Source organism: Streptomyces sp. NPDC030991, assembly GCF_055571235.1.
Genome location: NZ_JBVIFR010000009.1, coordinates 269,881 through 361,752, shown reverse-complemented (window position 1 = coordinate 361,752; position 91,872 = coordinate 269,881). Strand labels below are relative to the sequence as shown.

The 91,872-nt window shown below is 69.8% G+C and carries 71 protein-coding genes and 2 pseudogenes (1 of these 73 only partly in view); 37 read left to right on the top strand and 36 right to left on the bottom strand.

All coding sequences use genetic code 11. The features are described from left to right. Nucleotides 1-132 precede the first annotated feature (132 nt). From ACZ45E_RS20090 to ACZ45E_RS20055, 8 genes are all read left to right on the top strand, one after another. A complete protein-coding gene (locus ACZ45E_RS20090; RefSeq protein ID WP_468222318.1) occupies nucleotides 133-789 on the top strand; it encodes an HAD family hydrolase in 657 nt (218 codons plus the stop codon). A gap of 56 nt (nucleotides 790-845) precedes the next feature. Continuing rightward, nucleotides 846-2,093, top strand: a complete 1,248-nt coding sequence (locus ACZ45E_RS20085) for an MFS transporter (protein ID WP_468222317.1) — start codon at nucleotides 846-848, stop codon at nucleotides 2,091-2,093. Continuing rightward, complete coding sequence (locus ACZ45E_RS20080) at nucleotides 2,044-3,219, top strand: acetoin utilization protein AcuC (RefSeq protein WP_468222316.1); 1,176 nt, start codon at nucleotides 2,044-2,046, stop codon at nucleotides 3,217-3,219. The genes ACZ45E_RS20085 and ACZ45E_RS20080 overlap by 50 nt, the downstream gene beginning before the upstream one ends. Nucleotides 3,220-3,342: 123 nt before the next feature. Next, on the top strand, nucleotides 3,343-4,158 hold the full coding sequence (locus tag ACZ45E_RS20075) for a phosphatase (RefSeq protein WP_468222314.1): 816 nt from the start codon (nucleotides 3,343-3,345) through the stop codon (nucleotides 4,156-4,158). Between the two features lie 129 nt (nucleotides 4,159-4,287). Then, nucleotides 4,288-4,500: a helix-turn-helix domain-containing protein gene (locus ACZ45E_RS20070; protein WP_164560538.1), complete on the top strand. Its 213-nt coding sequence runs from the start codon at nucleotides 4,288-4,290 to the stop codon at nucleotides 4,498-4,500. Nucleotides 4,501-4,671: 171 nt separating this feature from the next. Further along, complete coding sequence (locus ACZ45E_RS20065; protein WP_003948845.1) at nucleotides 4,672-4,770, top strand: 30S ribosomal protein bS22; 99 nt, start codon at nucleotides 4,672-4,674, stop codon at nucleotides 4,768-4,770. 251 nt (nucleotides 4,771-5,021) lie between these two features. Beyond that, the gene (locus tag ACZ45E_RS20060; protein WP_468222313.1) at nucleotides 5,022-6,095 is read left to right on the top strand and encodes an NAD-dependent epimerase/dehydratase family protein; all 1,074 of its coding nucleotides are present in this window, start codon (nucleotides 5,022-5,024) and stop codon (nucleotides 6,093-6,095) included. A gap of 14 nt (nucleotides 6,096-6,109) precedes the next feature. Then, on the top strand, nucleotides 6,110-7,156 hold the full coding sequence (locus ACZ45E_RS20055) for a lysophospholipid acyltransferase family protein (RefSeq protein WP_468222312.1): 1,047 nt from the start codon (nucleotides 6,110-6,112) through the stop codon (nucleotides 7,154-7,156). Nucleotides 7,157-7,217: 61 nt separating this feature from the next. Here ACZ45E_RS20055 and ACZ45E_RS20050 read toward each other — a convergent pair whose 3' ends face one another. The 3 genes from ACZ45E_RS20050 to ACZ45E_RS20040 all read right to left on the bottom strand — a co-directional run bounded on the left by ACZ45E_RS20050 (nucleotide 7,218) and on the right by ACZ45E_RS20040 (nucleotide 10,711). Continuing rightward, nucleotides 7,218-8,438 carry a DUF5667 domain-containing protein gene (locus tag ACZ45E_RS20050; RefSeq protein WP_468222310.1) on the bottom strand — a complete coding sequence of 407 codons (1,221 nt, stop codon included), beginning with the start codon at nucleotides 8,436-8,438 and terminating at the stop codon, nucleotides 7,218-7,220. A 252-nt stretch (nucleotides 8,439-8,690) separates the two neighbouring features. Further along, nucleotides 8,691-9,482 (bottom strand): ECF subfamily RNA polymerase sigma factor, BldN family, encoded by a 792-nt coding sequence (locus tag ACZ45E_RS20045; protein ID WP_468222309.1) that lies wholly within the window; start codon nucleotides 9,480-9,482, stop codon nucleotides 8,691-8,693. Nucleotides 9,483-9,778: 296 nt separating this feature from the next. Further along, nucleotides 9,779-10,711: an HAD family hydrolase gene (locus ACZ45E_RS20040; protein WP_468222348.1), complete on the bottom strand. Its 933-nt coding sequence runs from the start codon at nucleotides 10,709-10,711 to the stop codon at nucleotides 9,779-9,781. A gap of 168 nt (nucleotides 10,712-10,879) precedes the next feature. Between ACZ45E_RS20040 and ACZ45E_RS20035 the strand changes: the two genes are divergently transcribed. From ACZ45E_RS20035 to ACZ45E_RS20005, 7 genes are all read left to right on the top strand, one after another. Next, complete coding sequence (locus tag ACZ45E_RS20035) at nucleotides 10,880-11,158, top strand: glutaredoxin family protein (RefSeq protein ID WP_468222307.1); 279 nt, start codon at nucleotides 10,880-10,882, stop codon at nucleotides 11,156-11,158. Nucleotides 11,159-11,491: 333 nt separating this feature from the next. Further along, nucleotides 11,492-12,286, top strand: coding sequence for a redox-sensing transcriptional repressor Rex (locus ACZ45E_RS20030; RefSeq protein ID WP_468222305.1), 795 nt, complete (start codon nucleotides 11,492-11,494; stop codon nucleotides 12,284-12,286). Continuing rightward, nucleotides 12,283-13,938 (top strand): glutamyl-tRNA reductase, encoded by a 1,656-nt coding sequence (locus tag ACZ45E_RS20025; RefSeq protein ID WP_468222304.1) that lies wholly within the window; start codon nucleotides 12,283-12,285, stop codon nucleotides 13,936-13,938. The genes ACZ45E_RS20030 and ACZ45E_RS20025 overlap by 4 nt, the downstream gene beginning before the upstream one ends. Further along, nucleotides 13,935-14,900, top strand: coding sequence for a hydroxymethylbilane synthase (gene hemC / locus ACZ45E_RS20020; RefSeq protein ID WP_468222302.1), 966 nt, complete (start codon nucleotides 13,935-13,937; stop codon nucleotides 14,898-14,900). The genes ACZ45E_RS20025 and hemC overlap by 4 nt, the downstream gene beginning before the upstream one ends. Beyond that, the gene (locus tag ACZ45E_RS20015) at nucleotides 14,897-16,570 is read left to right on the top strand and encodes a bifunctional uroporphyrinogen-III C-methyltransferase/uroporphyrinogen-III synthase (RefSeq protein ID WP_468222301.1); all 1,674 of its coding nucleotides are present in this window, start codon (nucleotides 14,897-14,899) and stop codon (nucleotides 16,568-16,570) included. Before hemC ends, ACZ45E_RS20015 begins: the two co-directional genes overlap by 4 nt. Nucleotides 16,571-16,671: 101 nt before the next feature. After that, entirely contained in the window at nucleotides 16,672-17,661 is a 990-nt protein-coding gene (gene hemB, locus ACZ45E_RS20010) for a porphobilinogen synthase (RefSeq protein WP_468222299.1), read from the top strand. Between the two features lie 50 nt (nucleotides 17,662-17,711). Further along, nucleotides 17,712-18,878, top strand: a complete 1,167-nt coding sequence (locus tag ACZ45E_RS20005) for a winged helix DNA-binding domain-containing protein (RefSeq protein ID WP_468222297.1) — start codon at nucleotides 17,712-17,714, stop codon at nucleotides 18,876-18,878. A 123-nt stretch (nucleotides 18,879-19,001) separates the two neighbouring features. Here the strand turns inward: ACZ45E_RS20005 and ACZ45E_RS20000 are convergent, their stop codons facing one another. The 4 genes from ACZ45E_RS20000 to afsR form a co-directional block, all read right to left on the bottom strand. Beyond that, the gene (locus tag ACZ45E_RS20000; protein WP_468222296.1) at nucleotides 19,002-19,682 is read right to left on the bottom strand and encodes a DUF4232 domain-containing protein; all 681 of its coding nucleotides are present in this window, start codon (nucleotides 19,680-19,682) and stop codon (nucleotides 19,002-19,004) included. 139 nt (nucleotides 19,683-19,821) lie between these two features. Next, nucleotides 19,822-21,057, bottom strand: coding sequence for a hypothetical protein (locus ACZ45E_RS19995; RefSeq protein ID WP_468222295.1), 1,236 nt, complete (start codon nucleotides 21,055-21,057; stop codon nucleotides 19,822-19,824). 1,176 nt (nucleotides 21,058-22,233) lie between these two features. Next, a complete protein-coding gene (gene afsS, locus ACZ45E_RS19990; protein ID WP_468222293.1) occupies nucleotides 22,234-22,410 on the bottom strand; it encodes a regulatory protein AfsS in 177 nt (58 codons plus the stop codon). A 205-nt stretch (nucleotides 22,411-22,615) separates the two neighbouring features. After that, entirely contained in the window at nucleotides 22,616-25,603 is a 2,988-nt protein-coding gene (afsR, locus tag ACZ45E_RS19985) for an SARP-family global regulator AfsR (protein WP_468222291.1), read from the bottom strand. Nucleotides 25,604-25,824: 221 nt separating this feature from the next. Here afsR and ACZ45E_RS19980 point away from each other — a divergent pair, with 221 nt between their 5' ends. The 8 genes from ACZ45E_RS19980 to ACZ45E_RS19945 all read left to right on the top strand — a co-directional run bounded on the left by ACZ45E_RS19980 (nucleotide 25,825) and on the right by ACZ45E_RS19945 (nucleotide 36,817). Further along, nucleotides 25,825-27,099: an amidohydrolase family protein gene (locus ACZ45E_RS19980; protein ID WP_468222290.1), complete on the top strand. Its 1,275-nt coding sequence runs from the start codon at nucleotides 25,825-25,827 to the stop codon at nucleotides 27,097-27,099. After that, nucleotides 27,096-28,022: an LLM class F420-dependent oxidoreductase gene (locus tag ACZ45E_RS19975; protein WP_468222288.1), complete on the top strand. Its 927-nt coding sequence runs from the start codon at nucleotides 27,096-27,098 to the stop codon at nucleotides 28,020-28,022. The genes ACZ45E_RS19980 and ACZ45E_RS19975 overlap by 4 nt, the downstream gene beginning before the upstream one ends. Nucleotides 28,023-28,034: 12 nt before the next feature. After that, nucleotides 28,035-28,832 (top strand): SDR family NAD(P)-dependent oxidoreductase, encoded by a 798-nt coding sequence (locus tag ACZ45E_RS19970; RefSeq protein WP_468222287.1) that lies wholly within the window; start codon nucleotides 28,035-28,037, stop codon nucleotides 28,830-28,832. Between the two features lie 119 nt (nucleotides 28,833-28,951). Further along, nucleotides 28,952-30,073 (top strand): LLM class flavin-dependent oxidoreductase, encoded by a 1,122-nt coding sequence (locus ACZ45E_RS19965; RefSeq protein ID WP_468222286.1) that lies wholly within the window; start codon nucleotides 28,952-28,954, stop codon nucleotides 30,071-30,073. Between the two features lie 121 nt (nucleotides 30,074-30,194). After that, nucleotides 30,195-31,934: an N-acyl-D-amino-acid deacylase family protein gene (locus ACZ45E_RS19960; protein WP_468222285.1), complete on the top strand. Its 1,740-nt coding sequence runs from the start codon at nucleotides 30,195-30,197 to the stop codon at nucleotides 31,932-31,934. Beyond that, nucleotides 31,931-33,415 carry an aldehyde dehydrogenase family protein gene (locus tag ACZ45E_RS19955; RefSeq protein WP_468222284.1) on the top strand — a complete coding sequence of 495 codons (1,485 nt, stop codon included), beginning with the start codon at nucleotides 31,931-31,933 and terminating at the stop codon, nucleotides 33,413-33,415. Before ACZ45E_RS19960 ends, ACZ45E_RS19955 begins: the two co-directional genes overlap by 4 nt. Before the next feature lie 129 nt (nucleotides 33,416-33,544). Continuing rightward, nucleotides 33,545-35,053, top strand: coding sequence for a serine/threonine-protein kinase (locus ACZ45E_RS19950; RefSeq protein WP_468222283.1), 1,509 nt, complete (start codon nucleotides 33,545-33,547; stop codon nucleotides 35,051-35,053). Between the two features lie 204 nt (nucleotides 35,054-35,257). Beyond that, nucleotides 35,258-36,817 (top strand): APC family permease, encoded by a 1,560-nt coding sequence (locus tag ACZ45E_RS19945; protein WP_468222281.1) that lies wholly within the window; start codon nucleotides 35,258-35,260, stop codon nucleotides 36,815-36,817. A gap of 16 nt (nucleotides 36,818-36,833) precedes the next feature. Here ACZ45E_RS19945 and ACZ45E_RS19940 read toward each other — a convergent pair whose 3' ends face one another. From ACZ45E_RS19940 to ACZ45E_RS19930, 3 genes are read right to left on the bottom strand one after another with little or no spacing between them, the layout of a single operon-like run. Beyond that, on the bottom strand, nucleotides 36,834-37,055 hold the full coding sequence (locus ACZ45E_RS19940) for a DUF397 domain-containing protein (RefSeq protein WP_468222280.1): 222 nt from the start codon (nucleotides 37,053-37,055) through the stop codon (nucleotides 36,834-36,836). Beyond that, on the bottom strand, nucleotides 37,048-37,236 hold the full coding sequence (locus ACZ45E_RS19935; protein ID WP_468222279.1) for a DUF397 domain-containing protein: 189 nt from the start codon (nucleotides 37,234-37,236) through the stop codon (nucleotides 37,048-37,050). Before ACZ45E_RS19935 ends, ACZ45E_RS19940 begins: the two co-directional genes overlap by 8 nt. 10 nt (nucleotides 37,237-37,246) lie before the next feature. Further along, nucleotides 37,247-38,092, bottom strand: coding sequence for a helix-turn-helix domain-containing protein (locus ACZ45E_RS19930; RefSeq protein ID WP_468222278.1), 846 nt, complete (start codon nucleotides 38,090-38,092; stop codon nucleotides 37,247-37,249). Between the two features lie 193 nt (nucleotides 38,093-38,285). Here ACZ45E_RS19930 and ACZ45E_RS19925 point away from each other — a divergent pair, with 193 nt between their 5' ends. Continuing rightward, nucleotides 38,286-38,732, top strand: a complete 447-nt coding sequence (locus ACZ45E_RS19925; protein ID WP_468222277.1) for an ATP-binding protein — start codon at nucleotides 38,286-38,288, stop codon at nucleotides 38,730-38,732. A 101-nt stretch (nucleotides 38,733-38,833) separates the two neighbouring features. On the opposite strand, the gene ACZ45E_RS19920 is transcribed toward ACZ45E_RS19925, so the two are convergent. Both ACZ45E_RS19920 and ACZ45E_RS19915 read right to left on the bottom strand, forming a co-directional pair. After that, complete coding sequence (locus tag ACZ45E_RS19920) at nucleotides 38,834-40,357, bottom strand: CehA/McbA family metallohydrolase (protein ID WP_468222275.1); 1,524 nt, start codon at nucleotides 40,355-40,357, stop codon at nucleotides 38,834-38,836. A 124-nt stretch (nucleotides 40,358-40,481) separates the two neighbouring features. Further along, nucleotides 40,482-40,805, bottom strand: a complete 324-nt coding sequence (locus ACZ45E_RS19915) for a hypothetical protein (protein WP_468222274.1) — start codon at nucleotides 40,803-40,805, stop codon at nucleotides 40,482-40,484. 119 nt (nucleotides 40,806-40,924) lie between these two features. Between ACZ45E_RS19915 and ACZ45E_RS19910 the strand changes: the two genes are divergently transcribed. The 3 genes from ACZ45E_RS19910 (at nucleotide 40,925) to ACZ45E_RS19900 (ending at nucleotide 47,134) form a co-directional block, all read left to right on the top strand. Beyond that, on the top strand, nucleotides 40,925-43,528 hold the full coding sequence (locus tag ACZ45E_RS19910) for a bifunctional FO biosynthesis protein CofGH (RefSeq protein ID WP_468222273.1): 2,604 nt from the start codon (nucleotides 40,925-40,927) through the stop codon (nucleotides 43,526-43,528). 108 nt (nucleotides 43,529-43,636) lie between these two features. Next, a complete protein-coding gene (locus tag ACZ45E_RS19905; protein WP_468222271.1) occupies nucleotides 43,637-45,772 on the top strand; it encodes a LamG-like jellyroll fold domain-containing protein in 2,136 nt (711 codons plus the stop codon). A gap of 240 nt (nucleotides 45,773-46,012) precedes the next feature. Further along, nucleotides 46,013-47,134, top strand: coding sequence for an ADP-ribosylglycohydrolase family protein (locus ACZ45E_RS19900; protein ID WP_468222270.1), 1,122 nt, complete (start codon nucleotides 46,013-46,015; stop codon nucleotides 47,132-47,134). Nucleotides 47,135-47,538: 404 nt separating this feature from the next. On the opposite strand, the gene ACZ45E_RS19895 is transcribed toward ACZ45E_RS19900, so the two are convergent. Both ACZ45E_RS19895 and ACZ45E_RS19890 read right to left on the bottom strand, forming a co-directional pair. Continuing rightward, complete coding sequence (locus ACZ45E_RS19895; RefSeq protein ID WP_468222269.1) at nucleotides 47,539-49,113, bottom strand: sodium:solute symporter family protein; 1,575 nt, start codon at nucleotides 49,111-49,113, stop codon at nucleotides 47,539-47,541. Between the two features lie 328 nt (nucleotides 49,114-49,441). Continuing rightward, nucleotides 49,442-50,236, bottom strand: coding sequence for an SDR family oxidoreductase (locus ACZ45E_RS19890; RefSeq protein ID WP_468222267.1), 795 nt, complete (start codon nucleotides 50,234-50,236; stop codon nucleotides 49,442-49,444). A 93-nt stretch (nucleotides 50,237-50,329) separates the two neighbouring features. Between ACZ45E_RS19890 and ACZ45E_RS19885 the strand changes: the two genes are divergently transcribed. Further along, complete coding sequence (locus tag ACZ45E_RS19885; RefSeq protein WP_468222266.1) at nucleotides 50,330-51,178, top strand: hypothetical protein; 849 nt, start codon at nucleotides 50,330-50,332, stop codon at nucleotides 51,176-51,178. A 146-nt stretch (nucleotides 51,179-51,324) separates the two neighbouring features. Here ACZ45E_RS19885 and ACZ45E_RS19880 read toward each other — a convergent pair whose 3' ends face one another. From ACZ45E_RS19880 to ACZ45E_RS19870, 3 genes are all read right to left on the bottom strand, one after another. Continuing rightward, the gene (locus ACZ45E_RS19880) at nucleotides 51,325-51,525 is read right to left on the bottom strand and encodes a DUF397 domain-containing protein (protein ID WP_468222265.1); all 201 of its coding nucleotides are present in this window, start codon (nucleotides 51,523-51,525) and stop codon (nucleotides 51,325-51,327) included. A gap of 270 nt (nucleotides 51,526-51,795) precedes the next feature. Beyond that, nucleotides 51,796-52,653 (bottom strand): helix-turn-helix domain-containing protein, encoded by an 858-nt coding sequence (locus ACZ45E_RS19875; RefSeq protein ID WP_468222263.1) that lies wholly within the window; start codon nucleotides 52,651-52,653, stop codon nucleotides 51,796-51,798. Between the two features lie 377 nt (nucleotides 52,654-53,030). Continuing rightward, on the bottom strand, nucleotides 53,031-53,768 hold the full coding sequence (locus ACZ45E_RS19870) for a GOLPH3/VPS74 family protein (protein WP_468222262.1): 738 nt from the start codon (nucleotides 53,766-53,768) through the stop codon (nucleotides 53,031-53,033). Nucleotides 53,769-54,431: 663 nt separating this feature from the next. Between ACZ45E_RS19870 and ACZ45E_RS19865 the strand changes: the two genes are divergently transcribed. Both ACZ45E_RS19865 and ACZ45E_RS19860 read left to right on the top strand, forming a co-directional pair. Further along, a complete protein-coding gene (locus ACZ45E_RS19865) occupies nucleotides 54,432-57,011 on the top strand; it encodes a D-alanyl-D-alanine carboxypeptidase (RefSeq protein WP_468222261.1) in 2,580 nt (859 codons plus the stop codon). Between the two features lie 134 nt (nucleotides 57,012-57,145). Next, nucleotides 57,146-59,002, top strand: coding sequence for an MFS transporter (locus ACZ45E_RS19860; RefSeq protein ID WP_468222259.1), 1,857 nt, complete (start codon nucleotides 57,146-57,148; stop codon nucleotides 59,000-59,002). Nucleotides 59,003-59,035: 33 nt separating this feature from the next. On the opposite strand, the gene ACZ45E_RS19855 is transcribed toward ACZ45E_RS19860, so the two are convergent. From ACZ45E_RS19855 to ACZ45E_RS19830, 6 genes are all read right to left on the bottom strand, one after another. Continuing rightward, on the bottom strand, nucleotides 59,036-60,355 hold the full coding sequence (locus tag ACZ45E_RS19855) for an alpha-glucoside ABC transporter substrate-binding protein (protein WP_468222258.1): 1,320 nt from the start codon (nucleotides 60,353-60,355) through the stop codon (nucleotides 59,036-59,038). Beyond that, complete coding sequence (locus ACZ45E_RS19850; protein WP_468222256.1) at nucleotides 60,352-61,551, bottom strand: hypothetical protein; 1,200 nt, start codon at nucleotides 61,549-61,551, stop codon at nucleotides 60,352-60,354. Before ACZ45E_RS19850 ends, ACZ45E_RS19855 begins: the two co-directional genes overlap by 4 nt. Further along, nucleotides 61,548-63,821 (bottom strand): serine/threonine protein kinase, encoded by a 2,274-nt coding sequence (locus tag ACZ45E_RS19845; protein WP_468222255.1) that lies wholly within the window; start codon nucleotides 63,819-63,821, stop codon nucleotides 61,548-61,550. Before ACZ45E_RS19845 ends, ACZ45E_RS19850 begins: the two co-directional genes overlap by 4 nt. Before the next feature lie 111 nt (nucleotides 63,822-63,932). Continuing rightward, entirely contained in the window at nucleotides 63,933-64,574 is a 642-nt protein-coding gene (locus ACZ45E_RS19840) for a bifunctional 4-hydroxy-2-oxoglutarate aldolase/2-dehydro-3-deoxy-phosphogluconate aldolase (protein WP_468222347.1), read from the bottom strand. 140 nt (nucleotides 64,575-64,714) lie between these two features. Next, nucleotides 64,715-65,461, bottom strand: a complete 747-nt coding sequence (locus ACZ45E_RS19835; protein ID WP_468222254.1) for an IclR family transcriptional regulator — start codon at nucleotides 65,459-65,461, stop codon at nucleotides 64,715-64,717. A 4-nt stretch (nucleotides 65,462-65,465) separates the two neighbouring features. Then, entirely contained in the window at nucleotides 65,466-66,488 is a 1,023-nt protein-coding gene (locus tag ACZ45E_RS19830) for a sugar kinase (RefSeq protein WP_468222252.1), read from the bottom strand. Between the two features lie 219 nt (nucleotides 66,489-66,707). Between ACZ45E_RS19830 and ACZ45E_RS19825 the strand changes: the two genes are divergently transcribed. Both ACZ45E_RS19825 and ACZ45E_RS19820 read left to right on the top strand, forming a co-directional pair. Continuing rightward, nucleotides 66,708-67,301, top strand: coding sequence for a GNAT family N-acetyltransferase (locus ACZ45E_RS19825; RefSeq protein ID WP_468222251.1), 594 nt, complete (start codon nucleotides 66,708-66,710; stop codon nucleotides 67,299-67,301). Between the two features lie 237 nt (nucleotides 67,302-67,538). Further along, entirely contained in the window at nucleotides 67,539-67,967 is a 429-nt protein-coding gene (locus tag ACZ45E_RS19820; protein ID WP_468222250.1) for a hypothetical protein, read from the top strand. Between the two features lie 247 nt (nucleotides 67,968-68,214). Here the strand turns inward: ACZ45E_RS19820 and ACZ45E_RS19815 are convergent, their stop codons facing one another. The 4 genes from ACZ45E_RS19815 to ACZ45E_RS19800 all read right to left on the bottom strand — a co-directional run bounded on the left by ACZ45E_RS19815 (nucleotide 68,215) and on the right by ACZ45E_RS19800 (nucleotide 71,067). Further along, the gene (locus ACZ45E_RS19815; RefSeq protein WP_468222248.1) at nucleotides 68,215-68,439 is read right to left on the bottom strand and encodes a cold-shock protein; all 225 of its coding nucleotides are present in this window, start codon (nucleotides 68,437-68,439) and stop codon (nucleotides 68,215-68,217) included. Nucleotides 68,440-68,496: 57 nt separating this feature from the next. Next, nucleotides 68,497-69,063 (bottom strand): Uma2 family endonuclease, encoded by a 567-nt coding sequence (locus tag ACZ45E_RS19810; RefSeq protein WP_468222247.1) that lies wholly within the window; start codon nucleotides 69,061-69,063, stop codon nucleotides 68,497-68,499. Nucleotides 69,064-69,451: 388 nt separating this feature from the next. After that, nucleotides 69,452-70,327 carry a DUF5677 domain-containing protein gene (locus ACZ45E_RS19805; protein WP_468222246.1) on the bottom strand — a complete coding sequence of 292 codons (876 nt, stop codon included), beginning with the start codon at nucleotides 70,325-70,327 and terminating at the stop codon, nucleotides 69,452-69,454. Nucleotides 70,328-70,380: 53 nt separating this feature from the next. Then, a complete protein-coding gene (locus ACZ45E_RS19800) occupies nucleotides 70,381-71,067 on the bottom strand; it encodes an HAD family hydrolase (protein ID WP_468222244.1) in 687 nt (228 codons plus the stop codon). A gap of 81 nt (nucleotides 71,068-71,148) precedes the next feature. Between ACZ45E_RS19800 and ACZ45E_RS19795 the strand changes: the two genes are divergently transcribed. Beyond that, a complete protein-coding gene (locus tag ACZ45E_RS19795) occupies nucleotides 71,149-72,351 on the top strand; it encodes a helix-turn-helix domain-containing protein (RefSeq protein ID WP_468222243.1) in 1,203 nt (400 codons plus the stop codon). 816 nt (nucleotides 72,352-73,167) lie between these two features. On the opposite strand, the gene ACZ45E_RS19790 is transcribed toward ACZ45E_RS19795, so the two are convergent. From ACZ45E_RS19790 to ACZ45E_RS19780, 3 genes are all read right to left on the bottom strand, one after another. Continuing rightward, a complete protein-coding gene (locus ACZ45E_RS19790) occupies nucleotides 73,168-73,407 on the bottom strand; it encodes a helix-turn-helix transcriptional regulator (RefSeq protein WP_468222242.1) in 240 nt (79 codons plus the stop codon). Nucleotides 73,408-74,113: 706 nt separating this feature from the next. After that, entirely contained in the window at nucleotides 74,114-74,893 is a 780-nt protein-coding gene (locus ACZ45E_RS19785; RefSeq protein WP_468222240.1) for a hypothetical protein, read from the bottom strand. Nucleotides 74,894-75,146: 253 nt separating this feature from the next. Continuing rightward, nucleotides 75,147-75,464 carry a hypothetical protein gene (locus ACZ45E_RS19780; RefSeq protein WP_468222239.1) on the bottom strand — a complete coding sequence of 106 codons (318 nt, stop codon included), beginning with the start codon at nucleotides 75,462-75,464 and terminating at the stop codon, nucleotides 75,147-75,149. Between the two features lie 356 nt (nucleotides 75,465-75,820). Between ACZ45E_RS19780 and ACZ45E_RS19775 the strand changes: the two genes are divergently transcribed. After that, nucleotides 75,821-77,569, top strand: coding sequence for an ATP-dependent nuclease (locus tag ACZ45E_RS19775; RefSeq protein ID WP_468222238.1), 1,749 nt, complete (start codon nucleotides 75,821-75,823; stop codon nucleotides 77,567-77,569). A 258-nt stretch (nucleotides 77,570-77,827) separates the two neighbouring features. Here ACZ45E_RS19775 and ACZ45E_RS19770 read toward each other — a convergent pair whose 3' ends face one another. Beyond that, nucleotides 77,828-78,163: a hypothetical protein gene (locus tag ACZ45E_RS19770; protein ID WP_468222236.1), complete on the bottom strand. Its 336-nt coding sequence runs from the start codon at nucleotides 78,161-78,163 to the stop codon at nucleotides 77,828-77,830. A 3-nt stretch (nucleotides 78,164-78,166) separates the two neighbouring features. Here ACZ45E_RS19770 and ACZ45E_RS19765 point away from each other — a divergent pair, with 3 nt between their 5' ends. Both ACZ45E_RS19765 and ACZ45E_RS19760 read left to right on the top strand, forming a co-directional pair. Then, nucleotides 78,167-78,406 (top strand): hypothetical protein, encoded by a 240-nt coding sequence (locus ACZ45E_RS19765; RefSeq protein WP_468222235.1) that lies wholly within the window; start codon nucleotides 78,167-78,169, stop codon nucleotides 78,404-78,406. A 441-nt stretch (nucleotides 78,407-78,847) separates the two neighbouring features. Beyond that, a pseudogene (locus ACZ45E_RS19760) lies at nucleotides 78,848-79,670 on the top strand (tyrosine-type recombinase/integrase); the annotation flags it as partial. 341 nt (nucleotides 79,671-80,011) lie between these two features. Here ACZ45E_RS19760 and ACZ45E_RS19755 read toward each other — a convergent pair. The 4 genes and pseudogenes from ACZ45E_RS19755 to ACZ45E_RS19740 all read right to left on the bottom strand — a co-directional run. After that, nucleotides 80,012-80,219, bottom strand: a pseudogene (locus ACZ45E_RS19755) (phosphotyrosine protein phosphatase); the annotation flags it as partial. Nucleotides 80,220-80,295: 76 nt separating this feature from the next. After that, a complete protein-coding gene (locus tag ACZ45E_RS19750; RefSeq protein WP_468222234.1) occupies nucleotides 80,296-83,751 on the bottom strand; it encodes an NACHT domain-containing protein in 3,456 nt (1,151 codons plus the stop codon). A 598-nt stretch (nucleotides 83,752-84,349) separates the two neighbouring features. Continuing rightward, nucleotides 84,350-85,135, bottom strand: a complete 786-nt coding sequence (locus tag ACZ45E_RS19745; protein ID WP_329410967.1) for an AbiTii domain-containing protein — start codon at nucleotides 85,133-85,135, stop codon at nucleotides 84,350-84,352. Then, on the bottom strand, nucleotides 85,132-85,962 hold the full coding sequence (locus ACZ45E_RS19740; protein ID WP_329410964.1) for an AbiTii domain-containing protein: 831 nt from the start codon (nucleotides 85,960-85,962) through the stop codon (nucleotides 85,132-85,134). Before ACZ45E_RS19740 ends, ACZ45E_RS19745 begins: the two co-directional genes overlap by 4 nt. A 168-nt stretch (nucleotides 85,963-86,130) precedes the next feature. On the opposite strand from ACZ45E_RS19740, the gene ACZ45E_RS19735 reads away from it, so the two are divergent. Then, nucleotides 86,131-87,354 (top strand): hypothetical protein, encoded by a 1,224-nt coding sequence (locus ACZ45E_RS19735; protein WP_468222232.1) that lies wholly within the window; start codon nucleotides 86,131-86,133, stop codon nucleotides 87,352-87,354. 2,407 nt (nucleotides 87,355-89,761) lie between these two features. Here the strand turns inward: ACZ45E_RS19735 and cas3 are convergent. Further along, nucleotides 89,762-91,872, bottom strand: partial view of a CRISPR-associated helicase Cas3' gene (gene cas3, locus ACZ45E_RS19730; protein WP_468222230.1) — the 3' portion only. Its footprint extends 613 nt past the window's final position; the window shows 2,111 of its 2,724 coding nt (coding positions 614-2,724); its start codon lies beyond the right edge, outside the window; the stop codon is at nucleotides 89,762-89,764.

Sequence of the window (91,872 nt, the reverse complement as noted above, 5' to 3'; positions counted from 1 at the left end):
ACTGCAGGGGGGACCCTGTGGGAGAGTAGGACGCCGCCGAACTAATTGTAGAGAAAACCCCCGTCCGGGGATACCGGACGGGGGTTTTCTGCGTTCAGGGCATTGGGTGATCGCAGCGCTTATGGTCGTTGTATGCGCTACGAACTCGTCATCTTCGACAATGACGGCGTCCTCGTCGACAGCGAGCCGATCTCCAACACGCTGCTGGCCGGCTACCTCACCGAACTCGGACACCCGACCTCGTACGAGGACTCCCTGCGCGACTACATGGGCGCCGCCATGCACCGCGTACACGACCTCGTGCTCGAACGGACCGGTCAGCGGCTGCCAGCCGACTTCGACGACGTGTTCCACGGGCGGGTGTTCGCTGCCTTCGAGCGCGAGCTGAAGCTCGTGCCCGGCGTCGTCGACGTACTGGAGAAGCTGACCGCCGACGGGGTTCCCTACTGCGTGGCGTCCTCCGGGAGCCATGAGCGGATCTGGGTCGGGCATCGCACGACCGGGCTCGACAAGTGGTTCGATGCGGGGCGGATCTTCAGCTCGCAGGACGTGGGACGGGGGAAGCCCGCCCCGGACCTCTTCCTGTACGCCGCCGAGCGGATGGGTGTGGTGCCGGAGAAGTGCGTGGTCGTCGAGGACAGTCCGCTCGGGGTGCGGGCCGCCGTGGCCGCCGGGATGGACGTGTACGGGTTCACCGCGATGACACCGGCCGAGCGGCTCACCGGGGCGAATCAACTCTTCGGGGACATGCGCGAGTTGAACGGCCTGCTGACCGGGCCGTCGTCATGAATTGACCCGGTGATCCATCTACCCACCGGTATTCCTGGGGCATACGCTGTGCCGCCATGACCGATGGCACGGGTGGCACGAGCGGTACAACGGGCGCGCAGCGCCGGGGCCGGAGAGCGCTGGGTTTCGGCTTCTTCGCGCAGGGGGTCGCGTTCGCGCTGCTGGTCACGCGGATCCCGGCCCTCCAGGACCAGTACGGGATATCCGACGGGCTGCTGCCCGTGTTCCTGGCCGCCGTGCCGATCCTGGCCGGTGCCGGCAGCGTCTGCACCGAGCAGCTGGTGAAGCGGGTGCGGCCCAGCCGGGTACTGCGGTGGTCGCAGCCCGTCGTGCTCCTGGCGTTGCTCGGGGCGGGCGCTGGGGACAGCCTGTGGCAGGTGGCCGTCGCGCTCGGCGTGTTCGGGCTCGCCGTCGGGGCTCTCGACGCCTCCATGAACATGCTCGGGGTGAGCCTGCAGCGCGCGTACGGGCGCAGCATCATGCTCGGCTTCCACGCCGCGTACAGCCTCGGGGGGATCATCGGCGCCTCGCTCGCGTGGGTCGGGGCGCACTGGGATCTGTCGCTGTTCGTGTCGTATCTGCCTGTGGTCGCGGTGCTGTTGCCGGCCACGTTCGTGGGGAGCCGGTGGTACGTCGACGCGGGGACCGGCGCCGCCGTGAAGGGGGCGCCGGGGCAGGCTGGCGGCGGGATCGTCTTCAAGATGCTGCTGCCGTTGTGCCTGGTGATGACCTTCGCGTACATCGGGGACTCGACCGTCTCCAACTGGAGTGCGAAGTATCTGCAGGACGTGCTGGGGAGCTCGGAGCAGCTGTCGACCGTTCCGTACAACGTCTACATGGTGATGACCCTGGTGGGGCGGGCCGTCGGCGATGTGGGGGTGCGGCGGCTCGGGGCCGTGGTCGTGGTGCGGCTGGGGTCGTTGGTGGCCGCGGTGGGGTTCGGGGTGGTGGCGGTGGCGCCCGGGCCGTGGGTGGGGATGCTCGGGTTCACGCTGCTCGGGCTCGGGCTGTGTGTGATCGTGCCGCAGACCTTCGCCGCCGCGGGCCGGATGTTCCCCGAGGACTCCGATGCGGCTGTCGCGCGGCTCAATATCTTCAACTACGTGGGTTTTCTGGTGGGTTCGCCGCTTGTGGGTGCTCTGGGCGATGCGTGGAGCTATCGGGGGGCGATGCTCGTGCCGATGGTGTTGGTGCTGGTGACGCTCGTGTACGCCCCTTCGTTCGGGTCCGGGACGGACCGATACGGTGGCAGGCATGAGCGGCCGCGCGCAGTTGATGTGGGACCCGGCGGTGACGGGGTATGACTTCGGTCCTGGCCATCCGATGGACCCGGTCAGACTGGACCTGACCCGGCGGCTCGTCGGGGCTTTCGGGCTCGACCGGGACGTCGACGTCGTCGCGGCCAAGCGGGCGGGGGAGTCGACGCTGCGGCTCGTGCACCGCCAGGACTACGTGGAGGCGGTCAAGGCCGCGTCCGCCGACCCGGGCGCCGCCGACCAGGCGTACGGGCTCGGTACCGTCGACGATCCGGCGTTCGCCGGGATGCACGAGGTGTCCGCGCTGATCGCCGGGCAGTCCGTGGGCGCCGCCGAGGCCGTGTGGCGGGGCGAGGCGCTGCACGCCGTGAACTTCGCCGGCGGGCTGCACCACGCCATGCCGGGGGCCGCGTCCGGGTTCTGCGTGTACAACGACGCGGCCCTCGCCATCGCGCGCCTGCTGGAACTGGGCGTCGAGCGGGTCGCGTACGTGGATGTGGACGTGCACCACGGGGATGGGGTGCAGGCCGCGTTCTGGGAGGACCCGCGCGTGCTCACCGTGTCGCTGCACGAGCATCCCCGGACGCTGTTCCCGCAGACCGGGTGGCCGGAGGAGACCGGCGCGGAAGGTCAGGCCGAGGGGACGGCCGTCAATGTGGCGCTGCCGGCGGGGACCGGGGACGCGGGCTGGCTGCGGGCGTTCCACGGGGTCGTACCGGAGCTGCTCGCGGAGTTCCGGCCGCAGGTGCTGGTGACGCAGCACGGGGCCGACACGCACTTCGAGGACCCGCTCGCGCATCTCGCGGTCTCGCTCGACGCGCAGCGGGCGGTGCAGGTCGCCTGTCACGAGCTGGCGCACGAGTACGCCGACGGGCGCTGGGTGGCTCTGGGCGGCGGCGGGTACGCCGTCGTGGATGTCGTGCCGCGGTCGTGGACGCATCTGGTCGCCATCGCTGCCGGGCGGGAGATCGCGCCCGAGACGCTGACCCCGGAGAGCTGGCGGCAGGAAGTGTTCGCCCGTACGCGGCAGTTGGCGCCCGGGCGGATGACGGACGGGCGCTGGCCCGTCGAGCACCGGGGGTGGGAGACGGGGTACGACCCCGCGGACCGTCTCGACCAGGCGGTCCTCGCCACGCGCAAGGCGGCGTTCCCGTTGCGGGGGTTGCTGCCCTAGGGGCCGACCGCCCAGCAGGCCCCAGCGGGACCGGCGCGGGGGGCGACATCGGCATTACTCCAAGTGTGGGGTGTTCTGCCGTTTTGGGGGCATCCGGGCGCTCAATGCGCCAGCATCGCAAGGGTGTTGAGCACCGGCACCCTGCGTGCGCATCTGTTGGCGGCTCGGCTTGCCGGGACCGTGGCGACCTCCCGCGAGGAGAGTCTGCGCAGTTATCGGCTGTTCGAGGCGCGTGATCCGCGTGTGCTGCTCGGACTCGACCCCGAATGGGCCTGGGGGCAGCGGGACCTGCTCGCGCTCATGGCCGACAAGTGCGGGGTCTCGCCCGATCCCGGCCACACCTCGGGGTTCGACGTCATCGACCCGGAGCTGACCCTGGCCGCGCTCGACGCCTTCGGCGACCGGCTCGGCAGAGCCGCCCACACCCGTTCCCCGGTACTCTTCGGAACCGGTCATCCGCACCGTCTGCTCGGCTTCTACGCCGCGCTGGCGGACGCTTTGTCGACGCTTGGATGCCCTGTCCTCACCCCGGCGCAGGGTCAGAGTGTCGACATAACGACCCGGTTCGGTCTACGCACGTACAACCTTGACTACGTACGAGGAGTCGCGCTGGTGCGCGAACCCGGCGCTGTGGAGCCCCATGGGGAGACCGGCGCACACACCCACTCACCACTGCCGGTTCGTACCGCTCTGGCTGCTTGTGCGGAGGCCGGCGGACCGCTTCCGCACCTTGTCGTGGGAGACCACGGGTGGGTCTGCGGTGCAGGTCAGTTGGGGTTCGATGCCATCGGCCTGGCCGATACGGATGATCCCGCACTGTTCGTCGGTGAGGCCGAGGGGCGGGTGTCCGTCGTCGTTCCGCTTGATGACGCTGTGCGGTCTGATTACTACCGACCGCTTACTCGCTATGTACTCAATCGAGCGTGTCTGTCACAGTAGGCGGCCGATCGCTGCTCCTCTTCCCCACTCGCACCACACGCCCCTAGTCTGGGGAGTGAGCACGCAACGACGTTGAGTCACCGGAAGGGGAAGCCGGTGGCCGTCGAGTGCGGAAGGTTCAGGTGTGACATGGCTGCAGGTGAGAGTAGGCCTCTGAACGAGGTGCAGTTCCTGACCGTGGCGGAAGTCGCGTCGGTCATGCGAGTGTCCAAGATGACCGTGTACCGACTGGTGCACAGTGGTCATCTGCCCGCGATCCGGGTGGGGCGGAGCTTCCGCGTCCCCGAGCAAGCGGTTCACGAGTACCTGCGCGAGTCCTACGTGGGGGTGGAAACAGGCTGACCGGCGCCCCCGGGAGCCCTTTGTCAGCTCCTGGGGACCCCTCGATTTCAAGCTCGGCGCTCAGGCGGGGTAGGCTGGCCCTCCGTAGGTCGTGTGGGCCCCAATGCAGCCCCGCACCGAGTGATTGTCCCCGCAAAGCGGGGGTTGTCCGAGAAGTGAGCGAGGGTAGTCGTGGGCTCTGTTATCAAGAAGCGCCGTAAGCGGATGGCGAAGAAGAAGCACCGCAAGCTGCTGAAGCGCACGCGCGTGCAGCGTCGCAACAAGAAGTAAGCGGCCGCTGAGAATTCAGCGCGGTCTGTGGCCCTCTCACCGTTCGGTGGGAGGGCCGCAGTGCGTTTCGGACAAGTTCCCGCAGGCACTCGTGGTTGCAGGGCCACGCGTAGCAGGCTCTGATCTGTGCGCACGCCTGTGGCGGTCGTCACTTGACGCATCGGGTGGTCATCACAGCGCAACAACGAACCGCTAACGTGGGCCGCGGATGCAGAGCGCGGCGGGGCTGGGACGGAAGGCAGGCGCTGATCTTGGGCAAGGTCGTGCTCGTGACCGGGGTGGCCCGGCAGCTGGGGGGCCGTTTCGTACGACGGATCCAGCGGGACCCGGAAGTGGACCGGGTGATCGGCGTGGACGCGGTGCCGCCCGCGCACCATCTGGGCGGGGCGGATTTCCTCCAGGCCGACATCCGGCAGCCGACGATCGCGCGGGTGCTCGCCGAGCACTCCGTGGACACGGTCGTCCACCTGGACGTCACCGGGACCCCGCTGGCCAGCGCCGGCCGCGGCTCGGTCAAGGAGACCAACGTCATCGGCACGATGCAGCTCCTCGGCGCGTGCCAGAAGGCGCCGAGCGTGAAGCGGCTCGTGGTGAAGTCGAGCACGAACGTGTACGGCTCGGCGCCGCGCGACCCGGCCGTGTTCACCGAGACGACCCCGCCGAAGTCGCTGCCGAGCGGTGGCTTCGCCAAGGACGCCGTCGAGGTCGAGGGGTATGTGCGCGGGTTCGCCCGGCGCCGCCCGGATGTCGCCGTGTGCGTGCTGCGGTTCGCCAACATCCTCGGTCCCACGGCTGATTCACCGCTCGCCGAGTACTTCTCGCTGCCGGTCCTGCCGACCGTGTTCGGCTACGACCCGCGGCTGCAGTTCGTGCACGAGGACGATGTGATCGAGGTGCTGCGGATCGCCTCGCACGAACCGGCGCGGGGGACGCTCAACAGTGGGACGTTCAACATCGCGGGCGATGGCGTACTGCTGCTGTCGCAGTGTTCGCGACGGCTCGGCCGGCCGACCGTTCCCGTGCTGCTGCCCGCCGTGACCTGGGTGGGCGGCGCGCTGCGTACGCTGGGGGCGACGGACTTCTCGCCCGAGCAGATCAGACTGCTCACCCACGGGCGGATGGTGTCGACGGCCCAGATGAGAGACACGCTCGGCTTCCGGCCCCGGTACTCGACCGCGGAGACCTTCGCGGACTTCGTCCGTGGCCGGGGCCCCGGACTGCTGCCGCCCCAGGCCCTGGCGGGAGCTGTGGACAGGATCGCGTCATTGTCCTTCCTGGGCGGCGGGCGCACACCTGGCCGCCCCGCGACGCAGAGCGCCAATTGAGGAGCGCGTGAACGATGGCGGATGCCAAGGTCATTCCGTTCGACGACGACAGGTCGCGGGGGGCCACCGGGAAGAGTGCCGGGCGGCGCAGGAGCCCGGGCGGCGGTGCGCGGCGCAAGGGCGATCCCGCGGGTTTCCGGGAGGTGCGTGAGGTGCAGTCGCTGCCGGCGCAGCAGCCGGGGCCGGACCAGGAGCCCGGGGAGCCGGCGCCCGCGGCGGACGGGGGCTGGGAGCGGCGGGTCGCGGGCGGGCTCGCGTTCCTGCGGCGGCGGCTCACCGGGGACTACGACGTCGACGAGTTCGGCTACGACAAGGAACTCACCGACCAGGTCCTGATGTCGCTGCTGCGGCCGATCGCGGAGAAGTACTTCCGGGTCGAGGTGAAGGGCGTGGAGAACATCCCGTCGCAGGGCGGCGCGCTGATCGTCTCCAACCATTCGGGGACGCTGCCGCTGGACGGCCTGATGATGCAGGTCGCCGTGCACGACAACCATCCGGCCGGGCGCCATGTGCGGCTCCTCGCGGCCGACCTGGTCTTCATGCTGCCGGTCGTCAACGAGCTGGCGCGCAAGGCCGGGCACACGCTGGCCTGCGCGGAGGACGCGCAGCGTCTCCTGGAGCGCGGCGAGCTGGTCGGGGTGATGCCGGAGGGGTTCAAGGGCATCGGGAAGCCGTTCAGCGAGCGGTACAAGCTGCAGCGGTTCGGCCGGGGCGGTTTCGTGTCGACGGCGCTGCGGGCCGGGACACCGATCGTGCCGTGCTCGATCGTCGGGGCGGAGGAGATATATCCGATGCTCGGCAATGCGAAGACGCTGGCGCGGGTGCTCGGGTTCCCGTACTTCCCGATCACGCCTACGTTCCCGTGGCTGGGGCCGCTCGGTGCCGTGCCGCTGCCGACGAAGTGGACCATCCAGTTCGGGGAGCCGATCCCGACCGACGGGTATCCGCCGGAGGCCGCCGAGGATCCGATGCTGATGTTCAACCTGACCGACCAGGTCCGCGAACAGATCCAGCACACCCTGTACAAGCTGCTGGTGCAGCGCCGCTCGGTCTTCTTCTGAGCTGTTCCGCGCGGACGGAAGGGCCCGGGGCAAGCCCCGGGCCCTTCCGTCCGCGCAGGTGTTACTGGGCGTCCTCGCCGTCGATGCCCAGGCCGGGCAGCAAGCCCGGCAGGAGCGGCGGCAGGGTCACGTCCGGCTCGACCGGGTCCGTGGTGCTGGACCTGCCCTCCGAGGGGGTGGGGGCCGTCTCGTCCTTCGGTGGGTCAAGGAGGCCGCCGGTGGTCTCGCCGAGGAGGCCGTCCTTGTCCTTGTCGCTGCCGGAGGTGGACGGCTTCGGCCGGGTGGAGCCGGTGCTCCCGTGCTCGGTGCCGGCCGAGCCGGACGGCGTCGAACGGTGGGTGCCGGGCGCCCCCGGCTTCGTACCGCCGCTTCGGCCGGTGCTCGCGGAGCCGCCCGACTTCGGGGGCTGCGGCAGCCGCGAACGCAGCGGATCGACTTCTTCGTCTATGGCGTCGAAGACCGAGCTCACCTGATCCCGTACGTCACCGAGCTGGACCGGCAGCCGGTCGCGCAGGTCGCTCCAGCTCCGCCGGTGCGACTGGGTGAACGCGGACAGGGCCTGGATCGGGCCGAGCGAACCGTCCCGCTTGTACGCCTCGCTGAGCAGCCGGTGTCCCTCGGACGCGTCGAAGCGCATGCCGGAGAGCGCACGTCTGATCTCACCCAACGACTCGTGGTCGAGGGGGCCGCTGCGGTCCCGCTCCATCAGCCGCCGCGCCTCGTTGAGCCGCGTCGACGCCTGGTCGAGGTAGATCTGGCCGCGGTCCGAATCGCTGTCGGCCAGGCCCAGCTTGAGATCCTCCATGCCGCGCTTGAGGCCGTAGAGGTTGTCACCGGGCAGGGCGTCGGAGCTCGCGGCGGCCACTCCGCCGAACGCCCCCGCCGCCACACCGACGGTGAGCCCGCCCGCGGCGAGGCCCTTGGACAGCCGGGAGCGGGGACGCAACGTCCGCAGGGAACTCGCGCGGTGGGCTCCCTTGGCCCGGGACCGCTGCTCCGGTACGGCAGGGCCCACGGAGCCCTCCTGGAGCATGGCCTCCATGGCGGCGACGAGCTGAGCCCGCTGCACCACTTTGACCTCGGGGTCCATTGTCGGTTTGGGCAGCTCGCCGAGGCCGGAGGCCAGGGACAGAAGCCTGTCCCGGTCGGTCCGATCGGACCGGTCGCTCTGCTGAGCGGCCGGTTCATCCGGCTGCTGCGCCGCCGGGTCCCGGTCGGGCTGGTCCTCCAGGTCCTGGGCGAAGGCGTTCGCCCGCCGGTGTGCCGATACGTTCGCGATCACTGGCGGCACCTCCTCTCGTCATGACGGTCGACTCCCATGTGGTCGACTCCCCAAGGGGTCCTGAGGGTTGCACGCCCTGACGGCTCGCACACGATCAGGTGAGCGAAGCCGGTCCAGGAGTGACCACAGGGAGCCTGCATCCCGCACAACGAGCGGCGCGGCACTTGGGTTACGGACGAAAGATGATCCGACCGCGATCACATCTCACCTTCACCGTAGGTGAGTTGAGAGTCGCGGGCGGTGACGGTGGCGTCAGCGGACGTCGTCGGGGAGGAGCCGGGCGAGCGTGCGCACGGCCCGGTACTGCAGCGTTTTGATCGCGCCCTCGTTCTTCCCCATCACGCGTGCGGTCTCGGCGACGGAGAGACCTTGCAGGAAGCGCAGCGTGACGCACTCCTGCTGCTGCGGGTTGAGACGGCGCACGGCGTCGAGCAGCGCCGCGTTGGAGAGGGATTCGAGGACGGAGTCCTCCGGGGAGCGCTCCACCTCGTTCGCGTCGAGCATCTCGCCCGTGGTCACTTCGAGGCGGAAACGGCTCGACTTGAAGTGGTCCGCGACCAGGTTGCGCGCGATCGTGACCAGCCAGGCGCCGAAGTCGCGGCCCTGCCAGGTGAAGGTGCCGATGCGGCGCAGGGCGCGCAGAAAGGTCTCGCTGGTGAGGTCCTCGGCGGTCGCCTTCCCGCCGACGCGGTAGTAGATGTAGCGGTAGACGGTGTCGCTGTACTGGTCGTAGAGGCGGCCGAAGGCGTCGGCCTCGCCGGACTGGGCGCGCTCGACCAGCTCCATCATGCGGGCGCTGTCGCTGTCCGCGGCGGGACGGCGGGCAGGGGTCGACGTACCGGAGGCGCCGGCGGCTCCGGAGCGTGTCCGTCTGCCGACTGTGGCGGCACCGGACTCGGCCATGGCGAAGCACGGGCCGGCGGGTGCGGCGACGGCGAGGGCGGGGACGGCGTACGCGGTGGGGACGAAGCCGCGCAAGCGGTCCGCGACCGTTGCGCGCAGCGTAGCCAGGCCCGAGGCGTCAACCCCGACGTGTTGAAACACGGGACTCCCAGAGGCAGAGCTTCCATCACGTGCAGTGCGGAACCGTTCACCCGTCGTGTTGACGTGTGGGTACCGGAATGCGTCTGAGGAGAATAACGCTTCGTGCAGGGAGCGCTACACCGAGTTGCTCAAATCATCGATTACGTCACTTCTGTAGCTGATCGACGATGGTTCGAGTACCGGAGAGTGACCACTTGCTGATCGGATTAGGTCATGTTCGGGCTACGCCAGTGACGCGTTGTGGCCGAGCGGTATCAACGGGACTGCCGGTGACCGGTCACGGGTAAGACCCTGGGTCAGCGACGGCGCCGGTGCAGGGCGATCGCCGCCGCCGTGCCGCCCGCGACGGCGCCGACGCCGGCCGCGGCCGGGATGCCGACCTTCGCGGCCTTGCGCCCGGTGCGGTAGTCCCGCAGCCGCCACTCCCGCTCGCGCGCGTACTTGCGCAGTTTCGCGTCGGGGTTGATCGCGTACGGGTGCCCGACGAGCGAGAGCATCGGGATGTCGTTGTGCGAGTCGCTGTACGCGGCGCAGCGGCCGAGCTCCAGGCCCTCCCCGGAGGCCAGCGCCCGGACGGCCTCCGCCTTCGCCGGGCCGTGCAGCGGTTCGCCGACGAGCCTGCCCGTGTACACGCCGCCGATGGACTCGGCGACTGTGCCGAGGGCGCCGGTCAGGCCGAGGCGGCGGGCGATGACCGTGGCGATCTCCACCGGCGCGGCCGTGACCAGCCAGACCCGCTGGCCCGCGTCGAGGTGGGCCTGGGCGAGAGCGCGGGTGCCGGGCCAGATCCGCTCCGCCATGTACTCGTCGTAGATCTCCTCGCCGATGGACATCAGCTCGGCGACGCGGTGGCCCTTGACGATGGACAGGGCGCTGTCGCGCGCGTCCTGCATGTGCTCGGGGTCCTCGACCCCGGCCAGCCTGAACCAGGCCTGCTGCCAGGCGAACCTCGTCAGCTCGCGGCGCTCGAAGAACTTTCGCTTGTACAGGCCGCGCCCGAAGTGGAAGATCGCGGCGCCCTGCATCACCGTGTTGTCCAGGTCGAAGAAGGCGGCGGCCTTGTCGTCGCCGACGACCGGGAACTCCGGTTCCGCGACGGCCCCGGGCAGTGCCTGCTCCTCCAGCTCCTGGGAGGTCTTGAGAGCGGCCTCCGCCGAAGCCTCGCCCGCGAGCACGCTCCGCGCTGTGGCAGCGCGCCTACGGGGCGTGAGCCATCCGAATCCAATCAGCGGCACTGCGTGCCTCCTACCGGGGCGGCGGTCGGGCGACGGGCGGGACATGGCGTGAGCATAGCCAGTTCGTCAGGTGGTTCCGGAGTCGAGCGGATTTCGGGAAGCTGTCGGCCGGGGGAATCCCAGCGTCGTACATGGGCCGGAGGCGGGGCCAGAATGGCCGGTATGAGTCCCATTTTTCGTCGCGGTGAGAAGAAGAATCCGCAGGAGCGCGTCGTCACGCTGATCGGGAAGCCCGGGTGCCATCTGTGTGATGACGCACAGGCGGTGATCGAGAAGGTGTGCGCCGAGGTCGGCGCGGTCTGGGAGAAGAAGGACATCAATGAGGACGAGGAGTTGTACCGCAAGTACTGGGAGCAGATCCCCGTCGTCCTCGTCGACGGCGCGCAGCACGACTTCTGGCGGGTGAAGGAGGAGCGGCTGCGGCGTGCGCTCACGCAGTAGCGCGGCGCGCACGCGGGGTGCCCGCGGTCGCGCACGTCACTGACCGAGGAGTCCAACTGGTCCCGAAAGTCGCCTAGGATCGAGGGCGGATTTGGTCCCGGGGGGCGTGGATCGTAAGGAAGGTGTGCGGTTTTGCCCCCCACAGGTGAGCAACGAAGCTGCCTTCACGCCGGTTCCCTCGGTGCCCGCCGGGGGTGCGTGACCCCGGTCACGTTGGCCGGGCAAATCGGACACCATCTTTGTGCACGCGTTCACAAAGACATAGCCTGCATTCGACGGGGCGGTCCAGGAACCACGAGCCGCCCGCAGCCCCGCTCTACCCGCAGGAGCACCGTGGCAACTGGCCGAACTCACCGACCGGCGACCCGCAGCCGAGGGATTCCCGAGGCCACGGTCGCCCGTCTCCCGCTGTACCTCCGAGCCCTCACCGCCCTGTCGGAGCGCTCGGTCCCCACGGTCTCCTCCGAGGAGCTCGCGGCCGCCGCGGGAGTCAACTCCGCGAAGCTGCGCAAGGACTTCTCCTACCTCGGCTCGTACGGGACCCGGGGCGTGGGCTACGACGTCGAGTACCTCGTCTACCAGATCTCGCGCGAGCTGGGCCTCACCCAGGACTGGCCGATCGTCATGGTCGGTATCGGCAACCTCGGTGCGGCGCTCGCCAACTACGGCGGGTTCGCCTCGCGCGGGTTCCGCGTCGCGGCCCTGATCGACGCCGATCCGGCGATGGCGGGCAAGTCCGTCGCCGGTATGCCGGTGCAGCACGCCGACGACCTCGAGAAGATCATCGACGAGAACGGCGTCTCCATCGGCGTCATCGCGACCCCGGCCGGCGCCGCGCAGCAGGTCTGCGACCGGCTCGTCGCCGCGGGCGTCACCTCCATCCTGAACTTCGCGCCGACCGTCCTGTCCGTGCCGGACGGCGTCGACGTGCGCAAGGTCGACCTCTCCATCGAGCTGCAGATCCTCGCCTTCCACGAGCAGCGCAAGGCCGGGGAGAGCGCCATGGAGGCGGCCGAGGGCGCCGTGGGCGTCGAGGGCCCGGCCGCCAAGGTCACCCGGCCCGTCGCCGACAGTGCCGCCGACCGCAAGGGACCCGACGGGGACGTACCCGCCGTGATGCCGGCATGAGTCTCCTCGTCGTAGGGCTGAGCCACCGCAGCGCCCCGGTCAGTGTCCTGGAGCGGGCCGCACTGCACCCCGACGCCCAGGCCAAGCTGTTGCAGGACGCGCTCGCCGCCGAGCCCGCCGCCGAGGCCGCCCTGCTCTCCACCTGCAACCGCATCGAGCTGTACGCGGACGTGGACAAGTTCCACGCCGGTGTCGCCGAGCTGTCGACGCTCCTCGCCCAGCACAGCGGGGTCGGCCTGGACGAGCTCACTCCTTATCTTTATGTGCACTACGAGGACCGGGCGGTGCACCACCTGTTCTCGGTGGCGTGCGGGCTCGACTCGATGGTGGTCGGCGAGGGCCAGATCCTCGGCCAGATCAAGGACATGCTCGCCCGGGCGCAGGAACTGCACTCCGCGGGCAAGCTCCTCAACGACCTCTTCCAGCAGGCCCTGCGCGTCGGCAAGCGCGCGCACTCCGAGACCGGCATCGACCGGGCCGGCCAGTCGCTGGTCACCTTCGGCCTCGAACAGCTCGCCGGCGGGGCGCCGGTGGACGAGTGGGCGCAGGGCAAGCGCGCCCTGGTGATCGGCGCGGGCTCGATGTCGTCGCTGGCCGCGGCGACACTGGCGCGCGCCGGGGTGGCCGAGGTCGTCGTCGCCAACCGCACCCTGGAGCGCGCCGAGCGGCTCGCGGAGATCCTGGGCGAGAGCGGTACGGCCGCCCGTGCCGTCGCCATGGACGCCGTGGCCGACGAACTGACACGTGCCGACGTCGCCATCTCCTGCACCGGCGCGACCGGACTCGTCCTCACCGCCGACGCCGTACGCGCGGCCGTCGCGGGCCGCACACCGACCGCGGGCGGCGACGTGCCGGCCCAGGCGGCGCCCGCAGGCCCGAAGGCCGCGGCCGACGGCTGCCCCGCCGACCCGGGCGCCCCCGTGCGCGGCGGGTTCTCGGTCGAGGGCGAGGCTGCGGTCGCCGGGTTCGACGCCGCCGAGCTGGAGCAGCACGGCGCCTGGGTCGACAACGCCCCGGGCGAGCGCGTGCACCCCTCCGAGGCGGACACCATCGCCGCGCTGGCCGCCGCGGGCCGGGTGCCCGAGATGCGCCGCGAGCGGCAGCCCGAGCCCGTCCGTCGGGTCGCGCTCGCCCTGCTCGACCTGGCGATGCCGCGCGACATCGACGCGGCGTCGCACCGCATCGACGGGGTCCGCCTCGTCGACATCGAGTCGCTCGCCGACGCCTCCGCCGACGCCCCGATGGCCGCCGACGTGGACCTGGTGCGGACCATCGTGGCCGACGAGGTCGCCGCGTTCGGTGCCGCCCAGCGGGCCGCGCACATCACGCCGACCGTCGTCGCGCTGCGCACGATGGCCGCGGAGGTCGTGACCAGCGAGATCGCCCGCCTCGACGGCCGGTTGCCCGGCCTCGACGAGAAGCAGCGCGCGGAGATCACCCAGACCGTGCGGCGCGTGGTGGACAAACTGCTGCACGCGCCGACCGTACGGGTCAAGCAGCTGGCCGCCGAGCCCGGCGGTGCCGGGTACGCGGACGCGCTGCGAACCCTGTTCGACCTGGACCAGGAGACGGTCGCCGCCGTCTCCCGGGCCATCCCCCGAGACCGTGAATCCGCTACCGGCACGGTAGGCAAGAATCGAGGCCCGGCATGACCGCCGCCGACAAAGCACTGAGGCTGGGGACCAGGCGCAGCAAGCTGGCCATGTCCCAGTCCGGGCATGTCGCCGAAGCCGTACGCCAGTTGACCGGCCGTGAGGTCGAGCTGGTGGAGATCACGACGTACGGGGACACCTCCCGTGAGCAGCTGGCGCAGATCGGCGGGACGGGTGTCTTCGTCACCGCCCTGCGGGACGCGTTGCTGCGCGGCGAGATCGACTTCGCCGTGCACTCCCTGAAGGACCTGCCGACGGAGCAGCCCGCGGAGCTCACGCTGGCCGCCGTGCCGTTGCGCGTGGACCCGCGGGACGTGCTGATCGCGCGCGACGGCCTGAAGTTCACCGAACTGCCGGCCGGCGCTCGCGTGGGCACCGGTTCGCCGCGCCGCATGGCCCAGCTCAACGCGTACGCACTGAGCCACGGACTCACCATCGAGACCGTGCCGATCCGCGGGAACATCGACACCCGCATCGGCTACGTCGAGAAGGGGGAGCTCGACGCCGTCGTCCTGGCGGCCGCCGGGCTCCACCGCATCGGCCGCATAGAAGAGGTCGCCGACTTCCTGGCGACCGATATCGTCCTGCCCGCCCCCGGTCAGGGGGCACTGGCAGTCGAGTGCACCGCGAACAACGGTGAACTCGCCGCCGCGCTCGCCGAGTTGGACGACCCGTTCACCCGGGTCGCCGTGACCGCCGAGCGATCCCTGCTCGCCGCCCTGGAAGCCGGTTGCAGCGCACCTGTGGGTGCGCTGGCCGACTTGCTGGCCGACGGGCAGAATTCCAACGAAATGCGCCTGCGCGGCGTCGTCGGTACCACCGACGGCACCGAGCTGGTGCAGCTGTCCACCACCGGTCCCGTGCCCTCGTCCCAGGACGAGGCGCTGGCTCTCGGGCGGGAACTCGCCGCCGAGATGCTGGCCAAGGGTGCGGCCGGTCTGATGGGGGAGCGAGCACTTTGAGCCCCACCACGCCTCAATCGACCGCCTGCGCACCTGGGCACGTCACCTTCCTGGGTGCCGGTCCCGGTGACCCAGGACTGCTGACACTACGGGCCGTGGAGGCCCTGGCCCGGGCGGATGTGCTGATCGCCGAGCCCGAAGTGCTCGACGTCGTGCGGACGCACGCCAAGGCGGGCGTCACTGTGCTCGACGCGGGCACACCGGGGCGGACGGCTGCTGACGGGGCGTCAACTGCCGTCGTGGTCCCGGCTCTGAGGGACTGGGCCAATCTTGTCATGGAGGCCGCGAGGAGCGGCAAGCGGGTCGTGCGTGCGGTCCCCGGTGACCCCGGGCTCGACACGTACGCGGCCGAGGAGATGCTCGCCTGCGCCTCAGGGGGCATCGACTTCGAGGTCGTGCCCGGCGTCGCCGCGGCCGTCGGCGTGGCCGCGTACGCCGGAGTCCCGCTGCGGGACGCGCAGGGCGCAGACGTCCGCTTCGTCGACGCGCGGACGGCATCCGAGCGCTGCTGGACCGAGGTCGGCGCCTCCGACGGCACGGTCGTCGTGTCGACGACGCTCGACTCGGTGGCCGCGGCCGCCGGGGAGCTGGTCGCGGCCGGCCGCAAGCCGGACACCCCGCTCTCCGTCACCGTCGCCGGTACGACGACCCGCCAGAAGACGTGGACGGCGACGCTCGGCACCATCGCGCAGACGCTGAAGCAGGCCAAGGTGCTGCCGTCGCCCGAGGGCAACCGGCCGGTGATAGCCGTGGTCGGTGAGCGTTCCGCGGCCGCCCAGCGCGACCAGTTGTCGTGGTTCGAGTCCAAGCCGCTCTTCGGCTGGAAGGTACTCGTACCGCGGACGAAGGAGCAGGCGGCCTCGCTCTCCGACCAGCTCAGGTCGGCCGGCGCGGTCCCGCACGAGGTCCCGACGATCGCCGTCGAACCGCCGCGCACCCCGCAGCAGATGGAGCGCGCCGTCAAGGGCCTCGTCACGGGCCGCTACGAGTGGATCGCCTTCACCTCGGTGAACGCGGTGAAGGCCGTACGCGAGAAGTTCGAGGAGTACGGGCTCGACGCGCGGGCCTTCGCCGGGATCAAGGTCGCGGCGGTCGGCGAGCAGACGGCCAACGCGCTGATCGCCTTCGGCGTCAAGCCGGACCTGGTGCCCAGCGGCGAGCAGTCGGCCGCAGGACTCCTGGAGGACTGGCCGCCCTACGACCCGGTCTTCGACCCGATCGACCGGGTGTTCCTGCCGCGCGCGGACATCGCCACGGAGACGCTCGTCGCCGGGCTCATCGAGCTGGGCTGGGAGGTCGACGACGTCACGGCGTACCGGACCGTCCGCGCCTCGCCGCCGCCGGCGGAGACGCGTGAGGCGATCAAGGGCGGCGGCTTCGACGCCGTGCTGTTCACGTCGTCGAGCACCGTGCGGAACCTGGTCGGTATCGCAGGCAAGCCGCACAACGTGACGGTCATCGCCTGTATCGGCCCGGCCACCGCCAAGACCGCCGAGGAGCACGGCCTGCGGGTCGATGTCATGGCTCCGGAGCCGTCGGTGCACAAGCTGGCCGCGGCGCTGGCCGAGTTCGGTGCGCGGCGGCGCGATGCCGCCGTGGAGGCCGGTGATCCGGTGACCCGGCCCAGTGAGCGGCGGCCGGGAGCGCGGCGCAGGCGCGCGGCTCCGTAGGAGAGTGTCGGGGCGGGTGCCCGGTTTCGGCCGGGTGCCCGCCCCGTTTCATTGACGCAGGTACACGTAAGTGTGCGTAGGTACGACGAGGTGACAGTCCAGTGACTCGGTACGGCTCTTTCCCCGGTTCCCGGCCCCGGCGGCTGCGGACGACCCCCGCGATGCGGCGCATGGTCGCCGAGACGCGGTTGCATCCGGCGGACCTGATCCTGCCCGCGTTCGTGCGCGAGGGGATCGACAGCCCGGTGGAGATCGGCTCGATGCCCGGCGTCGTCCAGCACACGCGGGACTCCCTGAAGAAGGCCGCGGCCGAGGCCGTCGAGGCGGGCGTCTCCGGGATCATGCTCTTCGGTGTGCCGCTGGACGAGAAGAAGGACGGCGCCGGCACCGTCGGCACCGACCCGGACGGAATCCTCCAGCAGGGGCTGCGGGACGTGCGGGCCGAGGTCGGTGACGACCTGATCGTCATGTCCGACCTGTGCCTGGACGAGTTCACCGACCACGGACACTGCGGTGTCCTCGACGAACAGGGCCGCGTGGACAACGACGCGACGCTGGAGCGGTACGCCGAGATGGCGCAGGTCCAGGCCGACGCGGGTGCGCACGTCGTCGGCCCGTCCGGGATGATGGACGGTCAGATCGGCGTCATCCGCGACGCGTTGGACCAGATCGGCCGCGAGGACGTGGCGATCCTCGCGTATGCGGTGAAGTACTCGTCGGCGTTCTACGGCCCGTTCCGTGAGGCCGTCGGATCGTCGCTGAAGGGCGACCGCAAGACGTACCAGCAGGACCCGGCCAACCTGCGGGAGTCGCTGCGGGAGCTGGCGCTCGACCTGGAGGAGGGCGCCGACATGGTCATGGTCAAGCCGGCCGGCCCCTACCTGGACATCCTGGCGCGGGTCGCCGACGAGGCGGACGTACCGGTGGCCGCGTACCAGATCAGCGGCGAGTACGCGATGATCGAGGCGGCGGCGCAGCGCGGCTGGATCGACCGGGACCGGGCGATCATGGAGTCGCTGACCGGGATCAAGCGGGCCGGCGCCAACATGATCCTGACGTACTGGGCGACCGAGGTGGCGCGGCAGCTGTAGTCCGCTTCGACACGATGCGGTGAGTGTCATGCCGGACGAGAATGCCCGGCATGACACTCACCGCACGCGCCCTCAACAGGTCCACTCTCGCCCGGCAGTTGCTGCTGGAGCGCCGGGCGATCGGTGTGGAGGACGCGGTACGGCGGGTTGTCGCGCTCCAGGCGCAGCAGCCCGCTTCGCCGTACGTGGCGCTGTGGAACCGGGTCGCCGGGTTCCGGGCGGGCGAGCTGGACGCGGCGCTGACCCGCTTCCGGGTGGTGAAGTCGACCCTCATGCGGATCACGCTGCACGCGGTGCACGTCGACGACTACGCCGCCTTCCGGGCGGCGGTCGAGCCGACGGTGCGGGGCGCACGGCTACGGGACCCGCGGTTCCGGGCGTCAGGACTCACGGAGGAGGACGCGGACGGACTGCTGCCGCGGCTGCTCACGCGGGCCGAAGTGCCGGGATCGGCCGCCGGGTTGGGTGCCTGGCTCGGGCAGCAGGCGGGTGCGGTGGGCGAGTTGACGCCGACGGCATGGCGAATGCTGCGGCAGTACGCCCCGTTGTGGCATGCGCCGACCGAGGGGGCGCCGTGGTCGTACGTGTCCGACGGCAGGCAGCGGTTCGTGGCGGCGGACCCGGCGCACCGCCCGGAGCTGCGGGACCCGGAGGCGGTCGCGGAGGGGCTGAGGGTGCTGGCCCGCCGCTACCTGGAGGGGTTCGGCCCGGCGTCCGTGGCGGACCTGGCGCAGTTCGGGCTCGTGCAGAAGGGGCGGGCACGGGCGGCGCTGGGGCAGGACTTCGAGGAGTTCGCGGGACCGGACGGGAAGACGGTGCTGTACGACGTGCCCGGAGGCGTACGACCCTCAGGCGAGGAACCGGCGCCGCCGCGCCTGATGGCGATGTGGGACAGCGTGCTGCTCGCCTACGCCGACCGGGGCCGCGTCCTCGCTCCCGAGTACCGCAAGCACGTGACCCGGGTCAACGGTGACGTGCTGCCGACGGTGCTGGTGGACGGCTACGTGGCCGGGGTGTGGCGGGTGGCCGACGACGGGACGGGGATCGAGGTGGGGGCGTTCCGGTCGTGGGCGGAGGACGTGTGGGAGGCGCTGGCGGAGGAGGCGCGGGGGTTGCACCGGCTGCTGGCGGCGCGGGATGTGGCGGCGTACCGGCGCTATGACCACTGGTGGGTGAAGGGGTTGCCGGTGGTGGAGGCGCGGGTGCTGGGCGGTTAGCGACTGCTCAGGCCGGGGTGGGGGTCTGGGGTGGTGTGGGGAGGTGGTCGTCGGACCGGGCGGGGTCTGGTGCCGGGGAAGGGTGCGTCGGTGCCGTGGCCGCTGGGCGTGCGGCGGATGGGGTTACTGCTTGCCGGTGCCGATGGGGTCGACCGTGACGCCCGCGTCGGAGGGGGTCTCGCTGACGGGGAGGTTGAGGGCGACCGGCAGGGTCTTGGAGTGGGTCTCGTTGGGCGGCGTGACGACGATCTGGGTGATCTTCACGCCGGAGCCACCGGTGTCATTGCGCGGGCTGTGGAGGGTGAAGCGGGTCGTCTCGCCGTTCTTGAGGACGACGGTCGGCGTGGCGAGTCCGGTGCGCGCGGCGCTGATACCGCCCGGGCCGCTGTCGACCTTGAGGTCGACGCCCGGGAAGCCCTTGAGGTAACAGGCGTCGCTGGTGTTCCTGAGGCTGACCAGGAGGTCGCCCTCGCCCATGCCGTGGGCGGTGCTGAAGGCGAGGTTCGCGGTCTTGCAGGGGCCGGTGTTGATCTGACCGCCACCGCTGCCGTCGGCGCTCCCGGCGGTGCTGGTGTCGGTGGCGCCGCTGTTGGTGGCGCTGGCGGTGTCGGCCTTGCTGTCGCCGTTGTCGTTGCTGCTGCCGCTGCTGCCGGTGTCCTTGCTGGAGTTGTCGGCGGCGGAGGACGAGGAGGAGGACCCGGAGTCGTTCGTGCCGGCGGCATCGTTGTCACCGGACTGGCAGGCGGTGAGGGAGAGGCCCGCGGCGAGGGCGACGGCGGCGAGAGTCAGCTTCTGAGCACGCATCGGTTCATCCTTGAGGTCTGGAGGGTCTGGACGGTCTGGAGGGTCGTCCACTCGCTCGGTGTGAGCGGGCGTTGCTGATCAGTAGGACTCGCCTGGACCGGTGAACCGTTCCGCCCGGCCGCCTCCTCATACATGGCCGTTACAGGGGATGGCGTGGTGCGAGTAGCGCCGGGGCCGGGTGTGCGTCGCCGGGCGCGTAGGTGCGATGCGGCCCCGGATGGCTGTTCGACCCCGGGAAATGGGGGATGCGGGGCGCCGGGGGTGGCGGGTCGGGTGGTGGCGTGGCGGGGCCGGGGAGCAGGTTTCGGCGGTGGCGCGTCGGTTTCAGGGGGCCGTCGACCGCTGGGACAGAGCCGTTACGGGCCGGGTATTGATCGCGTACGCCCGTCGCCCGTCGCCCGTCGTTGCGCTGGAGCGCGGCACGGATCTGGGCGATGACGTGGGCGGGGCTGCGGAAGACGTCGATCGCGGAGAAGCGCAGCAGGGAGCGGACCTCGGGGCAGCTCTGGATGCGGTTGAAGCGGTCGATGTCGCGGCGGTGGTGCTCCCGGGTGCCGTGGTACGCGTACCCCTCGACCTCGACGGCGAGCCCCTCGGCGCGGAAGAGGAAGTCGAGGCGCACGTGCCGCCCGTCGGCCGTGCTGACCTCGGCCTGACTCTCGGGCCACAGCCCCGCGTCGGCCATGTGCAGCCGGGCCACGGTCTCGGCGGGGGAGCCCGACTTCGGGTCGGCGAGCGCGAGCCATTCACGGGCCCGGGCGCCGTAGCGATGACCGGGGCGCAGAGCGTCGGTGACGTCCTGGAGGACGACGAGCGGGGCCCGACGACACCGGCCGACGGTCCGGTGACCGAGGGCGGAGTCCACGGCTACGAGGGCGACATCACGGGGCCCGGAGAGGACGAGGTCGACGAGGGTACGGACCGGGGTGGTCACACGGAGGCCCCGCCAGTCCCGTACATCACCGGGGGCGAGGGACGCACGGTGCACGCGGCGCCTCGTGCCTTTGCTCGTCTTGCGGAGCGCCGGGTCGGTGAACTCCGGGACCGGGCTGACGATGCCGAGCGTCTCGATACGCCAGAGGGCGGCCGCCGCGAGGTGGCTGACGACGAGCCGGGGGCACAGCAACTGCTCGGCCAGCAGGCGCGTACGGAGATCCACGTCGACCCCGGGCGAGGCCCAGGCACCCGCCCGGACCCGCCGCCACCCTTCGCGCACCAACTGGCGGTGCAGCGGGCGCGGCTGCCATCCGGCGGCGAGGGCATGGCTGGTGAAGAGAATCCCGCAGCGGGCGAGGCCGGACAGGGCAGGCGGCGCGGGATGACGCGGGGGGCCGGTGGCTCCCTGCGCTGACCCCGGCTGATGTCGCTGCTCCATGGGACAAGGGTGCCGTGGTGGGGGCGGGGGCGGGGGAGGCTGTGGATAACTTGGGGCGGGACGGGGTGGGGCGGGGTGGGGTCCGTCTCTTCGCGACGGTGGGGTGGTGACGGTGGTGCGAAGTCGGCTCCCCGCCGGTGGGCGCCTCTTCAATGGATTGCGTGGCGGGTGCCCGGTGGGTGGTTGAGCTACCTCCGCTTGTCGAGTCCCGTCATCCCGCCCGTCTCGGGCTGGCTTTCGTCGGCTGGGCTTTCTGGGTGGAAGGGGGCCGGGTCACCATTTACGTAGAGGCCCTTCGGTCGTACTCGCCACGTGCCGTGGCTGGTTGAGCGCGGCTATGTGGGGTGGTGGCGGTGGCGAAAAGACGCAGCAGGGGGGTGGGGTGGCGGGGGTGGTCGGTCGTCTGCGGGTGGGTGGGGGTGAGGGTGCGTGGGGGTGCGTGGGTGCGTGGGGGCACGTACGGCGGGAGGGCCGGGCGGGGCTGCGTTGGGGTTGCGGTGGGAGCGGCCGACGCGACCGGAGCGATCGGAGCGGCCGGTGTGATGCCTGAGGCGGTCGCAATAGTGTCTGTGGAGACTTTCGGACACCTAGCGGTCTTCCATCGATGTCCCAAAGTCCCCACCCCCAGCACTCCTGCGACTCGAGCGTCAGATGAGGCGCATGTGATGACCGCGACCCCCCCACAAGCCGCGCCCATCCCACGACCCCCACTCACCCCTCCCCACTGCTGCGTCTTTTCCCCACCGGTACCACCCCACATAGCCGCACCCAACCAGCCACACCCTGTGGCGAGTACGGCCGAAGGGCCTTCAGCTCGATGGTGACTTGGACCCCTTCCACCCCGAAAGATCAGCCCACGAAAGCCAGCCCGAGACGGGCGGGACCGTGACACTCGACAAGCGGAGGTAGCTCAACCATCCACCGGGCACCCGCCACGCAATCCCATAGAAAGGCGCCCACCGGCGGGGAGTCGACTTCGCACCACCGTCACCACCCCACCGTCGCGAAGAGACGGACCCCACCCCGCCACGCGCCCCCCGACGGCGTGTCCGACGGCGCGTCCGTCAGCCCTGCCTCTGTCCGCGTCGTGCCGTGCCGTGTCGTCTCCGGACATGCCTCGGCCGCGGCGGCTCCCCCTCCGCGCCGCCGCGGCCGATCCCCGTCGGGAAAGAAGGCTTAGTTGTCGCTGATGGCCGGCGGGACCGGCGAGTGGCTGTCCAGCGTGGTGATGGCGCCGTCCACCGGCGGGGCGGGCGAGTGGCTGTCCAGCGTGGTGATGGTGCCGTCCGCCGGCGGGACGGGTGAGTGGCTGTCCTGCGTTGTGGCGTCTGCGATCTTCTTGTCGTCGGCCATCGTGGTAACTCCCGAGCGAATCGACGGACTTCTTGATGGAAGCGCCCGTTCGGCAACTCCCCCGTGGGCTGCCGAACGGGCGTTCCTGGGGACGCACACTCTAGTTGCGGCGTCCGCGCTGACCCGTCTGCCCCCCGACGCGACGGATCGATGGGTTGAGAGTGGCAGGGGGCGATAAACGTTCGCTGAACGGCGGCCCGGGCCCTCAAGCCGCCGCGAGCGGAGTGATCAGGGAGCGCACGTCGTTCGCCTCCGGGGCGGAGACGCTCTCGTATATCGCGAGGGCCTCGTGCCAGCAGACGCGCGCGCGGTCGGGCTGTTGCAGGGCCTGAAGGGACCTGCCGAGGAGGGTGAGTGCGTTCCCGCGCATCCAGTCACCGCCGATGCAGCCGGTCACGAGGGCCTGCTCCGCGTACTGGGCGGCTTGCGCCGGGTTGGTGGCCAGGTGGTGCACCTGGGCGATCCGGAAGTACGTGGTGCCCTCCCAGAGCCGCTGGCGGTTGTCCGCGAAGATCTGTACCGCTTGCGTGAGTTCGGCCAGCGCCTCCGCGAGCCGCCCGGACTGGGTGAGGACGATCCCGAGGGCGTACCGGGCGTTGGCCAGCCGGACCTTGAGGCCCAGGGCGTCGTAGATGTCGGCGCCGCGCTGCGCCAGCTCCACCGCCTGTGTCAGCCGTCCCATGGGGGCGAGTACCCGGGACAGGTTGCACAGTGCGCTGGCCTCGCCCGGGCGGTTCTCGTCGGCGCGGAACGCCTCGATGGCTTGCAGGAGGTGTGCTTCGCCGTCGGAGTAGCGGGCGGTGCAATTGGCGATGATTCCGAGCTCGTTGAGGGCGTTGCCGTTGGTCCAGGGGTCGCCCGCGGTCACGCCGAGGGCTGTCGCTCGCAGTGCTTCCGTCTCGGCCGCTTCGAACTGGCCGGAGTTGGAGTGGACCTGGGTGAGCGTGACCCGTGCGCGGCCTTCGGCGTGTGCGTCTCCGGCGGCCTTGGCGGCTTCGCACGCGGCGGTGGTGACCGCTTCGTACTTGCGTGAGCTCGCTCCTGACTCGGCCAGGTCCTTGGTCGCCAGGAGGAGATCGACCGCGCGGCGCAGGGTCGGCGCGCGCAGGGACTGCTGGGCGCAGGCGAGCAGGCAGTCGGCCTCCGAGTGCAGCCAGTCCAGGGCCTCCTTGTCGCCGGAGAAGACCTGTCCGGGGTGCTGGGTCGGCTCCAGGTGTGCGACCGTCCGGTCTCCCGGCCGCTCGATGGCGTAGACCCCCGCGGCCGTGGCCAGGTAGAAGTCCAGCAGCCGTGACATCGCCGCTTCCCGCTCCACGGGTGGCAGGTCGTCCCGCTGGGCGCACGCGCGCGCGTAGAGCCGGACCAGGTCGTGGTAGCGGTAGCGGCCCGGGGCGGCGGATTCCACGAGGGAGGTGTCGACCAGGGACTCCAGCAGGTCCTCGGTGTCCTCCAGCGGCAGGTCCAGGACCGCGGCGGCGGCCGCCAGCGAGATGTCCGGGCCGTCGGCGAGGCCCAGGAGGCGGAAGGCGCGTGCTTGGCGGGGCTCCAGCTGGCCGTAGCCCAGTTCGAAGGTAGCCTTGACCGCGAGGTCGCCGGCCTGGAGTTCGTCGAGGCGGCGGCGCTCGTCCGCCAGCTTCGCCGCAAGGACCGACACCGTCCAGGTGCGGCGGGCGGCGAGGCGGGATGCCGCGATGCGGATGGCCAGGGGGAGGAAGCCGCAGGCCGCGACGACGTCGAGGGCCGCTTCCCGTTCGGAGGCCACCCGTTCCTGGCCGACGATGCGGGTGAAGAGCAGCAGGGCTTCCTCGGGGGACATGACGTCCAGGTCGACCAGGTGGGCGCCGACGAGGTCGACCATCCGGACCCGTCCTGTGATCAGTGCCGCGCAGCCTTCGGTGCCGGGGAGCAGGGGTCTGACCTGGGCCGCGTCCCGTGCGTTGTCGAGGAGGACGAGGATGCGGCGGCCGTCGAGGGTGGAGCGGTACAGGGCGGCGCGTTCCTCCGGGGAGTCCGGGATCGCGGAGTCGGCGGTGCCGAGGGCGCGGAGGAACGAGCCGAGCACCGATTCCGGTTCGGCGGCTCTGGCGCTGGTGCCCTGGAGGTCCACGTAGAGCTGGCCGTCGGGGAAGGCGGCGCGGGACGCGTGTGCGACGTGCACGGCCAGTGTCGTCTTGCCGACGCCGCCGATGCCCGCCACCGCCGAGACGGCCATCACCGAGCCCGTGCCCGACTCGGAGGAGGCTCCGGAGAGTACTTCGCTCAGTTCGTCGACGAAGGCGGCCCGGCCCGTGAAGTCCGGGACGGTGGCGGGGAGCTGGGCGGGCCGCAGGGGTGCCGCGGCGGGTCCTGGTCCTGGCGCAGAGGGTTCGGCGAGGGCCGGGTCGGCCTGGAGGATGCGCTGCTGGAGCTCGGCGAGGCCGGGGCGGGGGTCCACTCCGAGTTCGTCCGCGAGCAGGCGCCGCGTGTCCGCGTAGACGGCGAGGGCTTCGGCCTGGCGGCCGCTGCGGTACAGGGCCAGCATCAGCAGTTCGCGCAGTCGCTCCTGCAAGGGGTGCGCCGCCGTCAGTGCCGTCAGTTCCGAGACGGCCTCCGCGTGGCAGCCCTGTTCCAGGTCCATGTCCAGGCGGGTCTCCAGGAGTTGGAGGCGCCATTCGTCCAGGCGGGCGCGTTGTGTCTCGGCGTAGGGGCCGGGGACGTGGGCCAGGGGTTCGCCGTCCCAGAGGCCGAGTGCCTTGTTCATCAGGTCCCGGGCCTTGCACACGTCGTCGGCCTGGCGGGCCTTCTCCGCGTCCGACGCGAGTGATTCGGCCGCCGCCAGGTCCAGGGCGTCCTGGCTGAGCGAGCGGATCGCGTAGCCGCCGGCTTCGCTGACCAGGACGCCGGTGCCGAGGACCTTGCGGAGCCGGGAGGCGTAGGTGCGGATCGCGGCCAGGGCCTGTTGCGGGGACTCCTCGCCCCATACCGCGTCGATGAGTTCGCTCGCCGTCGCTGTGCGGCCCTCTCGCAGAAGCAGCGCGGCGAGCAGTGCTCTCTGCTGGGGGGAGCCCATCGACAGCGGCTCGCCGCCGCGCCATGCCCGTACCGGGCCGAGCACGCTGAAGCGCAGGTCGGAGCCTGCGGGCGGGGTCACGTCAGGGGTTTCCCCGGGCGTGTCGGGCCGCCGCTGCTCCGGTACCCGCGGTCCACCGTCCATCGCTGCCCCCTGCCGCTTCATCAGCACCAGTCACATCTCGTCCCGAGGTCGTCCAGGCGGCGCGCCGTCGAGTGGACGGACCGTCAAGGACAACCCCGCCAGTTTGCCTTGTTCATGGCGGATACGTCAGCCGTGGGAGACAGCCATCACAGACACCTCACGCGTACGAAGCAGGACGCCTGGTAGCTGACGGGTCGTCAGATCGGCGCTACCGTGACTTCATGGAGACCACGGAGACCGAAAACGCTCACCATGCCCTGAAATCAAGCGACTTCCCCCGGATCATCTCCGTCGATGACCACACCGTCGAGCCGCCGACCGTCTGGTCCGACCGCCTCCCGAAGAAGTACGCCGACGTCGGGCCCCGGGTCGTGCGCGCGCCGCTGAAGGAAATGACGTTCCTGGGCGGCAAGTTCGCGCCGGTCATGGGGGCGCCCGGCGACGACGGACCGATCGGCGACTGGTGGGTCTACGAGGACCTGCACCGGCCGCTCACCCGGCTCGACACCGCCGTCGGCTACGACCGCGACGAGATCAAGCTGGAGATCATCACCTACGAGCAGATGCGGAAGGGGTCCTACGACGTCCCGTCGCGCCTCGCCGACATGGACGTCAACCACGTCCAGTCCGCCCTCTGCTTCCCTACCTTCCCGCGCTTTTGCGGACAGACCTTCACCGAGGCCAAGGACCACGAGCTCGGGCTGCTCGGCGTACGCGCCTACAACGACTGGATGGTGGAGGAGTGGTGCGGGCCCGAGGCGCGGGGGCGGCTCGTACCGCTGACCCTCGTCCCCCTGTGGGACGCCGGGCTTGCGGCCCGGGAGGTGCGGCGCAATGCCGCCCGCGGGGTGCGGGCCGTCGCCTTCTCCGAGATACCGCCGCACCTCGGGCTGCCCAGCATCCACGGTGACGAGTGGGACCCGTTCCTCGCGGCCTGCGACGAGACCGGCACCGTCATCGCCATGCACATCGGGTCCAGCAGCAGGATGCCGTCGACGTCCGCCGACGCGCCGCCCGCCGTCGGGTCGACCATCACCTTCGCCAACTGCTGCTTCTCGATGGTGGACTGGCTGATGAGCGGCAAGTTCGAGCGGTTCCCGAACCTGCGGATCATGTACGCCGAGGGCCAGATCGGGTGGATCCCGTACATCCTGGAGCGGGCGGATGTCGTGTGGGAGGAGAACCGGGGGTGGGGCGGTGTCGCGGACAAGGTGCGCAAGCCGCCGAGCGAGTACTTCGCCGAGCACGTCTTCGGCTGCTTCTTCGATGACGCCTTCGGGCTGAAGAACCTCGACTCCATCGGTCTCGCCAATGTGCTCTACGAGACCGATTACCCGCACTCCGACTCCACCTGGCCGAAGTCCCGGGAGGTCGGGGAGGAGCAGATGGGGCACCTCGACCCGCAGACCGTGGAGCGGATCGTCCGGGGGAACGCGATCGATCTGCTCGGGCTGACGGCCGACGGGCTCTGGCAGCCGTCAGGGGCCCGGGCATGACGCGGCTCGCGTACGGGATGCAGCTCCCGGTCCAGTCCCTGAGCACCATGTACGCCGAACCGTGGGAGGCGGACGCGGGCGCAGATGACCTCGCCGAGATCGCCCGCGCCGCCGACCGGGGCGGCTTCGACTACATCGCCTGCTGCGATCACGTCGCCATCCCGCGCCGGCTCGCCGAGGCCATGTCGACGACCTGGTACGACCCCGTGGCCACCCTCGCCTTCCTGGCCGGTGTCACCGAGCGTGTGCGGCTGCTCAGCCACGTCGCGGTCCTCGGCCTGCGGCATCCGCTCGTCTCCGCCAAGCAGTACGCGACCCTGGACCGGCTGAGCGGCGGGCGGCTGATCCTCGGGGTCGGGGCCGGGCACGTACAGGAGGAGTTCGAGGCGCTCGGGGCCGACTTCGAGCGGCGGGGGGCGGTGCTCGACGAGTCCGTCGACGCGCTGCGGGCCGCGCTCGGACCCGAGGAGTTCCCTGTGCACAAAGGGGAGTTGTTCGCCTTCGAGGGGCTCGGGCAGCGGCCCCGTCCCGTGCAGGCGCGGGTCCCGGTGTGGGTGGGCGGCTCGTCGGCCCCGGCCGTGCGCCGCGCCGCGCTCAGAGGCGACGGCTGGCTGCCGCAGGGTGATCCGCGGGACCGGCTGCCGGAGAAGATCGCGACGCTGACGCGGCTGCGGGCGGAGGCGGGGATCGAGGCGCCCCTCACCGTCGGCGCGATCACCGAGCCGCTGTACGTGGGCGCGCCGTCCTGGGACGTCGGGCGGCGCACCGTCACCGGTGAGCCGGCGGCCGTCGCCGAGTCGCTGCGCGCGTACGCGGCCATGGGCGTCCATCAGATCCAGGTCCGCTTCCGCACGCGCGGGCGGACCGAACTCACCGACCAGATCGCGGCGTTCGCCGCCGACGTGGCACCCCACCTGAACTGAGGAGCGGAACACATGGGCAAGCTCGACGGGCGGGTCGTTCTCATCACGGGTGCGGCGCGCGGGCAGGGCGAGCAGGAGGCGCGGCTGTTCGCGTCGGAGGGGGCGCGGGTCGTCGTCGCCGATGTGCTCGACGACCAGGGCGAGGACGTGGCCAAGGAGATAGGGAGCACCGGCGTCGGCGGCGCCCTGTACGTGCATCTCGATGTGGGCCGGGAGGAGGACTGGGCCGCTGCCGTCGCGGCCGCCAAGGACGCGTTCGGGCGGATCGACGGGCTCGTCAACAACGCGGGGATCCTGCGCTTCAACGAGCTGCTCTCCACCCCGCTCGACGAGTTCCAGCAGGTCGTGCAGGTCAATCAGGTCGGGGCCTTCCTCGGGATCAAGACCGTCGCGCCGGAGATCGCCGCCGCGGGGGGCGGGTCGATCGTCAACACCGCCTCGTTCACGGGCGTGACGGGCATGGCGTACGTGGGCGCGTACGCCGCGACCAAGCACGCCATCGTGGGGCTGACCAAGGTCGCCGCGCTGGAGCTGGCGGCGAAGGGCATCCGGGTCAACGCGGTCTGCCCCGGCGCCATCGACACGGCCATGAGCAATCCGGCCAGGCTCGATCCGGGGTCGGACACGGCGGAGGCGGCCGAGGCCCTCGACGGGCTGTACCGCAAGCTCGTGCCGCTCGGCCGGGTCGGCAGGTCGGAGGAGGTCGCGCGGCTCGCTCTCTTCCTGACCGCAGAGGAGGACTCGGCGTACATCACCGGGCAGCCGTTCGTGATCGACGGGGGCTGGCTGGCCGGGGTCTCGGTGCTCTGACGCCGCCCGCGCACACCATCTGACGCCGCATCAGCTATTGACGCCCCACGGGTGCGGTGAAACAGTCGGTCCAGCCAATCTGACGTACCGTCAGAAACAGACGAGGACGGTGAACCTCCTTGGAATTCGGGCTCTTTGTACAGGGATACGTGGGCAAGCAGGCGCTGACGGACCCGACCGCCGAGCACCGCGCGCTCATGAACGAGACCGAGTACGTCATCCAGGCGGACCAGTCCGGCTTCAAGTACGCCTGGGCGTCCGAGCACCACTTCCTGGAGGAGTACTCGCACCTCTCCGCCAACGACGTCTTCCTCGGGTACCTCGCCCACGCGACGGAGCGGATCCACCTCGGCTCCGGCATCTTCAACCCGCTCGCCCAGGTCAACCATCCCGTGAAGGTGGCCGAGAAGGTCGCCATGCTCGATCACCTCAGCGAGGGCCGGTTCGAGTTCGGCAGCGGGCGTGGCGCCGGCTCCCACGAGATCCTCGGGTTCATACCGGGCGTGACCGATATGAACTACACCAAGGAGATCTGGGAAGAGACCATCGCCGAGTTCCCGAAGATGTGGCTCCAGGACGAGTACGTGGGGTTCCAGGGCAAGCACTGGTCGCTGCCGCCGCGCAAGATCTTCCCCAAGCCGTACGGGAAGTCGCACCCGGCCATGTGGTACGCCGCCGGGTCCCCGCCCTCGTACGCGATGGCCGCCCGGAAGGGGCTCGGGGTCCTCGGCTTCAGCGTGCAGAAGGTCTCCGACATGGAGTGGGTCCTGGAGCAGTACAAGACCGCCATCCAGGACGCGGAACCCATCGGGGACTTCGTCAACGACAACGTCATGGTGACGTCGACCGCGATCTGCGCGGAGACGCACGACAAGGCCGTGGAGATCGCCGTCCACGGCGGGCTCAACTACCTCCAGTCGCTGGTCTTCCGCTACCACGACACCTTCCCGCGGCCCGACGGCATCCCCGAGTGGCCCGAGATCCTGCCCGAGTACAGCACCGAGATCATCGAACTGCTCATCGCGGAGGAGCTGATGATCTGCGGTGACCCGGACGAGGTGCTCCAGCAGTGCAAGCGGTGGGAGCAGGCGGGCGCCGACCAGCTGTCGTTCGGGCTGCCCATCGGCATCTCGCACGAGGACACGCTGAACTCGATCCGGCTGATCGGGGAGCACGTCATTCCCAAGATCGACACGGATCCGGTCCACCGGACCACCCGGTTCCGGGCCGCCGGGGTCTGATCCGTCCCGAGCTGCCCCGGTCTTCCTCCTCCCGGACAGGAAGGCCGGGGCCCCGTTCTTGTCCCCGTCACGGGGCTCCGCCCGGACCCCGCTCCCCCATCGCCGGAGAGGCTGGAAGACCGTGCTCGATCACCTCATCAAGGGCGCCACCGTCGTCGACGGCACCGGCGCCCCCGCATTCGTCGCCGACGTCGGGATCCGGGACGGACGGATCGCCGTCGTCGCCGAGGCAGGGACCGTCACCGAGGAGACCCGGAGCGGCGAGGACGCCTCGGGGCTCGTGCTCGCGCCCGGGTTCGTCGACCCGCACACGCACTACGACGCGCAGCTGTTCTGGGACCCGTACGCGACGCCCTCGCTCAACCACGGGGTGACCACCGTCGCCGGCGGCAACTGCGGCTTCACGCTCGCGCCGCTCAACCCGGCGCGGCCCGAGGACGCCGACTACACGCGGCGCATGATGTCCAAGGTGGAGGGGATGTCGCTGGTCGCCCTCGAGGAGGGCGCGCCGTGGACGTGGCACTCGTTCGGCGAGTACCTGGACGCCCTGGAGGGGCGGATCGCCGTCAACGCCGGTTTCATGGTGGGGCATTGCGCCCTGCGGCGCTACGTCATGGGGCCGGACGCCGTCGGCGGGCAGCCGTCGCCGGAGCAGCTGCGCGCCATGCTCGGCCTCCTCCACGAGGCGATGGACGCGGGGGCCTGGGGCCTGTCCACCACCCAGTCCTCCACGCACTCGGACGGGGACGGCCGGCCCGTCGCGTCACGGCACGCCCTGCCCGCCGAACTCCTCGCCCTGAGCGCGGCCGTCGGGGAGCACGAGGGCACGCAGATCGAGGCCATCGTCGCCGGGTGCCTGGACCAGTTCAGCGACGCCGAGATCGATCTGTTCGTCGAGATGAGCGCGGCAGCCGGGCGCCCGCTCAACTGGAACGTGCTGACCGTCGACGCGGCCGTGCCCGAGCGCGTCCCCCGGCAGCTGGCGGCGAGCGAACGGGCGCGGAAGGCGGGCGGCCGGATCGTCGCCCTGACGATGCCCATTCTCACGCCGATGAACATGTCGCTCGGGACGTTCTGCGCGCTCAACCTCATCCCGGGCTGGGGAGACGTGCTCGCGCTGCCGGTCGACGAGCGGATCGCGAAGCTGCGCGACCCGGGCGTGCGCGCCCAGATGTTACGGCGCGCCGACAGCAAGGAGGCCGGGGTCTTCCGGCGGCTCGCCGACTTCGGGCGGTACGTCATCGGGGACACGTACGCGGAGCCGAACGCCGGGCTCACCGGACGCGTCGTGCGGGACATCGCCGCCGAGCGGGGGCAGGAGCCCTTCGAGTGCATCGTCGAGATCTGCGCCGCCGACCGGCTGCGGACGGTGCTGTGGCCGATGCCGCCCGACAACGACCCCGCCTCGTGGACGCTGCGCGCCGAGACCTGGAGCCACGAGGACGTGCTGCTGGGCGGCTCCGACGCGGGCGCGCACCTGGACCGGATGTGCGGGGCGCCGTACACGACACGGTTCATCGGGGACTGCCTGCGCGGGCGGCGGCTGGTGGGGCTCGAAGAGGCCGTGAAGATGCTGACGGACGACCCCGCCCAGCTGTTCGGCCTGCGTGAGCGGGGGCGGGTGCGCGAGGGCTGGCACGCCGACCTCGTGCTGTTCGACCCGGAGACGATCGACGCGGGCAAGGCCACGCTCGTGCACGACCTGCCGGGCGACAGCCCGCGCCTGGACTCCAAGGCCATCGGCGTCACGGCCGTGTGGGTCAACGGGGTCGAGGCCCTGCGCCACGACGTGGTCAGCGGCTCGGTCCCCGGCAAGGTGCTCAGGTCCGGGCAGGACACGCGGACCGTGAGCACCCGGTGAAGCACTCGGCGCAGCCCTCGGCGAGCGGCGCCCAGAAGCTGCTCATCGGCGGTGAGTGGGTCGACCCCGACCACGGGCATTACGCGGTCGTCGACCCGGCGAGCGAGACGGTCGTCGGGCAGGCGCCCGAGGCGTCCCGGCAGCAGGTGTACGACGCCGCGCGCGCCGCCCGCGACGCCTTCGGCACCTGGTCGCGTACGCCGCCCGGGGAGCGGGCCGCGCTCCTCGACCGGGCCGCCGACCTCATGCAGCGCGACTTCGCGGGCAACGCCGAGCTGGCGCAGGCCGAGACCGGCGCCACCAGCGGCACCGCGCGGGGCATGCAGGTGGCCGTCGGCGTCGCCCGTTTCCGGCGGTACGCGCGGGGGGCTCTGGAACCCGTGGAGGAGGGGCTGCCGCCGCAGATCAACGAGGCCGGGCCGATGGGGAGGGCCGGTGTGGTGGGCGCGCTGGCCGTCCGCCAGCCCGTCGGCGTCGTCACCTGCGTCACCTCGTACAACAACCCGTGGGCCAACCCGGCGGGCAAGGTCGCCCCGGCGCTCGCCATGGGCAACACCGTCGTCGTGAAGCCCGCGCCGCAGGACCCGCTCTCCGTGTACCGGATGGCGGCCGCCCTCCAGGAGGCGGGCGCTCCGCCCGGGGTCGTGAACGTCGTCGGTGGCGCCGCCGTCGAGGTGGGGGAGGCGGCCGTCGACTCGCCGGACGTCGACATGGTCAGCTTCACCGGTTCGACGGCCGTCGGGCAGCGCATCGGGGAGGTGTGCGGGCGGTCCGTGAAGCGGCAGCTGATGGAGTTGGGCGGGAAGGGCGCCGCGATCGTCTTCGGCGACGCCGACCTCGACTCGGCGGTCGCCGGGATCGGCACGACGTACGCCTTCTACAGCGGGCAGATCTGCACAGCGCCCACCCGGGCCCTCGTGCACCGCTCGGTGTACGACGCGTTCGTCGCGAAGCTGACCGCGTACATCGGTTTCATGAAGGTCGGCGATCCGCGGGCGCGGGGGACGGTCGTCGGGCCCGTCATCTCCGCCGCGCACCGTGAACGCGTGGAGGCGTACGTGGAGTCGGGGCGGAAGGAGGGGGCGACGGTGGTCGCGGGCGGGGAGCGGCCGGCGTTCGGCGAGGGCTTCTACGTGGCGCCCACCCTCCTCGCCGACTGCACCCCTGACATGCGGGTCGTCCGGGAGGAGATCTTCGGCCCCGTCGTGACCGTGGTCCCGTACGACGGGGACGAGGACGAGGCCGTGGCTCTCGCCAACGACTCCGAGTACGGGCTCATCGACTACGTGTGGTCCGGTGACATCGCCCGCGCGTTCCGTGTCGCGCGGCGGCTGCGGGCCGGCGGTGTCGGGGTGAACACCGTCGGACGCAACATGGAGGCGCCGTTCGGCGGGTTCAAGAGGAGCGGGGTCGGGCGGGACGTGGGCTCGTACGCGCTGCACGCGTACAGCGAGGTGCAGTCGATCGTGTGGCCGGGCTGAGCCGCGGCGACCGGTCATCCCCGAAGTGGAACCATCGATTTCTCCGGTGCGTGCACAGAACTGGGCATGTCAAGATGCCAGTCGTGGGCCGGCGGGCGGGCCGGCCGGGGCAGGAAGCCGGGGGATGGCATGGAAGCGCTGGACACTCACGACCCGCGGACGGTCGGCACGTACCGGGTGCTCGGGCGGATCGGTGAGGGCGGCATGGGCCGGGTCTATCTGGCCCGCAACGCGGGCGGCCGGTCCGTGGCGCTGAAGTTCATCCACGCCGACATGGCGGCGGTGCCGGGGTTCCGGCAGCGGTTCCGCCGCGAGGTGGAGGTCGTGCGCCGGGTCGCGGGCGCCGGGACGGTGCCGGTCGTCGACGCGGGCGTGGACGAGCAGCACCCCTGGTACGCGTCGGAGTACGTGCCGGGCCCCTCGCTCCAGGCGGCCGTCGACACGTACGGGCCGCTGCCCGCCGACGCGCTGTGGCGGCTCGCCGCCGACCTGGCCGGGACGCTGCGCCACGTGCACGGGCAGAGCCTGGTCCACCGCGACCTCAAGCCGTCGAACGTGCTGCTGTCCACCGGCGGCCCGCGCCTGATCGACTTCGGCATCGTGCACGCCGCGCTCGACACGATGCTCACGCAGAGCGGGGCGCGGATCGGTACCCCGGCCTACATGTCGCCGGAGCAGGCGTACGGCGAGCCCGTCACCGCCGCCAGCGACATCTACAGCTACGGCCTCACCCTCGCCTTCGCCGCGACCGGCGTGCAGCCGCGCCGGGGGACCGTCGCCGCCGAACACCCCGGCCTGGACCCGGAGTTCGCCGCGCTGATCCGGTCCTGCCTGCGGGACGAACCGGGGGAGCGGCCGAGCGCGGCGCGGCTCGCCGAGCGGGCGCGGGCGAAGGACACCACGGCCGACATCTGGCTGCCGTCGGCGATCGCGTCGCTGATCGCCCGCACCTCGGAGCAGCTCCTCAACCTGGAGGCGCGGGCGGCGGGCCCGGCCGGGCCGGGTCACACGGAGCCGGACCCGGGGGCCGCGGGAGGGTTCCACGGGGCACGGACCCAGGGGCCCGCCGCGGCCGGCGGTGCCTCCGCGCCGCCGCCGGGCGCGGCGTTCCACGGGACCGCCACCCGCGGTCCGGCGCCCGGCGCGGGGACGCCCCCGCCCTCGTACGGATATCCGTCGGCGCCGTACGGGTACCCGCAGTACACCGCGGGCCCGCCGGGCCGGGGCGGAGCCACCGGGGACGGTGGCGGACTGCTGGGGCGGCCGCTGTTCGGGATCCTGTGGCTGTTGCCGATGGCGCTCTGCACGTATCTGCTGCTCTTCGCCGATCCCTCGTTCTTCGGGGTCGTGCGGGGGGTGGCTCTCCCCGCACTGCTCGTCCTCGGCATCCGGCTGCTGACCGGCCACCGTGACAGCGGCGCCGCGCTGGGTTTCTGGCTCGGCCTGTCGGCGCTGACGGTGCAGACGTGGTGGGCGGTGAGCCAGTACGACATCGGCGTCATGACGCACGCGACCGGCTTCCAGAAGCTCGTGGGCGGGCTGAACGAGGTGCTCATCATCTTCCCGGCGCTCGGCTCGCTCGTCTGCGTCTACATCGTGCCCGCAGCCATCGGCCGATTCCGTACGGGAAAATTTTGAAACGGGACAGAACGGACCCTGCTTCGATTACCGAATATCGGACGCGACCCAGCCCGCCTTGCATTATGTGGCTGACATCTGCCATCTTCCAGTGAAGGTGACGGTGTAGCACTCAATCAGCCATGGATCGTTAAGTGTTGAAGCGCTGACGTTCCCTGAAGAATCCCGCCAGATGTGGAAACCGCAGGATTTAACGTCCTGTTCATGACTCAGCTGGACGCAGGGCCTTCGACGGGGCGGGCCCCAGACACGACGGCCGGACCGGGCGGCAAGGGCCTGGGCGGGAACTCCGTCGGGCTGCTCGGCAGCGCCGTCATCGGCGTCTCCACGGTCGCGCCCGTCTACTGCCTGACCTCCACGCTCGGCTCCACGGCCGGCGAGGTCGGGCTCCAGATGCCCGCCGTCTTCCTCGCCGGGTTCCTGCCGATGCTGCTCGTCGCCTTCGCGTACCGCGAGCTGAACAAGGTGATGCCGGACTGCGGCACCTCGTTCACCTGGACCGTCAAGGCGTTCGGGCCGCGCGTGGGCTGGATGTGCGGCTGGGGTCTGGTGATCGCCACGATCATCGTCCTGTCGAACCTCGCCGGGGTCGCGACCTCGTACTTCTGGCTGCTCGCCGGGGAGGTCACGAACAGTGCGGCGGTGGCGGACCTGGACGGGAACAAGGCCGTCCACATCCTCACCTGCCTGGTCCTGATCGCCGCGGCCACGGCCATCAGCTACCGCGGGATGACCGCGACGAAGGGCGTGCAGTACACGCTGGTCGGGCTCCAGCTGGCCGTACTCGCCCTCTTCGTCGTGCTGGCGGTGGCCAAGGCGGACCCGGGGTCCTTGGACTTCCCGACGGGCGTGGCGTTCTCCTGGTCGTGGCTGAACCCGTTCGCCGTGCAGTCGTTCGGGGCGTTCACCGCCGGGCTCTCCCTGTCGATCTTCATGTACTGGGGCTGGGACACCTGCCTCACCGCCAACGAGGAGACCATCGGCAGCGACCGCACCCCCGGCCGCGCCGCCCTCATCGCCATGGTCGTCCTCGTCGGCTCCTACCTGGCCACTGGCGTCGCCGCACAGATGATCGTCGGCTCCGGGAGCAAGGGCCTCGGCCTGGCGAACCCCGGGACCTCCGACAACGTCTTCGCCGCCCTCGCCGGCCCGGTCATGGGCCCCACGCTCGGCATCCTGCTCTTCGTCGCGGTCCTCGCCTCGGCCGCCGCCAGCCTCCAGACCACGTTCATCCCCGTCGCCCGCACGGTCCTCGCCATGTCGACGTACGAGGCGCTCCCGGCCTCCTACGCCCGCGTCCACCCGCGCTTTCGGACGCCGGGCCGCGCCACGGTCACGGCGGGCGTCGCCACGGGCGTCTTCTACACGGTGATGACGCTGGTCTCCGCGCACGTCCTGGTCGACACGATCTACGCGCTCGGCCTCATGATCTGCTTCTACTACGCGCTGACGGCGTTCGCCTGCGCCTGGTACTTCCGCGCCGAGCTGTTCACTTCCGTACGGGACTTCGCCTTCAAGGGGCTGTTCCCGCTGCTCGGCGGGGTGCTCCTGGCGGCCGTCTTCGTCAAGACCCTGGTCGACATGTGGAACCCGGCCTACGGCAGCGGATCGTCGGTCCTCGGCGTCGGCTCGGTCTTCGTGATCGGCGTGGGGCTGCTGCTCGTCGGCGTCGTGCTCATGCTGGTGATGGGTCGCCGCAGCCCGGCGTTCTTCCGGGGCGAGGTGCTGAACCGGGAGACGCCGGTGCTGGTCGTCGCCGACTGAGCCCCGGTCGCTGCTCCTACGCGCCCTCGACGAAGTGGTCGAACTCGCCCGCCTGGACGCCGAGTACGAAGGCGTCCCATTTCGCCCGGGTCGTCGTGACGACGGTCTCGGGGTCGGACGTCTCCCGCAGGTACACCAGGTCGCCGCTCCCGTGAGCGATCTCGATCCAGGGCCCGGGCCCCTCGGCGTCCTCGGGGGCGGCGCGGGTCCAGGAGAGGTCCTGGGGGATGTCAGTCACGGGGTGCGTCTCGCTTCAGCGCGCGCAGGAGGGCGGCGAAGGCGGTGGGGGTGGCGGTGAGTATCGCTTCGCGGGGGTCGGCGGATTCGGTCATCCGGATGTGGGTGGCCGCGCCGGAGACGTGGAGGCAGGAGTTGCCCTCGGGGCAGTACGTCGACTTCTGCCAGTTCAGGTCGCGCAAGGTCGGCTCCTTACAGCTCTTGGACGATGCCGTGAATGAGGTCCTGTGACTTCACGGGAGAGAGCGACGCCGTTTCCAAGCGGTCGAGCAGTACGCGGTACCTGTGCAACTGCACCTCGGCGTCCAGGAAGACAGGGCCGTGGGACTGGTCCAGGTTCACAGTGTCGAGTTGCGGCACGGGGCCCTCGAAGTAGAAGAACCCATGGCCTGACCCGGGCAGGGTCGCGGCCGCGAACGGAAGCACGCGTACGGTGATGTGTTCGCGCTCGCTCAGCTCCAGCACGTACCTGAGCTGGGCGCTCGTGATCTGAGGGCCACCGAACCTCATGCGCAGCGCCGCCTCGTGGATGATGACCTGCTGCGGGGTCGGTGGATCTCGGAAGAGGACGGCTTGGCGCTTCACGCGGAACGACACACGGTGTTCGACGTCCGGCGGCGGCAGATCCGGCACGGCCTGACGGAAGACCTCGCGGGCGTACTCGGCGGTCTGGAAGAGCCCGGGAATGTGCACGGTGACGGCCGTGCGCAGACGGGTTGCGTGGTGTTCGGTCTCGGCGAGGTCGAGAAGGGTGACGGGGAGGATCGATCGGTACTCCTGCCACCAGCCGCGGACCCGCTCGGCCGTCATGCAGGCCAGGGCGTCCACCAAGGTCCGATCGGCGCAGTCGTAGTGCTGGGCGAGTACGCGGACACGTTCCGGGCTTACTCCGACGCGACCGGCCTCCATGTTGCTGACCTGGGTCTGCTTGATGCCCATGAGTTGACCGGCCTGGGTCGCGGTCAGCCCGGCCCGCTCGCGGAGTTTGCGCAGCTCGGCGCCGAACCGCAGTTGGCGGCCCGTCGGGTTGCTTCTCACGAGGTGCTTCGGTCTCCTTCACTCACACGAGTGGCAGTCGCCGCAATCACCGGGATTCGGTGAATGCGTTAACTGGATGTCGCTACTTTAGTGCTCGGCGCCTGACTCCCAGAAGCACCCCGCTCGACGGAGCGGCCGGGTCACTGGGAACCACCACCGCGACACCAACTCCTCCCGCTGAACGGAGACTTCCATGTCAACCGTATCGCCGCTGGACTCCCCACCCGACCCGGTTCCAGGCACGTACACCTTCCAGCTGCCCCACGACCCCCGGGCCCCGGGAATCGCCCGGGCCGCGCTCCGGCTGGTCCTCAGGGCGTACGGGCGTACCGAACTCAGCGACGACGCCGAGCTGTTGGCAGCGGAGCTGCTCGCGAACGCCCACCGGCACACAACAGGTCCCTACGCGTTGCGGATCGGGCCGGGCGCCATGGACGCGCAGCGCGTACGGGTGGCCGTATGGGATGGCGACCCCAAAGTCCCGCTGGGATTCGGCAGGGGCGGGGCCGGTGCGGACGTGACCGCGGAGAAGGGGCGCGGCCTCTTCCTCGTACGGGCCTACGCGGACGACTGGGGCGCGTACACCTTCCCGGCCCCGACAGGCGGAAAGCTGCTCTGGGCGGAGTGCGGGGGAAGTTAGTGCCCCCTGGCCGACTTCACCGCACGGCGTACGCGGGTGTGGCCAGGGGGCTGATCAGGCGCGGTGGGGCGGCACCGGAGACAGGCGGTGTGCCATTTTCGTCACGTCCCCAGGAACACCGGGTTCGTGAATGCTGCCAGGGCGCCCGGCAGGCCCGGCACCGCCGGAGTGTGGCGGACCTCCGCCCGGACGTACGCCGCGTACGACGGCGTCGTCCGCCAGCTCACCGTGCCCGTGCCGGATTCGGGCAGGGGCGGGGACGTGAACAGCGTGCCCTGGTCCGTGACCAAGTGGAGGGTGCGGCCCGGGGTGCCCTTGACGTCCAGGGTGATCGTGACCGGGGTGTCCAGGGGGACCGCGAGACGTTCGCCGATGCCCGCGTGGCCGCCCTTGCCGCCGGTCGCCGTGAAGGTGAGTTCGACGTCCTTGGACTCGGCGACGTAGGAGCGGCCCGCCTTGAGGCCCGCCTGGATGGCGTCCCGGGACAGGTCGTCGGCCAGGACCACCGTCTGGGGGCCGCCGATCCGGTCCGGGTCGCGGTGCGCGTCGCTGTTGCCCATCGCCGGGATCCAGCCCGACCTGCGGCCCGAACGGGCGTAGGAGACAAGGGTGTTGTCCCAGTCGCCGAGCGAGATCTCGTCGTCCGGGGTGTACGGGCCGTTCCACACCTCCACCGCGTCCGCCTCGCCGAAGCCGAACTTCCAGCCGCAGCCGATGCACGTCGCGTGCGGATGTGCGGGCACGACCAGGCCGCCCGCCCGGCGGATCTCCTGCGCGTACTTCGCCCAGCGGTTGTCACGCGCCCGGTAACGCCAGTCGATGAACGTCTCCGGTTCGACGCCGAGCGCCAGGACGTGCCCGTTGCGCGTCGTGACCTCCTCGCCGATCAGCACCAGCAGGTCGTCACCCGCCACGTCCGCCCAATGCGCGTGCGCCGAGTGCGTGTTGTGGTCGGACGTGTTGATGAAGTCCAGGCCCGCCGCCCGCGCGAGCGCGCCGATCTCCGCCGGGGTGCGGCGACCGTCCGAGTACCAGGAGTGGATGTGGCAGTCGCCGCGGTACCAGGCGCGGCCCCGGCCACGAGCCCGCTCCGGCGGGTACACGCGGGCGGGCGCCTTGCCGGGCGCGCCGTGTGTCAGCACCACCGTCACCTCGTACGGCAGCCCCTCCGGCGCCACCGTGTACGGGCCCAGCGCGATGTGCCACGTACCGGCGCGCACCGGACCCGGGATGTAACCGGGCGTCGCGTCGTCCGCGCGGACGAAGAACTCCGTGCGCGCACCGCCCGACCAGCCGCGGAACCCCTTGCCGCCGAGAGCCGTGCCGCGCTCGTCGAAGAGGCCGATGTCGAGCGCGTTGTTCTGCGTGCCGGCCGGGACCGCCGCCTTCGTGTACGTGTAGGAGACCCTGATCTCCCGTACCCCGCGCGGCACCTCCACCGGCAGGTAGACGAAGTCGGGGGCGCCCGGCGGCAGCGTGCCCTTGAGCGTCTTCGTGGACCGCGAGCCGTCGGCGGCGCTGGCGAAGCTCATGGTGGCGAGCGTAAGCGCGCCCGCGGCTCCGGTCACGAGCAGAGCGCGTCTGCCAGGACCGTCGTTCTGTACGGGTATGTCGTCGGTGCACATATCGCGGCTCCCCAGGGTGTCGGATGTGATGTGTGCGACCCTGGCATTGAGCCGTGAACTCCCCTCCAAGGGAAGGGGAGCGACGGATTACGGGCGACTCCGGACGACCGCGGGCGCGCGGCCGCTACGACCTGCGGCGCCTGCGGATCAGGACCACGACGATCAGCACGACGAGCACGATCCCCACGACCAGGATCCAGCCGAGCGCCCCACTCTTCTTCTTTTTCTTCTTGCTCCTGCTCTTCTTGCCCTTCTTGCCCGTGCTGGACTTCGTGACGGACTTCGAGACCGACTCCGCGGTCTTCTGCGCCGCCCTCGCCTGATGGGCCGGCGCCGCGGCACTCGTGTGCGAGCCCGCCGGCGCGGACGCCGTCGCCGCCGGGGCGCCGCCGAGGAGCAGCGCCCCGAGCAACAGCGGCACGGTCAGGGACCGGGAACGTACAAGCATGACAAACCCCCCGTTTGCAGGACGCCGTGAGCGTAGACGAGGGCGCGCGGTCCCGGAAGCCCCGCAGACAGGAATGGCGTGCCTTCGATGCGTCCGGGATGCGCTCGTATGCTCGTTTCATGAGTGATCCGGACGCCGTATCCCAGACGCAGGCAGACCGACCCACCGCCAACGCGATGCGCCGCGCGCTCAAACGGGCGAGGGACGGTGTCGCCCTCGACGTCACGGAGGCCGCCGTCCTGCTCCAGGCGCGCGGCGCCGACCTGACGGACCTCACCGCCTCGGCGGCCCGGGTGCGTGACGCGGGGCTCGCCGCCGCCGGCCGCCCCGGCGTCATCACGTACTCCAAGAGCGTCTTCATCCCGCTGACCCGGCTGTGCCGCGACAAGTGCCACTACTGCACGTTCGTGACCGTCCCCGGCAAGCTGCGGCGCGCCGGGCACGGGATGTTCATGTCGCAGGACGAGGTCCTCGACATCGCGCGCAAGGGCGCCGAACTCGGCTGCAAGGAAGCCCTGATCACCCTCGGCGACAAGCCGGAGGACCGCTGGCCCGAGGCCCGCGAATGGCTCGACGCGCACGGCTACGACGACACGATCGCGTACGTCCGCGCCATATCGATCCGGATCCTGGAGGAGACGGGTCTGCTGCCGCACCTCAACCCGGGCGTCCTGACCTGGACGGACTTCCAGCGGCTCAAGCCGGTGGCCCCGTCGATGGGCATGATGCTGGAGACGACGGCCGAGCGGCTGTGGTCCGAGCCCGGCATGCCGCACCACGGTTCGCCCGACAAGGAACCCGCGGTACGGCTGCGGGTCCTGGAGGACGCGGGCCGCTCCTCCGTCCCGTTCACCAGCGGGCTGCTCATCGGGATCGGCGAGACGTACGAGGAGCGCGCCGAGTCACTGTTCGCGCTGCGCCGCGTCGCCCGCTCGTACCACGGCGTCCAGGAACTGATCATCCAGAACTTCCGCGCCAAGCCGGACACGGCCATGCGCGGCATGCCCGACGCCGAGCTCGACGACCTGGTCGCGACGGTCGCCGTGGCCCGGCACATCATGGGCCCGTCGGGGAACCTGCAAGCGCCGCCGAACCTGGTCGACGGCGAGTACGCGCGCCTCATCGGCGCCGGCATCGACGACTGGGGCGGCGTCTCCCCGGTGACCATCGACCACGTCAACCCGGAGAAGCCCTGGCCCCGACTGGCCGAACTGGCGCAGCAGTCGGGTGAAGCGGGCTTCACCCTCCGCGAACGGCTGTGCGTGTACCCGGAGTTCGTGACGCGCGGCGAACCCTGGCTCGACCCGCGGCTGCTGCCGCACGTACGCGCCCTCGCCGACCCGGAGACGGGGCTCGCGATCGCCGACGCGCCCGTCGTGGGCCGCCCGTGGCAGGAGCCCGACGAGGGTTACGTTGCGGCATCCGGCCGCACCGACCTGCACCGCACCATCGACACCGAGGGCCGTACCAGCGACCGGCGCGACGACTTCGACGAGGTGTACGGCGACTGGGAGGCGCTGCGCGAACAGGCCGCGCCCGGCATGGTGCCCTCGCGGATCGACGGTGACGCGCGGGAGGCGCTGGCGGTGGCGGCCGACGACCCGACCCGGCTCACCGACGAGCAGGCCCTCGCCCTGCTGCACGCGGACGGCCCGGCGCTCGACGCCCTGTGCGCGATCGCCGACGACATCCGGAAGTCGGTGGTGGGCGACGACGTCACGTACATCGTCACGCGGAACATCAACTTCACCAACGTCTGCTACACCGGCTGCCGTTTCTGCGCCTTCGCGCAGCGCCGCACCGACGCGGACGCGTACACGCTCTCCCTCGACCAGGTCGCCGACCGCGCCCAGCAGGCATGGGAGGTCGGGGCCGTCGAGGTGTGCATGCAGGGCGGCATCCACCCGGACCTGCCCGGCACCGCGTACTTCGACATCGCGCGGGCCGTGAAGGAACGCGTCCCCGGCATGCACGTGCACGCCTTCTCCCCGATGGAGGTCGTGAACGGCGCGAGCCGCACCGGCCTCTCCATCCGCGAATGGCTGACCGCCGCCAAGGAGGCGGGCCTCGACTCGATCCCCGGCACCGCCGCCGAGATCCTCGACGACGAGGTCCGCTGGATCCTCACCAAGGGCAAACTGCCGACGGCGACCTGGATCGAGGTCATCAAGACCGCCCACGAACTCGGCATCCGCTCCTCGTCCACCATGATGTACGGGCATGTGGACCAGCCGCGCCACTGGCTCGGGCACCTGCGCACCCTGGCCGGCATCCAGCAGGAGACGGGCGGCTTCACCGAGTTCGTGACGCTGCCGTTCATCCACACCAACGCCCCCGTCTACCTGGCGGGCATCGCGCGGCCCGGCCCGACCTCCCGCGACAACCGGGCCGTCACGGCCATGGCCCGCGTCCTCCTCCACCCGTACATCCCCAACATCCAGACCAGCTGGGTCAAGCTGGGGACCGAGGGCGCCGCCGAGATGCTCCGCTCCGGCGCCAACGACCTGGGCGGCACCCTGATGGAGGAGACGATCTCCCGGATGGCTGGCTCGTCGTACGGCTCCTACAAGTCGGTGAAGGACCTGGTGGCCGTGGCGGAGACGGCGGGCCGCCCGGCGAAACCCCGTACGACGCTGTATGGGACCGTCCCGACGGAGCGGGTCCTGGCGGCGGCCGCGTCGGACGGGCATCTGCCGGAGTTGCTGCCGGTGCTGGGGGACTGACCTGGGGGGCGGGGGGCCGCGCCGGGCGCCCCGCCCTTGTGTCAGTGCCCCTTGTTAGCCTCCTGCGGTCCGCGTGAAAAGCGGGACAGCAGGGGAGGGCGCAACTTGATGACCAGCAGTAAGACTTGGAGCAAGCTCAGACGGGCCGCCGTCGTGTGCTCGGCGACTCTGACGGTCGCCGCGGCACCGACCGCGGCCCTGGCGGCGGACAACCTGCCGCCGTCGCAGCCGCACATCCAGGACCTGGGGACGGGGGGCCAGGGGTGCGCGGCGGGGGTGGACCGGCCGTACGTCTCGGAATCACCGAGACTGACCGCTGTGCTGTTCGACCCCGAGGAGGACAACCAGCCCGCTGAGGCGAACCTCGTGCGGGGCGAGTTCGAAGCATGGTGGACCGGCGCCGACGGCTCGGAACAGCGCCGGACGTACACGACGCGTGAGACGTTGTCGGGTACGAAGCAAGGGTGGCAGATGCCCGACGATGTGCCCCCGCAGACCGTCGTGTCCTGGCGGGTGCGGGCCGACGACGGGACTGCGGCCTCAGCCTGGAGTTCGGGGGACGGCGGCTCCGTCTGCGAGTTCGTCTATGACGACGAGAGCCCGGAGAAACCGACTGTCTCCTCACCGGAGTATCCCGAGGACCAGTGGGCCGACGGGGTCGGGAAGTACGGCACCTTCACCATGGACTCGCCGTCCGACGATGTCGTCTCGTACCGCTACCGGTGGCCGGAGGGCGGTTACCTGACCGCGCGGCCGGAGGAGCCCGGCGGGCCCGTGACCGTCCGGTTCCTGCCGACCCGTTCGGGTTCGGGACGCCTGACCGTCGAGGCCGTCGACCGGTCGGGCCGCTCCAGCGGTTCGACGGACTATTCCTTCCTGATCTCCAATGGCCGGGCCCCTACAGCCCACTGGAACCTCGCCGACCCCGCGGGCACGAAGTCGGCCGCGGCCGTGACCGGGCCTGACGCACGGGTCGGCACCGGAGTCACCTTCGGTGCCACGGCACCGGACGGTACCGCGCTGACCACGACCGCGAACCTGGACGGTACGGAGCACGGATACCTGACGCCGGACGCGTCGGTCCTCGACACGCGACGGACGTTCGCGGTGGGTGGCTGGGTGCGCCCGGCGCGCACGGACGCTGTACGGACCGTGGCGAGCCAGGACGCGGACGGGGCGCCCGGATTCGCCCTCGGGCTCCGGCAGGGCGGTTCCGCACCGGTGTGGTCCTTCGAGGTTGGGGGAGCGCAGATTTCCGGTGGCGCTCCCGAGGTCGGCGAATGGGCCCACGTACTGGGCGTCTACGACACCGAGACCGGACTCGCCACGCTGTACGTGAACGGTCACGCGGTCGGTACACCGCAAGAGGCGACGCCGATCGCGGCCTCGGGAGCCTTCCAGATTGGACGGGCCCGCGGTGCGACGGGGTACCGCGACCGCTGGGAGGGTGAAGTGGGTGATGTACGGGTCTACGACCGGGTCGTCGTCCCGGCGGAAGCGTCCGACCTCGCGCTTCGCAAGCCCCGGCTGAACGGGCACTGGTCCCTGGAGAACGTCGAGGGGGGTGCGAGCCCGGAACTGTACGGAGGCGCGCCGCTGACGCTGTCCGACGGGGCGACGATCCACCGCTCCTCGGACGAGTGCGCGTTGGACCCGGACTGCTCCCCCGCGACCGACAGCGCGCTCGTGGGCGACGGGCACCTCTCTCTGGACGGGATCGCCGGTCACGCCGCCACGTCCCGGCCCGTCGTGGACACCGACGACAGCTTCACCATCGGTGTGGTGGTCCGCCTCGCGGACGCCGACCCGGACCGCCCGATGACGGTGCTCTCCCAGGGCGGCGAGAACGCGGACGCGTTCAAGGTGCGCTACGTCCCTACGAGTCACACATGGCAGCTGGTGGTGACCGACGGCGACGAGGCCGGTGCCACCGAGACGGTGGTCGGCCGGGCAGCCTCCGCTGACGGCGGCAAGGGCCCGGGCCGGCGACTGGCCGTCGTGTACGACGACTCGACCGACCAGATCAAGCTCTACCTGGACGGTCACACCGACGCCGCCGCGACGGCGTCCTTCCATGGTGCGTGGCACAGCACCGGGGGGCTGCAAGTGGGGCGCGGCCATGTAGGCGACGGCTGGGGTGAGTACCTGAACGGCGCTGTCGACGAGGTGCACGCCTTCTCCGGTGCGCTGGACGCCGGCAGTGTCCTCGGCCTCGGATTCGGTACCGAGCCCTGCCTCTGCTAGGCGGGAGCTGAGGGGCGGGCGTACCGGCTGCGGTACGCCCGCTCTTGTGTGGTGGTGCGGCACCCAGCGCGTGCTCCAGCGGTCGGCAGAGTTCGTACGCTGTCGCGAAGTGGGCAAATTTAGTCTCAACCGACTTCAAGGGCGACTCCGCGCATACCAGTTGAGGTCGTATGAGTCGCGCAAGCGAACGTTCCCGGTCGGGCTCGGTCGATTACAGTGCTGCCCGGAGGAGGGGATCCCATGGGCGCACCGGTCGCCGCCGCGGCCGTCTGGGGCCGCGTCGAGCAGCAGGACTTCCGCAGCCGGGTACGGGGCACGCTGCTCGGTGCCGCGCTCGGTGACGCGTTCGGGGCCCCGCTGCAAGGGCTCACGCTCGAGGGGATCCGGGAGGCGCACGGCGCCGCCGGGCTCACCCGGCTCGCGCCCGCCTATGGCCGTACCGGTGCGGTGAGCGCGGCGACGCAGCTCGCGCTGTTCACCGTCGACGGGCTGATCCGGGCGCAGGTACGCCGCGACACCGGGGCCTGGCATCCGCCCACCGATGTCCACCGGGCCTATCTGCGGTGGGCCGCCACCCAGCGGGACTGGGGGCCCGACGAACGCCGCAAGGAAGACGGCTGGCTGGCCCGCGAGGAGTGGCTGTACTCGCGGCGCGGTGCTTCGCAGGTCTGTTTGCTCGGACTCGGCAACGACGTCATGGGAACGCTGGACAAACCCAAGAACGTCGACGCGGTCGGGGCGGAGGCGGTGACCCGGTCCGCGCCGTTCGGGCTCCTCGTCGGCTGGGAGCCGCAGCTCGTGCTCCAGTTGGCCGTCGAGTGCGCCGTCCACACGAACGGCGCCCCCGAGGCCTATCTGGCCGCGGGCGCGTACGCCGTCATCGTGCACGCCCTCGCCCGGGGCGACTCCCTGGACGCGGCCGTGCAGCGGACCCTCGTCCTGCTGGCCGCCCGGCCCGGGCACCCGCCCGTCGTGGAGGCGTTGAAGCACGCGGTGGGTGCCGTACGGCAGGGGATGCCGAGCGCCTCGCGGGTGGGGGAGCTCGTCGGGGACGGTGGGGCCGTGGGGGCGGTCGCGGCCGCGGTGTACTGCGCGCTGGTCGGCGAGGACATCCGGCACGGGCTCGGGCTCGCCGTGCACCACGACGGGCCGTCGGCCGATGTCGGGGCGGTGTGCGGGGGGTTGCTCGGGGCGATGCACGGGGAAACCGCGTTGCCGCCGGCGTGGGTGGCGGAGCTGGAGGGGCGGGCGACGATCCTCGAGCTCGCGGATGATTTCGCCATGGAGATGACGCAGGGCGCTGCGCTGCACGGGCCGGGGGTTTCCTCGCCGGGGTGGCTCGCGCGGTATCCGCGGGGCTGAGCGCCGCGCTGGGGGGCGCCTTGTATTCGGGATGGGGTGGCGCCTTGCCTCGGGGTGGGGCGGGGTCGTGCCGGGGTGCCTCCTCGGCCGGATCGGTCTCCTCGCCCTCTGACCGCCAGAGGCGCGGCATCCTGTACTCAGTTCCTGCGGAGTCCTGCGGGGGCACCCCGGCACGCCCCCTCCGGTCGCCATGCGCGTGCACCCCGGTGGGCCTAAGAGCCTCGGAGCCTCGGAGGCTCGGAGGCTCGGAGGCTCCGATGACCTCCGCCCCGCCCCCGCCTTGGGCAATCTGCCGCCTGGGGCGGCAGGGTGGGCAAGCGTGTCAAAAGGGCCCGCGCCAGCGCACAGGTACGCCCCCCAGCGCCCGTGGACCGGGGAGGGGGCGTAGCCGTGCGGTGCGCTGGTTACAGGCGCTGTACGTCGTCGTCCCGCGCCGTCGCCGGTGTCGGGATCGCGGCGGCGCCCGTCGAGGACGGTCCGTCGTCGTCCGTGTTCAGGACCTCGATCAGCGCGTCCCGCTCAGGCGTGTCCTCCGGCTTCACGAAGCCGATGACGATGTAGAGGACCAGCGAGACGGCCAGCGGGATCGAGACCTGGTACTGGAGCGGCACGCCGCCCTCGACGTTCCAGTTGATCGGGTAGTTGACCAGCCAGAAGGCGAGCAGACCCATCGACCAGCTGGTGAGCGCCGCCGTCGGCCCGGACTTGCGGAACGCGCGGAGCAGACCCAGCATCATCGGGATCGCGATGGGGCCCATGAGACCGGCGACCCACTTGATGACGACCGTGATGATGTCCTTGAACGTCGGCGAGTTGACCTGTGTGGCCACCGCCATCGAGAGGCCGAGGAATATCACCGTCGTCAGCCGCGCGGCCAGCAGCCCCTTGTTGCCGACCCACTGCTCCTTCGCCTTCTTGGAGATCGCGGGCGCCACGTCACGCGTGAAGACGGCGGCGATCGCGTTCGCGTCGGAGGAGCACATGGCCATCGTGTGCGAGAAGAAACCGACGATGACCAGGCCCAGCAGGCCGTGGGGGAGGAGCTGTTCGGTCATCAGGCCGTACGAGTCCGAACCGTCCGGCTTCTGCGCCTTCACCAGGAGCGGCGACACCCACATCGGGAAGAAGAGGACGACCGGCCAGATCAGCCACAGGATCGCGGAGAGCCGGGCCGAGCGCGTCGCCTGGCGGGGGCTGCTCGTGGCCATGTAGCGCTGGGCCTGGTTGAGCATGCCGCCGTTGTACTCGAACAGCTTGATGAAGAGGAAGGCCAGGAGGAAGACCGTGCCGTAGGGGCCGACCAGGGGCTTGCCGTGACCCGCCAGTTCCGGCTCGTCCCAGACGCCGAAGATGCCGCCGAACGGGCCGAGCTTGGAGACGACCGCGATGAACATCGCGACGCCCGCGATGAGCTGGATGATGAACTGGCCGAGTTCGGTCAGCGCGTCCGCCCACAGCCCGCCGATGGTGCAGTAGATCGCCGTGATGACACCGGTGATCAGGATGCCCTGGTTGATGGAGATGCCGGTGAAGACGGCGAGCAGGGTGGCGATGGCGGCCCACTTGGCGGCCACGTCCACGATCTTCAGCAGCATGCCCGACCAGGCGAGCGCCTGCTGCGTCTTCAGGTTGTAGCGGTTCTTCAGGTATTCGAGCGGCGAGGCGACGTGCAGCCGCGACCGCAGCCGGTTGATGCGCGGCGCGAACAGTTTGGCGCCGATGGCGATGCCGAGCGCGATGGGGAACGACCAGGTGATGAAGGACGTCACGCCGTACGTGTAGGCGATGCCGGCGTAGCCGGTGAACATCACCGCGCTGTAGCCGGACATGTGGTGCGAGATGCCGGAAAGCCACCAGGGCATCTTTCCGCCGGCCGTGAAGAAGTCGGAGACATCGTCCACACGCTTGTGTGACCAGATGCCGATCGCGACCATCACGCCGAAGTAGCCGATGAGCACGGCCCAGTCGAGACTGTTCATGTGCCCCCTCCAGGGGTCCGCCTTGTGAACGTTGCGGCTCTTCGTCAGTCCGTCCGTTTCAGCGGGCGCCCCCGTGCGGGAGTGGGGACTTCCGGGATTGAACCGTCTGTTCGGTCAGTCGGTCAAGGGCTATAGCGGTCATGGATGTGAACCGAGATCAGCAAGTCGAACGATTTTGCATTTTCGTTACCCGGTGGGGAGTTGTCGTGATCGTGACGTCGGCCACACCATGGGCGAGCACTTCGTCAGCAGCCGCACATACGTGAACGACCGCACGGGATGCGGGTCCCGTGCGGTCGCGTGAAGGAGGGAGGGGGCCGGCGGGCGCTCAGCGCATCAACTCGCCCGCGTTCACCAGAAGTTGCTGGCCCGTGATGGCGCGGGCCCGGTCCGAGGCGAAGAAGACCGCCGCGTCCGCCACGTCGCCGTCGGTGGCGAGCTCCGGCAGCGCCATCCGCTCGGTCAGCCGTGCCAGCACCTCGTCCTCCGGCACGCCCTCGGTGTGCGCGGTGAACTGGACGTAGGCCTGCACCGGCGGTCCCCACATCCAGCCGGGCAACACCGAGTTGACCCGGATCCGGTGCGGACCCAGCTCGCGCGCCAACGAGTACATCGCGCTCGTCAGCGCCCCCTTCGACGCCGCGTACGCCGCCTGCCACACCTGTGACGGGGCGGCTATCGCCGACTGCGTCCCGATGATCACGACCGAGCCGCCACGCTCCTTCAGCGCGGGCAGGCAGGCCCGGGTCATCCGCAGCGTGCCGAGCAGATTGACGTCGATGACCTTGCTCCAGGTCTCGAAGTCGGCGTCCGCCAGACCGCCGAAGTAGCTGTCCCAGGCCGCGACGTGGACCACCGCGTCCACCCCGCCGAACCGCTCGCGGGCGAGCGCCACCAGGGCCTCGCACTGCCCCTCGTCACTGATGTCCGTCGACCGGTACGCGGTCCGGGCCCCGGAGGGGTCCAACTCGGACGCGCACTTGGACAGTTGCGACTCCGTGCGCGCTCCCAGTACCGCGTTGCCGCCGTCCCGCACCACCGCCGCGGCCACCTGGTGGCCGAGACCGGCACCGACCCCCGAGACGATCACGGTCTTTCCGGCGAGCAGCTCACCGTTGCCCATTGGGCGCCTCCCGAGTCTGGCCATCTTTCTGACGGGGCGTCAGAGTAGGGGCGCGACGCGGGCTTTGGAAGTCCGTGCGAGGGAGGGAGTGGCATGGACGCGGATTCCGGTACCCGCAGCGAGACCTACGCGGAACTGGCGGCCCTCGGGCCGTACGGGGTGCACCCCGGGCACGCCCTGATCACCATGGTGGAACCGCACCCGGGGCACGAGTACGCGTACAACCGCTGGTACGAGGACGACCACTACTACGCCGGTGCGATGGCCATGCCCTGGATGTTCGCGGGCCGGCGCTGGGTCGCCAACCGCGATCTCCAACTGCTGCGCTACCCCGAGAAGTCGGCGGTCGCCGAACCCGTGACGGCTGGTTGCTACCTCTCGACGTACTGGGTCACCGAGGGGCGCTACGACGACCACATGAAGTGGACCGTCGGCATCAACAAACGGCTCAACCGCGACGGCCGCGTCCACCAGGACCGCACCCACGTCTTCACGGCGTTCCAGGACCACGAGGCGACGGTCTACCGGGACGGGGCCGCGGGCCCGCGCGACTTCCACGCCCTCGATCACCCCTACGCGGGCCTGGTGCTGGAGGTCATCGACGTCGAACGGGCCGAGCGACGCCCCGAGGTGCTGGAGTGGCTGCGGTCGCGGCGGCTGCCGGGGGCGCTGGCCGGGTCACCGGCCGCGATGGTCACGATCTTCAGGCCCACCCCGCTGCCCGGGGACCGGATGACATACGTGAAACAGGTCGAGGGCGTCGATACCCGGCTGACGCTGCTGTGGTTCCTGGAGGAGGACCCGCGCGCCTGTTGGGAGGAGCACTTCACGGGGCTGGGGGAGCAGGTGGCCGGGGCGGGGCTCGGGGCGCGGGTGGAACTCGTGGCACCGTTCGTCCCCACGGTGCCGGGGACCGACCGCTACGTCGATCAATTGCGCTGAGCAAGCTGTAGCAGAGCAAACAGCAAAGGCCGAGCCCCCTCGGCCGGGACGGCGAACCAGTCGAGAGGGCTCCTACGGTGTAACTGTGTAGCTGGTGTAGCTGTGGTGCTTGGTGGTGCATATGCGGTTGTTGTGCCGTTCTTGGTTCAGACCGTGCCCGTGCTCACCTCGTGCACGAACGCATTCCAGGAGTCGGGGCCGAAGCCGATCGACGGGCCCTGGGTGACCTTCGAGTCCCGCACCGCGATCGCGTGCAGCTCGGGCGACTTGACTTCTACACATGCGCCGTTCCCCGTGGAATACGAGGACTTGATCCAGGATTCCGTGGCGCCCTGCTGAATTGCCATGTTTGCTCCGGTCTAGCCAGTGGTCGAATACATCCCCGCCTGGAGGTCCAGAGCGGTTCTCGCCAACGATGTTGTCCTGATGGCGTGATCGACGCTACTCGCCAACCCGGGTGCATGAAGCGGGCGTTCACCCGACCGGATGGCATATCCCAGGTGAGTCTTCCATTCCCCCGAGGTGAAGGTGTACGGTGCGGCACCTTTGCCTCGGAGGCAGGAAATCCGGTGTCTCCCGCGAGGTATCCGGCCTTCCGGAGATCGTCGCGGAGGGCGTCAGCGCGCGTACTCCTTGGCGATCTCCGAGATGAACTGTCGTGATTGCTCCACATTCAGCGCCTGTGCCCGCAAATGCTCGTACATGACGCTGTACTTCTGTACGTCGTTGGCCTTCTCCAGATACAGGTCACTGGTGACGCCCTCGATGTAGACCACGCTGGAATCCGCTGCGTCGGGGAACTCCAGGATCGCGTACTGCCCGTTGAGCCCCGGGTGCGCGCCCATCTCGAACGGGATCACCTGCACCGTCACATGCGGCAGCCGGGACTGCTCGACCAGGTGCTCCAACTGCTCCCGCATGATGTTCTTGCCGCCCACGAGCCGGCGCAGCGCCGCCTCGTCGAGCACCGTCCACAGGCGCAGCGGATTGTCCGGCGCCTGGATGCGCTCCTGGCGGCGCATCCGGACCTGGACCCGCTTCTCGATGTCCTGCGGGGTCGTCTCCGGCAGCGCGCCGTTGATGAGCGCCTCGGCGTAGCCGCGGGTCTGCAGCAGTCCGGGCACGACCTGCGGATCGTAGACACGCAGACTCGCGGCGTCGGTCTCCAGACCGATGTAGACGCTGTACGGGATGTCGCCGAAGGAGTGCCACCAGCCCTGCTGGCGCGAGTCCTTGGCCATTTGCATCAGCGAGTCCACGATCCGGTGGTCCTCGACCTCGTACACCCCGCAGAGGTCGCGTACGTCGCGCTGGCTGATGCTGCGCCGCCCGTTCTCCAGGCGGCTGATCTTCGACTGCGAGACCAGCAGGCGCTCGGCGACCTCCTCGGCGGTCATGCCCTTGAGCTCCCGGAGCCTGCGCAGCTCCTGGCCCAACCGCCGTCGCCTGACAGTGGGATTGACGTTGGACGCCACGGGACGTGCACCTCCGGCTGCGTGCATTTTTTTGTACGTTGCGTATTTGTACGTTACGTATCTGCTGTTGAGCAGATTGCCACCCAAGGGCTCCCCGGCGCTGGGAAACAGCGGATATATGCGGCGCCGCAGGCCGGGCCGCGTGCCGCGGCCGGATGCGGGATACGCAGCGCAAACGCGACCGCGCGGGGCGATGGCCGGGGTCGTCGTCCGGACGTCCGGTTCATCGCCCCGCGCGGTACAGCGGCTCCCGGACCGGGTCTTGGGGGACTGCGGCGCGGCGCTGTTGCGGGTGGTGCTGGTCGTGCTGGTCGTGCGGTGGTGATTTCTTGCCCTGTGGTGCTTGTGGTGTCCGTGGCGCTTTTTGTGCCGTCTGCCTAGTGGGCCACGGCACGAGCCATCGGACCATGACGCGGCTGCATCGGAACTCCCCTGGCGGGCTCCGGTGCGCCCCTGCCCGTCGGAGCGGCGGGCGAGCGGCGTGGCTGAGCGGCCACACCGTTCTGGACGTCCATCACGGCGTGCGCCACGAGGCCGCCCATGGGGTCGTGCCTGATCAGGTCCCGTAGCCGGGAGCGGGACGAGCGTCCCTCATTACCCGGATACAGGTGCTTGCCGAGTCCGACCGCATGGGCCAGCGCGGCGAGCGCCGCGGTCCGTGGGTCCGGCGGAACACCGGTACGGATCGCTGAATCCAGCCGGGACCTGATCTCCCGGCTGATCGCCGTGTCCGTCGCCTGATAGCGAGTCGTCGGCAATACCCCGCACATCTGGCCCGCCACGGCATGCACCATGCCGCACCGCTCCAGGTGCGAGAGGTAGGTCTGGCGCAGCCCGAGACGCGGCCCGCCAATCCAGTGGACCGCCCGCACAGGAGCGCCACGCCTTCGCAGCAACTCCAACGCGCAGTCCAGAGTCGGATCTCCGGTCGGCCGTGGTGCCACCACGGCGATACGATCCCCGTCTGGGGCTATCCGTCCGGCCAGCGCCAGCTCTACTAGCTGTGCTCCGGCCAGACCTAGGTCGAGCGACTGCGGCTGTGCGGTGGTACCCGTGGTCGGGTCCAGCGCCAGCAGCAGAAGCTCCTCCGGAAGTGTTCTGCGGCTCCTGCCCATCCATGCCTCCCCGCGTGGATGAATGACAGGGTGACCCCTCTCACATTGGTCTGTCGAGAGTGCGTGGGGGCTTTGGGTGGGAACCGGCAGGTATGTCGTTCTCGTCTACCACGGGGGTTAAGCCCCCACACAGGACACTGGTACATGGTTCGGACAGGGCCAGGCAGGGCCAGACAGGATCGGCCTGTCCGGCGCTTAGTGGTGTGAGCGGTCGAGGAGGCATCGGTGGCGGGGACCCCCGACAGGTCGGGCGAAGAGCAGAAGGCGTCGGGCGGGCCGGCTCCGGGCGGACAGGATCCGCGCCTCGCGGTGGCGCGGGAGACTCCGTCGGGGTCCGGTGTGGACCAGGCGACGGCGGTCTTCTCGGTCCGCGATGTCGCAGCGGCGAATGACGCGGGTGGCACGGATGGCGTGAACGACGCGGACGCGGACGGCGGGAATGGTGCGGGCGACGCGCATGGTGCGGATGCCGTGAATGGCGCGGACGGGGCGAATGCGGGTTCCGGGGCTGGGGTCGGTTCTGACTCCGGTACGGATTCTGGCTCCGGCGAGGGCCCCGGTGCGGGTTCTGACGCCGGCGACGGCTCCGGTGCCGGTTCCGGCACCGGCACCGGTTCTGGCTCCGCTGCGGCGGAAGAGGCCGGGGACGCGCGTCCCGCTCCCGTGGAGGAGGCCGGTGACGCCCGGCTGAGGGCCGCGGTGGCGGCGTGGGTCACCGGTGACCCCGCCGGGGACGAGGACGCCGCTGAGGCGCGCGTGGACGGGTCCGGTGACGATGTCGCCGAGGGCGTCAAGGCTGCCGGGGACGGTGCCGCCGAGCCCGAGCCCGAGCCCGTGCCCGAGCGGGCGGCTCCGGGTGACGCCGGGGCGGAGGCTCGTACCGCTGATGTCGGCGCTGACGGTGACGCGGACGCCGAGCCGGGTTCGGCCGCCGAGGCCGGCCCCGAGGGCGATGCCGCCAAGTCCGGGGCGAAGTCCGGTGCCGGCGAGCCTGGTCCGGGCCGCGACGCGGGTGCTGGGGCAAGGGCGGCTACTGCCGCGGCTGCCGTAGCGACTGCAAAGAGTGCTGCTGCCGCGTCGAAGCCGTCCGCCGGTGATGACGCCGAGTCCGAGCCGTCCACGGCCGACGACGCCAAGGACGCCGAGCCCGCCTCCAGCGAGCCCAAGGACGCCGAGCCGGCCGAGGCGAAGCCCGGTACCGCGGACGAGCCCAAGGACGCCGAGCCGGCCGAGGCGAAGCCCGGTACCGCGGACGAGCCCAAGGACGCCGGGCCGGCCGAGGCGAAGCCCGGTACCGCGGACGAGCCCAAGGATGCCGAGCCGGCCGAGTCGAAGCCCGGCACCGCGGACGAGCCCAAGGATGCCGAGCCGGCCGAGTCGAAGCCCGGCACCGCCGATGACGTCGAGGACGCCAAGCCGGCTTCGGCCCCTGCCGACGCGACGGACGCCAAGCCGATCCCGGCCCCCGTCGACGCGAAGGCCCCCAAGGCCGCCGAGCCCGACACCGCCAAGGGCGCCGACACCCCCAAGGGCGCCGACACCGCCAAGGGCGCCAAGCCCAAGCCCGGTGACGGTGGAGCCGGAGCGCGCGGGGGCGATCAGCCCACCGCCGTGTTCAAGGCGGTCGCGCCGCCGGTCGATCAGCCGACGACCATGCTCAAGGCGCCGGGGGCGAAAGCCGACGGGGCCGGGCCCGCCGAGGCCGAGCGGACCAGCAAGTTCGTGCCGCTCAAGCCGCTCGACGGCAAGGCCGCACCCACCGCGGGCGCCACCACGAGCACCGGCACCGGCACCAGCGCGAGTACCGCCACCGGCGCGGGCACCGGCACCGGCTCCAAGAAGCCCGCGGAGCGCCCCGCACCCCGCGCCGGGAAGAAGATGGCCGCGCGGCCGCCGGAGCCCGCCGCCCCGGAGCGGACCACGCAGCAGCCCCTGCCGCCGAAGCCGCCGCTGGATCTGCTGGCCGAGCTGACCAACACCCCGCCGCCCCCGGAGACCCGGGTCCGTACCACCGTGCGCCGGGTCAAGATCTGGACGCCGCTGGTCCTGCTGCTCATCGTCGTGTTCGCAGTCGTACAGGCCGTGCGCCCGCTGCCGACCCCGACGCTGGAGCTGACCGCGCAGGAGTCCGTCTCCTTCGAGGGAGACAAGCCGTCCGTGCCGTGGCCCGGCCAGGGCCAGGCGGCGATGGATGTGAACGGCATCGGTACGTTCGGCACGTCCGGCGACCAGAAGCCCGTACCGATCGCCAGCATCGCCAAGGTCATGACGGTCTACCTGATCCTCCGCGACCACCCGCTGAAGCCGGGCGAGAAGGGTCCGAAGATCCCGGTCGACGCGGCGGCGCAGAAGCACTACGAGACCGGCAAGGCCGAGAACGAGTCGGTCGTGAAGGTCACCGAGGGCCAGCAGATCAGCGAGTACGAGGCCCTCCAGGCGGTCATGCTGCCGTCGGCGAACAACATCGCCAAGCTGCTGGCCCGCTGGGACGGCAAGAGCTCCTCCGAGGACGCGTTCGTCGACAAGATGAACAAGACCGCCAAGGAGCTGGGGATGAAGAACACCACCTACACGGACCCCAGCGGCCTCGACAAGACGACCGTCTCCACCGCGCAGGACCTGGTGAAGCTCGGCCGGGCCGCGATGGAGAACCCGGTCTTCAAGGACGTCTCGCGGCAGCCCAGCTACGTGGACCTCAACGGGGACAAGCAGAACAACTTCTTCGGGCTCGTCCCGACCGTCGCCATCGGCATCAAGACCGGCACCACCACCGCGGCCGGCGGCAACATCCTCTTCGCCGCGGAGAAGCAGGTCGACGGCAAGAAGCAGACGATCATCGGCGCGGCCCTCGGCCAGTACGGACGCAGCGGCACCGCCAACATCGACGAGGTCACCGGCGTCGTGCGCAAGCTCATCGAGTCGGGGCAGAGCGCGCTCACCGCCAAGACCATCGTGAAGAAGGGCGATGTCGTCGGCCGGGTCGACGACGGCCTGGGCGGCACCACCCCGGTCGTCGCCACGAAGGACGTCTCCGCGGTCGGCTGGTCGGGCCTGACGGTCCGGCTGGAGCTGGACGGGCAGAAGGGCAGGACGCTTCCGCACACCGCGAAGGCGGGCACCGAGGTCGGTGTGCTGACCGTCGGCGACGGCAAGAACGACACCGACGCCGTCGAAGTACCCGTGGCGCTCCAGAAGGACCTCGCCGAGCCGGGCTTCGGGGCGAAGATCAAGCGCGTCGGATAGGGCGTCCGCGGGAGGCCGGGGCAACCGGCCTCCCGCGGCGCCCGGCCGGGGCGCCCGTGCTAGCGTCGCGAGACCGGGGCAGGACCGGGACGTTCCCTCGGTCGCTAACGACGGTACGTACGGGAGTGTCAGCAGTGGCCACAGCGGAGCCGACGCGCGCCGACGACGACGCCGATCCGGATGGCGAGCGCGGACGAATACGGTTCGACACCGAGCAGCCGCAGGGCCGCGAGCCGTCCCCCACCGCCGCCACCACCACGGGCGCGTCCCGGTGGGCGGCGCGTGCCGAGCGGCACCCGATTCTCGTGGTCACCGCCGTCGCCGCCGTCCTGCACATCATCTGGTTCTTCACTTTCGCGAACAGTGGCGGCGACCTCGCCGCTCAGGACGCCTGGGCCGAGTTCGTCGGCCGGCACCCCGACTCCGCGTACAACCTCGCCTGGTACGGCGGCATGCACCCGGTCTCGTACAGCGTGGTGTCGCCGTATCTGATGTCCGTGCTCGGCGTCCGTACGACGATGATGATCGCGGGCACGCTCTCCGCCACCCTGCTGACCCTCCTCCTGATCCGTACGCGCGTCGTGGCGAAGCCCCTGTGGCCCGCGCTCGCCGGGGTCTTCGCCCTGCTGTGCAACGCGGCGTCGGGGCGCGTCACCTTCGGGCTCGGCATGATGTTCGGGCTCGCGGCGGCCGCGGCGGTGTTCTGCTGGCCGTACCGCTGGCGGCACAGGCGGTGGGCGAAGGCCGTCGTCGCCGCGTCGCTGGCCGGGATCGCGACGGCCTGTTCGCCGGTGGCGGGGCTCTTCGTCGGGCTGGTCGCCGTCGCCCTCTTCCTCCAGAAGCGGCGGCCGGGCGCGTACGCGCTCGGGATCGCGCCCGCCGCCGTGGTGGGGCTCTCGGCGTGGCTGTTCCCGTTCTCCGGCACGCAGCCGATGTCGTTCTGGTCGGCGCTGCTGCCGGTCGTCTACGGCACGCTCATCTGCCTCATCGTCCCCAAGGAGTGGAAGACGGTCCGGATCACCGCCGCCGTCTACACCCTGTCGGTGCTGCTCGTGTGGCTGATCAGCTCGCAGATCGGTTCCAACATCACGCGGCTGCCGATGCTCTTCGCGGGCGCCGCGCTGCTCGCCGTGCTGCCGTTCACCACCCCGCGCTCGCGCAAGTGGTACGTCATCGTGTTCGCCTTCGTCCTCTTCAACTGCTGGGTCGGCTTCAAGTCGGTCGACGACGTCGTCCACACCACCCCGGCCGCCTCCTGGGCCCGCGAACTCGCCCCCCTCGTCAACGAGCTCCAGGAGGTCAAGGCCGAGCGCGGCCGCGTCGAGGTCGTACCGGCCCGCTCGCACCGGGAGGCGTCCGCGCTCGCCCCGTACGTGAACCTGGCCCGCGGCTGGACCCGGCAGGCCGACATGAAGCGCAACCCGCTCTTCTACGACGACACGCTCAACTCGGCGAACTATCACGAGTGGCTCAAGCGCTGGGCCGTGCACTACGTCGTCCTGCCCAAGGGCGAACCGGACGGCGACGGCGGTGAGCGCGAGCGGGAGCTGGTGCAGCGCGGGCTGCCCTACCTCGAGCAGGTGTGGGGGGACGCGAACTGGCAGCTGTTCGCCGTGACCGACCCGACGCCGATGGCCGAGCCGAACGCGGCCGTGGACGCCGCCGAACAGGCCGAGCTGACCATCGAGGTGACCAAGCCGGGCCGGGTCCTGATCCGTGTCCCGTACTCGCCGTGGCTGGCCGTCGTCGACGCGGACGGCAAGGCGCTTGAGGCCCCGGAGGAGACCGAGGCGTCGAAGCGGGACCGGGAGAGCGACGAGTCGTCGCCGAAGCGGTACGAGAACGTGCACGGCTGCCTCTTCGAGACGGAGGAGGACGCCTCCGGCGACAAGTGGACGGCGCTGATCGCCCCGAGGTCCGGCACGTACCACCTGGCGGCGCCCTACAAGTGGTGGTCCCGGGGCACGCCCTGCCCGGACGAGCTCAAGTAGCAGCGGCAGCCGGGCGGCTCAAGTGGCCGCCCGTCAGCGGCAGATGTCCGTCGGCGGGCGGATGCCCTCCGGCGTGCGTACGCCCGCGATCTGCGTGCGGACCGTCTCCAGCTGGCCGAGCAGCTCGTGCAGCGTCGCCTCGCGCGGTGAGCGGAAGTACTCGAGGACCGCGCGGTAGAACGCGTCGCGCAGCACCGGCGGCATCACGTCCGAGGCGTCGAAGCAGAGCGTGTTCCGCTCGTCGGTGAGGTAGGAGGCGATCTCCTGCGCCGCCGGGTTGTCGTCGGGCCGCGGGTCCGTGCGGTCGGGGAAGAACGGCCGCAGGTGCGGGCGCGCCGCCCGCGACCACTCCTCCCGTCCTGCCTCGCTGGTCAGGCGCTTCACCAGGCCCTGCGCGCCGGGGTTGTCGGTGAGCACGGCGGCCATGTCGCCCGACACCTCGAAGGTGTTCTTGTGCGCGGCGGAACCCCTGAGGAACCGGGCGGCCGGCTCGACCCGGATGTCGTCGCGCGGCGCGTACACGAACCGTACGAACGACGCCTGGTGCTCGTGCGTGCAGTCGGGCAGCGAACCGCCGAGCAGGCCGCGCGGGTCCCCGGCCGGCTGCCCGGGGGCGGAGGTGCCCCAGAACGACATGGTCAGGGAGCGTTCCACCGCGGCGGGAGAGCGCGAGCCGCCCGCCGCGAGCAGCCGCGCCCAGGTGGTGAACGCCTTCTTCACCGCGGACGACTCGGCCCAGTCGAGCTGGCCCGTGGCCCACTGGGTGTAAATGTCCGGGCCCGCCTGGTGCAGCAGGATGTCCTCGACCCAGTCGGTGCCCGGCCACCCGGACGTGGCCTGCGCCGCCATGCCCACGCACCACCGGGGAGCGGCGCCCGCCGGGCCCGTCCTGCTCCACACCAGACTCTTCAGGTCGACCTTGAGCGGCACCCAGTACGTGCGGCGCCTGCCGTCGAGCATGAGGGTGGGGGACCAGGGCGGGTAGGCGCGTTCGGCGGTGGACGGGTCGAGGGGCTTGAGCTTGTTCCGGGAGGCGTACTCGGTGAGTTCGCCGATGCTGTTGAGGATGGCGACGTCCGGCGGCGCGTCGGCGGCGAGCTGCGCGACGAGGGTCTCGCGCAGGGAGCGGGTGCCCTTGTAGAGGTACGTGTGTCCGGAGCCGCGGGACAGATCGCGCAGGACCTTCTCGAACGCGGCGCCCTCGGGCCCCGTCCACGGGCCGAGCACGACGACCGGGGTGCCGCCGCCGGACGAGCAGCCGCCGCTGAGCGCGGCCATCGCCAGCAGGCAGGCGGCCAGGAGGAGCCGCAGGGTCCACCGCAGACGCGTACTCCCCGCGCGGGCCCGTCTCATCGGCCGCCTCCGGCGCGGCCGACCACCAGGTACTCCCGCCGGTACGCGTGCAGCGCCCCGGCCATGACGGCGCCGGCCACCAGGCCGGCCGGTGCCACCCAGCCCGCGATCGCCCCCACGCCCCCGAACCGGCCCTGCCGCACGGCGTCCTCCATCAGGGCCGTCACCGGCCGGATCGCCGTGGGGCCCGGTGGGGCCAGCGGGTCGTCGTCCAGGTGGGCCTCGACGCGGGGCGACGCCCGGTCGCCCAGCACGTCCGCGTACGGCACGGCGTCGCGCTGCGCGCTCCACGCCAGCACCCCGTCGGCGACCACCCACGGCACGAGGAGCAGCGGCAGCGCGGCGGCCAGCAGGGGCACGCTCGCGCGGATCCGCATGCGGCGGCGCAGGAAGAGCAGGGTGCGCCACAGGCCCACCGTCAGGAGGACGAAGGAGAGCAGCGAGACGGTGACGGCCGCCAGCACGCCGGGCCCGAGTGCGGCGCGTTCGGCGAGGCGGTGGCGGAGATCGCGTTCGAGGGCGGCGATGCGGTCGACGACGGTGGTGGCGTCGACGCCGCGCGCCGCGCCGCACGGCGGGTAGGGGGCGCTGCGGTCGGTGGCCGGTTCGTCCGCGGTGTCCGAGCACAGCATGCTCTGCGCGTAGGAGAGTCCGGCCTTGCGCAGCGACGGGTCGGTGACGTTCGTCCTGGCCCAGGCGATCCATTCGTCGTAGCCGTCGATGAGCCCCGAGATGACGTCGAGCTCCTGTCGCTGCGCCTCGCCGAACGCGCCGCCGCGGGAGAGCCGGGCGATGTCCTGGGCGGCGGCGCCGGTGCGTGCGGCGTAGCGGGGGCCGAGGCCGGAGAGTTCGACGGCGTGGCCCGCGTCGAGGCTGACCTCGGCCTCCCGCTGGGCGATCCGCAGGGAGATCCGCGCGTCCGCCAGGTCGCCGAGCGCGGGCGCGAGCCGGGTGCGGATGTACGTCGAGTCGTCGCGGACGTCGGCGTAGGCCCAGCCGAGCGTGGTGAGGGCGACGGCGGCGAGCAGGGGCAGCGCGATCAGCCGGTCGCGCAGGTAGGCGCGGTTGCGGGGGCGGTCGGGCGGCGGCCACAGCAGGCGGCGCAGGACGGCCGCCCAGCGGGGCGCAGGCCGCCGCGGCAGGGACCGCGCCCGGTCCCGTACCGTCCGCGCTTTTTTCCGTAGCTGGTCCCTCATCCGTTCCGCCTCGGCCAGGGCCGGAGCAGGGCGGGCAGCCGTCGCCGCTCCCGGTGGTGGCGCAGGGCCAGCGGGCGGACCAGGTAGGCGCGGTCGAGGAGGCGTTCGGCGATCCCGTCGGCGTGCGGCAGGTCCGGGGCGCGGGCGGTCTGGCGGGCGAGGAAGAGGTAGAAGCGGGACAGGTCCTTGGCCAGCGCCCGTTCCCGGCCGGGGAACGCGAGGCGGGCCCCGGCGTCCCGCGCCTCGTCGTCGCGGGCGGCCGTCTCCCTGGCCAGCCGCTCCAGGCCGTCCGCGTCGAGGACCTCGCCCGCCACGAGCTGCTGCGCCGCCTCCCACACCTCGGCCTTCATACGGACCCGGGCCGGTTCGTCGGTGAGGCCGTGCTCGGTGAAGAGGCGGGCGAGGCGGACCAGGGCGGCGCCGAGGGAGTCGGTGCAGGCGGCGTACTCGACGGCGATCCTTACGGTGGCGGTGCGGGCGGCGGTGCGGTGCCGGGAGTGCTGCGGCACCGCGTCGAGCGCCTCGATGGCGGCGGCGCACGCGCGCGGCCCGCCGAGGGCGAGCCGGGCCCGTGCCGCCCCGAACGCGGCGCTGCCCAGCGACGGATTGCGCAGCCGTACGGCCTCGTAGAGGGTGAGCGCCTCGTGGTGCCGGCCGAGCCGCTCGGCGCAGTGGCCGAGGGCGAGCTTCGGCGCGTACTCGCCGGGGATCGCCCCGTAGACCTGGTCGAAGTGGTGGCGGGCCGAGGCGACGTCGTCGCGGGCCAGCGCGAGGAGGCCCTGATGCCAGTCGACGCGCCAGTCGTGCCGCGCCCGCTCCCGCCCTATGGCGTCGGCGGCACCGGCCAGCTCCTGCTCGGCGAGGTGCAGCCCGGCCTCGTCGAGCCCGCCGCGCAGCGCGACCCGCAGTCTCAACCGGCAGCGCAGCAGGCGCACTTCGGGGGACTCGCGCCAGTCGGCGGTGTTCTGGAGCAGCGCCGCCGGGTCGGCGTCGGCGAGGCGGCTGAGTTCGGCGTGGTGGTCGTCGTGCGGGTCGGGCCTGGGCACCGGCAGGCGGGCCGCGGCGTCGGCGGCGGCCGGCGGCTCGTGAAGCGGGCCCGGTGGATCCTCACCGGGCGGCACCGCCCAGCGGGGCAGGGCGGGCGCGGTGCCGAGACCGCCGTCGAGGGCGTACGGCGACTGGAGGAACAGCGGTGACGGCTCGAACGTCTCGTCCCGTGTCCGCAGCGACCGCAACTCCCGCCAGACACCGCGCAGTTGTACTTCCATCTCGTGGGCGTCGGCGAACCGGTCGGCGGGTGTGGAGCGGGTGGCGCGGCGCAGTACCCGGGCCAGCGACAGCAGGCCGAGGCCATCGGGCGCGGGCGTCGTGGTGAGGACGGCGGCGCGGGCCGCGAGCGTGTCGTCCTCCCGCAGCCGGTCGAGGGCGCCGAGCGGCCCGAGGTCGCGCGGGTGCTCACCGAGCCCGCACAGGGTGCGCAGCGTCTCGCCGAGCCCGAACAGGTCGTCCTGCGGTTCGCTGGCACCGGCCACCTCGTTCGGCCTGAGCGGCACGTTCGGGGCGCGGAACCCGTAGGTCGTCAGGCCCGGCGCGCCCGCGGGCCGGATCGAACCGACGTCCACGACCTTGATGGCGGCGCCGTCGTGCATCACGTTCTGCGGCTTCAGGTCCCCGTACACCAGGGTGGCGGAGGAGGCGGGCCGGGCGTGCAGGTGGTCCAGGGCCGACAGGATCCGCACCCCGTAGGCGAGCACGAACTCGTGGAAGCGGGCGTCGCCGAACCGGGCGGGGGTGAGCCGTGCGAGCGCCCGCACCTCGTCCAGGTTGAGTCCGTCGACGTACGGCAGGACGAGGAAGTTGCCGACCGTCTCGTGGGTGCCGTAGTTGAAGACGGGGATGATGCCCTCATGGTTGAGGTCGGCGAACGCCTGCCGCTCCTCCTCCAACGCGTGGGCGTCGAAGGCGACATGGCCTGGCCGCAGCGTCTTGACGGCGACCTCGCGGTCGTCGACCTTCTCGTCCCGGGCGAGGTACACGTCCCCCATCCCGCCGAGCCCGAGCCGCCGCACCACCCGGTACTGCCCGGCGAGCAGCTCACCCGCGGCCAGGCCGGGCCGGGTGTCCCGGGCGTCCCCGGCCACCGGGTCGCGGGGCCGGATCTCCGGCAGCGCCGTGACGTCCGGACCTTCCGCGGGCAGCTCGACATCAGCGTCACGCGGCGCGTCCGACTGCGGCATGACGATCAGTGGCCCCGAGGAGTCCCCCTCCATGGCGAACCAGGATAGGTGCGCGGGTGGGGTATCGGTCCCCGTGCGGGATCTTTTTAAGCTCCTTCGCCGACCGGAGGGCGGGGTGCGGGGTGTGCGGGGTGCGGTCCCGTGTCAACGGGCCAACAGCTCGGCAAGGAGCGGGAGTTGCTCCGCGTCCTCCAGTGCCGACCCGACGGCGACCACCCGGGCCCCGGCCGACAGGTACGCGGCGGCGTTGCCCGCGTCCATGCCGCCCGTCGCCACGAACGGCACCTCGGGGAACGGCCCCCGCATCGCCCGGAACCAGTCCACCCCGAGCACGCTCGCCGGGAACGCCTTCAGCCAGGTCAGGCCGAGCGCCCGGGCCGCCTGGACGTCGGTGGGCGTGGCCACCCCTGGCAGATGCGGCAGACCGGCCGCGACACTGGCCCGCGCCACGCCGGCGTCGAGCCCCGGGGCCACGGTGAACGCGGCGCCCGCCGCCACCGCACGCTCCAGCCGCTCGGCCGAGGTCACGGTGCCCGCGCCGACCGCTTTGCCGCGCTCGGCGCCCGCCGCCACGACGGCGGCGAGGACCTGCCCGGCCGCCTCGTCCTGCACCGGCACCTCGACGCACTCGATGCCCAGGTCCCAGGCGCGTACGGCCAGTTCGACGGTCTTGCCGGCCGGCATGCCGCGCAGGATGGCCATGACGGGGGCGCCGGCGAAGAGCTGGTCGAAGGTGGGGGTGCCTGGGGGGAGGGGCTTGGGGGGTTGGGCTTCTGTGGGGGGCAGGGGGTGGGCGGGGTTCACGGGATGTGCGGGGCTCACGGGGTGAGCGGGGTTCTCGGGGTGAGCGGCGTTTCTGGATCGTGCGGGGTTTGTCGGGTGTGCGGGGTTCTCGGATGCTGCGGGGTTCTCGGGTCGTGCGGGGTTCACGGGCGCCATCCCAGCTCCTTGGAGATCGTCTCGGCGGTGGCCATCAGGTCGGGCAGTACGGCGGAGGTGAGCGCGGCCAGGTCCGCCCGCGCCTTGAGGGCGGTCACGGACACGGCGGCGACGACCTCGCCGCCGCTGTCCCGGACGGGGACCGCGAGACAGTTCACGTAGTCCTCGTACTCGCCGTCGTCGACGGCCCAGCCACGGACCCGTGTCTCGTCGAGGGCCTTCCGGTAGGCGGCCGGGCCGGTGATCGTCGTGCTGGTGCGCGGCGCGAAGTCGCAGTCGGCGAGGAGTTCGTCGGCGCGGCCGCGTGGCAGGTGCGCGAGGATCGCCTTGGCGACCCCGGCGGTGTGCAGCGTCACCGGGCGCCCGATCTGCGAGTAGAGCCGCACGCCTTCCACCGGGTCGATCTTGTCCACGTACACGATCCGGTCGCCCTCCAGCGCGGCGAGGTGCACGGTGTGCCCGCACCTTTCGCCGAGGCCGCGCAGGTGCTCGGCCGCGATGTCCGTCAACCCGAACTGCTCCGCGGCGAGTCGGGCAAGCCCGGCGAGCCGGTGCCCGACCGCGTACCGTCCGTCGGGGAGCCTGCGCGCGAGCCCGCCCTCGGTGAGCGACTCCAGGATGCGCAGCGCGGTCGAACGGTGCACACCCAGATGCTCGCCGACCTCGGTCTGGGTGCGGGGTCGGCGGGCGACGAACTCCAGGATGTCGATGGCCCGCCGAACGGTCTGCGACACGACGTCAGTTCCTCTCTGTCGCGGCCGTGGCTGCGGCCGTGGCTACTGTCGTGACTACGGTGGTGGCCGGCGCGGCCGCGGTGATCGTGGCGGGTACGTAGTCCTCGATGCTGCGCAGAGTGCGCCCGGCGAGCCGGTGTCCGAGGGCGAGCCGCTCGTGCGGCGCCGCGCCGTTCAGCAGGGCGCTGAGGTACCCGGCGGCGAAGGCGTCCCCGGCGCCGACGGCCTCGACGACGTCCACGGCGGGGGCTGCCACGAACTCCGCTGCCCGGGAGGCCAGTTCGGTCGCGCCGACGGCTCCGTCCTTGACGACCAGCGTGCCGCGCGGCGCGAGGTGGTCGCGGATGTCATCGGCGGTCGGGGTCCCCCACAGGGCCTCACCCTCGTCACGTCCGACGAGTACGACATCGGCGCGGCGGGCGAGGTCGCGCAGCGCCGTAGCGGCATCGGTGCGCGAACTCCACAACGCGGGCCGGTAGTTGACGTCGAACGATACGAGGGTGCCGGTGTCGGCCGCACGTTCCATCAGGGCCCGCACGAGCGCCGCGCACCCCTCGGACAGCGCGGGCGTGATCCCTGTCAGGTGCAGCAGCCGGGCGCCGGTCAGGTCGACCCGGTCGGCGTCGGCGGGCCCCATCCGGGAGGCCGCCGAGCCCGCCCGGTAGTAGTGGACGCGGGTGTGCGCGGGCCCCGGGTCCTTGAAATAGACGCCGGTCGGAGCGTCGGGGTCGACCCGTACGCCGCTCACGTCGACGCCCCGCGACGCGACCGCGCCCACGATCCGCCGCCCGAACGGATCGTCCCCGACACGGCTGACCCAGGCGGCCCGATGGCCGAGGTCGGCGAGGTACTGGGCGACGGTGGACTCGGCGCCGGCGACGGCGAGCCGCAGCTCACGGCTGTGTTCGAGCCCCGTGCCGTCGGCGGGGGTGACCTGGGCCATCGTCTCGCCGACGCAGATCACGCGGGGCGGGGGTGGGGTCGGGGCCTGGGGTGGGGTCCGGGGCGGGTCCGGTCGCGGTCGCACGCCGCTCGTCACTCCTCGTCACCTCTCGTCGGAATCCATGCACGTCGATGCCGCTCGGCGGTGCCGCTCATCAATGCCGCTCGTCGTGCCGCTTGGGCGGACGCTAACAGGTGGTGCGCAACGTGCGTGCACATGTCGCAACAGCCGACAAGCGGCCCCCTCCGTGCCGTGTACGGATCTCGGGTGCGCTGCAGAGGGGATCCGGCGATGATGCGGATCATGCCGATCGAGATCAAGCACACCATCGCCCCCGGGACCTTGGCATCGACACCGCAGCCGACGCTGAGCATGAGGCACGAGGAACTGGCGCTGCGCCCGGCCGAGTTGGCGGACGCACCAGCCATCCACGAAGCCTTTCAGGATCCGGCGTTGCGTTACTGGCACGCGCGCAGCATGGAGTCACTGGACGAGGCGCGCGCCTGGGTGGCGGCGACGCACGAGGGCTGGCGGCGGGAGGAGGCGGCCCAGTGGATCGTGGCGCGGACCTCCGACGGCGCTCCGCTCGGCCGGATGGCTCTGCGCGAGATGGACCTCATGGACGGTTGCGCGGAGATCGGCTACTGGGTGCTGCCGGGGGCCCGCGGTCAGGGCGTGGCCCCCAGGGCGCTGGCTGTGCTGACGGACTGGGCGTTCGAAGTGGGCTTCCACCGGCTCGACTTGCTGCACTCGACCCGTAACGATGCGTCGTGCCGGGTGGCGCTCAAGGCCGGTTACCCGCTGGAGGGCACGCGCCGCAGCTCGGTGCTGCACACGGACGGCTGGCACGACATGCACGTCCACGTCCGGATCCAGGACGCCGCACAGGCACCGTAGGGCAGACACCGTAGGACAGGCGCCGTAGGCGGGCCAGGCCAGGACGACGTTGAAGAAGGAGCTGTGGGAGCGGGCGGACCGCCTGCTGGGAACGGTGGGCTCGCTACGGGAGCGCGTCCCGCGGTGACCCGGCGGGACCCGGCAGGCAGGTAGATAGGTAGTCCGGCGGTGGTACTCGGGTGCATCTGAGTACATGAACACTGGTCGGCGGCAGTCTGTGTCGGCGACGCTGCACACATGGAACAACGACCTCGCAAACCTCTGCACCGGTTCCTCTCCGTCCTGGTCCTGGCCGGGATCGCGCTGGCGGCCTGGGCCGCGTGGCTGGGCTGGGACCAGCACCGCGACGTGCACCCCGACGGCTCGGTGACGGGCCCGTACGAGGCATGGCAGGTGATCGGCCTCGTGGTGACGCTGCTGGCGCCGGTCGTCTGGGCGGTTGCCCGCGGCTACCTCGTAGGAGCGGTGCTCGGCACCACGGCGGGCCTGACCGTCGCCGCCTGGATCGACTGGTCGGACGACTCCAGTGGCCTCTTCGCGGTAGGTGTCGGCCTGCTCATGGTGGGCAGCCTCGCGGCGACGGCGACCGTCTCCGCGGTGATCACGGCAGCGAGGCGCGGGGGCGGGCCACTCGGCGGTGCGGGCGGGCTGTCGGCACATCGGTGAAGTCGCGGGCCGGGTAATTTGGGGCGGGTGGGGTCGAAGCGCGGCTTCATCGAAGTCCTGAGGGGCAGGGGCCCTGGCCAGCCGCTTGATGCCGGAAAGTAGATGTCAAAGGCCCAGGACCGAATCCGTCCGGGGCTTAGGAGTTCGATCAACTGGGTGCCACCGCATGTCGCGGTGAAGGATGCGGTGACGTTGCGGACTGCTAGGGACCGTGGGCGTACGCCGTCGTTGATGTCAGCTGGGGATGTCAGGCAGTCCGAGGCACGATGCTCACCGCGCGGTAGTCGTACCCGTCCTGCTTGAAGCCTGGGGCTTCCCATCTGAGGTCGACTTGCTGTCCGGCGGACAACGTGCGGAAGCCGGGCGCCTGAATGTCGGAGTAGTGGCCGAAGCAGCCGCCGGGAGTCTCGGGTGAGTCGAGAACGCCCCACCCTTCCTCGTCGTTCCACTCGCGGACAGTCGCAGTCACCATGAACGGAACCCTATGGCTTCGACCTGCCGACCTGCCGACCCGCTGAGCGGCGCGTGGTCAGACCTGTCCGAGGTCGATCTCCACCAGGAAGGGGGCCGCTACCTTGAGGGCGCCGGTGAACACGTCTCCGTCCCGGTAGGTCTTCGTCGCGGGGTCGAGAACGTAGGTGTACACGAGAGGGACGCCTGTAGCGGCCTGCTCGATCCGCCAGTAGAAGCCGATGCCCGCCTTGGCGTATTGGTCGACCTTCACGATTCGGTCGGTGGTCTCCGAGCCGGGCGACACCACCTCCGCGACCAGCAGCACGTGCTCAGGGCGGGTGGGGGTGATGTCGATCGTGTCTGCGCGGTACACGACGACGTCCGGACGGCGATTGGTGAGCGGGACGTCCTGAAGCCGGACGTCGAAGTCAGTGTCGGCGTTCCACTCCGGGCCCGCGGCGACATCCAGGGCGTTCGCCAGAATCCGGGCCAGCCGGTTGTGCCGCTTGGAGGCACTCGGACTCACGACGACCATCCCGTCCACGACTTCGATACCGGCGCACTGCTCCTCGGACCAGGAGTCGTACTCCTGCGCCGTGATCTGCTCATGCATCCACGCCGGGGCTACCATCTCGGCCGTCATGAAGCACCTCCCGGACACTGTGCAGCGGGCCCGATCCCGCTGGATTCAGCGTACTGTCTGCCGCCCGTCCGGCACGCTGATCTCACTCCCGCCCCTCAGCATGCGCGTCTGGGAGGCGGCCATCCTGACCGCCCGCATGGTCCACGGACAGGCCGGCCACCTCCCGCCCCGGCTGCCTCGCCGGACGGGCCGGAGGCGCAGGCGCCGACAGCCGCGTGGTTGGCGCCGCTCTTCTCCGGCGTGGTCGAGCCCCCACCCGAGCTCGGCCCCTTGGTCGAAGCCCACCGAATCGCCCTCACATGCGCCCGGCCGATCTGTGTTTCTTGATATTTCCACATATGGCGAGTGAGGACTGCCTGCAAAGCCGCCAGGGTGGCCGTGTAAGAAGCTACGAGGCAAGGAAGTGCTCATGGAGTTCGTCTACCTCATCGGCGCGGCGTACGAGGCCCTCAAGGAGCGGCCTGAAGTATAGAGCTACACCCGTGTCAAGAACGAGGTAATCGAGATTTTCCAGTATCACCTTCATCGTGAGCCGAACGAGGCCAAGGGGCACCTGGGGCCGTACCTCATAGCTGCTCAGGTTTGGCAAGAATTCGCCATCCTCGTAAGTCAGGTGGTTGCGGTACAAGTCGTTCCAGTCGCCATGTGTCTCAACAGAGCCCATGCGGTAGCCAAGGTAAACGCTGGGGCCTAGCAGCTTGATGCGTTCTTCTGCCGAGGGATAGCCGATCTTCGCGCGACCTGGCAGCTTCGATACATCGTCGATGCCGGCCGCCATTGCTGTGGCAGCGATCGAGCGTTGTATCCGCTCTTCGATGGGCCATACCTCCCCATTGCGAGCCTTTACGTTCTTCCGGACATCCTGAAGGAGTTCGCGCTCAGCGATCAAGCTGTTCATGACGTACTGGTCGAAGCGGGCCCCCGAGCCGTCGTCGCCAACCAGGTAGACGAGCGTCGCAAGGGTCTCGATGGCGTCCCGATTTACGCTCAGCTGCTGGAATGTCTCCTTGTTGTGCAGCTCGCGAAGCGTCAGGCGTAGCAGCTTGCATACACGGACCACGAGTCCACGCAGAATCGCGTCATTCCGCTTCAATGGTGACGGTGACTTCAGAGCTGCCAAAATAGTTAGCCAGTGTGTCGCCTCGCGGAGGAGATAAAAAGCGGTTTCCATGTAAGGTGCTTCGCTGGTTGTCTTTTTCAACTCCTCAAAGTTTGGCTGGTAGGCAACGGGGAGCTGATCGTTGCTCATTTCTTCGTGAGTCATGGCGCGATTTTACTTCAGGGCGATTTTGAGGAACGCCTTTTTTTGTGCGTGGACTAGGCGGGGCCCTTTCGCCATGCCCCGATCGCAGCTATGGCTCGCTCTGTGTCGGCCAGCTCGTCCAGCACGGCATCGGCCCCCGCGGCCTGCAACTCGGCCTTCGACGTCTTGCCCGTGGCGACCGCCACCACCCGCACGCCAACGGCGCGCGCCCCATCCACATCGGCCGGAGTGTCGCCGAGGAAGACAGCATCGTCGGCAGGCGTCCGTGACCGGTCGAGGGCCACGCGCAGCAGTTCGGGGCGCTCCTCGCCATCTTCTCCGTATGCGCCGTCGGCCAGACGAAGGTAGGAGTCAAGGCCGAACACGGCGAGTTTCACCTCGGCTGCCTGCCGGACGTTGCCGGTCACCACTGACTGCTGCACGCCTCGTTCGTCGAGCGCTGCCAGAAGCGCGGCGGCCCCTGGCAAGGCGTGCCCGCGCTCGCGCAAATCGGCAGCCCTCCGCACGTGGACAGCACCGAGCGCGTCAGCGAACCGTCCGAAGAGTTTGTTGCTGAAACGAACGCCGTGCAGCCGAGCGGTCTCTCGCAGAATCACCCGCTCCGTCGACCCTGTCACCGACGCCTGCTCGCGTAGTTCGATGCCAGTGACCTCCTGGAACGCGGCGGCCCACAGCTCGCTGCCGAGTCCACGCGTAGCCATGAGCGTGTGATCGATGTCCCACAGCACCAGTTTCGGCACCGGCGCCCCCTCTCTCCAGAGAACAACGGGTCCCCGCGCATCCGGCACCCTACGCTCGGAATGAGCAGCGAGGAGCGGTGCATGGTCGCAGCAGGCCTCCCCATCGGGGATCGAATCCGGCACTACCGCGGAGGACGTCGGCAGGACGCCGTCGCTGGCCTGGCGGGTATCTCACCGGACTACCTGTCACAGATCGAGCGCGGGCTCAAGATGCCGTCGTTGCCCATCCTGTATGCCCTCGCGCAAGAGTTGGGGGTGCCAGCTGCCGCGCTGCTATCGGAGCAGGCGCCCGCCGAGAGGGACTGCGCGGACACCGCTGAGGCGGCAGTAGGTTGCGCGCTCCTCGGCTACGGTCCGGCTCTCAGCGCTACTCCTGCGACGGCGGCTGTGCTGCGAGACCGGGTGGAGGCGGCGTGGCAGAGCTGGCAAACCAGCGGGAACCGCTTCACCGAGGCGGCCGACAAGTTGCCAGCGCTCGTCGCCGACGTTGAGCACGCTGCCCGTGCGGTCCGGACTGGTACGGACGCAGCTGAGCGGCGGGCAGTCCTTCGGGCGGCTGCGGACCTCTACTGTCTGCTTCGCTCCTACCTACGGCGCACTGGCCGCTTGGACCTCGCGGCCCTCGCAGCTGACCGAGCAGTGCGAGCTGCCGAGGATGCGGACGACCCTCTGCGGATTGCCGCTGCCCAGTGGAATCTCGGGCACGTCCTGCTCGCCGCTGGCCAGCCAGGAGAGGCGGAGGAACTCGCGCTGCGATCGGCCGAGAAAGTCGCCAGTTCCACACTTTCGGATGCGGAGCGAGCGGCGATGGGGGGAGCGTTGCAACTCGTGGCAGTGGTCGGCGCCGCGCGCCGCCGACGATGGTGGGAGGCCCGGACCCGGTTGACCGAGCACGCGGCGCCAGCGGCACGCCTCGTCGACGACAGCAGTAACGTGGCGCGGACTGTGTTCGGCCCGACCAACGTCGCATTGCACGCGCTCTCCATCGACATGGAGGCAGGCGAGACCGGTGAGGCGCTGCACACGGCGGATGCCATCGACACAACCGGGTTGCCGAGCCTGGAACGAGAGTTCACGTTCGGACTGGAGGTCGCGGCCTGCCACTCCCAGCGCCGCGACGACGCGGCTGCGTTGCTCGCGCTCGTCGGCCTGGAGGCGCTCGCGCCCGAGGACCTGGCGCGCACTCCGCTCGCCCGTCAGCTGGTGCTCACGGTGATCCGCCGGGCGCGGGCGATGCATGCCCGGCAGGCTGAGCAACTCGCCATTCGAATGGGGCTCGTGTAGATCCGAGCGTGTGGCTCGCCCGAGCTGACAGCTCGGGTGGATCCGTCGTCACCTCCCTACGGTCGCGTGTGTGGCAGTGAGCATCGCGATGAAGAGAGGTCGACGTGACCGATCACAGAGTCCCCAAAGGGCCAACGCAACTGGTGGAGTCTGCGGCAAATTTGGCGTACCGGGCACTCTTGGATCACGCCACGAAATGCACGCGCTGTGAGGCGAACTGGCGCACGTGCCCCACACGCAAGGCACTCTCCGAGACGCTGCGCAGGGTGCGCCGGTGATCTGCTGGCGGTGCAGTAGGCCCATCCACGAGGGCGAGGCCTTCGAGAGTTACGCGAGGGTCAGCATGTCTGCCCAGGGCGCGCTGATCCACATGCACCAGCGGTGTCCCGTGCTCGCCCACCTGTGGACACTGCTGCGGCGCCGCTCTCGTTGAAATCTCCTGTCTCCCGCCGCCGGTTTTTTGCTGTGGCCGGCTGCGGGACAGCGGTCCGCGATTTGCCCGCGGCCGCGCCCGGCTCGGTACCTCGGCAGGCCCCGAGCCGGAAGGAGGCGACCCCGCGACCTGTCCCGCGGGGTCGCCTCGCAGGCTCCCGTATCCCCCGGTGCGGGCGGGTGGGCGGCGGCATACTGCGCAAGGGGCGCCGCCGCCCACCCATACCCAGAGATCACACGTGCGTAGGCACTTCACACGGGGCGCGAACGGAACGTGTGTACTCGTGCCAGCTACAGGCTTTCGCTCCGTGGATATATGCGTGAGGATGCAGGACAGTGGTCACTTCCAGCCGTCGACCCGGACTCCGCCGACGGCTGGAGCACTCAATTCAGGAGGTCCGTGATGTGGCAGCGCAGCGCCTGGGAGATCAAGAGCAGGTCCGAGAACTGCGGATCGCGCGAGCCTGCCTCGTACCGCTGGATACTGCGGCGCTCCAGGCCCGCCCGGTCACCCAGTTCCTCCTGAGAGAGGTCTGCGGCGACCCGTAGCTGCGCGATCTGATGGCCGAGTTCCCGGCTACGGGTGAGGACCCAGTCAGGTCGGGGCGTTCGGCGAGCGGGCACCCGGTAAAGCCAAGAACCCGAATGATCTTGTGTCAGTACCCAACTGGTCGCTAGTTCTCGCCCGGTTCTGGCCAGGGGTGGGTATCCACCTCTGCGGCATATGCCACGCGTCGCAGGGGTAGCTGTAGGGTGAAGTATTCGAACGTCCGTTCGCTCGAAAGGTGAACATCCCGCTTGACCTGCATTCGTTGGGCAGGGTGGGAAGTCGTAAGCGGTGAACAACCCCAAGATCGTGCGTCGGCGGGGCCGAGGACTGGCCCCCTGGTTCCCGGCGTCGCACACAAGTCCGGCCCCCCTCCGACACTGAGGGGGGCCGGACGCTTGTGTGCTGCGACCTGCACGGATGGCGTGATCCTTTAGGGGTTATTTAGGGGCCGCGCTCCGGTACTAAGGGTGTATTGGGACTGCGCAACTCTGTACCGGGACCGTACTCGGGACTGAGACAGAAACGCCCCGGACCCCGCTTGACCTGCGGTTTCCGGGGCATCTGCCCTGATCAAAAGCGTGCCCCCGGCAGGATTCGAACCTGCGACACCCGCTTTAGGAGTTCGATCCGTGCCCGGCGTGGTGGGGAGTCACCTCGCGCACAGGCGCCGAACATGGCCGCCTATTGTCGCCGCCGTCCGTGCTCGTTGATGTCAACGTTGGATGTCAGTGAAACATCCCGTGGCGCGGCAGGGCAGGCAACTTAAACTTACCGTTGCTGTCACCCCCATTGTGCAGCTCGGATCCAGCCAGCCGCTGATGTCCACATGATCGTCGGACTGTCGCTTGCCGTCGTCGATAGCCATACTCCGTCGATGCCCGGCGGCAACGTGGGTGCGACAACTGGGAGCGCTCCTTCTTGGCTCAGCGGGACCGCTTCCATGTACTCCCAGCCGTAGATCAGGAAGGCGTGGCGTTCGTCAGCGTTCGCTGCTGTCAACTGCTTGCGCAATTTGGCCATAGCTGGGCTGCTCATCAGCTCACAGGCGGACGAAACAGCCTGGTCGATCTCCGGTACGCCCCCACCCCACGACGCCGGCATCACGTAGTAGCCCGGTGGATGCTTCTCCGTCGGCGGGACGCAGAACACCGCATCGATGCCGAGTTGCTCAAATTCCAAGAGCAGCTCCAAATCGTGCTGCCAAGAGTGGTGCGCCGTCAGTGGGGTGGCTCCACGTATCTCCAGCTCAACGAGGAGTGACGGAACCCGCGCCAGAGCACGCTGCCACTTCTTCTCTTGGGCTAGGTGAACGGTCCACGAGTATCTGAGGTCCGATCGATGCGTGTACCCCAGTTGGCTCGACTTAGCGTCGGCAGCACGGTGCTTCGGATCCACGACGAGCTTGACCTCGACGGCAATGGTCCGTCCTTCGTAGGTCAGCAACAAGTCGTGCGCTCCCTGGCGGCCGTCGGTGTCATTCATCTCGACCGGCACACCCAAGGTGCGGCTGATGCACCGACTGGCGATCTGCGCGGCGATGTCCGTCTTCTGCCCTGGCATGACAAGACGGTACGAAAGACTCTGCCCCGAGTGCATCAGGTTTGTGGTCAGTCATTGGCTCAGCAGACGACGCATATGAGCTGGTGAGAAACACCCCATCTTGCCTGACGGCCACCCCTCGACGGAAACCAGTCTCATCGGGGAGCTGTGACCTGGCGGTTCACTATTCCTGCTCATAGCTGATCTGCCACCGATTGTCGCCGTTGGTCGCCGCCGAGCAGCCTCGCACGGCCCAGGGACGGCCCAGAGGTGGTCACCCGAGCGACGTCCCCGACTCGTGCAGCCGAACTCTTACCTGGCGGTTGTGCTCAGCGTGCCCGATGACCTCGCCGCGGACGCGGGCTCCGAGAACTGGCAGTCCCGTCCCCTCGGGCATGGCAATGATCTCGGCCAGCGCCACGGCGCCCGGAAGTCCATCGACCCGGATGAAGACGCCGAAGGGCTGGCGTCCGATCACCTCTCCGGTGACGGTGGCTTCCAAGGGGAGGGCTGCAAGCGTTGCAGTCCAGACTTCCTCTGGCGATTGCCCAGGCACGTTGGGGCGGCGCGTTGGCATTGAGTACTCATCCATCGGCAGATCATGACTTGCCAAGAAGCGCGCGACCACTGCGTTGTAAGGGCGGACGTGACCTGTGAGGGAGGTCCGCAGGTCACTCCGGCTGTCGTTGCCGCCCAGGTGAACGGCGCAATCTCGACTGGCTGAGCCGTCGTTGACCGTGGTTGACCGCACGATGTGGCACGACTGTGGCACAGGACCCCTTGACCCGGAGCCACCCAGATTCGAGCTGCGTCTTGGCCATTGTTGAAGTTGATCTCCATCAGGACCAACGCCTCGGTCTCGCACGAGGGCTCAGGGCGCTCGGCCAAGGAGTCGGCGGTTCAACCAAACGACTACCCCAATGGGTACGGGAACCTTACAGTGAGCGAGTGCTGAAGAAACTTCGCCTTTCTCACTTCAAGGGCTTCGCAGAGTTCGAGATCAACTTTGGCCAGCAGGCAGTCCTTGTCGGTCCAAATAATGCCGGCAAGAGCACCATCATTTCTGCGCTACGTCTCGCAGCCGAAGAAGTTTCGTTTGCTCGGCGCAGAAATTGCCAAGACCGGTTCAATCTCGACAGCAACCGATGGGCTTTCGGGCATCACCTCTCTGCCGGAATTGGCAATCCGTCCGGATTTGTAGGTGAAAATATCCGGCACGAGTTCCGAGAGTCGGAAACACGACTCGAATTGACATTTGGCTCTGGCGCTACCCTGAAGTCCGTCTGGCCGGTAGAGGATCCCCCCTTCTTCTGTTTGATGAATGAAGATGGATCAATCGTCAGCACAAGTGCAGCCGCTCGGGCCGTAACGCCATCAATCGGCGTAGTTCCCACTCTGACACCCGTTCAGCATCGAGAACTCATCCTGACAGAAAGATATGTCAAAGAAAGTCAAACGACGCGCCTATCGAGCAGTCATTTCAGGAACCAGCTCTACTATCTCAAAAGGGAAGATGCTGACGCGTACTTCGATCTAGCATCATTCATTCTGGAAAATACGCCCGAAATCCAAGATCTTAGTATTGAGGCCAGTTCGACAGGTGACGCCGCTGAACTCGACCTGTACTTTACCGAGACTGCCACGAGGTCGGTTAAGGAACTCTTCTGGGCTGGTGATGGCCTTCAGATTTGGCTCCAGTTCCTGCTTCACCTGTTCCGCCATAGGGCCTCTAAAACACTCGTCCTAGACGAGCCAGATGTCTTCCTCCATCCAGATCTTCAGCGCAGACTAGTTAATGTGCTAGAGGAAAGAAGTCAGCAGTGGATTCTTGCCACGCATGCTCCCGAGATCCTCGCTGAGGCCAGACGGGACTCAGTCACTCTCGTGGACAGGACCCGCAGGCACGCGAGGCGCCTCCGCGACTCCAAGTCCCTCGATCAAGCTAGCCAGGCGCTGGGAACTGGATTCAACCTGGGCTTGGCTCGAGCACTGCGTTCCAGGGTGGCCCTCTTCGTTGAGGGGCAAGATATGAAGGTACTCAGAAATGTAGCGCGGAAAGTCGGCGCCAAGAGGCTCGCCGGAGAAAAAGGCGTTGCAGTCATCTCGCTAGGCGGATTCGATCAATGGGCCCAGGCCGGTTCCTTTTCGACCCTCAGTGAGAGTTTGCTCGGCGACTCAGTGAAGGTGTACGTCATCTTGGATCGAGACAATCGAACCGAAGGCCAGATGTTCGATGTATCCAATGTCCTCTCGCGCTCCGGGGTGCACTGCCACGTGTGGCGAAAGAAGGAACTTGAGAGCTATTTCCTGATCCCAAGCGCCATTTCCCGCCTGTCGGGTGGCGACGTGCCGGAAATCCAGAAGCTTCTGGACGACGCAATCGCCGAACAAAAGGTCGACGCGCAAGCTCAGTTTCTTTACCGTCGTCAAAGTGACCTCGTGAGCGCAAACTCTCATGCTATGGAAGTGACGCGCGCTGCGCTTCCGGAGTTTGAGACATGGTGGAACGACGGTGAAATGAGGGCAGGAATGGTGCCACCCAAGAAGGTGCTATCGTCACTCAATGGGAAATTGGCCATGAAGGGATACAAGGCCGTATCGGTACGTGCAATCTCAAACAGCATGAGAGCCGAGGAGGTTGTCCCCGAATTGCGAGACCTTCTACTGGAAATCGAATCAACCATTGCCGGATATTGAAAGCCCCAAGGCGCTAATTTCAATCGAAGGTCAGTGGGGACTCAACTGGCGAGGCAAGTCGAACAAAGCCTTGAAAACCGTCGTGGCAGCGATGTCACCGTGGGTTCAAATCCCACACCCACCGCAGGTGAACGGCCCCTGACCAGGCAACTCGGTCAGGGGCCGGTCTTATGTGCGCTGCCCGTCAACCACCGTGGTTCCCTGTCCGACACCGGTTGATCGGGCACGGGCGGGGCACAGAATGCGCCTTCTGATCCATCACTCGCCGGTCGGCACAGCTGGTGCTGCCTGGATGTCTGCCGCCACCGTCATCGTCAGTACGCTGCCGCGCAGCACTATGGCCCGGTAGTACTGACTCGCCTCATCGCCGCCAACATCCGAGGGCTGCCGTCCCATCAGGAATGCGGATGTTCGTCGGCATACCTCTACATATGTCTTATATGCATCGCGCACGTCACGGCTCGCGATAGTCATCACTGGTCCGATCCTTCGGATGATTCGTATTTGAGATGACTGGACGTCCGCCATCGCCTCCAGGAGCTGTGCGTCCGTGCCTCCGTTCTCGGCGTAGCTCACTAGCTGGGCCACCTTCATCTCGTGCTCATCCGCGTCTTTGAGCATCTCTGCGTACGCGGCTCTGCGTTCTTGGCGAAGCCAGTGCTCGTGCTGGTCTCGCGCCTGTCGCGCTGCGTGTTCCAAGGCCGCTCGGGCTGCACGCTCCGCGCCTTCGCGCGCGCCTCGAATGGCGGCGTATCCTCCCGCGAGTGCGCCACCAAGCGCACCGACCAGACCAACCATCGCGGCGATGATCCCGGCCCACCCTTGATCCATGGCTGAATCCTCCCCCTGCGCTCGCATCTGCGGTTCTTCCCCGACCACAGCCCTACCCCAGCTCCCATCCCGTCCGCCGTCGACCCACACACCGTGGAGCGGGCGTGGTTCATGGCGTCCAGGTGGAGCGCGCCACTGTACGAACGACCTGGACGCCATGGGCCGCGTCTGCTCGGCTCTGCCTGGGTCGACGGTGGACGGGATGGGAGCCCACCACGCTCGCCACGATGCGCCCGCGGCCGGGAACGGCGCCCCCTCCATCCCGGTGCCGGCCGATCCCCGCCGGAGGCATCGTCTGTGACCGTGAGCCGAAGCCGTCGGATACTCGACGTATGCCCCGGGCCTATCCACACGTGGGCGGGCGTCGGCGCAGCCGGGGCGGAGCGGGCCGAAGGCAGGAGCGGCGCCCCGAGCGGAGCCGGGAACCCGCCCGGCGGAGCGGAGCGCAGCCGGGTGCTTGAGTCTCTCGGTGTCACCGACATTCGCCGTTTCCTGACGCAGTTGGAGAACAGGACGACAGCTGCCACGGCCAAGGAGTCACACCGGGTGCTGCGGACTGCTCTGGCTGCTGCTTGCAGGGAAGAGCTGATCTCCCGCAATGTGGCGGGCCTCGTCGAGCCGCCCCGTGCCTCCTCGCGTGAGCTGACCCCTTGGACACTCGATGAGACGCTCGACTTCTTGGCCGCCTCACGGAAGGACCCGCTGTACGCGGCCTTCGTCCTTGCCATCGCCATGGGGTTGCGGCGGGGAGAAATCGTGGGTCTGCGCTGGGATGACGTGGACCTAGATCGGCGCGTCCTGTACGTCCGCCAACAGGTGCAGCGGCGGCGTGGGGTTCTGTACGACGACGAGACCAAGAACCGCCGTCGTCGTGCGCTCCCGCTCCCGGCCATGTGTATCGCGCCGCTGCGCTGGCACCGGATGCGGCAGGCAGCCGCCAAGCAGCGCGCGGGGGAGTCGTGGACCGAGGGCGGATACGTCTTCGCCACTCGGAACGGTCGCCCGGTGGAGCCGCGGAACGTGTACCGGTCGTTCACCCGCGTCGCCGAGTCCGCCGGCCTCCGCGTGATCCGGTTGCACGACGCCCGGCACGGGTGCGCCACGCTCCTCACCGCTGCCGGAATTGGCTCCCCGCGTGGTGATGGAGATCCTGGGGCACAGCCAGATCAGCATCACCATGGACGTGTACACACACGTCGTGCAGGACACCCAGCGCGAGGCCATCAGCCACATGGATCGCCTGCTCAAGAGGCGACCCGGTCGTGGGTGATCGCCCTCGGTGATCTCAGAAGTGGATGTCAAAGGCCCACCCTGAACGTTCAGGATGGGCCTTTTCCCTGGTGCCCCCGGCAGGATTCGAACCTGCGACACCCGCTTTAGGAGTTTTCCCTGGGCGGGGCTGTGACCTGCGAAAACTATCGACGAAGAACGGTTGGGCTGCGGAAACACGCTTTGCCGGTTCTCGCGTGTTCGCAGCGCTTCTCGGCCGCATATGTGCTGCATGTGTTCCGGAAGGCATCGGGGATCCGCACCCCGAAACACACCGGCCAGAGCCGCCGTTGTCGGCTTGTGCTTGGCCAACCGATCCGGTCGCTGCCGCGCGTGTGGCGCTTACGCTGTGGCCTCCGGTTCGCCGGCGTGATCCCGGTGATTAGGTGCGCGACCGTCTTGATCTTGTCGCGGATGGGATATGCAGCCTCGACGCCCTGGCCGGCGGAGTCGTCCAGCTTCCAGTCAGGTAGCGCTTGCTGGTGAAGGTGTTGCCGCAACCCATCGTGATGCACACGTCGGATTCCTTCACCGCGTCAACGGTGAGGATCATGATTGGTGGCCTCCGCGTGACCGCCGCTCCATCTAGCGGTGGTCGCCTTCGCCTGACACGTCGCGCGTGGTCCTCAGGGCCGAGGGCGCACACCGTCGTCACACCCCGGACAGTCCTCGGTGTCGAGGGCCTGGGCAGTCCGGCAGTGGTTGCAACTCCAGTGCGTCGGGGCGGGCGTGGCTTGATGCGCGTCCTTCGGACGGACCGACAGGTCGGCGTCCCGGCGCAGCGCCTCCACGATCGAACCGTTGGGGTCGAGGCGCGGTACGGCAGAGATCAGTATTCTCGCCGCCACTCGGTGGTCTGCCGACTCCGAGGAAGCAGCCCGTGCCAGGAGCGAAGGGCGCCGATCGCCTGAGGTCATGATGGCGACGGCGTGGAATAGGGCCGCCCGGTGGCGAGGCCAACGGGTCATGTCCCTGTCGAACAGCTCCTGACCGTCCCACGGAACGCGACCTCCCTCAAGGTTGATCAGCACGTTCGCCGCCGACCACGCCATCCACGAGGAGTCCGCTTCCAGGCACGCCAGCAACGCCGTCTGCTGGGCGTCCGTGAGGACCTGCCCGACGCCGGGGATGGGCGAGGGCTTGACCAGCGGCCGTGTGCCCGCGACGAGCCATTCGTCCAGCAGGGCATCGGGCGCGGTGATCTGCTGGAGGTGACGAGCCTGGGTGGCCACGGCCGCCTTGTCGATGCCGTACGCGTCGGCCATCGCGTCGAGCCACGCCCGGCGTTCCGCCGCGCTGTCGTGGGCGAGGGCGCGGTCGATCTCGTTCGCTGGGGAATCGGAGTATCCGGTCACCGCGAGAAGGTCGCCGAGGGCGGTGAGCGACCAGAAGTCCCCGCCTGTGGACTCCGAGCACGGGCCGTGGAGTGACACGAGGTCCGAGAGGAGAGCCGCTCTGTCGTCCCGGGCGCCGGATGCCCAGTCTCGCAGCTGGGCGGCGATGTTCCCCCAACGCCGACTCGTGTCGAATCCCGCGCGTGCGAGTACGGCGTAGATCCTCTCGGCGACGTACCCAGGCGTGTGCATCGCGAGGGCGAACACGTGCTCGCCCGCGTCGTCGGCAAGCTCTCCCAGGTGCTCGCCCGCGCCTAGGGCGACCTGCTCAAGCCCTGGTGTGAGGCGGCTGCCACCGACCATCTCCCAACTGCGCCGCCCTTTCTGCACCATCTCGGAGTCCTGCGGCAGGGGAAGCGCCAGCACCGCGCGGAGCGCGTCGATCTCAGCTTCGCCCAAGGGGGCTGCGTCCGTGCGGGCGTCCGTCAGCGCACAGAGGGCCCGGGCGATCGACTCGGCGGTGTCATCGAGCTCGGACAGTTCCACAAGGTCCGCCCGCCGACGCCGCGATGTCGAGGGCAGGGCCAGCAGACACGCGGCCTCCACGAAGGGCCAGGGCCCCGCATCACGCGTCTTGTCCCACAGCGCCGGGAAGAACTCCGGGGGTCTGCCAGGGCCACGCGGGAGTACCGGCTCGCCCGCAAGCGCGCCGAGAGCACCGTCCGTGAGCTGGCCCAGGGCCCGTTCCAGTTCGCCGTCGGAAAGAGTCACGACACCGCGCGCCGCGAGGTCAGCCACCATGAGAGTGGCCTCCCGCTGTGTCTCGCCGACGTCGAGCAGAGCCTCAGCCGTACGGGAATCGAGTCCGGCGGCGAGTGCGATAGCTCCGTCGGAGTCCGTGTGGACGAGGGCGTGGCGCAGCCAGTCCCTCAGTTCCTCGGCCCCGCACGACCGTGCCCACATGGCCGTTGCGATCTCAGCGAAGACCTTGCTGCGGGCGGTGAGTTCGCCCGCGCCGTTCACCACGAACACGGCGACGTGCTCGTCCCAGAACCGGAGCACGTGGTCCGCCACCTCGCCGGCTGCGGCGGGCGGCATGGCCCATCCCAGCGGGTCCCGTAGCATGCCGGTCAGTGACTCGAGGGCGCGTCCCGCTGGAGGGGTCGCCTCGCCGTCGAGGAGTCGTCCGAGCGTGACGAACCCGTCGAGGAGCATGCCCGTCGTCAGGGCGGGTGCCCAGGGCCGGGCCGGGTCGAGTGTCCCCCGTAGCCGCTCCCACCGGTGCACGGACTGTTCCACCGCACGGTGCAACAACGCCGCACGCCCTTTGGGGAGGTCAGCATCCGGTGCGTTCGCGCAGACGAGGGCGAGCAGAGCGGCGAGCAGCGGCACCGCGAGCAGATCCGCGTGCTCCTTCTTCGCATCCTTGATCCATGCGCGTCGCGTTGCCAGGAAAACCGCTCGGTCCGGCCTGGGAATCCGTGCTTCGGCACAGGCGACGAGGATGCTGTCCACCGTTGCGTCGAGATCCTGTGGAGGCGCGAGCTCGACCCGGGGCAGGCCGAGCCGGGCCGCGGCCCCTTGCGCGTTCGTCCGTGTTGTGACCACGAACCCGCAGGCGGGGGGCAGAGACGCTCGAATCTCTTCGAGTTGTTGCGCGACCCACGGCGCGCGCGCCCCGCATTCGTCTAGCCCGTCGCAGAGGAGGAGCCCGCGCCCTTGGCCGATTTCCTCATGGAGGTACGCGGCGAGCGGTCCCCGGTCCGCGTCCGGCACGGTGTCCGCCACAGCATCATCGACCAGGCCGTCGAGGGTTAGGCGTCCCGGCTGTCCCTTCAGCAGACGCGGCAGCGACACGGGGATCGGCGCGGGGGCGTCGGCGTGGCTGGCACAGTGGGCTGCGATCTCGCGTACCGCCACCGACTTGCCTGAGCCCGGTTGCCCCACGATGAGCATGCGGCGCCAGCGCCTCAGGTATTGGAGGAGGAAGGAGGAGGTGCGCTCGCCCTCCACGTCGATCCGGAGGCCGCCGATGAGGTCGTCGACGACGAGGGGCGGGAGGTCATCGGCGAGCAGGCTGAGGTCGATCCGTCCGGCCTCCGCTGTAAGCCGGGTGCGATACGAGTCGACGGCGTTCCGACGGGAGGCCAGACGCATCGCCACCGGACCCCCCTGGTCCGGGAGCACGGTCACCCCCGAGGCGGTCAGGGCGGCGACCCAGTCCTCGACGGAACTCCCGAGCGCTGCGCCCGCTTGCCGGTGGAAGAGGTCGGTCAGGGTACTCACGGCACGGTGTCCCTGTGTGTCCGCGACGACGAAGTCCATCAGGGCCGCTAGGAGGTCCCGGTGCGGTGCCGGTCCGGTCGAGCCGGGCAGATGGAGGACACGCGCCCGGTCAAGGACAAGCCTGCGGACCTGCGACGGAAGCCGGTCGATGAGGAGGGCGAGGGCCCTGGACTCGTCGCCAGTCTCCATGGGCAGGCCCGCACGGTGGCGTCGCAGAGCCCGGTCGAGGTGCTTTACCGGCCCGATGAGTTCCTCGCCGGCGATAACCAGAAGATCGTCGGGACCGAGCGTCGGAACTTGTTCCACCCACCCTGTCAGCGTCTCTTCTATCGGACGGCCTCGGTCGATCTTCCGCTTCGCGGATACGTAGGCGTGGCGTCCGTCGGAGAAGGTGACACGGATGTCGTCGGTTGGGTCGCTGGTTTCGAAATCCAGCCGGACGGGCCACACTCCTGCGGGCACGTCCAGCCCCGACACCGTGCGGCCACGGAGCCCGTGCACTGCCAAGTGCGCGGCCAGCTCGCACCGAAAGACACTGCCGACTTCCCCAGCCTGCCCCGCCCTGCTCACACCGACCGCACTCCGCCCGACCGACCCACACCGCTTGCTCCTGACCTCTGGCGGAGCACCGCCCCATGGTAAGACGTCACACCGAGAGGCGGGGCAAGACAAGGGCGGTTCGGGTTCGGGCGCTTGAACCCTCGTGGTCTCCGTCCTGGAAAAGTCCGGGCGCGAGCAGCGTCCGTCCGGACCGGCACCGTGACGCACGAGCCATGGCCAGCGTTCCGCAGCCTGGGCTCCTGCCCGCCGTCTACCGTGCCTGGCCGGGCATCAGCACGAAACACATCGGAGCTTCCATCAGAACCGGGGCGGTTCACCCTGCTGGTGGCGGAGAGCTGTCTTGCCACTTGTGCAGCGAATGGGAGTGGGAGGGGGCTGACCTGTGGTTTCGCAGGGAAATGTGCGTTGACCTGGGGAAACTGCTCTCCGTAGTTCTCACGGGTCAACACCGTTTCCCAGGCTCATGTGCCCTGGATGTGCCCTCGTGGATCGGCTGGGATCAGGGCCACATGCCCCGAGCGGTGATGGCGGCAACCGCAAGGAGCGCGATCGAGATCGTCCATACGACCGCTGCTCGCGGAAAGGGCTGCTCCGGGCCGCTAGCAATCTCTGCTCGTGCTGATCCGCGTTGGTGCGCGACGGCGACGGGTGCAGTGACAGTCACCGAGGAGTTGTCGCCTGTCACGATGTTGATGTTCTGGAGGGCCTGTGCAACCTGGGTAGGAGTCGGGTCCTGCTGACCATGCGACATTGAGGCCCGCAGTTCCCCGACCAGTTGGACGAGCCGGGTGCGAACCTGATCGAGAACGCCTTCCAATGCCGACGGATGTACAGCCCAATACAACCTGAACACCTGCCTGGGGGAGTTCTCGTTCATGAACACGGCCAGATCGGCAGCCATTGCCGGACTGAGCCGTACGATCTCCCCTGGATTTCTGGCAAGGAGCGACTCGATCTGTCCGACGCCCTGTCCGAACCGGATTTCGTCGCCCAGGCTGTCACGGGCGAAGTCCGGGAGGTCGAACATGCTGACCGGCTGCTCCCGGAACTTGTACATCCCGGCAAGGCCGTCCATGACCAGAGGCGCTGTGATGCGCCGATACTCGGGAATCGGAACGTCGGTGCCCTCGTAGCCTTGGAGTTCACGTAGCGCCCAGGCCCTCAGTGGCTCGGAGTGGGCGTGCCCGCCCAGGGCGATCACCTGGCGCAGGGTCGGGGCGAGTGGACGTCTCTCGTCGAGGACGTCGTCCTCCAGCCGGTCGAGGCGGCTCCGGCGGAGTCTCACTTCACGACCACGGTGGCGATGACGCCGGCGACCGTACCTACTGCCGCGATGGCGCCCCAGATGACCGAGGTGCGGTGCCACCAGGGCTGGGGAGTCGTGGGCGCGGGCTCATTGACGTTGGCGCTCGCGGTGCCGCCGCGGTCCGCCTTCGCGTTCGGCGCGACGATGTTGAAGGTTGATCCGTCGCCTCCCGTGACGTTGAGGGCCTGCTGCGCGGCCGAGTCGATCTGGTCGGGGTTGGGGTTCTGCTGCCCGGGAGGCATGGCTGCCCTCACTTCCGCGACGAACTGGGTAAGACGGGTTCTGACGTGATCGAGGGTGCCCGCGATGCTGGCGAGGGAGATGTTCCAGTGCAAGGACGTGATGTGGGAGCCCTCGTTTCCCTGCTGGTGTTGCTCCCGTGTCATCAGCAGGACGTAGTCGGCCGAGCCGGGCGGGCTCAGGTGCAATGCTCTCTCACCGTGGGCGACGAGTGCTTCAAGTTCCCGGACTCCTTGCCGGATCGGTGCGCTCTCTCCGATGCCGCGATCACGAGCGTGCTCGGGAAGCTGGTTCGGGCTGATCCGTTGGGTGTTGCCTCGAATGATCTGACCCGGGAGGTAGAGATCGACCATGACTTCCAGCGCGGCCGGCACTTTCCGGTACGAGGGCAGCTCATCGGTCGGTGCGTACCCCTCCAGCTCTTTGAGCGCCCATGCGCGTAGATCCTCGTGGCGGGCGTAACCAGCGAGCATCAGGCAGCGCCGGAGGGCGGACGCGAGGGAGGCGGTCTCGTCCAGGACAGTGCGCTCAAGCTGTTCCAGCCCGCGGACGTCGGGTGTCGTCACGGCGTCCAGTCTGCACTGCCCCACTGACAACACCTGTCGACTGCACTGCGTTGGGCTGGCTACCTGAGGCTTGCTCGCATGGGTCCGTCGCCGCGATGGCAGCGGCCCGCCCGTGTGGCGCCGGCAAAGCACTTGGACGTGCTGGTGTCGCGCCTGCACGATGCTGTGGTGAACCAGAAGAGCGATCCCTTCGTCGTGATGATGACCATCGACCGCGAGACGTCCTCGGTGGTTCTGACGCGTTCAGACAACAAGGAAGCCAGGGAACCCCTGAATCACCCGATGTTTGCTGATACAAGCCTTTTGGCCCGGATACACTATTCGCCGCCCATGCGTGGCTTGCTTGCTGTCACACGCAACGGTGACGACATCGCCTTCGAACTGCCTGTTCGGGGTTCAACTGACCAGCTGGACCACCGACTTGTCGTGTATCTAGACCAGAACATGTGGCGTCCCGTCAGCGAGGCTCTGCAAGGTGGAGACGCGGTGAGCGGAGAAGACCTCGCAGCTGCTGAGCAGTTGGCGGAGTGGGTTCGGAACAGGCGGATCGTCATGCCGGCCTCGGCGGGCCACTACTACGAGACGACCAAGTGGTCGGTGTCGGACAAGCGGTACAGCCTTGGCCTGACCATTCTGCAGCTGAGTAGAGGCTGGCAGATGCGAGATCCCTTGCAGGTGCGTGAAGACGAGATCCTTGAGATGTTCCGTTGTTGGAAGGGCGAGGCCGACAGCGCCCGAGCGTCTTCCGTGTTCACACTGGCCCCGAACGCGCTCCACGCGCCGTCGCGCGGTGTGACGCCGTACACGCCGCCGTCGGATTTCTCGGCCGACGACGCCTTCCGGTTGGTGTCCCTGACGTCTGCAAGCAACTACATCGACGTCATGCTCGACGCTGAACATCTCGAGCCCGGTCCTGATACCGGGTGGGCAGAGGCGAATCAGCGGTTCAGTGACTGGCTCGACGTTCAGGATCGGGACGCGCAGCAGAAGCGTCGATCGATTGACGTCCTCCTCCTCGATGACTTCAAGCGCGAACTGGCAGAGGGAGCACGCGCGGCGGGAGTGTCCCCGCAAGCACTCCAGCAGTGGGCTGAGAAGCAGCCCATGAAGGGCTTCGGTGCCTTGCCTGCATCGGGGCTCTACCGCGAGATGCTTCACAACCGGCACCTCAACAAGGGCACGCACTGGAGGAGGAACGACCTTACGGACATGATCTATTTGTCCTGTGCGGCCGGGTACGCGGATTTCGTCGTCTGCGAGCGCCATATGCGCGAGCCGCTTGAGCGAGGTATCAGACGGCTCGCTCTCCCCACCAAGGTGTTCCGTCGACTGAGCGAGGCCGTTTCGGCTGTAGGCGATGCTTTGCAACAAAGGATGCCCCATGCCGATTGACCTGCTGGCCAACAAGCGGTAACCCTTCCTGGCAGTTGACGGTCCATGGGGAGCCAGACTGCAATGCGGCACCTTCGGTGAGAGGTCCTCACCGTTGTCGACGAACTCGCCTTTCATCACCTGGAGGCGAACCGCATCGACGTCACGGTCCTCAACGAACTGGCCGTCTCTGCCCACACCGGACCACGCGTCGTTACTCAGCTCCTGACCGGCTGGCCCTCCGTTGCATCTCGCTGGAGGCGGTCGGACAACTGGGTCTCCCGGTAACTGCGGTTCTTCTCCAGTGCCTGCGTGCGACGCAGCGGCGACGGCGACCCTGGTCCTCCGACACTCCGTGAACGAAAGAAGCCGTGAGTCAGAACGTTTGCCTGCGGTTCCGTCCGGTAAACCTGTGGGAATCGAACGGACACCCAATGGATTAAAAGTCCTGGCCAAGGCTTGCCGGGTGGTTCCGGATGGTACTTCCGGCTCCGAAACCACCCGGTCATGGCACATTCACGGAGACGGGCGATCTGCCTCGTGACGGCTCGTGCTACGCCGTCCGCTCACGCATCGCTCACGCAAAAGAGGCTGCTAACCAGTGCGTTCGCTACCTCTGGCGTAGCTCCGCTTTCCGACTAGCTTCAAGGCCGTATCAAGCGTGCCGCCAACGGAGGCCGGACCTACCGATGACCTCCGCGAGTGCGGAGCAGACCGCAGGATCGGCATCGACTGCAACAGCATTTCCGGGTCGCCTCCGGGCACGGAGCAGACACCACCCGTCACCGCGTCCGGTAACCACCACGGCGGATGGCCCCCGAAGGCGCGGAACAGACGGAGTGGTCACGTTGCAGTAGGCCAAGCCGGATGACCTGCACGGGCGCAGAGCGAACAGAGCCACGATGAGTGTGTTGCCGAAGGCATCGGAGTTACCTCTGCGGGTGCGGAGCGATGCTCCACGTGAGCCCCGTGAAGAATCGCGAAGGTGGGTTACCTCCGCAAGTGCGGAGCGAACTGCTCGTAGGCAGCCTGCTGCATGATCTGAAGCGGGTGACCTCCGCGCGTGCGGAGAAGTCCTGATCCTTGAGCTATGCGCCGGTTACGGCGGCGGTTGACCTCCGCGGGCACGGAGCACACGGTCCAGTCATCAAGGGGTTACCAAACGCGCCTCCGCGAGTGCACAGCAAAGTCTGTCGGGGTGGCCGCGATGATCCCGGGGATCTGGGTACCTCAGCTCGTGCAGAGCACGATGCCGCAACTCCTCGCCTCCACCCTCTGCGTGTAACCTCCGCGGGCGCGGAGCGAACGACGAGCAGCGGAGTCCAGTTCGAGGTGGCCCGCGCGTGACTTCCGCGGGCACGGAGCAGACGTACCGGAGCGCGTCTACGGAGTGGTCGTCCTCCGAGTGACCTCTGCGGGACGCAGAGCGGACGCACCGTTCCCCGCTAGGTTGGCGGTGGGCGTCTGGCTACCTCCGCATGTGCGGAGCAGACCCGTTGGGGACCTCGCGTACGCGGTGAGTTTCGGGGGACCTCCGCGGGCGCTAGCAGACCCGACGATGTATTTCTGACCCCGCGGCAGGAGCGGGTGACCTCCGCAAGTGCGGAGCAGCCTGTGGCGTCGACAACGGATTCGTGTTCGACTGCGGGTGACCTCCGCGGGCGTGGAGCAGACGTCGCCATTCCAACCGACGCGCAGAAGATCCCCGGGCTGCCTCCGCAGATTCGGAGCGGCCGTTTACACAGAGACGCCCGGCGGAGATCTGTTCGGGTGACCTCCGCACCGTCCGGAGCAGACCACGGAGCGCCCCGGGTGAGTTCCACTTCGGCGGGTGACCTCCGCGGGTGCGGAGCGGACTCCAGCCAGTGCAGGACGTAGACCCCGTCCGGCGGACGACCTCCGCAGATGCGGAGCGGACGTGGTCTTCGGTCGGGGGTCGCCGGCCGCCGTCGAGTGACCTATGCGGTTGCGGAGTAGACGCGCCCTGGTCACAGCGCTGCTTGATTTCAGGGCGGGTAATCTCCGTAGATGCGGAGGGGGCTCGTGCCGCAGGTCATAGATCCTTTGGTCCACCGGGTGACCTCTGCAGGTGCGGAGTGGTCGCGGCTTTCGGCGCGCAGGCATACCTCCAGGTCGGGTGACCTCCGCAGGCACGGAGTGGCCGTCACGCAGATCACCAGCGAACAGGCGGACCCAGGGTGACCCCCGCGGGTGCGGAGCAGACCCATCCCTCCTCATCGATGAGCAGATGCGGGACGGGTGACCTCCGCAGCTGCGGAGCAGTCGCGATCGATGTGCCGAGGGGCGGCGGCCCGGCCGGGTGACCTCCACAGCTACGGAGCAGACTCTCATTGACCTGCATAGACAGGTCGACCTTGCCGTTCTGTTATCAAGGTGCGCGGCTCACGGCCGGAGGAGCTAACCAGGGTCAGTGGCGTACGAGGCCGTTCTGTGGGTCGAGGCTGATGGCTCTTCCTGCTGCCCGGTAGGGGTTGATGGCGGTGCGTGTGACCGGGTGGGGGAGCAGGATGAGGTCGCGTAGGCCGGGGATGTGGGACCAGTTGTCGGGGGTGTGGGTGGTGGGGTCGCGGCTAGTGAGCCATTGGCTGTTGATGGGGATGGTGGCCTGCATGAGTTGGCGGATGGTGTGGCGGTCGTTGGGGTCGATGTGCTGGGGCAGGGCGGTTCGCGGGGTGTAGTGGGTGGGGTGGAGCCAGTGGTTGCCGTCGGGGGTGAGGTAGGTGGGCAGGATGCGGACGCTCTCGGCGCCGAGTCGGGTGGCGATCTGGTCGGGGTGTTCGTCGGTGTTGGTGAGGGGGTGCAGGTCGCGGACGGCTGCCGGGGCGGGGATGGCGGTGAGGTGGGCTGTGGCGGCGCGTTGGGTGTCGTCGGCGAGGCGGGCCGTGTCGTCGGCGCCCGCGAACTCGGGTCCGTAGACCTGGTCGACGAGGCGTTGGACGTCTTGCGGAACGTTGACCGGTTCGCCGTCGAGGGTGGTGAGGAGGTCGCGGGTGCGGCGCAGGAGGGAGGCCGGGTAGACGTCTCCCCAGGCAGGAGGAGGGAGTTGGCCAGCGGGGATGAGGACAGCCAGGCGTGGGGTGTTCGCCCAGGTGGGGCGGTCGGTGCGGGGGTGGCGGTGGCCGCGGCCGGCTCGCTGGAGGAGGAGGGCGAGGGGGGCGAGGTCGCTGACGACGAGGTCGAAGTCGACGTCGAGGGACTGTTCGGCGACCTGAGTGGTGATCACGACGAATGGCCGGTTGGGGCGTTTGCCGTTGGGGCCGGTCCACCGTTGGAGGCGGCGGGTGATTGCGGCGCGCTGCCGGGCGGGCATCCGGGCGTGCAGGATCCGTACGAGGGGCCGGTCGGTGCTGGTCGCCCAGGTGGTGTCGAGAAGGTCGCGGGTGGCCTGGGCGTCGGCGACGGTGTTGCAGATGATCAACGCGCAGCCCTTGTGGGCCTGTTCGAGGGGGGCGAGGAGGTTGAGGACGGCGCGGGCGCGACCTCGTGCGCGGTCCGGGTTGTGGGTGTGGGTGCAGGTGATGGTGTCGATGTTGAGCGGGTGGGCTCGGTTGGAGCCGAGGGTGGGTGAGGTGGTGATGGTTCCGGTGGTGTGGTCGGTGTAGGTCCAGCCGGGGTAGCTGGGGGTGATCGGTGGGGTGTCGTGGTGTCCGGCGCCGCGGCGGTAGGCGTGGATGAGGGCGGCGGCGGTGTCGCCGGTGACGGTGGCGGACAGCAGAACGACGGGGACGCCGAGTGCGCCGAGCCATTCGAGCAGGCGCAGGGTCAGCGCGTGGCCGTGGGCGTCGTAGGCGTGAACCTCGTCGATGATGACGGTCTTGCCGGACAGGCCGAGCCAGCGCAGGGCCATGAAGCGGTGCGGGAGGACGGCGAGGGCGGCCTGGTCCCAGGTGCCGACGGCGATGCTGGCGAGGAAGCCGCGGTGGCGGCCGCGCAGCCATTCGGCCACGATGTCCGGGCTGCTGGTGGCGGTGGCGAGCTGGTCAGGGGTGTAGTCGGCGTCCAGCCAGGCCATCGCGTGCAGCAGCGTGATGGGGGGCGGAGTACGGCAGTTGGCGCGGGCGTGTGCGCGGACCCGGGCCCACATGGCGTCGGTGGTGGCCATGGTCGGCAGCAGGAAGGCCAGGCCCTTGGTGCCGGCAGACGGCCCCATGATGCGTTCGGCGAACAGGGCACATTCGGTTTTGCCCTCGCCGGGCGGAGCGGTGATCAGCAGTAGTCCGGGGCCGTTCTTCGCCAGGGCTGGGAGGGACTGGGCGAGGCTGGTCTGAAGGGGGTGCGGGGTCTTGCCGCGCAGGTGGGGGAAGAGGTTGCGGAAGCTGCGGGTGCGTTGCCAGGTGGGTGGGACGAGTTGGGCTTCGCGCAGTGTCTTGGGAGCGGCGCGGCGGGCACGGCGTGCGTGGGCGTGCCAGTCGTGGGTACGGTCGCGGTCCCAGCGGCGCTGGCGGGCGCGGATCCAGGACAGTTGGGAGACGAGCCAGTCGGCCAGGATCACCAGGCCGGTGGTGACCGCTGCGGCGG

Coding starts and splice junctions, on each gene's coding strand:
- afsR (WP_468222291.1), bottom strand. CDS start 25,603: ATGGACGGTGGACCGCGGGTACCGGAGCAGCGGCGGCCCGACACGCCC.
- ACZ45E_RS19975 (WP_468222288.1), top strand. CDS start 27,096: ATGACGCGGCTCGCGTACGGGATGCAGCTCCCGGTCCAGTCCCTGAGC.
- ACZ45E_RS19795 (WP_468222243.1), top strand. CDS start 71,149: ATGGTCGCAGCAGGCCTCCCCATCGGGGATCGAATCCGGCACTACCGC.
- ACZ45E_RS20025 (WP_468222304.1), top strand. CDS start 12,283: ATGAGTCTCCTCGTCGTAGGGCTGAGCCACCGCAGCGCCCCGGTCAGT.
- ACZ45E_RS19805 (WP_468222246.1), bottom strand. CDS start 70,327: ATGACTCACGAAGAAATGAGCAACGATCAGCTCCCCGTTGCCTACCAG.
- ACZ45E_RS20085 (WP_468222317.1), top strand. CDS start 846: ATGACCGATGGCACGGGTGGCACGAGCGGTACAACGGGCGCGCAGCGC.
- ACZ45E_RS19810 (WP_468222247.1), bottom strand. CDS start 69,063: ATGACGGCCGAGATGGTAGCCCCGGCGTGGATGCATGAGCAGATCACG.
- ACZ45E_RS19900 (WP_468222270.1), top strand. CDS start 46,013: ATGGGCGCACCGGTCGCCGCCGCGGCCGTCTGGGGCCGCGTCGAGCAG.
- ACZ45E_RS19890 (WP_468222267.1), bottom strand. CDS start 50,236: ATGGGCAACGGTGAGCTGCTCGCCGGAAAGACCGTGATCGTCTCGGGG.
- ACZ45E_RS19920 (WP_468222275.1), bottom strand. CDS start 40,357: ATGTGCACCGACGACATACCCGTACAGAACGACGGTCCTGGCAGACGC.
- ACZ45E_RS19880 (WP_468222265.1), bottom strand. CDS start 51,525: ATGGCAATTCAGCAGGGCGCCACGGAATCCTGGATCAAGTCCTCGTAT.
- ACZ45E_RS19970 (WP_468222287.1), top strand. CDS start 28,035: ATGGGCAAGCTCGACGGGCGGGTCGTTCTCATCACGGGTGCGGCGCGC.
- ACZ45E_RS19905 (WP_468222271.1), top strand. CDS start 43,637: ATGACCAGCAGTAAGACTTGGAGCAAGCTCAGACGGGCCGCCGTCGTG.
- ACZ45E_RS19995 (WP_468222295.1), bottom strand. CDS start 21,057: ATGGAGCAGCGACATCAGCCGGGGTCAGCGCAGGGAGCCACCGGCCCC.
- afsS (WP_468222293.1), bottom strand. CDS start 22,410: ATGGCCGACGACAAGAAGATCGCAGACGCCACAACGCAGGACAGCCAC.
- ACZ45E_RS20055 (WP_468222312.1), top strand. CDS start 6,110: ATGGCGGATGCCAAGGTCATTCCGTTCGACGACGACAGGTCGCGGGGG.
- ACZ45E_RS19855 (WP_468222258.1), bottom strand. CDS start 60,355: ATGAGACGGGCCCGCGCGGGGAGTACGCGTCTGCGGTGGACCCTGCGG.
- ACZ45E_RS19870 (WP_468222262.1), bottom strand. CDS start 53,768: ATGGGCAGGAGCCGCAGAACACTTCCGGAGGAGCTTCTGCTGCTGGCG.
- ACZ45E_RS19820 (WP_468222250.1), top strand. CDS start 67,539: ATGGAACAACGACCTCGCAAACCTCTGCACCGGTTCCTCTCCGTCCTG.
- ACZ45E_RS19780 (WP_468222239.1), bottom strand. CDS start 75,464: ATGGATGAGTACTCAATGCCAACGCGCCGCCCCAACGTGCCTGGGCAA.
- ACZ45E_RS20000 (WP_468222296.1), bottom strand. CDS start 19,682: ATGCGTGCTCAGAAGCTGACTCTCGCCGCCGTCGCCCTCGCCGCGGGC.
- ACZ45E_RS19925 (WP_468222277.1), top strand. CDS start 38,286: ATGTCAACCGTATCGCCGCTGGACTCCCCACCCGACCCGGTTCCAGGC.
- ACZ45E_RS19845 (WP_468222255.1), bottom strand. CDS start 63,821: ATGGAGGGGGACTCCTCGGGGCCACTGATCGTCATGCCGCAGTCGGAC.
- ACZ45E_RS20090 (WP_468222318.1), top strand. CDS start 133: ATGCGCTACGAACTCGTCATCTTCGACAATGACGGCGTCCTCGTCGAC.
- ACZ45E_RS19950 (WP_468222283.1), top strand. CDS start 33,545: ATGGAAGCGCTGGACACTCACGACCCGCGGACGGTCGGCACGTACCGG.
- ACZ45E_RS19770 (WP_468222236.1), bottom strand. CDS start 78,163: ATGAAGGTGGCCCAGCTAGTGAGCTACGCCGAGAACGGAGGCACGGAC.
- ACZ45E_RS19915 (WP_468222274.1), bottom strand. CDS start 40,805: ATGCTTGTACGTTCCCGGTCCCTGACCGTGCCGCTGTTGCTCGGGGCG.
- ACZ45E_RS20005 (WP_468222297.1), top strand. CDS start 17,712: ATGACACTCACCGCACGCGCCCTCAACAGGTCCACTCTCGCCCGGCAG.
- ACZ45E_RS19945 (WP_468222281.1), top strand. CDS start 35,258: ATGACTCAGCTGGACGCAGGGCCTTCGACGGGGCGGGCCCCAGACACG.
- ACZ45E_RS20070 (WP_164560538.1), top strand. CDS start 4,288: ATGGCTGCAGGTGAGAGTAGGCCTCTGAACGAGGTGCAGTTCCTGACC.
- ACZ45E_RS19785 (WP_468222240.1), bottom strand. CDS start 74,893: ATGCCAGGGCAGAAGACGGACATCGCCGCGCAGATCGCCAGTCGGTGC.
- hemC (WP_468222302.1), top strand. CDS start 13,935: ATGACCGCCGCCGACAAAGCACTGAGGCTGGGGACCAGGCGCAGCAAG.
- ACZ45E_RS19885 (WP_468222266.1), top strand. CDS start 50,330: ATGGACGCGGATTCCGGTACCCGCAGCGAGACCTACGCGGAACTGGCG.
- ACZ45E_RS19825 (WP_468222251.1), top strand. CDS start 66,708: ATGCCGATCGAGATCAAGCACACCATCGCCCCCGGGACCTTGGCATCG.
- ACZ45E_RS20035 (WP_468222307.1), top strand. CDS start 10,880: ATGAGTCCCATTTTTCGTCGCGGTGAGAAGAAGAATCCGCAGGAGCGC.
- ACZ45E_RS19815 (WP_468222248.1), bottom strand. CDS start 68,439: ATGGTGACTGCGACTGTCCGCGAGTGGAACGACGAGGAAGGGTGGGGC.
- ACZ45E_RS20080 (WP_468222316.1), top strand. CDS start 2,044: ATGAGCGGCCGCGCGCAGTTGATGTGGGACCCGGCGGTGACGGGGTAT.
- ACZ45E_RS19895 (WP_468222269.1), bottom strand. CDS start 49,113: ATGAACAGTCTCGACTGGGCCGTGCTCATCGGCTACTTCGGCGTGATG.
- ACZ45E_RS19910 (WP_468222273.1), top strand. CDS start 40,925: ATGAGTGATCCGGACGCCGTATCCCAGACGCAGGCAGACCGACCCACC.
- ACZ45E_RS19850 (WP_468222256.1), bottom strand. CDS start 61,551: ATGAGGGACCAGCTACGGAAAAAAGCGCGGACGGTACGGGACCGGGCG.
- ACZ45E_RS19980 (WP_468222290.1), top strand. CDS start 25,825: ATGGAGACCACGGAGACCGAAAACGCTCACCATGCCCTGAAATCAAGC.